The organism is Variovorax ginsengisoli (assembly GCF_030486595.1).
GTDB classification, from domain to species: domain Bacteria; phylum Pseudomonadota; class Gammaproteobacteria; order Burkholderiales; family Burkholderiaceae_C; genus Variovorax; species Variovorax ginsengisoli_B.
Window position 1 is genome coordinate 1 of the sequence record NZ_JAUJZH010000026.1, and the last position, 108,719, is coordinate 108,719.

The following is a 108,719-nucleotide window of genomic DNA, read 5'->3' on the forward strand; positions in this document are numbered from 1 at the left end:
CGCTGTCCGCCCTTCGGGGTGCAGCGTTGTGGCTCGGCGCACCCACGGTGCGCAACCCACGGTAGTCCCGGAGACGGGCCGCCTCAACGGCTCAAGCCATTCTGTCTAGTGCGTGTCGAACGCCGCGAGCTTCAGCCTCACAGCCGCCTGGAGCAGGCGCTTGTCGCGGGTCCACAAGCGTGCTGCCGTCTCCAGGCGTGTTGCCGCGAGCAAATGGAGATCGACGTAGCCGATGCCCATCCCGAACAACTGTTCGCCGTGAAGGAATGCCATCGCCTCGTCCGCGCTGGCGACGTCTATGGCGGGCAATGCCTGCAGCGCGCTCAGCGTCTCTTGTCGCCTTGGCAAGCTTCCCAAGGCAATTTCCCCGATCACGTAGGGATGCGTCAGCACTTCGCCGTCTTCCAGCAGCGTCTGCAACCTCGCGTCACCGCGCGCCAGATGGTCGATCCAGACGGAAGTGTCAACGAGGATCATTCGAAGGCTTCGACTGCCGGCGCGGCACAGGAGCGAGGCCGGGCGCGGAGCCCGCGAGGAGCGACAGTCGCCTTGCCGCTTCTCGTTGCACCAGGCTCTTGAGCGCCTGCTGGATCAAGGCGGAGTTTTCCTGGATGCCGGTGAAGGTCCGTGCCTGGGCCAGCAAGTCGTCGTCCAAGGTGACGGTCGTGCGCATGTAGATATCCCGAAGTGCATCAAATGTAGCATCATATGATGCACTTCGAGGGTCTGGGAAATCAGGGTCAAACCCTGATGACCGTCCCTCACTCCAGCGCCGAAGCCGGCCCGAAGAACTCGTAGCGCGCCTGCCGGTCCGGCACGCCGAGCGTGCGCAGCGCGCTCTTCACCTGCTGCATGAAGGGCTTCGGTCCGAGAAAGTAGGCATCGATGTCGCGCGTCGCCGGCAGCCACTGCGCGAGCTTCTGCGCGTCGAGGCGGCCGACCGCGTGCGGTGCGTCCGCTGCGGGCGCGCCTTCGCTCACTTCGTCGTAGCAATAGAAGCGCGCGAGCTGCGGATGCTTGTGGGCCAGCGCATCGATGGCATGGCGGAAGGCGTGGGCGCCGCGGGTGCGCGCGCAGTGGATGAAGTGGACCGCGCGCGAGGTCTTCAGCGCGGCCTCGAGCATCGCCAGGGTCGGCGTGATGCCGACGCCGCCGCTGATCAGCACGAGAGGCCGTTCGCCCGGCTCCAGCGTGAAGGCGCCCGCCGGCGGGAACAGCTCGACCGTGCTGCCTTCGGCGACTTCGTCGTGCAGGTGGTTCGATGCCAGGCCGCCGGTTTCGCGCTTGACGCTGATGCGGTAGGTCTGGCCGTTCGGCGCCGCCGACAGCGAGTAGTTGCGGCGGATCTCGTTGCCGTCGACGACCAGCCGCAGGCCGATGTACTGGCCCGGCTTGAAGTCGAGGATCGCGCCACCATCGGCCGGCGCCAGGTAGAAGGAGTTGATCTCCTCGCTCTCGACTTCCTTGCGCACGACGACGAAGGGCCGGGCACCGCGCCAGCCGCCGGGCGCATCGGCCCGCTCGTCGTAGGCCTGCTTCTCGGCACCGATCAGGATGTCGGCCAGTTGCCCGTAGGCGGCGGCCCAGGCGGCGATCACCTCGTCGGTGGCGATCTCGGCACCGAGCACCTCGCGGATCGCACGCAGCAGGCAGGCACCGACGATCGGGTAGTGCTCGGGCAGCACCTGCAGCGCGACGTGCTTGTTGACGATCTGGCCGGCCAGATCGCCGAGCGCTTCGAGGCGGTCGATGTTCTTGGCGTACATCAGCACGCCGTTGGCCAGCGCGCGCGGCTGGTCGCCGCTGGCCTGGTGGGCCTGGTTGAACAGCGGCCGCACTTCCGGATGCTCGTCGAGCATGATCCGGTAGAAGTGCGTGGTCAGCGCCTCGCCGCCGGTTTCGAGCAGTGGCACGGTGGCGGTGACGATGGATTTCTGTTGCGGGGTCAGCACGGAAAGGCTCCTGGAGTTCAGATGGATGCCTTGTTCATCGCAATCTCCGTTCCAGGCGCGGGAGGCAGCAAAATCAACGACTTGTCGTTGACAGTGTCCTTATGACCTGACGAAAATCGTGTCGGTATGACCCACCACCGTGTCCAGATGACTGCCGACAAGCTGCTCGAAGCGGTCGCGCCGCTGGTCGCCGACCTGGGCTCCGGCCTGCCGGCCGAGGAGCTCTATCGCCGCCTGCTGCAGTCGCTGCGCCTGCTGCTGCCCTGCGATGCCGCGGCGCTGCTTCGGCTCGAGGACGGCAGCCTGCTGCCGCTGGCGGTCGACGGCTTGAGCCGCGACACGCTGGGCCGTCGTTTCCGCATCGCCGAGCACCCGCGCTTCGCGGCGCTGCTGGGGGCCGCCGGGCCCTTGCGCTTTCCTTCCGACAGCGCGCTGCCAGACCCCTACGACGGCCTGGTCGAGGGCCTGCATGGCGACCTCCCCGTGCACGACTGCGTGGGCTGCCCGATCCAGCTCCATCAACGGATCTGGGGCTTGCTCACGCTCGACGCGCTGCAGCCCGATCGCTTTTCGCGCGGCGACCTGGCGGCGCTGCAGCTGTTCGCCAACCTGGCGGCCGGCATCGTCACCGTGGCCGGCCGAATCGAACAGTTGGAGAACCGCGTGGCGCTCGAGAGCCTGCGCGCCGAGGGCTACCGGCTCGCCGCGGCGCCGCGCGCCCGCGAGCTGATCGGCCGCAGCACGGCCATGCGCCGGCTCGTCGCCGACATCGAGACCGTGGCCGGCAGCGAGCTGTCGGTGCTGATCCAGGGCGAGACCGGCGTCGGCAAGGAACTGGTCGCGGAGGCGATCCATGCCGGGTCCCCGCGTGCGGCGCGGCCCATGATCAGCCTCAACTGCGCGGCCCTGCCCGAGACACTGGTCGAAAGCGAATTGTTCGGCCACGTCAAGGGCGCGTTCACGGGCGCCACCAGCGACCGGCCGGGCAAGTTCGAGCTGGCCGATGGCGGCACGCTGTTCCTGGACGAGGTCGGCGAGCTGTCGATGCCGGTGCAGGCCAAGCTGCTGCGTGTGCTGCAGAGCGGCCAGCTGCAGCGCCTGGGCTCCGACCGCGAGCACCATGTGGACGTGCGCCTGATCGCTGCCAGCAACCGGGACCTGGCCGACGAGGTCAAGGCCGGCCGCCTGCGCGCCGACTTCTACCACCGCCTGAGCGCCTACCCGCTGCGGGTGCCGCCCCTGCGCGAGCGGGGCCGCGACGTGCTGCTGCTGAGCGGCTTCTTCCTCGAAGAGAACCGCTCCCGGCTCGGCATCGGCGCGGCCCGGCTCGATGCCAGCGCGCAGGCGGCGCTGCTGGCGTACGACTGGCCGGGCAACGTGCGCGAGTTGGAGCATCTGCTCGGGCGCAGCGCGCTGAAGGCGCGCGCGCGGCATCCGCAGCGGCCGCGGATCCTGAGCCTCACGGCGGAAGACCTGGATCTGGAAGGGCGCCGCGCCGAGGTCGCCCCGGCGATCGAAGGGGCGGACAGCGCGGACAGCGCCACCGACGCGCCGCGCCAGGGCGAGTCGCTCCAGCAAGCCGTCGATGCGCTGAAGAGGCAGCGCCTGCTGGCGGCGCTCGCGGCGCATGGCTTCAACCGGGCGGCGGCCGCGCAGTCGCTCGGCCTCGACCGGGCCAACCTGATCCGGCTGGCGAAGCGGCTGGGGGTCGCGCTCGAACCCGTGAAATGAGGCCTCAGGGCAGCAGGCGCAAGCCGGCCCGGCCGGCTTCGGTGCGGCCGATCACGGCCGCGGCGCCGAAGCCTTCGTCGCGGAAGATCGCCAGCACCGCATCGACCGCCTCGGGCGCGCAGCTCACCAGCAGTCCGCCCGAAGTCTGGGGGTCGCTCAGCAGCGCCTGGGCAGTGGCCGGCAGGCCCGCGGCCAGCTCGACATCGGCGCCATAGCCGCTCCAGTTGCGGCCCGAGGCGCCGGTCACGAAGCCCTCGGCGGCCAGCGCCTCGACGCCTTCGAGCCGCGGCACCTTCGACCACTCGATCACGGCGGTCAGCCCGGCGCCGCGCGCGAGCTCGAGCGCGTGGCCGGCCAGTCCGAAGCCCGTGACGTCGGTCAGCGCATGCACGCCGGGCAGCGCCGCCAGCGCGATGCCGGGCGTGTTGAGCCGAGTCGTGCTGTCGATCAGCTGCCGGTAACCGGCCTCCGACAATTGCTCCTTCTTGAGCGCCGCCGACAGCACGCCGACGCCCAGCGGCTTGCCGAGCACCAGCAGGTCGCCGGCCCGGGCGTCGGCGTTGCGCTTGACCTGCGCCGGGTCGACCAGGCCCATCACCACCAGCCCATAGATCGGCTCGACCGAGTCGATGGTGTGGCCGCCCGCGATCGGGATCCCGGCGGCGCGGCAGACGTCCTGGCCACCGCGCACGATCTCGCCGATGGCCTCGATCGGCAGTTGGGCGACCGGCATCGCGACCAGCGCCAGCGCCATGATCGGCTTGCCGCCCATCGCGTAGACGTCGCTGATCGCGTTGGTGGCCGCGATGCGCCCGAACTCGTATGGATCGTCGACGATCGGCATGAAGAAATCGGTGGTCGCGATCAGGGCCTGGCGGTCGTTGAGCCGGTAGACGGCGGCGTCGTCGGCCGTTTCGATGCCGACCATCAGCTCGGGCGGCATCAGGCCGCCGGCGCCGCTCTTCAGGATCTGCGAGAGCACGCCGGGCGCGATCTTGCAGCCGCAGCCGCCGCCATGCGAGAAGCTGGTGAGCCGCAGCGGCGCGAGCGGGTTGACGGGGCGGGAGGAGGGCGTGTCGTTCATGGGGCCCATTATCCGAGCGGCGTGCTGGCGCGTCTTTCTACAATCGAGGGTTGTCCGCCTACCGGCCCTCCGGCCGCTCCCTCATGAAAACAATCTCCCGCCGCGCCTTGGCGCTGGTCCTTTCCGCCTTCGCCGTCGGTGCCTTTGCCCAGGGCAAGGTGCTGCGCGTGTCCGCCATTCCCGACGAGGCGCCGACCGAGCTGCAGCGCAAGTTCAAGCCGCTGGGCGACTACCTGCAGAAGGAGACCGGCATGGAGGTGCAGTTCACCCCGGTCACCGACTATGCGGCGGTGGTCGAGGGGCTGGCCACCAACAAGCTCGACCTGGCCTGGCTCGGCGGCTTCACCTTCGTGCAGGCGCGCATCCGCACCAACGGCGGCGCGGTGCCGATCGTGCAGCGGGCCGAAGACAAGGTGTTCACCAGCAAGTTCATCGTGCCGGTCGACAGCCCGGCCAAGACCCTGGCCGACCTGAAGGGCAAGACCTTCGCCTTCGGCGCGCCTTCGTCCACCTCGGGCAGCCTGATGCCCCGCTACTTCCTGCTGCAGGCCGGCATCGATCCCGAAAAGGACTTCAAGACCGTGGCCTTCTCGGGCGCGCACGATGCCACCGTGGCCTTCGTGGCCGCCAACCGGGCCGAGGCGGGCGTGCTCAACGCGTCGGTGTGGGACAAGCTGGTCGAGGCCAAGAACCCCAACGCCGCCAAGGTGCGCGTGCTGGCGACCACGCCGACCTACTACGACTACAACTGGACCGTGCGCCCGGGCCTCGACCCGGCGCTGGCGAAGAAGCTGACCGACGCCTTCCTGAAGCTCGATCCCGCGAACCCCGCCCACAAGGAAATCATGGACCTGCAGCGGGCCAGCAAATTCATCCCGACCCAGTCGTCCAACTACGACGGCATCGAGGCGGCGGCCAAGTCCGCGGGCCTGGTGAAGTGATGCGGCGCAGGCCGCTTGCCGGACCGGACGCGTGAGCTTCTCGCTCGATGCGGTCGGCCTGGTGCATCCGAACGGCCACCGTGCGCTGCAGGGCGTGTCGCTGGCCGCCGCCGGGGGAGAGCGGCTGGCGGTCATCGGTCCTTCGGGCGCCGGCAAGACCACGCTGCTGCGCGTGCTCGGCGCGGCGCTGCGGCCCGGCGAGGGCAGCGTCCGGCTGCTCGACCAGGCACCCTGGCAGCTGAGCGCGCCGGCGTTGCGCGGCCTGCGCTCGTGCATCGGCACCGTGCACCAGAGCCCGCCGATCGCGCCCAGGCTGCGGGTCGTGACCGCGGTGCTCGCGGGGCGGCTCGGCCAATGGTCGGCGCTGCGGGCGCTGGGCTCGCTGCTGCGCCCGTCCGACCTGCCCGGTGCGCACGAGGCGCTGTCGCGGCTGGCGCTCGAAGACCGGCTGTTCGAGCGCTGCGATCGCCTGTCGGGCGGGCAGCTGCAGCGCGTCGGCATCGCCCGCGTGCTGTACCAGCGGCCGGCCCTGCTGCTGGCCGACGAGCCGGTGTCGGCGCTCGACCCCACGCTGGCCGACCTGACGCTGCAGCAACTGGTGCGGCAGAGCGAGGCGACCGGCGCGACCCTGGTGGCCTCGCTGCACGCGGTCGACCTGGCGCTGCGCTGGTTTCCGCGCATCGTCGGCATGCGCGGCGGGCAGGTCGTGTTCGACCGGCCGGTGGGCCAGGTCGACGAGGCGATGCTGAAGGCGCTGTACGCATGACGGATCCGACCGCGCTGCGCGACCCGGCGGCCCGCCGGCGGCTGGTCGGCGGGTTGGCCGCGCTGGCGATCGCCTGGCCGATGCTGCAGCTGGCCGGGTTCCAGCCCGCGGCCCTGTTCGGCGCCGGCAACCTGCAGGTGATCGGCGGCTTCCTGGCCGGCTTCGTGCCGCCGGCCACGGCGCCGGACTTCCTCGCGCTGCTGGCCAAGGCCACGCTCGAGACTTTGGCCATGGCCACCGCCGGCACCGCCCTGGCCTTCCTGATCGGCGCGCCGCTGGCCTTCGTGACCACCCGTGCGCTGTCGCGGTCGCGCATCGGCCCAGGGCCGGGTCGGGTGCGCGCCGCGGCGCTGCGGCAGTGCGCACGTTCGCTGCTGATGGTGCTGCGCGCCATCCCCGAAATCGTCTGGGCGCTGATCTTCGTGCGTGCGCTGGGGCTCGGTCCGGCGGCCGGCGTGCTGGCGCTCGCCATCACCTATGGCGGCATGCTCGGCAAGGTCTACGCCGAGGTGCTCGAATCGACCGACACCGCCCCCGCACGGGCCCTGCTCGAAAGCGGCAGCGGCCGGCTGGCGGCACTGTGCTACGGCCTGCTGCCGAACTGCGCCCAGGAGCTGACCTCCTACACCGTCTACCGCTGGGAGTGCGCGGTGCGGGCCTCGGTGGTGATGGGCTTCGTCGGCGCCGGCGGCCTGGGCCAGCTGATGGACCAGTCGATGAAGATGCTCAACGGCGGCGAGGCCAGCAGCATCCTGCTGGTCTTCCTGGGGCTGGTGCTGCTGACGGATGCGCTCAGCAATGCCCTTCGGAGATTGCTGCGATGAGCGCCTCGTTCGCGGCCGCGCCGCCGCGCTGCCTTCGCTGCTGGGCCACGGCGCTCGCCATCGTGATCGCGGCGGCGGCCAGCTTCGCCTGGCTCGCGATCGACTATGGCGCGCTGTTCACCGGCGAGTCGCTGTCGCTGATGGGCAGGTTCATCGCCGAATTCTTCCCGCCCGACCTCTCCGCCGCGTTCCTGCAGAAGACCGCCTGGGGTGCCTTGCAGACCCTTGCCGTGTCGGCGCTCGGGACCTTGCTGGCGGCCGCCGGCGGTGCGCTGCTCGCGTTGCCGGCCTCGGGCCGCTCGGGGGCCTGGGTGCAGGGCGCGACCCGCTTCGTGCTCAACTTCCTGCGCAGCGTCCCCGAGCTGGTCTGGGCGGCGCTGATGGTGCTGGCGGCGGGCATCGGCCCCTTCGCCGGTGCGCTGGCGCTGGCGCTGCACACCACCGGCGTGCTCGGCCGCCTGTTCGCCGAGAGCCTGGAGAACGCGCCGCGCGCCCCCGAACGGGCGCTGGCGCAGAGCGGCTCGGGCGCCGTGGCGGCCTTCGCCTACGGCAGCCTGCCGCTGGTGCTGCCCCAATGGGTGGCCTACACGCTGTATCGTTGGGAGATGAACATTCGAATGGCCACCGTGCTGGGCTTCGTCGGCGGCGGCGGCCTGGGCCAGCTGCTCTACTTCCACCTGTCGATCTTCCAGCAGCCACAGGCGATGACCGTGCTGGCCGCGATGTTCGGCCTGGTGGCGCTGGTCGACATGGCGAGTGCCCGGCTGCGCCGCGACCTGGGGCCGGCCCATGCATGAGGACGACAAGCGCTACCGCCCGACCCGGGTGGCCGACATCCCCGGCTTCGACACCCTGATCGACGCCCGCTCGCCGGCCGAGTTCGCGCTCGACCACATCCCGGGTGCCATCAACTGTCCGGTGCTCGACGACGAGGAGCGCCGCATCGTCGGCACGCTCTACAAGCAGACCGGGGCCTTCGAGGCCCGCCGGGTCGGCGGCGCGATGGTCGCGGCGAACCTGGCGCGCCACCTGCGCGAGCAGTTCGCCGACCGGCCCGCCAACTGGCGGCCGCTGGTCTATTGCTGGCGTGGCGGCCTGCGCAGCGGCTCGATGGTGACCTGGCTGCGACTGGTCGGCTGGGACGCCCAGCAGCTGGCCGGCGGCTACAAGAGCTTCAGGCACCACGTGCTGGCGCAGATCGAGGCCACCTGTCCGCAGCTGCAGCTGCGCGTGATCTGCGGCGCCACCGGCAGCGCCAAGACCCGCCTGCTGCAGGCCCTGGCCGCGCGCGGCGAGCAGGTGCTCGACCTCGAGCACCATGCCAGCCACAAGGGCTCGCTGCTGGGTGCCTTGCCCGGCGTGCCGCAGCCTTCGCAGAAGCAGTTCGAGACCCGCATCGCGACCGCCTTCGAGGCCCTGGACCTGGCCCGGCCGGTGTACGTCGAAGGCGAGAGCGCCCGCATCGGCCGGCTGTCGCTGCCGATCCCGCTGGTGGCGCGCATGCGCGGGGCCGACTGCATCGAGGTGCAGGCCGACCCGGCCGCGCGGCTGGCCTACCTGCTGCGCGACTACGCCTACCTCGGTGACGACCGCGAGGCCCTGGCCGGCCAGCTGGGCAAGCTCAAGGAGCTGCAGGGCAAGGCCGTGGTGGACCGCTGGCAGCAATGGGCGCGCGACGGCGAACTGGCGCCGCTGTTCGCGGAGCTGATGCTGCTGCACTACGACCCGCACTACGAGCGGTCGCAGGCGAAGCACTTCGGCCGCTGGGCGCAGCGGATGACGGTGGCGACCGCGGATCTGACGGAGGCCGGAATCGAGGTGTTGGCCGAGGGCGTGCGGGCTTGCGAAGAGCCGACCGGGCGCGCGTGAATTCGCGCAGCGCGTGCGTCAGCGTCCCGAGAAGCGCGCCGGTCGTCGTTCGACGAAATGCGCGACACCCTCGGTGAAGTCCTCGCTCCGGATGCTCTCGACCATCTCGGCGTTGGCGAGCGTCACGGCCTCGCCGAGCGACTGGTAAGGCGCCTCCCAGAGCTGCCGCTTCATGACGCGCACCGAGCGCGGCGACACGTCGGCAGAGAGTGTCCTGGCCAGCGCCTGTGCCTCGGCGAGCAATCGATCGGCCGGGACGACCCGGTTCACGAGCCCCATGCCGAGTGCCTCCTGCGCGTCGATCTTGCGAGAAGTCAACAACAGGTCGGTGGCATGCGCATGGCCGACGATGCGCGGCAGCATCCACGAGATGCCGTGCTCGGCGATCAGGCCGCGCTTGGCGAAGGCGGTGGCGAAGACCGCCTTGTCGGAGGCGATCCGGAAATCGCTGTAGAGCGCCATCACCAGGCCGAGCCCGGCAGCGGCGCCGTTGACGGCGCAGATCACCGGCTTGGGAGCGGCGGGGAAGTACGAATAGCGCGTCTGGTAGTCGGCCCTTCGGTTCATGTCGAACGGCCGCATCCACTGCTCCGCGCGGATGTCCTCCGGCGGCAGCACTTCGAGTTCTTCCATGTCCATGCCCGCACAGAAGGCCCGGCCCGCGCCGGTCAGGACGATGGCCCGCACGTCCTTGTCGCTGCCGGCCTGTTCGATGGCCGTGCGCAGTTCTGTCTCGAGGATCCGCGTCAGCGCATTCATGCGCTCCGGCCGGTTCAGCGTGATCGTCGCGACGTGTCCGTCGACCGTGTAGATGATTTGTTCGAAGTTCATGGTGAGAGGTTCAGTGGAGGGTCTCGATGAAGGCGGCAGGCAACTGGATGGACACGGGCTCGACGAACTCCTCGAGGCCACAGCGCCCGTTCTCGCGCCCGATGCCCGATTTCTTGAAGCCCCCGAAAGGCGCGGCGGGGTTGAAAGGGGCGCCGTTGATGTCGACCTGACCGGCGCGCAGGCGGCGCGCGACGGCCAGCGTCGCCGTCTCGACCGGTCCCCACACGGCGGCTGCCAGGCCGTAGTCGGTGCCGTTGGCCAGCGCGATGCCGTCCTCCACCCCGTCGTAGCCGATCAGTACCAGCACCGGACCGAAGACCTCGTCGCGTGCCACCGCCATGTCCGGCGTCACGTCCGCCAGCACGGTGGGCGCCACGAAAAAGCCGTGCGGGGGCAGATCGGCCGGGCTCCCGAGCTGGCGTGCGCCGGCGGCCAACGCCCCGGCGATCAGGCCTTCGACCTTTTGCTGCTGCGCCTTGGAGGCCAAGGGCCCGAGTCTTGTCGCGGCGTCGGCCGGGTCGCCCATGCGGTAGGCGGCCAGGAGATCCACGGCCGCCGCTTCGGCTGCGCCCAGCAAGGGCCGCGGCACCAGCAGCCTTGTCGTCGCCGAACAGGTCTGGCCCGAATTGAGCATGCAGCCCGCCAGCGTGGTCTTGACCGCAAGCGCCAGGTCGGCGCCGGGCAGCACCAGCGCCGCCGACTTGCCGCCGAGTTCGAGCGCCACGCGCTTGATGGCTTCGCCGGCGATGGCCGCGATGTGGCGTCCCGCGCGGGTGGAGCCGGTGAACGACACCATGTCCACTTCGGGATGCCGTACCAGGGCCTCACCGACCTCCGCTCCGCTGCCGTGGACGAGGTTGAACACACCTGCCGGCAGCCCGGCCCGAAGTACCGCCTCGGCGAGCAGGAAGGCGCTGGTCGGCGCCAATTCCGAAGGCTTGAGCACGACCGTGCAGCCGGCCAGCAGTGCAGGCGCGATCTTTCCGGTGATCTGGTGCAGGGGATAGTTCCAGGGGGTGATGCAGGCCACGACGCCGGTAGGCACTTGCTGCACGAGCGAATGGCCGATGCGCGTCTCCCATTCGAATTCGCCGGCAAGGTCCGCGTACATGTCCCAGGCGGCCAGTGGCGCGCCGACCTGGATGCGCGCGGCCAGCTTGCGCGGCATGCCGACTTCCCGCGAGATGGCGGTGGTCAGCGCGTCGGCTTGTTCGCGCAGCGCGCCGGCGATGCGGCGCACGGCCGCGATGCGCTCGGCGGGAGGCGTGGCGGCCCAGCCTGCGAAGGCGCGGCGAGCGGCCATCACCGCGGCATCGACGTCGGCGGGCGAGGCGCTGCGCCAGGAGGCGAATGCTTCCTCGGTGAAGCTGTCGGTGACCGGCAGGTCGTCCGCGCCATGGGCGGGCACCATGGCGCCTTCGATGAAGAGCTGGTTGAAACGGGTCATCTGGGGTCAATCCTTGGAGGGGTTCGAAGTCTTCGGGGCGTCGCGTCTGGCCAGGAACTCGCGCATGACGCGCTGGGGTTCGCCGGTGGAATAGCACTCGAGCTGGTAGCGGATGCCTGCGCTGCAGGCGTCGTCGAAGCCTGCTTGGGTGCGCTCGCGAAAGCGTTGCTTGGTGGTGCGCAGCGCGGCGCCAGGGAGGGCGGCCAGGGCGCGCGCGCGTTCGAGCGCGCGCGGCAGCACCTGCTCGGGAGCGACCAGGTCGTTGACCAGGCCCAGCGCATGCGCGCGTTCGCCGGTGATCAGTTCACCGGTGAGCGACAGCTGCTGGTTGAGCGAATGACCGATCTGCAGCGACATCAGGTAGGAGCCGACGATGCTGGCCAGCCCGGCCTTGACTTCGGGCTGCCCCATTCGCAGCGTCGGGTGTGCCACGCGCAGGTCGCACATCAGCGCCATCTGGAACCCGGCGCCGACCGCGGTGCCGTTGAGCGCGGCGACGATCGGCTTGGACACGTCGCGCACGGCCTGGTACATCGCATGCTGGCGGTTGAGCCAGCCTGCCAGCGTGTCGGTGTCGATCGTTGCCGACTCGTCCAGGTCCTGGCCACCGCAGAAGGCGCGCTCGCCGCTGCCGGTCAGCACGATCGCCCCGACGTCCCGATTGGCATCGAGGGCACGCAGTTGCTCGCCGAGGGCGGCGCGCAACTCTGCGTTGACCGCATTCATCACGGCAGGCCGGTGCAGCCGAACCACAGCCGTGCCGTCCTGGATATCGACCTGCACGGTGTCAGTGCGCTGCATGCGATGCTCCCTGGCGTTCGATGACGGCGTCGACGGCCCAGCCGCCCTGGCCTGCGTCGCCGACGATCAGCGGGTTGAGGTCGATCGATGCGATGGCGAGAGGGTGCGCCGCCGCGAGCGCGCCGAGCGCCACCGCAGTGCGCGCAACCACGTTCAGATCGAGGGGCGCTTCGCCGCGGACGCCGGCGAGGACCGGCGCGATGCGCAAGCGGGCGAGTTTGGCGATCACGTCCGATTCGGAGAAGGGATGCAGCAGCACCACGAAATCGCGCAGGGCCTCGACGTACTTGCCGCCATCGCTGACCATCACGACGGTTCCGAACAGCGGGTCCTGACGCACGCCGAGTGCGAATTCGCGGCGCCCGCGCACCCTTTGCGCGACGATGACGCCGTCCAGCGGCAGCCCCATCGCGGCGACGCGTTCGGCGCATGCGGTCCAGGCGTCTCGAACCTGGTCCGCGGTCTGCACGTCGACGAAGACCAGGCCGTGCTCCGACTTGTGGGGAATGCGCGCCGAACACGCCTTGACCACGACCTGCGGTCCCAGGGCTCGCCAAGCGGCGATCACTTCGTCCGCGTTTCGGCACAGACGGTGCGCGACCGTGGGGATGCCGGCGGCGCCCAGCAGGGCGAGACTGTCCGCCTCGCTCAGGAGCGGGTCATCGCCGTCCGGCAGGGGCTGCGCATCCAGCGAAGGTGCCCGCAGTGCGTGGCGCGCGGCCGACTGCTGCATCAGCATTCCGTGCCGGCTCCACTGGTGCAGCGCGTTGATGGCGTCCGTCTCATGGGAGAACACCGGAACGCCGGCGTCGCGGAAGGCCTGTCGCACCGAGGCCTGGGGCGCGGACACCACGCACGGCTTGTTGCGCGCTGCGGCGAAGCGGGCGGTGTCGCGGGCCATGCCGGGCACGTCGTAGCCTTCTCCGGCGACCGGCACGCCGATGAGGAACATGTCGGCCTGCGGGTCGGCCGCCAGCGCGCCCAGCGTGTCGGCGTACATGCCGCCCTGGGTCATGAGCGAGGCCGTGAGGTCGACCGGATTCTGTGCCGTCGCGAAGCTCGGCATGATGCCGGCGAGGGCGTCGATGACGGGTTGGCCGAGTTCGGCCAGCGCCAATCCGAGCGTTGCGGCCGCATCGGCGCAGAGCACGCCGACGGCGCCGCTGTGGCTCATGACGACCAGGTGCTCGGCCGCCCGGGGCGGCGAGGCGAGGTAGAGCTCGACGGCGTTGACCAGCCCCTGCACGTCGGTGGCACGCCAGATGCCATGGCGCTCGAAAAAGGCGTCGACGACGACGTCGTCGTTGACGATGGCGCCGGTGTGCGAAGCTGCGGCCTTGGCGCCGTGCGCGCTGCGGCCCGACTTGAGCGCGATCACCGCGGCACCGCGCGCCGAGGCGAGCCGTGCGACCTCCGCGAGCATGGCCGGGTCGCTCAGGGACTCTATGTACATCAGGACGACGCGGATGTCGGGGTCCGCCGCCGCCGCCAGCGCCAGCTCGCACACCGATGCATCGGCGTCGTTGCCCGAAGCGACCAGGTAGCGCACGCCGACGCCGCGCTCGCGCAGCATCGCGTACGGCATCACGCTGGCCGCACCGCTCTGGCTCACGATGGCCACCGGGCCGTCCGCGGGTTCGACTTCCATGAACATCGTGCTGAAGTTCATCACCGCGCCGGTCTGGAAGTTGGCCACGCCCTGCGCGTTCGGCCCGATCAGGCGAATGCCGAGGCGCCGCGCCTGCGCCACCAGCGCCTGCTGGCGCGCGACGCCCTCGGTGCCGGTTTCGCCGAAGCCCGAGCTCATCACGATGGCGCTGCCGATGCCGCGCGCCGCACACTGGTCGATCACGCCGGCGACCGCATCCTGGCCGACTGCGATGATCGCGACGTCGGGCGCCTCGGGCGTCGCCGCGAGCGAAGGGTAGGCCGCCAGGCCCTGGACCGTCGCGCGCTTGGGATTGATCGGGTAGACCGCACCCTGGAAGCCGAAGCGCTGAAGGTAGTGCAGTGGACGCCCACCGACCTTGTTGCGGTCTTCTGTCGCGCCGACGATGGCGATGCGCCGCGGCGCGAAAGCGCGTTGCAGCCGGGGATCGAGGAGGTCGTTCATGGTGTCGCTCAGTCGAGGCTGGCGCCGGAGGCCTTCACCACCGGCGCCCACTTGGCGGTGTCGCTCTTGATGAGTGCGGCGAATTCGGCTGGCGTGGTCGTGTGGGCATCGGCGCCGTCGGCCTCCATGCGCTTCTTCATTTCGTCGGTGGCCATGACCGCGACCATTTCGCGGTTCAGGCGTTCGACCACCGCAGGGGGCGTCGCCTTGGGCGCCAGCACGCCATACCAGATCGTCACGTCGAAGCCCTTGAGGCCGGCTTCCTGGACGGTCGGCACGGCCGGCAGCAGCGGCGAGCGCTGCGGACCCGTCACGGCGAGCGCGCGCACCTTGCCGGCGGCGATGTTCTGGGTCTGCTGGGCGATCGTGTCGAACATCATCGACAGGCGACCGCCCAGCAGGTCCACCATGGCCGGTGCGGAGCCCTTGTAGGGGACGTGCGTGATCTGGATGCCGGCCGTGCTGCGGAACAGTTCGCCCGACAGGTGATTGGAGCTCCCGTTGCCGGCCGAGCCGTAGGTCAGTTCGCCCGGCCTGGCCTTGGCGAGCGCGATCAGGTCGGCCAGGTTCTTTGCCGGAATCCCGGGGCTCGCGACGAGCACGTTCATCGTCGTGGCCATGAGGCTCACGGGCGCGAAGTCCTTCACCGGGTCGTAGCGCAGCCGGGCGTAGAGGCTCGGGTTGATCGCCAGCGTGCCGGTGGTGCCGAAGAACAGCGTGTGGCCGTCGGCCGGCGCACGGGCCACGAGTTCGGCCGCGATGCCGCCGCCGGCGCCGCCGCGGTTGTCGATGATCACCTGCTGGCCGAGCCGGTCGCCGAGCTTCTGGGCCAGCAGGCGGGCCATGGCGTCGGTCGGACCCCCGGCGGGGAACGGAACGACCAGCGTGACGGCCTGCCTTGGATAGGCCGCCTCCTGGGCATGGAGCAGGGGCGCGGCCAGCAGCGAGGCGGCCGCCATCGCGAACGCGATCGGGTGCTTGATCTTCAAGGTTGTCTCCTTTTGGGTGAATGCAGCCCGAGGTTAGGACGCGCTGTGAGTTCCAGAAAGGGCAAGTTATGGATTTCTGATTTCCATTAAAGTGAAGTCATGAAGCTCAAGCAACTGGACACCTTCCTGCGGGTTGCAGACATGAAATCGCTGTCGCGGGCGGCGCTCGCTTCGGACATGGCCCAGTCGCTGGTGAGCCGCCAGATCGCCATGCTGGAAGCCGAGTGGGGGCGGCGGCTGTTCGACCGCACCGGTCGCGGCATGGCGCTGTCCGACTTCGGCCGGCGCATCTACCCGGAGGTCCAGCGCGTCGTCGAGCAGGTGCGCCAACTCGACGCCGCGGCAACCGAGGCGGCCGGCGTGCTGACCGGCACGGTGCACGTGGGCGTGTTGCCGTCCTTGTCGCGCCAGTTGCTGCCGATGCTGCTGGCCGACGTGCGCGAACGGGCGCCGGCGCTGCACCTGCACGTGATGGAGGGTTTCAGCGGCACGCTTGACGAGCAGCTCGCATCCGGCCGGCTCGACATGATCGTGGTGAATCGCTATGGCTCGTCGGCGCTGCGCGGCGAGGACGTGCTCGGCAAGGTCGAGACCTTCCTGATCGGCAAGACGGGCCGGCCCGAACTGCAAGCCAGGACGGTTCCGTTTCGCGCCCTGGGCGGCCTCCCGCTGGTGTTGCCCGCGGCGCCGAACGGACTGAGAACCACGCTGGACGTGCTCTCGCGTCGACACAACGTCGCGCTCGACATCGTCATGGATGTCGACACCGCCACGGCAATGAAGGACGTCGCAGCGAGCGGACACGCGTTCACGTTGCTGCCCATCACCGCGGTGACGCAGGAGATCGAACTGGGCCTGCTGTCGGCCTGTCGCGTGACGAGCCCGGGCATCCGGCGGACGATCGCGCTGAGCCTGACGCGGCAGCGGCCGCTGTCGGAAGGCGCCCGGCTCGTCGCTTCGCGCGTGCGGCTGCTGGCCTCGGGCCTGCTGTCTGATCTCTAGCTCTGGGCCGAGCGGCGGGCGACGCCGTGGCGCCGGGTCGAGGGCTAGCGTCGCCCGGCATCACTCCGGCGAAATGCTCAGGTCTTTCGTGAGCTTGGCCCAGCGTGAATGCTCCGCGTCCAGCATGCCGCCCATCTGCGTCACCGTGCCGGCGCCGTCCGTCATCGGGCCGATGGCCAGCAGGCGCGCCGCCATGTCCTTGTCGCTCAGCACGACGTCGAGCTCGCGGTTGAAGCGCTGGACGACGGCGCTCGGCGTGCCGGCGGGGGCGACGATTCCGATCCAGCCGGCATAGTTGAAGCCGGGCAGCGTGTCGGCCACAGGGGGCACCTGGTCCCAGCCGGCGATGCGCTTGGCGGTGGTGACGGCCAGCGGGCGGAGCTTGCCGGCCGTGACCATCTGCGAGACCGACGGGACGTCGCTCACCAGCACTTCGATCTGGCCGCCGACCGTGTCGGTCACGCCGGCACTGACGGAGGCATAGGGCACCGAGTTCACCTCGATGCCCAGTTGGGCGGCCAGCAGCCGGGTGATCATGCCGCTGAAGGTCTTCGGCCCTTCGTTGGCGATGGCCAGCTTGCCGGGATTGGCCTTGGCGTATGCGACCAGGTCGCCCAGCGACTGGAACTTCGACCCCGCATTGACCGAGATGGTGAAAGGCACCGTGCCGACCATGCCGACCGGAACGAAGTCCTTCCGCGGGTCGTAGGGCAGGTTCTTGAACAGGTAGGAGTTCATGACCAGCGCCGCGGCGGTCGCGAAATAGAAGGTGTAGCCGTCGGCGGCCGAACGGGCCGCCGCCTGGGCGCCGATCGCGTTCTGACCGCCTGGACGGTTCTCCACCACGATCGGCTGGTTGAGCCGGCGCGAGAGCTGGTCGCCGATCATGCGTGCCATCGAGTCGGCGCCCGATCCGGCGGGCTGCGACAGGATCAGCTTGATGGGCTTGTCGGGCCATCCTTGGGCCCAGCTGGTCGGCATCCAGGTGGCGAGCAGCGCGGCGCCGGTGGTCAGGGTGAAGGTCCTGCGATTCATTGTCGATGTCTCCTGTTGATTGTTGGGTTCAGGCCTCGCAGGCCGCCGTGACGCCGAGGGCGATGGCCGCCTCTTCGAGCAGCGCCGTGGTGTCTTGCGCCGTGGCTGCGACGCCATAGACGTAGTTGTCGGGCCGCACCAGTGCCGCCACGCAGGCATGGCGCTGGAACCAGTCGGCGGCGACGCCTTCGGTTTCCGCCAGGGCCTGCAGCGAGACCCGCGTGAGCCCGCTCCATGCGCCGACTTCCGCGTCCGCTGCAGCGTCAGCGGAGAGCACCAGCCGCCAGCCGTGGCCGGCGACCTCGTCCATGCGGCTTCTCTTCCCGCCCTGCTGCAGCCAGGGCTGAGGAAACAGGCCGCCGCGTGCCGCGCTCTCGCGCCCGGACAGCAGGCCGTGTTCGAGCCGGGGCAGGATGTCCTGGCGCGGCGTGTCCCTGACCACCCCGGCGCAATCCGCCAGCAGCTGCGCATCGCGCGCCCGGGCCTTGGCCGGGTCGCGTTCGCAGATCACCGCGCCGACGCCCTTGATGCGGCTCGTCAGCTCGCGCACATGCGCCTTGCGCTCGGTGCCGTAGCTGTCCAGCAGGGCTTCGGCGGCCGTGCCGCCGACCTCGCCCTGCAGCACCGCCGCGAGCTTCCAGCTCAGGTTGGCCGCGTCGCGGATGCCCTGGCACATGCCCTGCCCGAGGAAGGGCGGCTGCATGTGCGCGGCATCGCCGGCCAGGAACACGCGGCCCTTGCGCCACTGGGCGGCCACCAGCGCGTGGAAGCGATAGCTGGCCTGGCGCCACAGCGTTCCGTCCGCGGGCGTGAGCCAGCGCGAGAGCAGCTTCCAGGTCTCGGCGTCGGTCGCGACCGCGCCGGGATCTTCGCCCGGCTTCAGCGAGATCTCCCAGCGGCGATGGTTCTTCGGCCCGATCACCAGGGTGCACGGACGCTCCGGCTCGCAGTACTGCACGCTCACCGGCGGCAGCTTGGCGAGGCCCTGGTCGTTGACCAGCACGTCGACCACCAGCCAGGGCTCGTCGAAGTCGAGGTCCTCCAGCGGCATGTCGAGTTGCGTGCGCACCGTGCTTGAGCCGCCGTCGCAGGCGATCGCATACCGGGCGCGCACCGCCTTGCGTTCGCCGTTCGCGGTGTCGATGGCGAGCGACACGCCGTTCGCGTCCTGCTCGATGCCTTGCAGCGTCGCGCCGAGCTCCACCGTCACGTTGGGCAGCTCGGCGACCCGAGCGCGCAGCACGCGCTCGACCGCCGGCTGCGTGAAGACCATCGAGGGCGTGTAGCCCTGCGGGTAGGGCGGCGCGACCATGGTCATGCGGCGGATCAGCTGGCCGTCGACGCCGAAGTATTCGGAGTTGGTGAAGGGCTCGCAATAGGGCTGCACCGCTTCCGCCACGCCGAGCTGCTGGAACACCCGCATGATCTCGTGGTCGAGGGCGATCGCGCGCGGGATCTGGTAGACGTCCTGCAGCCGCTCGCAGACATGGACCCGCAGGCCCTTCTGCCCCAGCAGCCCGGCTGCGACCTGGCCCGCCGGACCGTAGCCGACGATCGCGACGTCGTAGACAAGTTCGCTCATCGCGCTTCGTTCACGATCGGGTTCGACAGCACGCCGACGCGCTCGATCTCGACCTCGTAGCGGTCGCCGGCCTTCATCCACACCGGTGGCGTGCGCGCCTGGCCGACGCCGGCCGGCGTGCCCATGACGATCACGTCGCCGGGCTCCAGGGTCAGCACGTCGGCCAGCAGGGCAATGGTCTCGGCGACGCTGAAGATCATGTCGCTGGTGTTCGCGTCTTGCATCACCTCGCCGTTGAGGCGGCCCTGGATCTTGAGGCCGACCGCGCCGGGCGGCAGCGCGTCGGCGCTCACCAGCACCGGCCCGAAACCGCCGGTGCCGTCGAAGTTCTTGCCGATGGTCCATTGCGGTGTGCGCTTCTGGTAGTCGCGCACGCTCATGTCGTTGAAGCAGCTGTAGCCGAAGACGTATTGCAGCGCGTCGGCCTCCTGGGTGTGGCGCGGCACGCGGCGGCCGATCACCACCGCCAGCTCGGCCTCGTAGTCGAACTTCGAGGACACCGAGGGCACGACGCCGGCCTCGCCGTGGGCGATCAGCGAGGAGGCGCCGCGGAAGAAGAACCAGGGGTAGTCGGGCTTCTCGCGCCCGCCTTCCTTGGCATGGTCGTAGTAGTTGAGGCCGAGACAGACGATCTTGCCCGGCTCGGGCACCAGCGGTGCGAGGGCCGCGGCGGCGAGCGGCTGGCGGGCGCCATGGGCCAGCGCCTGCCGTGCCGCCTCGTTCAGGTCGACGCCGGCCTGGAGTGCGCGGCGAAGATCGTCGGGCACCTGCGGCTGGGCATCGTTCAGGTCGATCAGCTGGTCGTTGTCGACCACGGCCAGGCGAGGCGCGCCGTTGCGCAGGTAGGTGGTGAAGTTCATGGCTTTCTCTTTCAGGGGAATCAGGAGGGAACGAACAGGACGCGCCGCTGCGCCTCCTTCAGGGTGGGGCCGGGCGGTGGCGAGATGCCCCACTGGTCGACGCGGCCGGGCGGCCACTTCCAGTCCTCGGGGCCGCGAGGCCGGTAGCGCTCGTCGACCTGCTCGACCTCGGCCGTGTATTCGATGACGACGCCGAAGGGATCGATGAAGTAGTTGAAGAGGTTGTTGCCGGGACCATGGCGCCCCGGCCCCCACTGGATCGGGAAGCCTGCATCCTTCATCCGGCCGCCGCCGCGCATCACGGCATCGCCGTCGGGCATCAGGAAGGCGATGTGGTTGAGCGCGTCGTTGTCCGAGACGCCGACGGCCAGCGTGTGGTGGTCACTGTTGCAGTTCATGAAGGCGATCGCCACGGTGCGGTCGGCCAAGGTGAAGCCGAGCACCTTCGACAGGAAAGCCTGCGTCTCGTCGACGGCGTGGCTGTTGAGCACGACGTGGGTCAGCCGCAGCGGCCGGTCGCGCGTCGACGCCGACGGCTCGCGGCGGGCATCGCCGTGCACCACCTGGAAGATGCGGCCGTGCGGGTCGCGGAAGCCGAAGCCGGTGCCGCCCGCTTCTTCGTCCAGCGGCTGGACCGGGCTGAGGATCCGTCCGCCGCCCGGCTCGACCTGCGCGGCCACGGCAGCCAGCGCCTCGGCGCTGCGCGCGCGCAGCGTGACATGGCGGATCCGCGGCACGCCGCCGCCCTGGTGCAGGGCGAGCAGGAAGGCATCGCTGCCGCTGCCCCGCAGACAGAGCGCGCCGTTGCCGCGTGCAGCGACCTCCAGCCGCCAGGTCTCGGTGTAGAAGCTTTCGGCCTGCGCCAGGTCGGGCACTTCGAGTGCCACGCTGCGCAGCCCCTCGATCCAGGGTGAACTCATGCGATGCCTTTCGAAAGGCCGAGGAAGCGCTCGGCGTTGCGGTGGACCAGCGCGGCCGCGGTGTCGGCATCGAAGCCTGCGGCCTCGACCCGCTCCACCGGCGTGCGGTCGTGGAAGTTGAAGGGGTAGTCGGTGCCCAGCATCAGCTGGCTGCCGCCGAAGCTGCCGACCAGGTGGCGCAGGGTCGGGGTGTCGAACACCAGCGTGTCGTAGAAGAAGCGGCGCGCCTGTTCCACCGGCGATTGCAGCAGGGTGTCCTGCAGGGCCGGGAACACGCCCGCGCCCTGCTGCAGGCGCGGCAGCAGCGAGGCCAGCGTGCCGCCGCCGTGGCTGAAGGCGATCCGCAGCTTCGGCCGCCGTACCAGCAGGTTGCTGGTGATGGCCGATGCGGCGGCGAGGCCGACGTCGCCGGGGTAGGCCAGCACCTGCTGCAGCGCCGGCGGGCCCACCAGCCGGTCCATGCCCGCGGGCCGGATCGCATGCACGAACACCGCGGCGCCGAGCCGTTCGCAGGCCTCGAAGAAGGGGTCGAAGGCCGGCGCGCCGATCGCCACGCCATTGATGTTGCTGCCGATCTCGACGCCGGGGAAGCCGAGCACCTGGACCACATGCTCGAGTTCCCGGATGGCCAGGTCCATGTCCTGCAGCGGCACGGCGCCCAGGCCTGCGAGTGCGCCGCCGCTTTCGGCCACCATGCCGGCGATCTGCTCGTTCAGGAAGCGCAGCAGCTGCTGCGCGGGCTCGGCCTCCATCCAGTAGGAGAGCAGCTCCGGCATCGGCGAGACCACCTGCAGGGCCAACCCCATGCCCGGCAGGTCCTGCAGCCGCTTGCCCGTGTCCCAGCATTTGTCGGAGACGGTGCGGTACACCTTGCCCGAGATCATGACGCTGCGGTGGCAGGGCTGGGCCGCGGCCATCGACGGCCAGTCGGCCGGCAGGTGGCTGCCGACGTAGGCCGGGAAGTTCTCCGGCACCACGTGCGCGTGCGTGTCGATGCCGCAGGCGCAGCCGGATGGGTGTTTCAACGTGCTCAATGTGTGTCTCCGGCCGCGATCGTAGGAAGTCGACCAGCCCATGTACAGACGATTTGCCCGATAGATAAAATCGGTTTCATGGATATTCGTTCGGTCGATCTCAACCTGCTGGTCCTGTTCGACACGATGGCGCGCCTGCGCAGCGTCAACAAGGCGGCGGAGGCCCTGGCGCTGAGCCAGTCGGCCACCAGCGGGGCGCTGGCGCGGCTGCGCGCGGTGTTCGACGACCAGCTGTTCGTGCGCACGGCCTCGCAGATGGAACCGACGCCGCGCGCGCTCGAACTGGCGCCGGTGGTGCATCGGGTGGTGCAGACGATCCAGTCCGAGATCCTCCAGCAATCAGCCTTCGATCCGGCGCGCGCGGAGCGCAGCTTCACGATCCTCACGCCCGACATCGGCGAGGTCGCCTTCCTGCCGGGCGTGCTCAGGCGGCTGCGCGAAGAGGCGCCGCATGTGCGGCTGCATGCGGTGTCGAGGCCGCGCGCGGCGGCGGCGGACGCGCTGGAGCAGGGCGAGGCCGAGCTCGCCGTCGGCTTTTTTCCGGACCTGCAGCGGGCCGGCTATTTCCAGCAGGCGCTCTTCATGAGCACCTACACCTGCATCGCCTGTGCCCGCCACACGGCGGCGGGGTCGCGCATGACGCTGAAGCAGTACCTGTCGGCGCGCCACATCGTCGTGCGGCCCGATGGCCGGGAACATCTGCTGGACCGCTTCCTCGACGACAAGGGCTGGCAGCGCCATGTCACGCTGGAGCTGTCGCATTTCATGAGCCTGGTGGTGCTGCTGCCAGGCAGCGACCTGATCGCCACGGTGCCGCAGGACATCGCCACCGTGGTCGGCCGGCATGTCGCGATCAAGGAGATCGCGCTGCCGTTCCGGCCGCCGCAGCTGCAACTGCAGCAGTACTGGCACCGGCGCATGCAGAACGATCCCGCCAACCGCTGGCTGCGGGGGCTGTTCTATGACGTCAATCGCCGGGAGGCCGGGGCGCAGATGCCGGGTTGACGGCGGTCTGCGCCGCCGGGCCGGACCCCGGCCGCGGCATGCCAAGATAGCGCCGTCGAACCATCGAGACCGCCATGCGACGTCTGCGCTTCCTCACCAACCGCCATCGCGCGCCCTCGACCAACAGGGCCCTGGGGCTGCTGCTGGCCTTCAACGCGGGTGCCGTCAACGCGGGCGGCTTCCTGGTGCTGCACATGTACACCTCGCACATGACCGGCTTCGCCTCCCAGCTCGCGGATGGCCTGGTGCTGGGCAACGCGAAGCTGCTGCTCAACGCGCTGGGTGCGGTGCTGGCCTTCCTGAGCGGCGCGGCGGTCTGCGCGATGCTGGTGAACTGGGGCCGCCAGAACCGCCTGCATGGCGTCTATGCGCTGCCCCTGCTGCTGGAGGCGATGCTGATGCTTCCCTTCGGGCTGATGGGCGCGATCACGTTGACCTGGAACACGCCCTTCGCGGTGCCGCTCACGGTGCTGCTGCTGTCGTTCATCATGGGGCTGCAGAATGCAGTGGCATCGAAGACTTCGGGCGGCAGCATCCGCACCACCCACATGACCGGCAACATCACCGACCTGGGCATGGAGCTCGGCAAGCTCTTCTACTGGAACCGCGCCGACCACGCCACGGCGGCGCCGGTGCGCCACGATCCGCGGCGCATCCGCATGACCAGCGGCCTGGTGGGCATGTTCGTGCTCGGCGGCGTCGTCGGCGCGCTGGGTTTCAAGTACGTGGGCTTCATCTGCACGCTGCCGCTGGCGGCGCTGCTGCTGGCGCTGTCGCTGCCGCCGCTGGCGCGCGATCTGCCCCGCTCGCGGGTGCTGCGGCGCTTGGCCGGCTTCCTTGGGTGGCGAGCCGGGCGCTAGGCGTTGCCGCCGATGCGGCCGAAGCGCCCGGCTGAACTGGCCGTTCAGCTGGGTACACATCTCGATACATCGCGATTAGCATAGCGGGGCTCGGCATCGCGCCGGCACGGGCAGACAACAAGCACTCGAAGATGTCCTGGATTCAAGAATTTTCCCTGCAGGGTCGACTGAGCCGCACCGGCTTCTGGCTGCGCATGGGCGTGGTGGTTCCGGTGGCGCTCTGGCTGTGCACGGCGGTGCAGCAGCGGCTGGGCGCGCCCTTCGACCTGATCCCCGTGCTGGTCCTCGTGGGGCACCTGGTCTCGGTCTGGGGCCGCCGGCTTCACGACCGGGGGCGCTCGGCCGGCTGGCTGCTGCTGGCGGCGGTGCCGGTGGCCGGCGCGATCGCGCTGCTGATCGAATGCGGATTCCGCGGCCCGGCGGCGAACGCCGAACGCTACGGCGCGCCGGCGGGCGTCCGCAGCGACTATCTGCGGGTGACGAACCCCGCCACCGACTCCGCCCTGCCATGACCAACCACCACATCGTCAACGACGTCACGCAACTGAACCCGGTGCGGGTGATGGCCATCGTCGCGCCGGCCTGCACCGGGGACGTCGTCGAAGCATTGCGCCGCACCTCCGGGCCGGTCTCGATCGGGGGCGGGCGTTTCAGCATGGGCGGGCAGACGGCCAGTCCGGGCAGCCTGCATTTCGACATGCGCTCGATGAACCGCATCCTCGCGTTCTCGCCCGACGAGAAGACGATCCGGGTCCAGCCCGGCGTTCGCTGGTGCGACATCCAGCGCTTCGTCGACCCGCACGGCCTGGCGGTGAAGATCATGCAGACCTACGCCAACTTCACGGTCGGCGGGGCCTTGAGCGTGAACTGCCACGGCCGCTACGTGGGGCTCGGCCCCCTGGTGCTGTCGATCCGCAGCATCGAGGTGGCGCTGCACGACGGCCGGCTCGAGCGCGCCAGCCGGACGCACAACCCCGAGCTGTTCTACGGCGTCATCGGCGGCTACGGCGGGCTCGGCGTGGTGGTCGAGATCGAGCTCGACCTGGCCGAGAACAAGCGCGTGCTGCGGGTCGACAAGGTGATGCCGCTGTCGCAGTACTGGACCCACTTCAAGAACGAGGTCCGCAACAACCCGAAGGCGGTCTTCCACAACGCCGACCTGTACGCGCCGCACTACGCGAGCGCGCGCTCGGTCACCTGGGTCGAGACCGATCGCCCGGCCACCACCTCGGCGAGGCTGCAGCCGCTCGCGAGCCGCTACCCGCTGCACCAGTACTTCCTGTGGGCCGTGTCCGAGACGCCCTTCGGCAAGGAGCGGCGCGAGAAGCTGGTCGACCCGCTCCTGTACCTGCGCAAGAAGGTGCACTGGCGAAACTACGAGGCCGGCTACGACGTCGCGGAACTCGAGCCGCCTTCGCGCAAGGACCGGACCTACGTGCTGCAGGAATACTTCGTCCCGGTGGAGCAGCTGGAGGCCTTCGTGCCCCTCATGGCCGCGGTCCTCCGGCGCCATCGCGTGAACGCGCTGAACGTGTCGATCCGCCATGCCATGCCCGACCCCAACACCTTGCTGAGCTGGGCGCCGCGGGAGACCTTCGCCTTCGTGCTGTACCACAAGCAGCGGACCCGGGAGAACGCCAGGAGCCGGGTCGGCGTGTGGACCCGCGAGCTGATCGATGCCGTGCTGTCGGTCGGCGGCACCTACTACCTGCCGTACCAGCCGCACGGCACCGAGGCGCAGTTCCATCGCGCCTATCCGCGAGCCAGGGAGTACCTGGCCCTGAAAGAACGGCTCGATCCCGACTTCCGCTTCACCAACGTGCTCTGGAACAAGTACCACAAGCCGGGGCAGCCGGTGCCCGCTGCCTCCGATGCGCCGAGTTCGGAGTTCCACCAGGTCTTCGGCGATGTGCGGCTGTCCGATGCCTTCTACCGCTTTCTCCAGAGCGTGTTCCGCACCTTGCCGGAAGACCGCTTCCACCAATTGATCCGCGATGCCTGCAAGCTGCACAAGGACGAAGAGAGCGTCTACCGCTATCTGCAGAGCGAGCTGAAGGGCATCAAGCCGATGCTGGCCGACCTGACGCATGCGCTGCCGTCGCTGGTCAAGCAGAAGGCCGAGATGACCCGGCAGACGCTGCAACTGCTGGGCGAGCGCAAACGCTTCTCGGGCTATGCCGAGATCGGCTCCAAGGGACGCTACTTCCGCGGACTCGCGTCGGCGCTCGACATCGGCGGCCCCTGCTACTTCATCGACGAGAAGGCGCCGACCTTCTCGCCGGTCGACATCATGGAGCGCGGGCAGCTTCGCAAGCTCGAGGGCCGGCACCTGCCGCTCGCCGACTACGCGCCGCTGCCGGCCGACCCGATCGCCGACGCATCGCTCGACCTGGTCGCCTGCTACGTCGGGCTCCACCACATGACGGTGGAGCGGCTGCGGGGCTTCCTGGCGTCGGTCAACCGCGTGCTGCGTCCCGGCGGCGTCTTCATCGTCCGCGACCACGACGTGCGCTCGGAGGAGCTGCGGGTGCTGGTGTCGCTGGCGCACACCGTCTTCAATGCGGGACTCGGCGAGACCTGGGAGACCAACCGGGCCGAGCTTCGTTTCTTCGAGCCGGTGGCGACCTGGGTCGAGCGGCTGGCGCAGGCGGGCTTCAAGGACTCCGGCGCCCGCATCCTGCAGGACAACGACCCGACCGACAACGTGCTGCTGTGCTTCACCAAGGAAGGCCGGGCGCTGACCGGCAGCGTGGCGAACGACGCTGCGGCAGCGCCGCTGCCGTCCGTGCGGCCCGAAGCGCTCGCGGCGGCACGATGAATAGCGTCCGGCCACTGCTCGCACTGGTGTTCGCGGGCCTCGCGCTCGCGTCATTCCACGGCGGGGCCGCCGCGGCGGAAGCCGCCACGCCGCCGGTCCACCAGAGGACCCCCGACCAGACCTTCCTGACCTTCCCCGAGTGGTACCTGGTGCACAGCCCGGCCGAGTACGCTGCCTACCTGGCCAGCGGACGGCCGCCCAGTGCTTTTCCGCTGTTCTCGCACATCGGCCAGTTCTGGCAGGGCTACCGGGCGGTCGGCCGCGAGCTCGGCAACTATCCGTTCAATGGCGGCTATCACCTCATGGTGATGGTGATCGGCACCAGCACCACGGTCGAGTACGCGGTCAAGGGCGCCTACGAGCACACGGTCGGCAGGCTCGCGGAGGCCACGCGGTCGGGCCCGGCGCCAGTGCCCGAGGAAGTCTTCGCGGCGCGCTATGCGCAGGCCTATGTGGACTTCATCCGGGTCGACCCCTGGTACCTGTTCGACTTCGGCGCCGAGCTTCGCCGAATGTGGGCGGCGGGCCTGCCGCTGTCGGGGCCGAACCTGATCCGGCGCTGGGAGCGCCGGTTCGCGCTGACGACCGAGCTGCTGGTGAAGGCCGGCTATGCGCAGGCGATCAAGCTCGGTACCCACGCCATCTATGACGCGCCGCTGCCGGTCACGGCCGTGGTCCTCAGCGGGGCGCCGGCCAGGGATGCCGCGCACCCCGACTACGCGCTGCTCGAAACCGGCGCCGCAGGCGTGTTGGCGACGATCCCGCGCTACGAGGGCTTCACGGCCTACAGCCGCTGGCTCGCGGGCCAGGGGATCGACTTCAGGGAGATCGCCGGCAACCGCGGCGAGGTCGTCGCCAGCCTGCTGGTGCCGGCGCAATGGTCGCCGCCGCCCGGCGCGACGGCGCGGGTGCTGTTCGTGCAGCCGATCCTCACGCGGCCGGGCACCGTGCGCGTGGTGCTGGCCACGCCGATCGACCGGCTCGGCGGCCTGCTGCGGCAGGTCGAGTCGGGGCTGGGCGGCAGTGCCATCGAGCATGTCTACGACTTCTAGAACGGTCGCCTCGACGGTCCTGCGCTGCGCGGCGGTCGCGCTGCTGCTCGTCGGTGCCGTCCTCGTCGCGGCCGCGGGATGGATCGCCTACGCCCACGGCGCACGCGCAGCGCGGGAGACGAAATCGGTCGAGCAGCTGGCCGGCGGGCAGGGCCGCTGGGTGCCTGCCGGCGATGCCGCGCTGTATGTGCAGGAGTGGGGGGAGGCCAAGGCCCCGACGCTTCTGCTGCTGCACGGCACCGGTGCCTGGAGCGGCACCTGGTTCGGGCTGCCCCGGACGTTGAGCGAGGCCGGGTGGCGCGTCGTGGCCGTCGACCTGCCGCCGTTCGGGCTGTCGAAGCCGGCGCTGACAGGTGCCGGCCCGGACTACTCGCGCGCGGCGCAGGCGCGGCGTGTCCTCGGCCTGATCGACAGCCACGGGGCGCCGGTGGTCCTGGTCGGCCATTCGTTCGGCGCCGGGCCCGCGCTCGAGGCGGCGCTGCAGGCGCAAGGGCGGGTGCGCCAGCTGGTGCTGGTCGATCCGGCACTGGGGCTGGGCCCGATGGGCGAAGCGCCGGTTTGCGAGGCCGGCGGCCCCGGCTTGCTGGCGCACCGCGATCTTCGAACCGCCCTGGTCGGCGCGAGCCCGACCTGGCCCGGACTGACGGGCACGCTGCTGAAGCAGTTCGTTTTTCGGAAGGACAGGGTGACCGGCGCGCTCGTCCCCGCCTACCAGGTGCCTTTCGAACGCGAGGGCTTCAGCGCCAGCCTCGGCGACTGGGCACAGGCGTTCGCGGTTTCGGCCTGCGAGGACGCCGCCAGCCTCGACGCCGCGAAGCTGCGCGCCTGGGCCGCCGGCGGCCTGCCGGTGGCGCTGCTGTGGGGCGAGCAGGACAGCATCACGCCGCTGCCGCAGGCGCGTGCCCTGCAAGGATGGATTCCGCAGGCGACGCTCACGGTCCTGCCTCAGGTGGGGCACATACCGCACATCGAGAGTCCCGAGGCCTTTGCCGATGCGTTGCTGGGCCGGCTGCCGTCGGCCGCGGCGCCTTAGTCAGGCCGCAGCGCCAGCCGGCGTCCAGGCCGCACCCTGCACCGCCAGCAGCCCCGAGCGCCCCGCCACCTCGCCCTGCCGCAGCCGGTGCCGCGGCAGGGTGGAGCGATCGACCGCCGCGGCGAGATCGCCGAGCGTGACCAGCTGGTGGCCCTGGGCGTGCCAGCCCTGCAGCAGGCGCTCGAACACCGGCATGAGCTTCATGCCCTCGAGTTCGGCGTGCAGCGTGTAGACCTGGTCGCGGTCGGAAGCGGCCGTGAGGCCCAGCAGGTGGGCGTGGACGTTCTGCGCATCGAGGCCGTCGATGCCGATCAGCTCGTCGAGGGTGGGCAGCGTGGTCGGAAACTGCGGCGGGCCGATGACGCGCCCGTCGTCGGCCACCGGGATGAACGGCCCCTCGCCGCGCGTGTCCGACGCCAGCGCGATGCCGAGCGTGGTCTCGGCCTGCGCGGCCGCCGCGTTGAACTGCCATCCGGCGGCGCCGTGCAGGCGCGGGGCGCTGCCGAAGATCTGCGTGTGCCGCTCGACCGCGCGCGCCATCTGGCGCAGCGTCCATGCCGCATCGCGCTGCGTCAGGTGGTCCTGCCAGTCGATGTGGTCCCAGCAGTGCACGCCGACCTCGAAGCCGGCGTCGCGCACCGCGCGCAGGGTCGAGGCTTCGCGCTTCCCGATATCGGGCCCCGGCAGCAGGCTGCCGTAGAGCAGCGTGCGCACGCCGTAGTGCTCGACCACCGAGGTGCGCGCCACCTTGCTCAGGAAGCCGGGCCGGAACACGCGCAGGATGGCCCGTCCGGTGTGGTCGGGTCCGAGGCTGAACAGGAAGGTGGCGCCGGCGCCGACGCGCTGCAGCAGCGCCTGCAGCCGGGGCACGCCTTCGCGGGTGCCGCGCAGGGTGTCGACGTCGATCTTCAGTGCGATGCGCGCCATCGTCTCAGAGCGCCAGGTCGGCGGCCGCCTCGGCCTCGTCCCGGTAGTACGCGAAGAGGCTGGCGAGCGCCTCCTGCATGCCGACCTGCGGCTTCCAGTCGAGGTCCTTCATGGTCGCGCTGATGTCGGGCACGCGGTGCGCGACGTCCTGGTAGCCGCGGCCGTAGTACTCGGCCGACGACACGTCGGTCAGCCGCACCGCCGCGGCTGCCTCGGCGTATTCGGGCAGCGTGCGCGCCTGCGCCAGCATCATCTCGGCCAGCGCGCGGATCGAGTGGTTGTTGGCCGGGTTGCCGATGTTGTAGATCTTCTGGTCGGCCACGCCGCCTTCGTTGGCGATGATCTTCACCAGTGCCGCGATGCCGTCGTCGACATAGGTGAAGGCGCGCTGCTGGCTGCCGCCGTCCACCAGCCGGATCGGCTCGCCGCGCACGATGTGGCCCAGGAACTGGGTGATCACGCGGCTCGAGCCCTCCTTGGGCGTGTGCAGGCTGTCCAGGCCCGGCCCAATCCAGTTGAACGGGCGGAACAGCGTGTAGCGCAGTCCTTCCTGCATGCCGTAGGCGTGGATGACGCGGTCCATCAGCTGCTTGGCGGCGGCATAGATCCAGCGCGGCTTGTTGATCGGGCCGTAGACCATGTTCGACGATTCGGGGTCGAAGGCTTCGTCTTCGCACATGCCGTAGACCTCGCTGGTCGAGGGGAACACCACCCGCTTGCCGTACTTGAGGCACTGCCGCACGATCGGCAGGTTGGCCTCGAAGTCGAGCTCGAAGACGCGCAGCGGCTGCTTCACGTAGGTGGCCGGCGTGGCGATCGCCACCAGCGGCAGCACGACGTCGCATTTCTTGACGTGGTATTCGATCCACTCCTTGTTGATCGTGATGTCGCCTTCGAAGAAATGGAAGCGCGGGTCGCCGAGCCACGGCCGGACCCGATCGGTCTGCATGTCCATGCCGTAGACGTGCCAGTCGGTGGTTTCGAGGATGTGGCGGGTGAGATGGTGGCCAATGAAGCCATTGACGCCGAGGATGAGGACTTTGAGCATGGGGCGATCCGTGGGTTGGGGATGATTCAATGGTCGACCGGCACGCAGGGCGCACCGAAGCGGCGTTCGAAGCCGGCCGCGTCGATCGCGCCGGCAGGGCCTTGCGCGGCCAGCACTTCGAGCGTGCTGCCGTCGGCGGCCAGCAGCCAGAGCGCGCCGGCCTCGCTCGCCAACCGAAGGCCGGCGCCGGGTGCCCGCCGCGGCCGTTCGGCGAAGCGGGTGCTGTCGATGCGGATGCGCTCGCCGCCGATGTGGCAGAAAGCGCCCGGGTAGTGGGGGGGCGCGAGGGCGCGCACCAGGTTGTGGATCTGCAGGGCGTTGGCGCTGCCCGGGATCAGGCCGTCTTCCGGCTTGCGGCCGCCGAAGTAGCGGCCCTGCGAGAGGTCCTGCGGGCGCTCGACGGCGGTCCCGGCGAGCATCAGCGGCAGGCTTCGCGCCAGCACGATCTCGGCTGCGACGACGACTTTGCCGAACACCTCGTGGGCGGTGTCGTCGATCAGGATCGGCACCGCGCACTGGTCGACGATGGCGCCGTTGTCGGGCTTCTCGTTCATGCGGTGCAGGGTGGCGCCGGTCTGCGTCGCGCCCTCGATCACGGCCCAGTTCACCGGCGCCCGGCCGCGGTACTGCGGCAGCAGCGAGCCGTGCATGTTGAAGGCACCGCGGCTCGGCAGCTGCAGCCAGGGCGCCTTGAGCATGTGGCGGTAGTAGAACGAGAACAAGAAGTCGGGCGTCGATGCGGCCGCCTCGGCCAGCAGTTCCGGCAGGTGCGGGTCGGCGGGCGTCACGCAGCGCAGGCCGTGCGCCGTCGCCACGCCGGCCACGCTGGAGAACCAGATGGCCTCGCCGGCGGCGTCGGCATGGGTGACGACCAGCGGCACCTCGACGCCGGCATCGAGCAGCACCCGCAGGCAGCGCACGCCGACGTCGTGGTAGGCGAAGACGATGGCCTTCATGGGCGCTTGCGCTCCAGCACGGCGTTGATGACGTAGCGCGGCCGGGCCCGCACCTCCTGGTAGATGCGCCCGATGTACTCGCCCAGCAGGCCGATGCCGAACAGCGCCAGCCCGACCAGCAGGAACAGCAGGGCGAACAGCGTGAAGACGCCGCCTTCCTCGGGCCCCAGCACGACCCGGCGCGTCGCCAGGATCAGGAACAGCAGCGCCGACAGCATCGACACCACGATCCCGAGCAGCGAGAACGCCTGCAGCGGCACCAGCGAGAAGCCGGTCACCAGGTCGAAGTTGAGCCGCACCAGGCTGTAGAACGAGTACTTCGATTCACCCGCGTGCCGCTCCTCGTGGCCCACCACCACCTCGGCCGGGTTGCGCGAGAACTGCAGCGCCAGCGCCGGGATGAAGGTGTTCATCTCGTTGCACTGGTTGATCAACTGCACCACGTTGCGGCTGTAGGCGCGCAGCATCGAGCCGTGGTCGGTCATCACGATGCCGGTGAGCCGATGGCGCATCCGGTTCATGGCCCGGGACGCCCAGCGTCGCCAGGCCTGGTCCTGGCGGTCGCGGCGGATCGAGCCGACGCAGTCGTGGCCGCGGTCCATGGCGTCCAGCAGCAGGCGGATGTCCTCGGGCGGGTTCTGCAGGTCGGCATCGAGGGTGACGATGCGGTCGCCCCGGCAGTGCTCGAAGCCCGCCAGGATCGCCCGGTGCTGGCCGAAGTTGCCGTTGAAGAGAATGACCCGCGTCACGTCGGGCCGACGCTCGAACTGCGCCGCCAGCAGCGCGGCCGAACGGTCGCGGCTGCCGTCGTTGATGAAGATCAGCTCGTAGGAGACCCCGAGCGCATCGAGCGCCGGGTAGAGCCGCTCGAACAGCGCCGCCAGGCCCTGCTCCTCGTTGTAGACCGGAATCACGACGCTGAGTTCGGGGGTGTCGTCGTCGATGTCGTCGTCGTGGTCGTGGTCGTGGTCGGCCTCTTGGCCGGGAACCGACTTCAGCGCCGTCATGGCCGCACTCCCTGCAGTTCCGCCATCACGGTGGTGACGGCAGCGCACACGCGATCGACGTCGGCGTCGGTCATGGCCGGGAACAGCGGCAGCGTGACCGTGCGTTCGCCGATGTCCTCGGCGACCGGGAAATCGCCGCGGGCGTGGCCCATGGCCCTGAACATCGAGAACAGGTGCATCGCGGGGTAGTGCACGCCGACGCCGAAGCCGAGCGCCTTCATGCCGGCCACGAAGTCGGGGCGCGCCGCGGCGAACGCGCGCGGCAGCAGCGGCTGGAACATGTGCCAGTTGCCATGCAGCTCCGTGTCTTCGGACGGCAGCTCGAAGCCGAGCGAGCGGTCCCAGCGTTCGAAGTAGCGCCGGGCCAGCTGGCGTCGGCGCAGATTGAAGTCGTCGATGCTGCGCAGCTGTCCCAGGCCGATCGCCGCCGCGATGTCGGTCATGTTGGCCTTGGCGCCCCAGGCCTCGACCTCCATGCCGCCGCCGGGCAGCCGCTGGACCCCCTGCAGCCGCAGCAGCTCGAAGCGCCGCGCTTCGGCCTCGTCGTTCATCACCAGGCAGCCGCCTTCGCCGAAGGTCATGTTCTTGTTGGCGTGGAAGCTGAACGACACCAGGTCGCCGAAGCTGCCGATCGGCCGCCCGCCCCATTGGGCACCGAAGGACTGCGCCGCGTCCTCGACCACGCGCAAGCCATGGGCCGCGGCCAGCCGGTTGAGCCGGTCCCGGTCGACCGGCAGGCCGGCCAGGTCGACCGGCAGCAGGGCCCGCGTGCGCGGCGTGATGGCGGCCTCGATGCGGTCGAGGTCGATGTTGCGGGTGGCGGCATCGGCGTCGACGAACACCGGCGTGGCGCCGACCGCCAGCACCACGTTGGCGGTCGCGACCCAGCTCATCGGCGTGGTGATGACCTCATCGCCTGGGCCGATGTCGCACAGCCGAAGCGCCAGTTCGAGCGAGGCGGTGCCGGAGTTCACCAGCCGCACCGGCCGTCCGTCGAAGCGCCTGGACAAGGCGGCCTCGAGCGCTTGGCACTTCGGGCCGGTGGTGATCCATCCGGAGCGCAGCACCTCGGACACTTCGGCGATGGTGCGCTCGTCGATCGAAGGGCGCGTGAAAGGCAGGAAGGGCGTGTCGTTCAATTCGTGCTCCCGCTGCGCGCCACCAGGATGACGCCGACGACGATGACCGCAATGCCGAGCCAGCGCTGGGCGTTGACCTGTTCGCCGAACAGCCACCAGGCCAGCGCCGCGTTGACGATGTAGCCGATCGAGAGCATCGGGTAGGCGATGCTGACTTCGACCCGCGACAGGGCGACGATCCAGACCACCACGCTGATCGCGTAGCAGGTCAGGCCGCCGAGGATGCCGGGGTGCTGGGCCAGCCCGGTCGCGCTGCGCCAGAGCGCGGCACTGCCGTCGCTCATGGAAATCTCGCCGACGCTGCGCGCCCCGGCCTTGAGCAGCAGCTGGGCTGCGGCGTTGAGCAGGACGCCGGTCAGCACCCACGCAAAATCGATGATCTTCATTGTCTGGCTACCACCACGCGTCGTTGATCCTGAAAGATGACCCGCATCGGAAGGCCGCGCTGGCGCAACGCGCTGAAGCTCGGGAAGTCCATGTAGGCCGCGGCCTGCGGCAACGCCTCCCAGCGGGTGGCGAAGGCGTCGAGCGAGTCTAGCGAGCGTCCGGGCTCCAGCACCTGGCCCATGGCGAATTCGTCCTCGTAGTCGACCAGAACGACGTCCCGCCGCAGGTAGAAGGGCAGCGTCTGGTCGTAGATCCCGACCGCGAACATCGGCGCGCCGGACCGCAGCACCGGCTCCAATGCCGACACGATGGGCGCCGCGCTCTTGAGTTGTCCGTAGGCGTTGTGGGCCGCCATCACCATCGTCATCCCGATCAGATGGCCGAGCGCCAGGCTGACGATGGCCAGCGTCACGCCGCGCCGCCGCAGGGCCCACCATGCAAATGCCGCGAACGCGAGGAAGACCGCGCCACCCCAGCGGATCCCGGCGCCGAGCTGGGCGAAGATCTCGGCCGGCGTCGAATGGGAGGCCACGCGCGCGCTCTGCGTCGAGGCGACCAGCGCGATCGACCAGACCAGGATCGGAACCAGCAGGTGGCCGCGCAGCACGCGCGGGCTGGCCTGTTGCAGCCGCAGGCCGATCAGCAGCGCCAGCGCCGGGAACATCGGCAGGATGTAGGAGGGCAGCTTCGAACCGCTGGCGCTGAAGAACAGCAGGATGAAGACCGAATGCACGAACAGGAAGTCGGCCGGCGCGACGCCGCGCGGCGGCGCGTCGCCGGCGCGCCGGGGGCCGAGCCATGGCAGCGCGCTGGTCCAGGGCAGCATCCCGCCGAGCAGCAGCGGCAGGTAGTACCACCAGGTGCCTTCACGCTGGTGGACCTTGGTCAGGTAGCGCGCGAAATGCTCGTGGATGAAGAAGAACTGGGCGAAGGTCGGATTGCGCATCGACACCAGCACGAACCATGGCGCTGCCAGGACCAGGAAGATCAGCAGTCCGGACCACCAGTGCATCCGGCGCCAGGGGCCGAAGTCCCGGCGCCAGAGGCAGGTCAGGACCAGGGTCGCGCCGGGGATCAGGATGCCGACCAGCCCCTTGCTGAGCACCGCGCCGGCCATCGCGGCCCATGCGAGCCAGATCCAGTTGCGGCGCACCGCGGGTGTCGCCGGAACGTTCTCGGCGATCAGGACGGCGCACAGCGCGAGCGTGAGGAACAGCGTCAGGCCGGCGTCGAGGGTCAGGAAATGGGCGTTGCCGAAGATCCAGGTCATCGACGCCGCGATCGCCAAGGTGCGGATTCCGGTCTCCCGGCCCCACAGCCGCGAGGCCGTCGCACCGACCGCGAGCACCGTGAGGAAGCCGGCGAGCGCCGGCCACAGGCGCGCGGCGAATTCGTTCAGGCCGAACAGGTGCAGGAACATCGCGCTGAGCCAGTACTGCATCGGCGGCTTCTCGAAGTAGAGCAGGCCGTTCAGGCGCGGCGTGATCCAGTCGCCGCTGCGCATCATCTCCAAGGCGATGCTGGCGTAGCGGCCCTCGTCGGGGCTGATGAGCGAGCGCATGCCGAGCGAGCCGAACCAGATCACCGCCAATGGGGCGAGCAGCAGGGCCAGCATGCCGCGAGAAAGCGGTCGCTTGTCCGCAAGGGGCGGTGCGGGGTGGTACGTACCTCGATCGATCGGGTGATTCATGAAAACATTGGATGTACGTCTGGGCCGGTGCTGCATGGCAACATCTCGCCTCGGCGGCGCATGTCGATGATATGCGGCGCATTGGCTCGGCCTCCGCGGCCGACCGCTTGGTCAGAAGGATGACACTGGAAGTGGCGCCGCCGGTGTCCGCCACCATGGGCTGGGCCTAGCGGGAGCTTGAAAAGGGCGCTGGATCCACATGCTTGGATGCTATGTCCGCCACCTGCACGAAACCTGAACGGCCGGATCCTGTCCGCGGGTCAGGCGATGTTCAGCCGCCTTTCATGATCCGGCCCTACATTGCCGCCATGCTCCGCGTCAGGCAACTGGCCAATGACTTCGGCGGCCCGTTCGATCTGGACCTGGCCCGCGGCGAATGCGTGGCCGTGCTGGGCGCGTCCGGCGCCGGCAAGAGCGTGCTGCTGCGGCTGATCGCCGACATGGACGTGGGCACCGGAGAGGTCACGCTCGACGGGCTCGACCGCGACCGCTCCAGCGGCCCGCAATGGCGGCGGCGCGTCGTCTACCAGGCGGCCGAGCCGGCCTGGTGGGCAGCCGATGCCGCCGCGCATTTCAGGCCCGGCGACCTCGCGCAGGTCCATGCCCTGCTGCCGAGGCTGGGCCTTTCGCCCGACCTGATGGCGGTCGACATCGCGCGCCTGTCGACCGGCGAGCGCCAGCGGCTGGCGCTGGTGCGCTCGCTCGCGGTCGGCCCCGACGTGCTGCTGCTGGACGAGCCGACCGCTTCGCTGGATGCGGCGTCGACCGCGGCGGTGGAGGCCCTGCTGCGCGCGCGCATGGCCGGCGGCCTGGCGGTGCTGCTGGTCACGCATTCGCGCGAGCAGGCGGCGCGCATGGGGCAGCGCGCGTTCGACATGATCGACGGCGCGCTGCACCCGGCATGACGATCCACCTCGACACGCTCGACGTCGGCGTGGCCGCCCTGCTGGTGGTGGTCAACGCGGCAGCCTCGCTCGCGCTCGGCCTGCAGGTGCATCGGCAATTGCTGTGGTCGGCGTTCCGGATGGTCGTCCAGCTGCTGTTGGTGGGCCTGGTGCTCCGCGCGGTCTTCGCGGCCTCCTCGGCGCCCGCCACGCTGGGCATCGTCGCACTGATGATCCTCGCCGCGGCCCGAGAGGTCGCGGTGCGGCCCCGGCAGCGGCTGGCGAACGGCGGCAACTTTCGCATCGGTGCGCTGGTGGTGACCGTGTCGGGCATCGTGACCGTGGCGCTGGCGCTCACGACCGCGATCAGGCCGGTGCCCTGGCACGACCCGCGCTATGCCATTCCCCTGATGGGCATCGTGCTCGGCAGCGTGCTGAATTCGGCCAGCCTCGGGCTCGACAGCTTCTTCGAGGACGTGCGGGCCCGGCGCTCGGCGATCGAGGCCCGGCTGGCGCTCGGCGACAGCGCCCGGCAGGCCCTGGCCGCGACGGTGCAGGCCGCCATCCGCCGCGGCATGATCCCGCTCGTCAACCAGATGTCGGCGGCCGGCATCATCACGCTCCCGGGCATCATGACCGGCCAGTTGCTGGCCGGCATGGACCCGCTGGAAGCGGCCAAGTACCAGATCCTGTTGCTGTTCCTGCTGAGCGGCGCCGGCGGGCTGGCCGCCGCCGGTGCGGTCTGGCTGGCCGCGCGCAGCGTCACGGACGAACGGGATCGCCTGCGGGTCGATCGCCTGCAAGCGCCGGCGAAGCGCCGTGTGCGCGCCGAAGGCAGAGGAACACGATCCAGGGCAGGCTGAGTCCGATCGCCGCGTCGCGGTTGGCCGAGTTGACGCTGGTCGCCACCAGCAGCACCAGCATCGCGACGAAGGCCAGCCGCCCGGCGAGGTCGGCGCGCCGCCAGGCCATGCCCAGGCCGGTCGCGAAGACCAGCGCCAGCGCCAGCAGCCCCGGCACGCCGGTCTGCGAGCCCATCCACAGGAAGTCGTTGTGCGGCATGTTGTAGTCGTGCAGCAGGCTCGGCGCGCGGCGGTGCCATTCGCTGGTCCAGCTGCCGACGCCCCAGCCGGCCCAGGGGCGCTCGATCATCATGCGCGAGGTCTCGCGGTACATGTAGAAGCGCACCACCCAGCTGCCCTCCGACACCGCGCCGGCCTGGGCGGCCTCGATTTCCTGCACGCCGAGCTTGAACTTCTCCTGCGCCGACGGCGCCTGCGAGATCAGTCCGCCGGCGGCGATCATGACGACGCAGAGCGAAACAGCGAGCGCGCGCAGCCGAAGGCGCCATTGGTGCACGCAGGCGCCGAGCACGGCGACGAACAGGGCGATCAGCGAGGTCCGCGACGGCAGCGCCAGCGTCACGATGACCGCGCAGCCCAGGGTCGCGGCGAAAGCGGCCGCCAGCCAGGCAAGCCGTTTCGGCGTGGTGCGCGGCAGCGCCAGCGCCCAGGTCGCCGCCGACGCGCCGAGCAGCGCGAACAGCAGGGCGTCGTTGATCGACTTGTTGCCCTTCATGGTCGTCAGGTTGTGCCACAGCGGCAGGTCGGGCAGGCCGAAGGCGCAGGTCAGCAGCATCACCGCGAGCGACAGCAGGGCACCGGCGAAGAAGCCGCGCAGGCCCCAGGCGGCCTCTTCTTCGGACAGCAGAATCGGCAGCACCATGGTGGTCGCGATCCGCAACCCGTGCCCCAGCTCGACCGGCGTCCCGGGATAGCGCGGGCCGAATGCCAGCACGGCCAGGGTCCACAGCAGGAAGGCCGCGATCGGCCAGCGCAGGGGGTGCGTGCGCAGGCGGCCGAGGCGCTCGGGCAGCTGGCCGCCGGCCAGCATCGCGATGATGAGGAAGATCGCGCCGGCGTAGTTGAGCCCGACGGGCATGAAGACGACGGCGCCCCAGAGAAAGGCGCAGGTGCGAACCCAGGTGTGCCTGGACATTGGATGCAGAAAGGGAAAAGCGGCCGCCCGGCGATCGGCGCGGGCGTGGGCAAAAAGAGTTGCGCGATTCTTGGCGATGAGGGTGAACGGATCGTGAATGCCCGCGGCCCCCGCCATGGGCGCCGTGTAGGATGCTGCACCGATTGCGGAGGTTCCGAGCCATGCCCCCTGCGACGCCGAGCATCGACGAGCTGCGCCAGCTCGAATCGGACGACTTTTCCCTGGTGCTGGGGGGGCCCCTGTTCCAACTCTGGCGGCGCGCGCACCTGTCGGACGCGGTCGGCAACATGCCGCACCGCCGCGCGCTGGCCGCGGTGCTCCTCGCCTGGGCCCCGCTGCTGTTGATATCCGTGGTCGAAGGACGGGCCTGGGGCCGCATCGAACTGCCGTTTCTGCGCGATCTCGAACTGCATGCCCGCCTGCTGGTCGCATTGCCCTTGTTGATTCTGGCCGAGCTGGTGGTTCACCGGCGCATGCGCCTGGTCGCGCGGCAGTTCTTGGAAGACGGCCTGGTGCCGGACGATTCGCGGGGTCGCTTCCACTTGGCCGTCGCGTCCGCCCTGCGCCTTCGCAATTCGGTCTGGGCGGAAGCTCTCCTCGTGCTGCTGGTCTACGGCATCGGCGTGTTCGTGGTCTGGCGAACGCGATTGACGCTCGACGTCTCGAGCTGGTATGGCGTCGTCGCCGACGGGCAGCTCAGGCTGACGGCCGCGGGCTGGTGGCTGGCCTGCGTGAGCCTGCCGCTGTTCCAGTTCCTGCTGTTGCGGTGGTACTTCCGCCTGTTCATCTGGGCCCGCTTTCTCTGGCAGGTGTCGCGCATCCGCCTGGACCTGATACCGACCCATCCCGACCGCTGCGGGGGACTCGGCTTTCTCTCGCTGGTGCGGGTGGCCTTCGCGCCCTTCCTGTTCGCCCAGGGCGTGCTGCTGGCCGGCATGATCGCCGACCGGATTTTCTTCGGTGGCGCCAGCCTGCTCGAGTTCGAGATCGAGATCGCCGGGGTGGTCGCCCTGATGGTGTGCGTGATCCTCGGGCCGCTGTGCGCCTTCAGTGCCCAGCTCGAGGCGACCGAAAATCGGGGCCGCCGCGAGTACGGTACGCTGGCGCAGCGCTATGCGCGCGAGTTCGACCACAAATGGCTGCGCGGCGGGGCGAAGCCCGACGAGGCGCTGATCGGCAGTCCGGACATCCAGGCGCTGGCCGACATGGGCAACAGCTTCGCGATCGTCGAGGACATGCGCTGGGCGCCGTTCACCCTGAAGACAGTGCTGCACCTGGCGGTGACCACGCTGCTGCCCCTGCTGCCGCTGACGCTCACGATGTTCTCGGCGCAGGAGCTGCTCGCCCGGCTGCTGAAGGTTCTCATGTGACAGGGGGCGATCATGGTCATCACAGGCGGTTGCCACTGCGGCAACACATCCTTCGAACTCGGCTGGGAGCCGGAGCCGACCGAGGTCCCGGCCCGGGCGTGCGGCTGCTCGTTCTGTGCCAAGCACCGCGGGGTCTGGACCTCCAACCCCGGCGGGGTGCTGCGGGTGACCGTGGACGATCCGTCGCTCGTCTCCAGCTACTTCTTCGGCACGCGCACGGCCCGGTTTCATGTCTGCGCGCGATGCGGCGTCGTTCCCCTGGTGACCAGCCTGCTCGACGAGCACCTCTATGCCGTCGTGAACGTCAACGCATTCGACAACGTGTCGCCTTCGCTTCTTCGCCCGCAGCCGGTGTCGTTCGAAGGCGAGGACGTCGAGACGCGGCTGGCGCGCAGGCGGCGCAACTGGATCGCCGACGTCCGCTTCGTCGAGGGCTGCGCTGCGGTCTCCGACTGAGCCTGCCGCTGGCCCGCGCCGGTTGCCCCGCGGGCGCCCTGGTGCTCCAATGAGCGTCCTTTCTGCGATGAAGGAGACATCCATGGCCTACGAAGCGCGCTACGTGTTGCGACCCAACCCCGGGGCCGATCTCGCGGCCGTCATCGATGCGATGAAGGTGGGTGCGGCGCTCTGGAAGAAGCACGGTGCACCCCAGCCCCGGCTGTGGACGGTGGCGGCGGGCGAACTGGGCAACTATGTGCTGACCGTGGAGTTCGACAACGCGGCGGCCTACGCCAAGGTCACGGACCCGCTGTCGGCCGACCCCGAGTTCCGCCAGTGGCAGGCGGGCAATCTCCGCGCCGGGGCCTTTACGTGGGTCCGCAGCAACCTCATGCGAGAACTCCCCCTGGCATGAAGAAACCGGGATCGACCGCGGGCCTGTCGCCCTCCGAGCTGATCGACCAGCGGATCGCCGAGCTCGGCGACTGGCGCGGCCAGACCCTGGGCAGGATGCGCCAGCTGATCAAGGAAGCCGACCCGGAGGTCGTCGAGGAATGGAAGTGGATGGGCACGCCGACCTGGTCGCACGACGGCATCCTCTGCACCGGCGAGTCCTACCAGGCGAAAGTGAAGTTGACCTTCGCCAAGGGGGCTTCCCTGGAAGACCCCGGCCAGCTCTTCAACGCGAGCCTCGACGGCAACGTGCGGCGCGCGATCGACATCGGCGTGGGCGAGCAGGTCGACGCAGAGGCGTTCAAGACGCTGGTGCGGGCCGCGGTCGCCCTCAATGCGGCGGTCGCCAAGGCGAAGGCGAAGCCGCGGCGGGCGGCTTCCTGATCACACGGCGAAGCCCGCCGCCTGAACCCCCGCGATGCAGATCGCCTCGTCTTCGTCGCCGCTGCCTCCGCTCGCGCCCACCGCGCCCAGCACCCGGCCCTGGGCGTCCTTGATCAGCACCGCGCCCGTCTGCGGCAGGAACCGGCCGGCCGACGTTGCGGCCAGCGAGACGAAGAAGTTCGGGTTGCCCTTGGCCCGCTCGCCGAGCTGGCGGCTCGATACGCCCATGCCGACGGCGCCCCAGGCCTTCGCCTGGGCGACGTCGAAGCGGAACATGCTGGCGCCGTCCTCGCGCGCGAAGGTCTTGAGATGGCCGGCGTCGTCGAGGACCGCGATGCCCATCGGCTGGTAGCCGGCCTGCTTCGAATGCGCGAGCGCGGCGGCGATGATCTGGTTGGCTTGGGCGAGGGTCAGTGAGGTCATGGTGATGGCGAGATGAGATGCGATGTGGAAGAAGTCAGCCCGGGGCGGGCACCGGCATGAACGCCTCGAAGCCGAAGCGGTTCATGCTGCCGAAGGCCGGCGCGGCGGGATGCGACACGAAACGCGTGCGGCAGTCCAGCACCGACGGCAGGCCCGAGGCCAGCGCCCGGCCCAGGGCCGGCGCGAATTGCTCCGCACGGGTCACGGTTTCGCCGAAGCAGCCGAAGCCGCGCGCGATCGCCGCATGGTCGGTGCCTTCGAGGCTGGTCGCGAATTCGAAATCGAGCTGTGCCCGCTGGCCCGAACGGATGATGCCCCAGGCGGCGTTGTTGTGGATGATGCAGACCACCGGCAGCCCGGCGCGGCGCGCGGTGTCGAGTTCGTTCAGCGTGAAGCCGAAGGAGCCGTCGCCCGTGATGTTGAACACTGGCCGGTCCGGATGCTGCAGCTGCAGCGACAGCGCGTACGGCAGCCCGAAGCCGAGGTGGCTCATGCCGGGCTCGTGGAAGCGCGTGCGCACCGCATCGACCGGCGTGAAATCGTTGCTCCAGAAGGTGGTGTGGCCGCCGTCGAACACCGCCAGCGCATCGCCCGGAAGCGCATCGGCAATGGCCTTGGCGAGGGCCGCGGGATGCATCGTCGGGTCCGGGTCGCGCGCCATCGCGGCCAGGCCTTCGACGTAGCGGGCGCGGACCTCGCGCAAGCCGGCGAGCCAGCCGCCGTCCGGCATTCGCTCCAGGCCCTCGGCCGCGAGGGCGGCCACCAGGTCTTGCAGCGCCAGCCGCGCATCGGCCTGCATCGCCACTTCGTGGAGCACCGGATGGCCCAGCGCGGACGGGTCGGTGTTGATGCTGATGGTGCGGTGGTGGCGGCGCGCCAGGGGCCCGCGCGCATCCCACATCCAGGACGAGAAGCGGCAGCCGACGGCGAGCACCACGTCGGCCTGCTCGAAGGCCGCGCGCAGCGCGTCGCCCGAGATCAGGCCGCCATGGCCGATGAAGTGCGGGCTGTCGCTGGCGACCACGCCGAGCGCCATCTGGGTCGGCACCACGGGCGCGCCGAGCAGGCCGGCGAGGGTGCGCACGGCGTCGACGGCGCCGCTGGTCACCACGCCGCCGCCGGCGACCACCAGCGGACGCCGCGCAGCGCGCAGCAGGGCCGCCGCGCGGGCGACCGATTCGGCCGCCGGGCGGGGGCCGAGGGTGGCCCGGTAGCGCTCGGGCGGCAGTGCGAACGCGTCGTCGGGGTAGTCGGCAGTGGTTGCCAGCACGTCCTGCGGAATGTCCAGGTGGACCGGGCCGGGCCGGCCCGACAGCGCTTCGCGGAAGGCGCGGCGCACCAGTTCGGGCAGGCGGCGCGAGTCATGAACGACCGCATTCCATTTGGTCAGCGGGGCGAACACCGCCTTCGTGTCCAGGTCCATGAACATGCCGCTGTGCGGATAGGCGGCCGCCCGGTGCTGGTTGGTGGTGATGGCCAGCAGCGGCAGGTTGTTGTTGAGCGCCACGCCCATGCCGGATGCGAGGTTGAGGCCGCCGGGCCCCATCTCGCCGACCGCCACGGCCATGCGGCCGGAGCCCGCGTGGACGGCGGCGGCCATCATCGGCGCGCTCGCCTCGTGGCGCACGCCGACGAAGCGCACCGCCTGCTGCTGCGACAGGGCGTGCATCAGCGGCGCCAGCTTGCCGCCGACGATGCCGAAGGCGAAAGGGACTTGCTCGATCGCCAGCAGGCGCACCAGCGCCTGGGCTGCAGTGAGGCGAGGCACGGTGCTCAGTCCTCCGCGGTGAAGCCGGTGGAGCGCACGATCGGGCCCCATTTCTCGTAGTCGGCCTTGACCATCTGCGCGAATTCCTGGGGCGACTGGTGGATCGGCTGCAGGCCGTAGGTGGCGAGCGCGGCCACGAAATCGGGCACCTGCAGCGCCTCGCCGACCAGGGTGTTCAGGCGCAGCACCACGTCGGCCGGCGTCCTGGCGGGCAGGAACCAGCCGAGCCACTCCTGCACCGCGATGTTCTTGTAGCCCTGCTCGATCAAGGTCGGCACCTCGGGCAGGAAGGGCGAACGCTGGGCGCTGGTGATGGCCAGCGAGCGCAGCTTGCCCGAGCGCACGTGCGGCATCACCTCGCCGACCACGTTGAAGCTCACCGGCACCTGGCCGCCGAGCAGGTCGTTCAAAAGCGGTGCGCCGCCGCGGTAGGCGACGCTGGTCATCTCGATGCCGGCCGCCTTCTGCAGCAGCATGCCCGCGAAGTGCAGGGCCGAGCCCGCGGCCGGGATGCCGTAGGTCGCCAGCTTGGGATTGGCGCGGGCCCAGGCGACGTAGTCGGCCACCGTCTTGATCTCGGCCGGCAGGCCCGGCCCGGCGGTGAACGAGAAGGCGTAGGTCACGGTCGAGCAGACCGGCGCGAGGTCGGTCAGGGGGTCGTAGTTGAGCTTCTTGTAGGTGTGCGGATAGAGCGTCATGGGCGAGCTCGGGATCTGCAGGATGGTCAGGCCGTCGGGCGCCGCCCGTTTCACGTATTCGACCGCGATGCGCCCGCCGGCGCCGGTGCGGGCCTCGACCATCAGGCTGGTGGCGTAGCGGCCGCGCAGCCGCTCGGCCACCGGCCGGGCCACGTTGTCGCCCATGCCGCCGGCCGGAAAGCCCGAGACGATGACGGCGTTGCCGTTGAGTTGGGCCCATGCCGAGCGGCCGAGGCCCAGGCTGGCCAGGCCGGACAGGGCCGCGCTGCGCTGCAGCAGCTCGCGTCGATTCCACATGCTTGTCTCCGGTGTTTCTTGATGAACGGGTACCAGCTTAGGGAGACGGCCGACTTTCCACCATGGACGAACAGGAGGGGTTCTTGTAGATTTCCGGCCTCCAAGGTAGATCCATGCGGCCCAGCAACCTCCTCGTCGTCCCATTTCGCGAAGTGCGCCACTTCATGCCGGAGGACAGCCTGCACGTCGAGGCGATCGGTGTCCGGGCCCAGCAGCACCATTGGAGAATTCCGGCCCACCGGCACGAGGAACTGCACCAGTTCCAGTTGCTCACCGCCGGGGCGCTGGTCGGCACCTTCGACGGCGAGCGTCATGCGCTGCGGGCGCCCGTGGCGCTGATGGTGGCGCCCGGGGTGGTGCACGGTTTCGACTACGAGCCCGACAGCGTCGGCACGCAGGTGACGGTGCCGAGCAGCGCACTGTCGTCCCTGTGCGCGCACTCGCCGGTGGTGGCGCAGCGGCTGGCGCAGACGCTGGTGCTCGATGCCACGCACCTGGGTGACAACGCGGCGGCTTGCGCCCGGCATTTCTCCGCGCTGTCCGAGGAGTTCCAGTCCCAGCGCATCGGCCGCGCCGAGGCGCTGCAGTCCCAGGTCGTGCTGCTGGCCCTGTGGTTCCTGCGGCAGGAGATCGCGGCCACCGGCATCGGCCGGCGCCAGGCCCTGCGCGACACGCTGGTGCAGCGCTACCGGGCCCTGCTGGAGCGGCACTTCCACGAGCACCGGCCGCTGGCCTTCTATGCGCAGGCCCTGGACGTCACGGCCGACCACCTGAGCCGCGTCTGCAGGGCGGTGGCCAGCACCAGCGCGCTGGCGCTGCTGCACGAGCGCGTGGTGCTGGAAGCCAAGCGCATCCTGGCCCATACGCCCATGACGGTCTCGGAGGCCGCCTCGCAGCTGGGCTTCGACGATGCCGCCTATTTCAGCCGCTTCTTCAAGGCCGAGGTCGGCTGTGCGCCGTCGGAGTTCCGCCAGCGCATCGCTTCAGGTGCGCTGGCGGTGCCTGCGCCCGGGCGGACGCTCTCTCAGAGCCGCTGAATCATTTCATGCCAGGACACGCCGCCGTGGTTCGAGGCGGATGGCTTGACGTAGTCGTAGCCCATGCGCCTGTAGAGTTCGATGTGGCGTTGCTTGCACATCAGGTGGACCTCGCGCTTGCCTGCAGCCCGCATCCTCCGCAGGAACTCGGCCATCAGAAGCTTCGAGAAGCCCCGCCCCTGCCGGGTCGGCGCCACGGCCACCGACATGATGACGACCTTGGGTGCAGCAGGATCGTGCCCCACGAGTTCCTTGAATGCCGAGTCGGACATCGCGACCTGGTCCGCGCATCCGCTGTTGATGAAGCCGACGATCTCGCCGTCGATCTCCAACACCAGGAACCCCTGCGGATACACCTCGATGCGCTTGACGATCTTTGCCAGCGTGGCAGCTTCGTCGCCTTCGTAGGCGGTGCTTTCGATCTCGAAGCAACGCGCGGCGTCGCGGGGGACGGCATCGCGAAGGGTGGTCTGGGTCATTGCGAAGAGATGCGGGTATGGGCGAGGGCGACAGTATCGGTTCGCCTGCGCCCTCGGTCCACCGAAGGCCTCGATGCATCCCCCGAATGGCAGATGTGCAAGCGCCGCACCTGCATGCAGACTCCGGCACGTCGCAATGTCAGAGGAGACGAGATGGGAAGCAACAGCCGCGAAACGCGCGCCATGCGAATCGTGCGGATCCCGTCGAACAAGGTCGAAGGCCCGATTTCCGACTACCACGTGCTGACCTACGCCGACTCCGGCTTCGGCCCCTTGCCGCACTACACCAGGCGTCGCGTTCCGCGCGATCAGGTGGAAGCCATCGTCAACCGCATCAACCAGCGCGACGAGGCCGCGACCTTCTTCCCGCTGCCGCTGAGCGCGGTGCCCCGCAAGGTGATCTGGGACAAGCGCCACTGGGCGGAACTCCGCGCGCATCTTGCGGATTTTTTCCACGTCAATGCACGCACCTTCGGTGCGCGTCGCATCCTCGTCGACTTGCAGTCCCCGCATGGCACCGCGCACCTGATGGAGGCGCTGCGCGGCGCGGTCGAGGATGTCCCGCCGGTCTGCGTGGACGAGATCGTCGTCGTCACGGCCGCTGAAGGCGACGACGACCAGCCGGCCCTTTCACGGCGCCAGCGCGACGCCAGCGTCATCGCAGCCATCGTCAAGGACCACGAGGCGGCCGAAGCCGAGCGTCGCAATCGGCGGTCACGGCCGTAGGGAGGGCGCAGGCCGGCCGCCTGCAAGCCTGACATCACCCGGCGACGCCGGCCTGCGCTTCCCGTGCCTGGTTCAGGTCCGGCGAGTCCAGCAGCAGCTGCGCCGTGTGGTCCAGGTGGCGCGCGATCAGAGCCTGGGCGGTCGGGATGTCGCGGCCGAGCACCGCGTCGACGATCGCCTGGTGCTCGGCCTTGACGTCGCGCTCGGTGGCGGCCAGCGGGGCCGTCAGGAAGCGGTAGCGTTCGCTCTGCTGATAGAGCATCTGGTGCATCTTCAGCAGCCATTCGTTGGGGCAGCCGGACACCAGCGCGTGATGGAACTCGCCGTGGTTCGCGGCCCATTCGCGATTGAGATGGCGCGGCTGCCCGGCTTCGCGCTCGGCGATGCGCGTCAGCCGGTGGAGGGCCGAGACGATGCGCCCCTCCCAGGCCAGGTCGCCGTGCCGGATGGCTTCGGCGAGGCAGAGCTGCTCGACCTGGATGCGGGCCTCGACCAGGTTGCGCAGGTCGAGCGCCGAGACCGGACTGACCCGGTATCCGCGGGCCGGCTCCGACACCACCAGCGCCTCGGCCTCGAGCATCGCCAGGCCTTCGCGCACCGCACCGGCACTGACCGAGAGCTCTTCCGCCAAGGCAGCGATGTTGAGCTTCGAGCTCGGCAGCAGCCGCCCCTCGACGATCGCCGTGCGCAGCCGCTCGAACACCAGCCGTGTCTGGCTCATTCCCCGGGGGCGCTCGCTCGTCGCTGTCATGTGTGGTCCGAAAGGAATGATCTTCCTTGTTAACCCTAGGTATAGATAAAGCGTCTGTCGATATAGTTTGTCTTGAAGAATATATTATTTCGAGCTTCGCGAGAAGTACCGGAGACAGACCATGGCCATCGAGCTTCGTACCCGGAAGGACCCGTATCGGGCCGCCGTTCATGGCGTGCATTCGCTGGACGGCATCGTCTTCACGGTCCCCGACCTCGACGATGCAGTGCGCTTCTACGAGGCCTTCGGGCTGGAGACGAAGCGCGTCGGCGATCGGCTCGACTTGCACACGCTCGGCCATCCGCATGCCTGGGCGTCCGTCCATGCGGCGCCGGGGCCGAAGAAGCTCCAGTACCTGCGCTTCGGCTGCTTCGCCGAAGACTTCGATGCGATTGCCGCGCGCATCGAGACGCTGGGCGTCGAGCGCTGCGCGCCGCATCCCCTGGGCAGCGGCGAAGGCCTGTGGGTCAAGCATCCGGACGGCTTCCCGGTGCAGGTCGTGGTGGCCGCCAAGAGCACGCCGGACCTGCGCAGCGAGAAGCAGGTGGAGCCGCCCGTGCCGCTGGGCACCGGCGCTTCGCTGGCGCGCTCGCGCATCCCGAAGGTCCGGCCGCGCCGCCTGTCGCACGTGCTGCTGCACTGTCCCGACGTGTCGCGCGCCATCCATTTCTACGAGGACGCGCTCGGCCTGCGCCTGACCGACCGCTCGGCCGACCTGGTGGTGTTCATGCACGGCGTGCACGGCAGCGACCACCACCTGATCGCCATGGCGAAGTCCGATGGGCCCGGCCTGCACCACCTGAGCTGGGACGTGGCCAGCATCGACGAGGTCGGGCGCGGCATGGAGCAGATGTACGCGGCCGGCTTCACGCGCGGCTGGGGCGTCGGGCGCCACGTGCTGGGCTCGAACTACTTCTACTACGCGCGGGACCCGTGGGGCAGCTACAGCGAGTATTCGTTCGACATCGACTACGTGCCGGGCGATTTCGAGTGGCGCTCAGGCGACCACCCGCCCGAGGATTCCTTCTACGCCTGGGGCCCCGCGGTGCCCGAGGACTTCATCACCAACTTCGAGATCCGGAACGGTTGACTGCACCATGCGCCTCATCGCTTTTCAGAACCAGGGCCAGTCCGCCATCGGCCTGCGCCTGGGCCAGGAGGTCGTCGACCTCACGGCCGAAGGCCTGCCCGCCACCCTCGACGCGCTGTTGCGCGCCGGGCCCGAAGGCCTGGCCGCGGCGCAGCGCGCCGGCGCCTCGGCCCGGACGCGGCTGCCGCTGGCGGACATCGCCTGGCTGCCGCCGCTGCAGTCGCCCGCCAAGGCGATCGCGGTCGGCCTCAACTACGTCGACCATGCGGCCGAGGGCAACTTCGAGCCGCCCAAGTACCCGGTGCTGTTCCATCGCTTCCCCTCGTCGTGGGTCGGCCACGGCCAGCCGCTGGTGCGTCCGCACGTGTCGACCCAGTTCGACTACGAAGGCGAGCTGGTGGTCGTGATCGGCAAGGGCGGCCGCTACATCGACAAGGCGAAGGCGCTCGACCACGTGGCCGGCTATTCGCTCTTCAACGACGGCTCGATCCGCGACTACCAGTTCAAGTCGGCCCAGTGGATGATGGGCAAGAACTTCGACCGCTCCGGCGCCTTTGGCCCGGAACTGGTCACGGCCGACGAACTGCCCCCGGGCGCCACCGGCCTGAAGCTCCAGACCCGCCTCAACGGCCAGGTGCTGCAGGAGGCCGATACCCGCGACATGATCTTCGACGTCGCCACCCTGGTGTCGGTGTGCTCGGAACCCTTCGCGCTGCAGCCCGGCGACATCATCATCGCCGGCACGCCCGCGGGTGTCGGCTTCGCGCGCAAGCCGCCGATCTTCATGAAGGCCGGAGATGTCTGCGAGGTCGAGATCGAAGGGGTCGGCCTGCTGTCGAACCCGGTGGTCGACGGCGACTGACAGGCAGGCGCCGACCGCTTCCCCGAACAACTACAGGAGACAGAGCATGAACATGGACCGTCGTTCCTTCGTGGCAGCGGCCGGCGCCCTCGGCGCCAGCGCGCTGTGGAGTTCGCAGGCCGGCGCCCAGCCCAGCGGGGCGCCGATCAAGGTCGGCGGCACGCTGGCGCTGACCGGCCCGCTGTCGTCCACCGGGCTGGTGCACAAGCTCACCGGCGAGATCTATGTCGACTCGCTCAACAAGCGCGGCGGCCTGCTCGGCCGGCCGGTGGAGTGGGTGCTGAAGGACGACCAGTCCAAGCCCGACCTGGCCCGAACGCTGTATGAGCAGCTCGTGACGGCCGACAAGGTCGACCTGCTGATCGGGCCCTATGCCACCGGCAACATCCTGTCGGCGATGGGCGTGGCGCAGCGCTACAACAAGACCCTGGTGCACCACACCTTCGGCATCCCGAACCTGGCCAAGTACGACCAGCAGTTCCCGGCCTGGTCAATCGGCCCCGAACCCGAGAAGACCCTGCCGGCGCTGGTGCTGACCGCGCTGGCCTCATCGTCGGCGCCGCCCAAGACCATCGCGGTCGTGACCAGCAAGTTCCCGTCGGTGCACTTCGTGGCGCTCGGCGCGCGCGAAGTGGCCAAGCAGCGCGGCATCAAGGAGGTGCTGTTCCTCGAGTGGGACTTCGGCAATCGCGACTTCGGCCCGATCGCCGGCCGCGTGAAGGAAGCCAACCCGGACTTCATCTGGACCGGCGCCATCGGCCTCGAGGGCAACCAGCTGCTCGACGCCATGAAGAAGATCGACTATGCGCCGCTGCACCACTTCTATCACGTGCCCGCGCCGGCGCCGATGCTGAAGGCGCCCGAGGCCAACGGGGCGTTGTCGATGACCATCTTCGAGGACCATCCGCCGTTCACCAACAACCCGGTGGCGGCCGAGTTCGTCAAGGTCTACCGCGAGCGCGCCGCCGGCGCCGGCATGCCCGACACCGCGGTCGAGACCCAGGCCGCGGCTTCGTTCACGGCCTGGCAGATCATCGAGGCCGCGGTGATCGCCACCAAGGGCCTGGACGACAAGGCGATGGCCGCCTGGCTGCGCGCCAACCAGGTCGACACCATCCAGGGCAAGCTGCGCTTCAACGAGCGCGGCAACTTCGGCGCCGACCTGAGCCGCGTCAAGCAGGTGCAGAACGGCAAGTGGGTCACGGTCTGGCCGGCCGAATGGGCGGCCCCCGGCGCCAAGCTGCAGACCCGCGGCGCCTGAGCCGATGGCATTGCCGAGCGCCACACTTCTCGCCCAGGCCATCCTTGCGGGGCTCTTCACGGGAGCGCTCTACGGCCTGCTGGGCCTGGGCCTGAGCCTGTCGTGGGGCATGCTGCGGCAGATCAACCTGGCGCATTTCGCGCTCGCCTTCCTCGGCGCCTACCTGACCTACGAGCTGTCGAGCCGGCGCGGTGTCGACCCGCTGCTCTCGCTGGTCTTCATCGTGCCGCTGTTCTTCGCGCTCGGCACGGCCTTGCACTGGGTGCTGACGCGCTTTCGGGTCAGCCCGTTCAACTCGCTGCTGGTGACCTTCGGCGTCACCGTGATCATCGAGGCGCTGCTGCAATGGATCTGGACCGCCGACTACCGCAAGCTGGAGTCGAGCTATGCCGAGCACAAGCTGCGGCTCGGGCCGCTGTTCCTGCCGCTGCCGGAGCTGATCACATTGGGGCTGGGCGTCGGCATCTCGCTCGCCGTGTGGGTGGCGCTGCGCCGCACCGACCTCGGCAAGGCGATGCGCGCCGCCGCCGAGGACGCCCCGATCGCCGCCGCCTTCGGCGTCAACCAGAACGCGCTGGCGCTGATGCTGTCCGGCCTGAATGCCGCGCTGGCCGGCGTGGCGGGCGTGTGCATCGCGCTGGCCTACACGCTGTCGCCGTCGCAGATCTACGCCTGGATCGGCGTGGTCTTCGCCGCCGTGATGCTCGGCGGGCTGGGCCGGCCGCTCGGGCCGCTGATCGCCGGCTGCGTCATCGGCGTCACCGAAGCCGTGACGATGGCGGTCACCGCGCCCTCGTGGGCGCCGCTGGTGTCTTTCTCGCTGCTAATGCTGGTGTTGCTGGCGCGGCCGGGGAGGGTGGCCTGATGAAGCGCTCCCTGCTCGTGATCCTGGCGGCCGGCGCGGGCCTGGCCACGGTGCCGTGGCTCGGGCTGCCGGCCTTCTACGAGTCGATCCTCTACCTGGTGCTGCACTGGATCGCGCTCGCCACCTCGTGGAACTTGCTGTCCGGCTACTCGGGCTATTTCTCGTTCGGCCATGGCGCCTTCTTCGGCATCGGCATGTACACCACGGCGACCTTGGCGACCCGCTTCGACATCCCGTTCCTGTGGACCTTGCCGGCCGCCGGCCTGGTGGCCGCGCTGTTCGGCACCCTGCTGGGCGCGGTGGCCTTCCGGGTCCAGGCGGTGCGGGCCGAGCTGTTCTCGCTGCTCACCCTGGCCGCCACCTTCGTGGTGGCCACGCTCATCCTCAACACGCCGATCGACGGCGGCCCGGGCGTCTACATGAGCGCGGTGCCGGTGCCCGCGATCGGGCCCACGGCCTCAGGCACCTTCTATCTGCTGGCGCTGGCGGTCGCGCTGGCCACGGTGGTGGCCGCGCTGGTGGTCTACCACTCGCGCTTCGGCACCGGCCTGTTCGCGATCCACGACGACGAGGACGTCGCCGAGGTGATGGGCGTGCCGACCTTCCGCTACAAGCTCGGCGCCTTCGCGCTGTCCTGCGGCCTGGCCGGCGTGGTCGGCGGCGTGCAGGCGCTGTTCATCTCCTATGTGACCACCGGTGACACCTTCACGATCGCGCTGCCGCTCACGGTGGTGCTGATGGCGGTGCTCGGCGGCACGCGGCACTGGGCCGGCCCGATCGTCGGCGCCACCGCGATCACGCTGCTGCTCTATGCCTTCACGGGCGGCGACACCGCGATCATCGGCAAGGGCCTGACCGGGCTGGTGCTGATCGTCGTGATCCTCTTCATGCCCGAAGGGCTGCTCGGCCAGGCCCTGAAATGGTGGCACGCGCGGCGCGGCGCCGGGACGATCGCAGCGCCCGCGCCTGCGCGTGCGCCGGCCCTGGCGACGGGCGGGCCGGCCGTGTCGCCACGGCCGGTGGCCGGCGCCGGCGAGGTGCTGCTGCGCGCCCGGGGCGTGCGCAAGTCATTCAAGGGCGTGCAGGCCTTGCGCGGCGTCGACCTCGAACTGCGGCGCGGCGAAATCCTTGGGCTGCTCGGTCCCAACGGCTCGGGCAAGTCGACCTTCATCAATGTCGCGAGCGGCCACTATGCGGTGACGGCGGGGGTGATCGAGTTCGACGGCCGGCGCATCTCGGGCATTCCGGCCCACCGCATCGCGCACGGCGGCATGGCGCGCACCTACCAGATCCCGAGGCCCTTCGCCCATCTCACGGTGCTCGAGAACGTCGCGCTGCCGGCGATGTTCGGCGCCGCCTCGCTCGACCGCCGCACTGCCGAGGCCGAGGCCTGGCAGTGGCTGGCCTTCACCGGCCTCACCGAGCGTGCCGGGGCGCTGCCCGGCGAGCTCAACCTGCACCAGCGCAAGTTCCTCGAGTTCGCGCGCGCGCTGGCCTCGCGGCCCCAGGTGCTGATGCTCGACGAGGTGCTGTCGGGCCTGACGCCGTCGGAGATCGACGAGGCGGTGGCGCTGATCCGGCGCATCCGCGACCAGGGCGCGACCATCGTCTTCGTCGAGCACGTGATGCGGGCCGTGATGGCGCTGTGCGACCGGGTCGTGATCTTCCATCGCGGCGAGGTGCTGGCCGAGGGCGAGCCGCGCGAGGTCATGCAGCGGCCGGCGGTGGTCTCGGCCTACCTGGGCCAGGCGATGGCGCCGGCGTGCGCCGAGGCCGCCGACGAAGCGCCGATCCCCATCGCCGTCGCGGAGCCGAGCCATGCTTGAGGTGCAGGACATCCGCGTCGCCTACGGCCAGGCGACCGCGCTGTGGGACGTGTCGCTCGCGATCGGCAAGGGCGAGCTGCTCTGCGTCGTCGGGCCCAACAGCGCCGGCAAGAGCACGCTGATCAATGCGATCGCCGGGCTCCATCGCGTGAGCGCCGGCCGCCTCGTGCTCGACGGCCAGGACATATCGCGGCTGGCGCCGCACCGCTTCTGCGGCCAGGGCATCGCGCTGGTGCCCGAGGGCAGGCGCCTGTTCACCGAGATGACGGTGCGCGAGAACCTGGAGATCGGCAGCTACCTGGGCGCCGCGCGCCGCGAGCGAGCCCGGTCGCTGGATCGCGTGTGCGCGCTGTTCCCGGCGCTGGTCGAGAAGCTGGCGCAGCCGGCCGGCTCGCTGTCGGGCGGGCAGCAGCAGATGGTGGCGATCGGCCGCGCGATGATGGCGAAGCCGCGCCTGCTGCTGCTCGACGAACCCTCGCTGGGCCTCGCACCAAGCATCGTGCTCGACATGTTCGAAGCCATCCGCCGCATCCATGCCGACGGCATCGCGGTGCTGCTGGTGGAGCAGAACGTCGGCATGGCGCTGGAGGTCGCGCAGCGCGCCGCGGTGCTGGAGGAGGGTCGCATCGTCGCGATCGGGCGGCCCGACCAGCTGATGGCGAGGCCCGAACTGCGCCGCGCCTACCTGGGGCTAGAGCCTGACGCTGCACCGGCGGCGCCTCATTTCAGCCGGTAGCTAAGCCTTCGGCCCCCTGAGACGGTCGAGTCGAGACCGATCCATTCGCCGTCCGCCGCATACCAGAGGTCGATCGGCTGCGCGGTCCCGGTGATGCGCCATCGCGAAGCCGCGACAGGCACGCCACGCACCTCGACGGTGTCGCTGCCTTGCGGCTTCACCTGCACGGTCTCGGCGCGGCCGGTCTGGGCGTTGAACAGGCGGGTCTGCGTCAGGATCGCCGGGTTCCAGTAGGCGAAGCTCATCACGCAGCCGACCAGCGACTGTGCGGAGTCGTCCGGCACCGGGGCAGGGCCTTCGGCCTCGGCTCGCACGCGGGTGGTCTTGCCGTTTTCTTCGGTGGTGGAGGCGAGGCCGGTCAGGCAGTTGCCGCGCCACTGCTCGATCGCCTGGTGGCGGTAGCGGTAGACCGCGAGCCCGAGCATCTTGACGACGAAGCTGGCGTCGCTGCTGATCTGCCTGTCGTTCCCCGTTGCGGTGCTCATGAAGCGGTGCTCGCCGATCGGTTGGCCGTCGAGCGTGACCTGGAAGTCCCATTGGCGACGGGTGTCCGACCACGCCGGCGGCGCGTTCGTGGCCAGCAGGCCGAGCAGCAGCGCCGTTGCGAGGGAGATGGAGCGCTCAGCCATGCGCCGGCTCCGGAACCGTGACACCGTCGAACCGGATCGACAGCCAGACCAGGGTCGGCAAGGAAATGGCCCAGCCCAGGGCCAGCGCGAACAGTGCCGGCGGGGCGTCGACGAACTGCGCCGCGCCCAGCCGCACGCCGGAGGCAAAGGCCAGGGGCCCGGCCACCGCGCCCAGCAGCGCGGCCAGCCAGAGCCGATGCCGGAGCCAGCGCAGCGTGACGTTCAATGCGATCGCGAACAGGCCCCAGAGGGCAACGATCCAATAGGGCGCCAGGCGCGGATCGAACTGTCCCGAAGGATAGGTCACCTGGCCTGTGGCGGTGTGCACCGACTCGGTGGCGAAGCCGATCAGCATCGCGAGGCCCACCAGGCAGGCTTCGCGTCGCGGCCGGGCCGACACCGCCAGGTGCCAGCCGATGCCGGCCAGTACGCAGGCTGTGCCCCAGAGCGGCATGTGGCGCGCGGCGCCCAGCACCGCGGCGAACCAGGCCAGCTGGGACACGGCGAGGTTCGCGAATCGGATGGAGGGCGTCGGCGGCGGCTTCATGGGGCTGTCCTTGGCGGCCGCAGAGGAGGGTGATCTGGAGCGCTGCCGCCCCGTCTTTACGCACCGGACCCGGGTTTGGATCTCCGCGGCAGGCCCGGCGTAGGCGAAGAGTGCGCTGGATCGGCCCCATTGTCCTACCCTGCGGACGAGCGGGCGGGCGCCCATTGGGCCAATGACTTCGAAGTTGTCCCCCGTCTTGCGTGTCCTGCAGGAGATCTCGCATCTCCACGTCTTGCGCGATGTCGAGCTCGTCTTTGCGCCGGCGGGCCAGGTGGCCGAGACCGGCGGTCCGTTCGAATCGCGCATCGATGCCTGCAAGCGAGAACTGCGCCGCCTGACCCTCGGGGCCACCGCTGCGGATCTGTCCCGCTTCCGCATTGAGCGGGCGCTGTTCCTGCGCCTGCTTCTTGCCAGCGTTGGTGTGCGGCTGGCCGCTTGGAAGTGCGCGTCCGAATGGCAGCCGCTGCGGCGCTCGCAGCTGCTGGAATCGCTCTCGCACGACGCCGAGCAGCGTGAACTGGGCGTGCTCGTGAAGGCGATGGACGGGCCGGAGTTCGCGGACTATGTGTGCCAGGCCGCACGGCGGGCCTGCGTCGGCTGAAGCCCTGCCGTGCCGGAGTCGGCACACCGCCAGGGAGAGGCGAAAATCGGCGCCTTCCTGCTCTATCGATTCTCCAAGCTCTCGTGGCATCCAACGAACTCAAGGGCTTCATCCTCACTCGCCGCTGGCGAGACGCCCCGGCCGGCACCGAAATCGAGTATTGGCTGGCGACCGACGCCGGACCGGTGAAAGTGGTCCTGACCGCCCGCACCTCGGTCGCATTCGTCGAAAGCCGGCACCGGCCCGCGCTGGACGCGCAGCTCGCAGCCATGCCGGGCCTGCAGGTGCGCGAACTCGGGCTGAAGACCTTCGGGCAGGGACCCGTCGTCGGTGTCTATGCCAAGCACTTCCGCCAGCTCGGCCAGCTGGCACGGGCGCTCCAGGCGCAGGACATTCCACTGCTCGAAGCCGATGTGCGTCCGCACGACCGCTACCTGATGGAGCGATTCATCACCGCGGGCGTGCGGGTGGAAGGAGGGCGCAGGGACGGCGCCACCATCGTCGACTGCAGACTCGGGCCGGCGCCCGACTTCCGGCCGGTGCTGAAGGTGGTGTCGCTGGACATCGAGACCAGCCGGCACGAGGCGCTCTACTCCATCGCGCTCGACGGCACCGCAGACCGGGTCGTCTTCATGCTGGGCGAGCCGCCGCCCGAGCCGGCGCAGCCCGATGGCTTCTCGCTCGTCTATTGCCCGACCCGCAAGGACATGATCGAGCGCTTGAACGACTGGTTCGAGAGGAACGACCCCGACGTCATCGTCGGCTGGAACGTCATCCAATTCGATCTCCGCGTGCTTCAGAAGACAGCCGACGACTGCGGGACGCAGCTGCTCATGGGACGCGAGCGCCGGCCCTTCGAGTGGCGCACCCATCCGGGCCGGCAGGGCTACCTGTTCGCGCCGACACCCGGTCGCATCGTGATCGACGGCATCGACGCGCTCAAGGCCGCGGTGTGGAGCTTCCCGTCGTTCAGCCTCGAGACCGTCTCGCAAGCGATGCTGGGCGAGGGCAAGGCCATCGGGAACGCGTACGACAAGATGGCCGAGATCGAGCGCCGCTACCAGGAGGACAAGCCCGCGCTGGCCACCTACAACATCCGCGACTGCGAACTGGTGCTGCGCATCTTCGAGAGGGCGAAGCTGCTGCAGTTCGTGCTGGAACGGGCCCACACGACGGGCCTGCAGGCCGACAAGTTCGGGGGCTCCATCGCCGCGTTCAGCCATCACTATCTGCCGCGCATGCATCGCCTGGGCTACGTGGCGCCGAGCGTGGGCGAGATCCCGAGCAAGGCCTTCCCCGGCGGCTACGTGATGGACTCGAAGCCGGGGTTCTACGACTCCGTCGTGGTGCTGGACTACAAGAGCCTCTACCCCTCGATCATCCGGACCTTTCTCGTCGACCCGGTGGGCTTCATCGAGGGGTCGAACACCTCGGACCCGACGCGGGTCGTCCAGGGACCGGGAGGGACCGTCTTCTCGCGCGAGAAGCATTGCCTGCCGGAGATCGTGACCACGCTGTGGCGCGCCAGGGACGAGGCCAAGCGGGTCAGGAACGAGCCCCTGTCGCAGGCCCTGAAGCTGCTCATGAATTCCTTCGCCGGGGTGCTGGGTGCGGCCGAGTGCCGCTTCTTCAATCCCAAGCTCGTATCCGCCGTGACCTTGCGCGGGCACGAGATGATGAAGCTCACCCGCGAATTCGTGGAAGGCCGGGGCTACGAGGCCATCTACGGCGACACCGACTCCATCTTCATCTGGCTGCGGCGCACCCGCACCAACGAAGAGGCGCACGCCATCGCGGCCGACCTGGCGAGAGACATCAACGCCTGGTGGACGCGCACCCTCCGCGAGGAGCAGGGTCTGGAGAACTTCCTCGAGATCGAGTTCGACACGCACTACAAGAAGTTCTTCATGCCCACCATTCGCGGCTCGGACGTGGGCAGCAAGAAGCGCTATGCCGGCCTCAGCGCGGACGCCGGGGGCAAGGAGGAGATGGTCTACCGCGGCCTCGAGATGGCCCGCAGCGACTGGACCCCGCTGGCGCGCCAGTTCCAGGAGGGCCTGCTCTCGCGCATCTTCCACGGCGAGCCCCATCAGGCGTTCGTGGCCGGCTATGCACAGTCGATGCTGGCGGGCAGGATGGACGACCTGCTCGTCTACCGCAAGCGCCTGCGGCATCGCCTCGATGCCTACCAGGTCAAGGTGCCGCCGCAGGCCCGCGCTGCCCGGATGGCCGACGAGCACAACGATCGGGTCGACCGCCCCAGGCAATACCAGGACGGCGGCTGGATCGAATACGTCATGACCCTGAACGGGCCGGAGCCCATGGAAGCGCGCCGCTCGCGCATCGACTACGAGCACTACCTGAGCAAGCAGCTGCAGCCGATCGGCGATGCCATCCTCCAGCCGATGGGGGAGAGCTTCGCGGCGCTGACGACCGCGCAGCGGGGCCTTTTCTAGACCTTGCGGGACAGACCAAGAACTGCGAAGCAGTTTTGCTCTGTCCCCAACTGATCAGGTCCTGCGGGACAGACCAAGAACTGCGCAGCAGTTTCGCTCTGTCCCCAACTGATCAGGTCCTGCGGGACAGACCAAGAACTGCGCAGCAGTTTTTGCTCTGTCCCCAACTGACTAGTTCTCTTCCGGCTCGGCGCCACCCCCCTGCACGTCATCCACCCGCTGCATGTTCTCGAGGATCCGCAGCAGGTAGTGCAGCGTGTGCGTGATGTCGTTGACCGAGAAATCGCCGATCACCTGCTCGTAGTAGTCGTGGATCTTCGGCAGCGCCTCCTGCTGCCACACCTGCAGGCCTGAAGGCGTCATGGAGACCAGCCGCGACCGGCGGTCTCGGCCGTCGGGCGCCATCCGCAGTCGGCCATCGCGCTCCATGCGGCTGAGCAGTCCCGACAGCGCCTGCCGGCTCACCTTGAGGTAGCGGGCCAGGTCGCCCACGCTCATCCCCTCGCCGGCCTCGGGCCGCGACAGCGCACCCAGTACCGCCCATTGCTGCGTCGTGAGGCCTTCGGCCTCGACGGCCTTGGTGCCTGTTTTATGCAACATGTTTGCACATTGGTACAGCCGGAAGAACACCCGGTTGGCCAGCGCCATGCGCGCCGGGTCCGCTGATTGATTAGGGATTACCATGATTCATCTCTGAAAGTTCGATTTGACAGGCGAGTCGATCTGCCCATAATACGTAAACATGTTGTCGTAATGGCGCGAAACCCCTCGAGGCTGGCGCCCACGATAGCAAGCTTCGCAACCCATGGAGACCCAGATGCAGACATTCAATGAAAAGACCGTCGTGATCACCGGCGGCGGCGGCGGCATCGGCGGCGCGACCAGCCGCCGCTTTGGCCGCCAGGGCGCGCGCGTCGCGGTGTTCGACCTGAACCCGGAGGCCGCCGAGAAGGTGGCTGCGCAGATCCGCGCCGAGGGCGGCCAGGCCGAGGCCTTTCGCTGCGACATCACCGACCGCGCGAGCGTCGACGCCGCGGTCGCCGCCACGCTCGAGCGCTTCGGCCCGATCGACGTGCTGGTCAACAACGCCGGCTGGGACGTGTTCAAGCCCTTCACCAAGACCGAGCCGGCGCAGTGGGACAAGCTGATCGCCATCAACCTGACCGGTGCCCTGCACATGCACCACGCGGTGCTGCCCGGCATGGCGGCGCGCAAGGCGGGGCGGATCGTCAACATCGCCTCCGACGCGGCGCGGGTCGGCTCCTCGGGCGAAGCGGTGTACGCGGCCTGCAAAGGCGGCCTGGTGGCGTTCTCGAAGACCATCGCGCGCGAGCACGCCCGCCACGGCATCACGGTCAACGTGGTGTGCCCGGGCCCGACCGACACAGCGCTGTTCGCCGACTACAAGGAAGGCGCCGGCAATCCCGAGAAGCTGATGGAAGCCTTCACGCGCTCGATCCCGCTGGGCCGCATCGGCCAGCCGGACGACCTGCCGGGCGCCATCCTGTTCTTCGCCAGCGACGACGCGGCCTACGTCACGGGCCAGGTCCTGAGCGTCTCGGGCGGACTGACCATGAACGGCTGATGCCGCTCCCCGACCCCTCCCACTGAAAGAACATCATGGAATTCGAAGACATCCTCTACGAAGTGCGCAACGGCGTGGCCTGGATCACGATCAACCGGCCCGAGAAGATGAACGCCTTTCGCGGCCAGACCTGCGATGAGATCATCCGGGCGCTGAACCGCGCCGGCTACGACCGCGAGGTCGGCGCCATCGTGCTGGCCGGCGCCGGCGAGAAGGCCTTCTGCACCGGCGGCGACCAGTCCGCCCACAACGGCAACTACGACGGCCGCGGCACCATCGGCCTGCCGATGGAAGAGCTGCACACCGCCATCCGCGACGTGCCCAAGCCGGTGATCGCCCGGGTGCAGGGCTTCGCCATCGGCGGCGGCAACGTGCTGTGCACCATCTGCGACCTGACGATCGCCTCCGAGAAGGCCGTCTTCGGCCAGGTCGGCCCGAAGATGGGTTCGGTCGACCCCGGCTACGGCACGGCCTTCCTGGCGCGCGTGGTCGGCGAGAAGACGGCGCGCGAGATCTGGTATCTCAACAAGCGCTACTCGGGCCAGGAGGCCGTGGCGATGGGCCTGGCCAACATCTGCGTGCCGCCGGAGAAGCTCGACGAGACCGTGCAGGAGTGGGCCGAGACCATCTGCGAGCGCAGCCCGACGGCCATCGCCATCGCCAAGCGCAGCTTCAACGCCGACACCGCGCACCAGAGCGGCATCGCCGGCCTGGGCATGTACGCGCTCAAGCTCTACTACGACACCGAGGAGTCGCGCGAAGGCGTCAAGGCGCTCGGCGAGCGGCGCAAGCCCGAGTTCCGCAAGTACGCGAAGTAGGCCCTGCGCCACCCGAGGAGACACCATGAATCCCTACATCGACGAGGATCTGGCGGCGCTGGCCGAGCATGCGCGCCGCTTTGCCACCGGACGGGTCGCGCCGGGCTTTCTGGAGCGCGACAAGACACGCGTGCTCGACCGCGCGCTGATGCGGGAGATGGGCGAGATGGGATTCATCGCGCCCGAGTTGTCCGAGGCCCACGGCGGCCAGGGCACGGGCGCGCTGGCGGCCGGCGTGATCCACGAGGAGATCGCGCGGGCCGACCTGAGCCTGAGCTACGTCAACCTGCTGGCCTCGCTCAACGGGCAGATCCTGGCCCATCACGGCCGGCCGGAAGTCGTCGCGCCCTGGCTGGCGAAGCTCACGCGGGGCGAGGCGCTGTTCGCGATCGCCCTCACCGAGCCGCGCGGTGGTTCCGATGCCGCCAACCTGCGCCTGCGCATCGAACGGATCGGCGACGACTACGTCGTCAATGGCGAGAAGACCTCGATCTCCGCCGCCGACCAGGCCGATGCGGCGGTGGTGTTCGGCCGCACCGGATCGATCGAATCGGCGGCCCATGGGGTCACGGCGCTGCTGGTGCCGATGGATCTGCCGGGCATCACCCGCAACCGCTTCGACTGCCACGGCCAGCGCGCGATCGGGCGCTGATCGCTGTTCTTCGAGAACGTCCGGGTGCCGGCCAGCCACCGCCTGGGCGACGAGAACAAGGGCTTCGTGCAGGTCATGCAGGGCTTCGACTTCTCGCGTGCGCTGATCGGCCTGCAGGTGCTGGCCGTCGCCCGCGTGGCGCTGGAAGAGACCTGGGAGTACGTCGCGCAGCGCGAAGCCTTCGGCAAGCCGTTGTCGGCCTTCCAGGGCGTGTCGCATCCGCTGTCTGACTTCGACACCCAGGTCGAGGCAGCCCGCCTGCTGTGCCTGCAGACGCTGTGGCTGAAAGACAAGGGTGCACCGCACACCGCCGAAGCCGCGATGTGCAAGTGGTGGGCGCCCAAGCTGTCCTACGACGCGATCCACCAGTGTCTGCTGATGTTCGGCCATGGCGGCTACGACCGCGGCGCGATGGAACAGCGCCTGCGCGACGTTCTGGGCTTCCAGATCGGCGACGGCACGGCCCAGATCATGAAGACCATCATCGCCCGCACCCGCGCCGGACGCGAAGCGGTGCCTTCCTGAGACCTTGCGGGACAGATCAAGAAACTGCGCAGCAGTTTTTGCTCTGTCCTCAACCGATCAGAAGCCTTGCGGGACAGATCAAGAAACTGCGCAGCAGTTTTTGCTCTGTCCTCAACCGATCAGAAGCCTTGCGGGACAGATCAAGAAACTGCGCAGCGGTCTTTGCTCTGTCCTCAATCGATCAGCCCGAGACAGTACAACAAGGAGACAAGCATGGAATTCGACGCCGTACTCATTGCGCCGCGCCGCGCCCAGATGGTGGCCCAAGGCCTCTGGCACGACCGCACCATCAACGACGACCTCGACGCTTGCGTCGCGGCCTGCCCCGACAAGACCGCGCTCACCGCCTTGCGGGTGGAAGAGGGCGGAACCATCCGCTTCACCTACCGCGAGATGACCCGGATGGCCGACCGCATCGCGGTCGGGCTGGCCCGGCTGGGCGTGGGCCGCAACGACGTGGTGGCCTGCCAGCTGCCCAACTGGTGGCAGTTCACGCTGACCTACCTGGCCTGCTCGCGCATCGGCGCCGTGATCAATCCGCTGATGCACATCTTCCGCGAGCGCGAGCTGTCCTTCATGCTCAAGCACGGCGAGGCCAAGGTCCTGATCGTGCCGCAGGCCTTCCGCGGCTTCGACTTCGAACAGATGGTGGCGGGCTTGCGGGGCGATCTGCCTGCTCTCGAGCACGTGGTGGTGGTCGGCGGCAGCGGCGGCAACAGCTTCGATGCCCTGCTCAGCGGCCCGGCCTGGGAGGACAGCGCCGACGCACAGGCGATTCTCGCGCGCAGCCGCCCCGGCCCCGACGACGTGACCCAGCTGATCTACACCTCGGGCACCACCGGCGAGCCCAAGGGCGTGATGCACACGGCCAACACCACGATGGCCAACATCATTCCGTACGCGCAGCGCCTGCGCCTGGGGGCCGACGACGTGGTGCTGATGGCCTCGCCGATGGCGCACCAGACGGGCTTCATGTATGGGCTGATGATGCCGATCATGCTCAAGGCGAGCGTGGTGCTGCAGGACATCTGGGAGCCGGGCCGGGCGCTCGAGCTGATCCGCAGCGAGCGTGTCAGCTTCACCATGGCCTCGACGCCGTTCCTGACGGACCTGACCCGCGCCGTGGCGGAGCGCCGGCTGGAGGTGCCGACCTTGCGCACCTTCCTGTGCGCGGGCGCGCCGATTCCCGGCCCGCTGGTCGAGCAGGCACGCGCCGTGCTGGGCACCAAGATCGTGTCGGCGTGGGGCATGAGCGAGAACGGCGCCGTCACCCTGATCGAACTCGACGACGAGGACGAGCGCGCCTTCAACACCGATGGCCACCCGCTGCCGGGGGTGGAGATCAAGGTGGCAGACGACGCGGGCCAGGCGATGCCCGCGGGCGAGCCTGGCAGGCTGCTGGTGCGCGCGTGTTCCAACTTCGGCGGCTACCTCCGGCGGCCGCACCTCAACGGCACCGATGCCGACGACTGGTTCGATACCGGCGACCTCGCGCGCGTCGATGCAGAGGGCTACATCCGCATCACCGGCCGCAGCAAGGACGTGATCATCCGCGGCGGAGAGAACATCCCGGTGGTCGAGATCGAGTCGCTGCTCTACCGGCACCCCGCGATCGCCATGGCCGCGATCGTGGCCTACCCGGACGAACGCCTGGGCGAGCGGGCCTGTGCGGTGGTGGTGGCGCGGCCGGGCCACAGCGTCGACCTGCCTTCGATCGTCGACTTTCTCAAGCGCGAGAAGGTGGCCGTCCAGTACATCCCCGAGCGCCTGATCGTGCGCGACACCATGCCGTCGACTCCATCCGGAAAGATCCAGAAATTCAAGCTGCGCGAACTGCTCCGCACCACCACCGCCTAGGAAACAACATGTTCACCTCATCGTCCATTCGCCGCCGCCTGCTGCAGGCCCTGTCGGTCGCCGCCCTCACGAGCATCGGCTGTGCCGCGTTCGCACAGACGGCTTCGAACTGGCCCACGAAGCCGGTCCGCATCGTCGTCGGGTTCGCGCCCGGCGGCAGCACCGACGTCATGGCCCGGATCCTCTCGCAGTCGCTGTCCGAATCGCTGGGGCAACCGGTAGTGATCGACAACAAGCCGGGCGCGAGCGGCAACATTTCCGCCTCCGAAGTGATACGCGCCGCGCCGGACGGCCACACCTTCCTGATCGCGCCGACGTCGGTGGAAACGGCCAATCCCTCGCTGTTCAAGTCCGCCATCCTGCCATCGCGCGACCTGACGCCGGTGGCCAGCGTCGGACGCACCCAGATGTACCTGGTCGCCAAGCCGCAGATGGCCGCGAAGGACGCGCGCGACCTGGTCGCTCTGGCCAAGGCCAGGCCGGGCACGCTGTCCTACGCCTCGGCGGGTGCGGGCACGCCACCGCACCTGGCCTGCGAATTGTTCAAGCAGGCCACCGGCACCGACGTCGCCCACGTGCCCTACCGCGGTGCGGCCCCGGCGTTGCAGGACGTGCTGTCGGGCCAGGCCGACTTCGTCTGCGACCCGGGGATCGCGTTTCCGCACATCCGCACCGGCAAGGTCAAGCTGCTGGGCATCGTCAGCGCCAAGCGCTCGCCCTTCTTCCCAGATGTGCCCACGGTGGGCGAGCTGGGATTCAAGGGCGCGGACCTCGACATCTGGTTCGGCATGTGGGCGCCGGTCGGCACACCGCCCGAGATCGTGGCCCGCATGAATCGCGAAGTCGCCAAGGCGCTGGCGCAGCCGGCCGTCAAGTCGCGCTATGCCGACCTGGGCGCCGAACCGGTCGCGATGGAGACCGCCGATTTCCGGACCCTGCTGGCCGACGAGGGCGCCTTGTTGTCGGCGCTGATCAAACAGCAGAAGATCGTGGTGGATTGACACGGGACCGGCATGCACGAACAACCCATCCTCACGCAGGCCCACGGACGGGTCGGCCTCATCACGCTGGCCCGGCCGCGGCAGATGAATGCGCTCGACGACGCACTGATGGACGCGCTGGGCGCGGCGCTGCTCGGATTCGACGCCGACGCCGACATCGGCGCCATCGTGATCACCGGCAGCGCGAAGGCCTTCGCGGCCGGCGCGGACATCGCGGCGATGGCCGACTGGAGCTACATGGACGTCCACCAGGGCGAGTTCATCACGCGCAACTGGGAAACCATCCGCCGGGTGCGCAAGCCGGTGATCGCCGCGGTGGCGGGTGTCGCGATGGGCGGCGGCTGCGAGCTCGCACTGGCCTGCGACATCGTCATCGCCGCCGAATCGGCGCGCTTCGCGCTGCCCGAGATCAAGCTGGCCATGATGCCCGGCGCCGGCGGCACCCAGCGGCTGCCGCGCGCCATCGGCAAGGCCAAGGCCATGGACATGTGCCTGTCGGCCCGCACGCTGGACGCCGCCGAGGCCGACCGCTGCGGGCTGGTTTCGCGGGTCGTGAGTGATGAGCGCCTGCTGCCCGAGGCGATGGAACTCGCTGCGCGCATCGCCGGTTTTTCGCTGCCGGCGCTGGTGTCGATCAAGGAGTCGGTGAACCGGGCCTGGGAGGCTTCCTTGACCGAAGGCATCCTGTTCGAGCGCCGGCAGCTCCATGCGCGTTTTGCCAGCGAGGACGCGCACGAAGGCATGAACGCCTTTCTCGAGAAGCGCCAGCCGGTGTTCCGGCACGGCTGATCCACATCCCACGAGGATCACCGCATGCAGGCAGTCTTCATCACGGGCCACGGCGGCAACGAGGTCGTCGCCGTCGGCGAGCGGCCGAGGCCGGTGCGCGGCCCGGGCGAGGTGCTGGTGCGCCTCCAGGCGGCCACGCTCAACCAGGTCGATCTCTACATGCGCGACAGCGGCGCGGGCATCACGCATCGGCTGCCCCAGATCATGGGGCTCGACGGCGCCGGGATCGTGGAGGAGGTGGATGGGGACGAGCCTCTTCTGGCGCCCGGCCAGCAGGTCGTGCTGCATCCGGGCATCGCCTGTGGCCGTTGCGAGTTCTGCCAGCGCGGCCAGGGTGTGCTTTGCACCGCGATCCAGTACCTGGGAGAGCATCGCGACGGCACCTTGGCCGAATACGTCAGCGTGCCGGCCCGCAACGTGTTCCCGATGCCTGCGCACCTGAGCCATGCCGAGGCCGCGGCGCTGGGGGTCAACCACCTCACGGCCTGGCGGATGCTGTTCAACAAGGCGCAGATCAAGCCCTGGGAGACGGTGCTGATCTTCGGCATCGGCGGCGGCGTCTCGCTGGCGGCCCTGCAGCTGGCCCGGCTGGCCGGTGCCAGGGTCATCGTCACGTCGCGCACCGACGCCAAGCTGCAGCGCGCCCTGCAGATGGGCGCCGACCATGCGATCGACAGCGCGACCCGCGACGTGGCGAAGGAGGTGATGGCGCTCACCGGCGGCCGCGGCGTCGATGTCGTGATCGAGAACGTGGGCGCCGCGGTCTGGTCGAGCGCTATGAAGTCGCTGGTGCGCGGTGGCCGGCTCGTGACCTGCGGCGCCACCAGCGGCGACCAGCCGCCGGCGGACCTGCGCCGCATCTTCATCCGTCAACTCCAGATCCTGGGCTCGACGCTGGGCGACCTGGACGAGTTCGCGGCCTTGCTGTCGCTGGTCCGGCGTACCGGCCTGCGTCCCGTGATCGATGCGGCGTTCCCGATGGCCGAGGCCCACGCGGCACTCGACCGACTGGGCGCCGCCGACCGTTTCGGCAAGGTGGCCATCACGATCTCCGACGGCGCGCGCTGATCGCTCCGCGAAGGGGCCCATCGCCAGATGGCATGCGCGCCGCGGGCATGCGGCGGGACAATGAATGCGACTCCCGCCGCCATACATGTCCGATATTTCCGCCGCCACTTCCCCTCGCACCCTTGCCGACCCGGCCGCCCAACACTGGCGGCGCAACCTCGTCGTCTGCATGTTCGGCTCGTTCACCACCATCGTGGCGATGACGCTGCTGCTGCCCTTCCTGCCGCTCTACGTCGAACAGCTCGGCGTGCACGATTCCGCGGCCATCGTCCGCTGGTCGGGCGTGGCCTACGGCGCGACCTTTTTCAGCGCCGCGCTGGTGGCGCCGCTGTGGGGCCGGCTGGCCGACCGCTACGGCCGCAAGCTGATGCTGATCCGCGCCAGCCTGGGCATGGCCGTCGCGATGGCGCTGATCGGCCTGGCGCAGGACGTCTGGCAGCTGGTCGGCCTCCGCCTCCTCGCCGGCCTGCTGGGCGGCTATGCCTCGGGCTCGACCGTGCTGATCGCGACCCAGACCCCGAAGGAGCGCTCGGGCTGGGCTCTCGGCACCCTGTCGTCCGCGGTGATGGCCGGCAGCCTGGTCGGCCCGCTGATCGGCGGCGTGCTGCCACCGCTGATCGGCATCCGCTGGACCTTCTTCGGCGCCGGCGCGGTGATCTTCGTCGCCTTCCTGGCCACGCTGTTCATGGTCCGGGAGGAGCGCCGTCCGGCGCGCGTCAAGGCCGACGCCAAGCCGGCCGGCGGCTGGGCCGCGGTGCCCGACAAGCGGCCGGTCACCGCGATGCTGCTGACCGGGATGTTGCTGATGCTGGCCAACATGTCGATCGAGCCGATCATCACGGTCTACGTCGCGCAGCTGGTGGCCGAGCCCGCGCGCGTCACGGTGATGGCCGGCTTCGTGATGTCGGCGGCCGCGCTGGGCAGCATCCTGTCGGCCTCCCGGCTCGGCAAGCTGGCCGATCGGGTCGGGCACTGGAATGTGATCATCGGCTGCCTCGCGATCTCGGCCGTGCTGCTGGTGCCGCAGGCCTTCGTCACCTCGGGCTGGCAATTGGTCGGGCTGCGCTTCCTGATGGGGCTGTCGCTCGGCGGGTTGCTGCCGTGCATCGCCAGCGTGATCCGGCACAGCGTGCCCGAAGGCACCGCAGGCAGCATGCTGGGCTATTCGATTTCCGCGCAGTACACCGGTCAGGTCGCGGGGCCGCTGCTGGGCGGCTTCGTCGGCGGCCATTTCGGGATGCCGACCGTGTTCCTCGCCACCTGCGTGCTGATGGCCTTCGGCGCGCTGTGGAATTGGCGCGCGAAGCGGGCCTGCGACTGAAGCCGACTGTTCGTTTGTATTTCTTGCCGCCCGCGGCTCAAAATGGGCGCTCTTCCGCAGCCCGAGGAACCGACCCATGTCCACTCCCAAAGTCCCCTCCGAGGACGATCCCGCGCAGCTGCCCGTGGAGCCTGAATTCCCGACCGATGCCGATCCGACGAACCCCCATTCCGACGAGGGCCAGCCCGGCGCCGACGAGAACGCCGCCGGCTTCGTGAAGGAGAAGCTCTAGGACGAGGAGGCCGCCTGATGCCGCCGCCGATCGACCCCTGGTTGTCAGGCTCGATCGCGCTGGACGTTGCGCTGGCCGCGCGCGTGCCGGCCGCGTCGATCGCCGCCCGGCAGGCGGCGCGCCTGGGCCGACTGCTCGCTTCGGCCCGCCTGCAATCGCCGACCTACCGGCGCCTGCTCGACGGCCTCGCGCCGGACTCGCTGCAGCTTGCGGACCTGCCGGTCGCGCACAAGGCCGCGCTGATGGGCGATTTCGACGGCTGGGTCGCCGATCCCTGCCTGCGGCTGGACGCCCTGCGCCGCTTCGTGGCCGACCGCCGGCGCATCGCCGAGCCCTTCCTTGGCCGCTACGCGGTGTGGGAGAGTTCGGGCAGCAGCGGGGAGCCCGCCGTCTTCGTGCAGGACGCGGCCGCGATGGCGGTCTACGACGCGCTGGAGGCGCTGCGGCGGCCCGTGCTGCGACCGCTGCAGCGGTGGCTGGACCCGTGGGGGCTCGCCGAGCGCATCGCCTTCGTCGGTGCGACCAGCGGCCACTTCGCCAGCACCGTGTCGATCGAGCGGCTGCGGCGCCTCAATCCGGCGCTGGCGCAGCGCCTGCACGGGATCTCGTTCCTGCAGCCGGTCGCGCGCCTGGTCGACGAACTGAACATGCTGGCGCCGACCGTGATCGCCACCTATCCGAGCGCGGCGGTGCTGCTGGCCGAAGAGCGCATCGGGGGGCGGCTGCGGGCGTCGCCGGCCGAGGTCTGGACCGGCGGCGAAGACCTGTCGGCGGCCGAGCGCGACTTCGTGCAGCAGGCCTTCGGCTGCCCGGTGACCAACAGTTACGGCGCGTCGGAATTCCTCTCGCTGGCCTTCGAATGCGGCCAGGGCCGGATGCACCTCAACAGCGACTGGGCGATCCTGGAGCCCGTGGACGCGCAGGGCCGCGCGGTGGCGCCCGGCGAACTGCCCGCGACCACGCTGCTCACCAATCTGGCGAACCACGTGCAGCCGCTGATCCGCTATGACCTGGGCGACCGCGTGACCGTTTGCCCGGGCGGGTGTCCTTGCGGCTCCTGCCTGCCCGTGATCCAGGTCCAGGGCCGCTGCGACGACACGCTGCACCTGGGCGGCGCCCGCTCGGGCCCGGTCAGCGTGCTGCCGCTGGCGCTCAGCACGATGCTGGAGGAGGGGGCCGGCCTGTTCGATTTCCAGCTGGTGCAGGTGGGCCCCTGCGAATTGCTGTTGCGCACCGGGCTGTGCGGTTCGGCGGCCGGCCCCGCGCTGCGGCGGGCGCGGCAGGTGCTGGGCGAGTTTCTCGAATCCCATGGTGCTCCGGGGGTGCGGATCCATTGCCGCAGCGGCGAACCCGGCCGCGCCGGCCGCAGCGGCAAGGTGGCGCGCGTGGTGGCATCGGCGCCCTGATTTCGGACCGCGGGCCGAGGGTTTCCCGGTCCGAAGACAATCTGGACCTGAAACTTCGCCGCGCGGGGCCCTGTTCCCCCAGTTCCTGACGCCGGGCGCGCCGGTCGCCGAGCAGTTCTTCGCGCTGACGGCGACCTTCGCCGTCTTCACCGTGCTGTCGCATGCCTTCTACGTGCTGCTGGCGCGCGGCATGAAGCACCGCTTCTCGGATCTGCGACGGGTGCGGCTGTTCAATCGCATCGCGGGCGCGGCCTTCGTGCTGCTCGGGCTCGGTCTGCTGCGGCTGCGCAGCAGGGTCGACTGAGACATTGCGGGACAGACCAAGAACGACGCAGCAGTTGTTGCTCTGTCCTCAACTGACTAGAAGACTCCGCCGTCATTGCGCGCGCAAGGCGTCCGGCTCGGTACGCGCATCCACCTTGAGCTGCAGAAACACCAGGTCCAGCCAGACGCCGAACTTGGTGCCGACCTCGCTCATCAGTCCGACCTGCTCGAAGCCGAGTTTCTTGTGCAGTTCGATCGAGCCGGTGTTGTTGGCTTCGATGGCGGCCACCAGCACATGCTTGCCGATGCCGCGCGCGCGCTCGATCAGGGCCACCATGAGCGCCTTGCCGATGCCCGCGCCGCGGCAGTCCTGGCGCACGTACACCGAATGCTCCACCGTGTGGCGATAGCCGTCGAAGGCGCGCCAGTCGCCGAACGAGGCGTAGCCGGCGACGGCGCCTTCCGCATCGATCGCCACCAGCACCGGGTAGCCGACGCGCTGCCGGTCGGCCAGCCAGGCCGCGCGATTGGCGGCGTCGACGGTCTTCTCGTTCCAGATGGCGGTGGTGTTGCGCACCGCGTCGTTGTAGATGGCGACGATGCCGTCGATGTGGGTGGTGTCTGCGTCAAGGACCTGCATGGGGCCTCCAGGGGGGAAGATCCGGCGATTTTCAGCCCGAGTCGGGCCTGCGCTGGTCTATCCTTGGTTCTTGGCGTGAAGCAAGCGACATGCCCCCGAAGGAGTCCTCGATGCCCGATGAAGATCCGACCGCCGCGAGCCCCGGGTCCGCCGACACGGCCCCGGCGGCGATCCTGCGCCAGGCCCTGGCATGGAAGGACGCCGCGGCCGACGTGGTCCTGGCGACGATCGTGCGCGCCTGGCCCACTGCGCCAATGCGCGCCGGCAGCCAGATGGCGGTGCGCGGCGACGGTGTCCGCTTCGGGTCGCTGTTCGGCCCGCCGGTCGATGCGCGGGTGGCGCAGGCCGCGCTCGATGTCCTGGACCGGGGGGCGGACCCTGCGCTGGGCGTCGCCGTCGACGAGGCGACCGCCTCGACCGCGGGGCTTGCCTGCGGCGGCGCCCTGGAAATCCGGCTCGAAGCGATCACGGAAGGCGACGCGGGCCACGCCGGCCCGTTGCGCGCGGCCCTGCGCGCCATCGAAGACCAAGAGGGCGTCGTGCTGTGCACGCGGCTCTCGGACGGCCTCCACGCCTGCCTCCCCGCCAGCGGCGCCGCCACGCATGCGTGGGCGGCCGAGGCCCGCGACCGGGCCCGCGCCGACGACACCGGCATCGCGAGCGTGGACGGCGACGAGGTGCTGTTCCAGGTCTTCAATGCCCCGCTGCGGCTCTTCGTGGTCGGGGCCGTCCGCGTGGCCCGGGCGCTGCTCGATGCGGCGAAGCTGGTCGGATTCGGCGTGACCATCATCGACCCGCGGCCCGGCCACATGCAGGCGATGCCGTTTCCCGGCGCGGGACAGGTCGTCGACGATGCCGCCCGCGCGTTGCGCGACGCGCACCTGGACGAGCGCAGCGCCGTGGTGTTTCTTTCGCACGCGCCCGAGATCGACGACCCCGGGCTGGCCGAGGCGATCGGCAGCCGGGCCTTCTACGTCGGTGCGCTGGGCAGCCGAAGGACGCATGCGGCGCGCCTCGCCCGGCTCGCCGAGCGGGGCCACCCGCCCGAACTCACCGCCAGGATCCATGGGCCCGCAGGCCTGCGCATCGGTGCCGTCGGGCCGGCGGAGATCGCTGCCTCGATCGTGGCGGAAATCGTCGCCGTGCTGCGGCGGGGCGATGGCGGGCTGGCATGATCCGACCCGACACCATGAGCAACCCGCGCTTCGCCTCGACCCTCATTCGCCTGCTTTCGACGGCCGCCTGCCTGCTGGCGCTGGGCTGTGCGAGCCCGCCGCTTCCGGTGTCCGGGTCCGGTGCCGCGGCGCTCTCGGCCGAACAGTCGAACGATGTCGCCATCCATGCGCTGGGCCTCGTCGGCACGCCCTACCGCTACGGCGGCAACACCCCGGACGGCGGCTTCGATTGCAGCGGCCTGATCGGCTACGTGTACCGAAAAAGCGTGGGCCAGGCGACGCCGCGCACCGTGGCCCGCATGGCCGCCTTCGGCCGTCCGGTGCCGGTGTCCGAGATCCGCTCGGGCGACCTCGTGCTGTTCGGCGCCGCCACGCCGTCGCACGCGGGCATCTATGTCGGGGAAGGGCGTTTCGTGCATGCGCCGTCGAGCGGCGGCGAGGTGCGCCTCGACCGCCTCGACGGCATCTACTGGTCGCGCCAGCCGACGCAGGTGCGGCGGCTTTAGGGAGCCGAGGGCTGGGCGGGCGCCGCCGGCTTCAGCCCGTAGCGCGACATCACTTCCATCAGCTTCGCCCGGTCGGGCGGGCCGCCGGCGTTGACCACGGCGGCCACATCGCGGAAGTACTGTGCGCCGATGTCCGGCGTCAGGACGACGAGCGCGCGCGCCGTCTGCGTCCCTTCGTTGCGGAAGCCGTGCACCGAGCCCCGCGGCGTCGACATCCATTCGCCCGGCTGCAGCTGGCGCGTGTCGGCGTCGACCGAATAGGTGATCGAGCCTTCGACCACATAGAAGAACTCTTCGTTGTCCCGGTGGCTGTGGGCCGGCGGGACGTTGGAGCCCGGCGGCACCGTGAGTTCGAACACGCCCAGCCCGCCGCTGGCCGAGCCGTCGACCAGGTAGCGGATCTCGAGTTGGCCTGCGCGGATCGGGTCGCTGCTCATGGGAGGTCTCCTGAGGTTCTGGCGGCCATCCTACCGGGAGGCGCCATCGCGTCAAGGCCGATCGCCACCGATCATCCGACTCACGTGGCCGGATCCCTCTCGGGCAGCAAGGCGTCCAGCACGAACCGCGTCGGTCCGCTGGCGCCCCGGTCACCGACCGCGAGGCCCAGCTGCCGCCACAGCGCCGGGCTGAGCGGGCGGACGGCGATGCGAGGGTCTCGCGCGGGCTCGTGCGATTCCGCCGGCAGCAGCGCCGCGCCGTAGCCCGCGGCGACCAGGGTCCTGATCGCATCGTTGTAGTTGAGCTCGATGCGCGGCCGACAATGGACGCCAGCCGCGGAGAACCATTCCGCGGTCAGCCGGTAGAGGCGGGTGGAGGCGTCGTTCATGATCAGCGGCCGCTGGCCCAGCCACTGCGGCGTCAGCCGCCTGGGTGCTTTCCAGGCCGCCGGCAAGAAGGCGACCACGGCCTCGCGCCGAAGGGGCGTGACATGGACGCCCCGCACCGGCGCCTGCGGCAGCGCCACGACCGCCAGCTCCAGGCTGCCTGCGGCGAGCCGGGCCATGCTTTCGTTGGAGGTCAGTACCTGCACGTTGACGTCGATGCCGGGATGGTTGCGAGCCAGACGATCGAGCGCGGGCGGCAGCAGGTGCGCAATGGCGCCCGTCGAGGCCCCCACGCGTACGCGGCCCGTCTGGCCGGCGAGCTGGCGCCGCACGTCTTCCACGGCGTCGTCGGCGTCGGCCAGCAGCCTGCGGGCACGCGCGATGAACCGCTCTCCCAGGGCGGTCGCTTGCGCGGGCCCCCGCCCGCGAACGAGCAACTGGCCACCCAGGCGCGATTCGAGTTCCGCGATCTGGACGGTGACGGTCGGTGCCGCCAGGTGAAGGGCGCGCGCGGCATTGGCCAGCGACCCGAGGTCGGCGATGGCGACCAGGGTGCGCAGATGGTCGAGGCTCAGTTCCCGCATGTCGCTAATTTAACTTTTCTTAATTCAGAGTTGGATAAATTTAGCTGGAGCCATCGCGGTCGAATGCCTACGATCGCACGCCATGGACCTCCTCAATGTATTCATCGACGGCGACCAGGGCACCACCGGCCTGGACCTGCAGAACCGGCTCCGCGGCGGCGAATTCCGCATCCGCACGTTGCCGACGGAAGTGCGCAAGGACGCGGCCGCCCGCCGCGACGCCCTCAACGCGTGCGACATCGCCATCCTTTGCCTGCCCGATGCCGCGGCGCGCGACGCCGTGGCGATGATCGAGAACCCCTCGGTGCGTGTCATCGACGCCAGCTCGGCCCACCGCACCAGCCCGGGGTGGGTCTACGGCCTGCCGGAGCTCGATGCACGGCAAGGCGAGCGCATCGCCACGGCATCGCGGGTCACCAATCCGGGCTGCTATCCAACTGCTGCGGTCGCGCTGCTGCGACCTTTGACGGATGCGGGCCTGTTGCCAGCCGACTGTCCGCTCGTCATCCATGCCGTCTCGGGCTATTCGGGCCAGGGCAGGGCGGGGGCGGAAGCGCACGAGGCCGGAGCCGGGTCCGGGGCGCATTCGTTCAAGGTCTACGGCCTTGCGCTCGAGCACAAGCACGTGGCGGAAATCGAGGCCTACGCCGGCCTGGCGCAGCGGCCCCTCTTCGTGCCGGCCTATGGCAGTTGGCGGCAGGGCATCGTGCTCACCATCGGATTGCACGCGCGATGGCTTCCCTCGGACGTGTCGGGCGCGCGCATCCACGAATGTCTTGCGCAACGCTACCGCGATGCGGCGCATGTGCGCGTGCTGCCGATGTCGCCCGCCGAGCCGTTGACCGAACTGGACCCACAAGTCCACAACGGCTCGAACGACATGAGTCTGGCGGTCGCATGCAATGAACCCACAGGCCAGATCGTCCTCTGCGCGGTGCTTGACAACCTGGGCAAGGGTGCCGCGGGTGCGGCGGTGCAGAACCTGCGGTTGATGGCGAGCGCCGCGCCGCCTTGACGCGCGCCGGGCCGGCGCATACTGTGCCGTCGGTGAAGGACTCTCATGACGACGATCGTTTACCTGGGTGACGACAAGACGGTCTCGGTGGCCGATCCCGGCATGACGGTCCTCGACATCTCGATCGCCCACAAGATCCCGCATCTTCGGGAATGCGGCGGCAACGGGCGCTGCACGACCTGTCGGGTGCGCATTTGCGACGGCATCCAGAACGTCTCGCCGCGCACGCCGCGCGAAGCCGAGGTGGCCGAAGCACGTCGATGGGACAGGTTCACGCGGCTGGCCTGCCAGGCGCGCGTGGGCGGCGACGTGACGCTCGAGCGGCTGGTCAGGCATTGCGCGGATGTGTCGCGCCTGCAGCTGGAGCAGGCTTCGATCGCGCCGCCGGAGGAACGAACGCTGGCGATCCTGTTCTGCGATATCCGCGAGTTCACGTCCTTCGTGGACAGCAATCTGGCTTACGACGTGGTGCACATCCTCAATCGTTTCTTCACGGCGATCGGCGATGCGATCCTGATCAACAACGGCATCATCCACCAGTATGTCGGCGATCAGGTGGTCGGCCTGTTCGGGGTTGGCGCAGACTCCCTCGAAAAGAGCTGTCTCGACAGCCTGCGGGCCGGCTTGGGCATTCTCCAGACGCTGACCGATCTCAACGCGGCGCTGTCAGCCGAATTCGGCGTGACCCTCGATATCGGCGTCGGAGCGCATTGCGGGCCGCTCGTCGTCGGGATGATGGGGCATCCGAGCCAACTGCAGTTCACGGCCGTCGGGGACGCCATGAACGTCGCCAGCCGGATCGAAGACGCGAACAAGACGCTCGGGACCCGATTCCTGGTGTCGGAGATTCTGTTCGACCACGTCGCTCAGGTGCCCGTGCAGGCGCGGAGAACCCAGGCCGTGCTCAAGGGCAAGCGCGACACGTTCAAGCTGGTGGAAGTCATCGGCTTTGTCGCGCCGGAGCCCGCTCTGCTGGTCCAGTCGACCATCGGCGTCCTGCTGCAACACCAGAAGCAATTCACGGCGCACCTCTATCGGCGCTTGTTCGAGCTGGACCCCGGGACGCAGCCCCTTTTTCGAGGCAACCTGGAGACCCAGGGCCAGATGCTCTCCCACATGCTCCAGTTCCTGGTCTACGCCATGAGCCGTCCAGAGACCCTGAGGCTCGGCTTGCGGGACCTCGGGCGGCGGCACGATGCCTACGGCGTCGCCGCCGGGCACTATCCGGCCTTCCGCCGGGCGTTTCTCGATTCGGCGCGCATGGTGCTGGGCGAGAAGTACACGCCGCAAGTCGAAATGGCCTGGACGGACACGATCGACGTCATGGTCCAGGCGATGCTCGGTCGACACTGACGCGCCTGCGGTTCAACAGCAGCGGCACCAGCCCGATCACGATGCCGCCCATGCCGACCGCGTTGGTCACCGCATCGAAGGTGGGGACGCTGTAGAGCGCAATGAAGAACAGGAACACGCCGCTGGCCGCCGGCCACCACACGTGGGTCACGGCCGACCAGCCGGCGGCCGCCAGCGCGCGGTAGTGCCAGGCGCAGGCCAGGCCCGTGAGGCCCAGGTAGAAGCAGATCTGGAAGCCGATCGCGGTGATCGAGTCCTGCAGGATCACGTTGATGGTGGGCAGGTACGAAGACACGAGCAGCAGCACCAGCCCCGCGGCCCAGATGAAGAAGATCGCGACATGCGGCGTCTGCCAGCGCGGGTGCAGCCGCGCGTAGCGCTGGTGCAGCGCGCCGTCGCGGGCCTTGGCGAACAGCATGCGCGTGAACTGCAGCATCTGGGTCTCGACCGTGCCCACCGTGCTGAGCAGCACGGCGAGGATCGCCACGTAGCCCCAGGTCTTGCCGAACAGCTTCTCGGCGATCGCGAAAATGACGTTGGTGTTGTAGTGCTGGATCTCCTCGTCGCTCAGGCCCAGCAGGGTGATCGTGATGAACACGAGGAAGAACGCCATCAGGAACACCATGGCCCAGAAGGCCGCGCGGCCCGGCGTGCGGCTCGGGTCCCGGGTCTCCTCGCTGAGGTTCAGCGTCACGTCCCAGCCGTAGTAGAAGAAGATCGCCACCAGCGCGCCGTTGGCGAACAGCTTGGGCGAGAACTCCAGTGGCGAGAACCAGCGCCACGAGAAGGGGTGCGCCGGCGCTTTAGTGAAGACCGCGAACGCCGCCACGATGATCGCCAGCAGGATCACGGCCTCGATCAGCGTCAGCCCCACCTGCACGTAGCTGGTGAGCTTGATTCCCTTGACGACCACGGCGCTCACCGCGGTGAGCCACAGCGCGGCGATCAGCGTGACCCAGTGGACGTCGTTCATCAGCGCCGGCGCGAAGACCAGCAGGGTTGCGTTGGCGGCCGGGATCATCGCCGACACCATGAACACGCAGCACAGCACCAGCAGCGCCCAGCCGGCGAAGAAGCCCAGCGTGCGGCCGAACGCCATGGCGACCCACGCATAGGCGGTGCCGGCGCTGGGCAGCGCCCGGTTCATCTGGATGAACGCGAACGCGATGCCGAACATGATGAGGCCGCAGACCAGCACGCTGGCCGGCGACAGCACGCCGGCGGTCGCGATGATCGTGGAAGTGGTGATCTCGATGCTGTAGGCCGGCGCCGTGCCGGCGACGCCCATGACGACCGCCTCGGTCATGCCGAGCGAATTGGCTTGAAGACCGGCGGACTCGCGCATGCCCTGGTTGTACGCCGGCTGCGAGGGCGCCGCAACAGGCTATCTCTCGGCCTCCACGTGATAGGTCTGGATCGGCTCCGCCTTGCCCTTGACCAGCGCCGGCGGCATGGGTCGCAGCCGGAACTGGTCGTCCAGCGCGCGCCGGATGTCCTCCGTGACCAGCAGGTCGACTTCGTACCTGGCGGTCAGTCCTTCGACCCGGGAGGCGACATTGATGGGGTCGCCGGTGACGCTGAACTTGGAGAGGCCGGCGGTGCCGATCACGCCCGCCACCACCTCCCCGCCGTGGATGCCGATGCCGAAGCGCAGTTCGGGCAGGCCCCGCTCCCGCAGGGTGGCGTTGTAGCGCGCCAGGGCCGCGCGCATGTCCAGCGCGGCCAGCACGGCGTCCCGGGCCTGCCAGGGATTGGCTTCCAGGGCGCCGAACAGCGCCAGCAGGCCGTCGCCCACGAACTCGGTCACATGGCCGTGGCGGTGGCCGATGGCGATCGTCATGTGGCGGAAGTAGTCGTTCAGGATGGCCACCGTCACGGCCGGGTCGAGCCGGTCGCACAGCGCCGTGAAGCCGCGCAGGTCGGCGAACAGCATCGTCACCTGGCGCCGCTCTGGCGCCAGGGCGTCGCTGGCCTCGGTGAGCCGCTCCACCACGTCGGCCGGCACGAAGCGCTCGAACTGGCGCTGCAGCTGCTCCAGCCGGTCGTCGGCGGCGAGCAGCAGCTTCTCGAGCTGCTCGTTCTGCCGGCGCCCGTGCAGCACGAGCACGGCCAGGCCCGACAGGGCGATGGCGCCGAGCGCGACGAGGATCCAGTCCAGCGCCGTCACTCCAGCAGCATGGCCAGCCGCACGGTCGCGTTGGCCAGCGACGCCACGCCGATGGCTTCCAGCAGCGCGGCAGCGCCCAGTTCGGCGCCGAGGGCGCGCGTCTTCTGCTGGATCGACGAAGGCTCGTAGTAGACCGTGTCGCGCGCCCACGCCAGGAGGCCGGCTTCGCCCTGCGCCAGCCGGGGCGAGCGCAGCGTCGCCATGGCGCTGTCGATGTCCGCCTGGCCGAAGCCGTCTTCGAGCAGCAGGCGCGTCGCCGCGGCTTCGCAATGCGGGCAGCCCAGCGTGCGCGCGACCACGGCGAACATCAGCGCCTTGGCGCTGCGGCTCAGCAAGCCGGACTCGAACGAGCCATCGAGCGCCGCCTTCATGATGGTGCCTGCCTGAAGGCCGGCCAGCGGCGCGACCACCACGCCGAAGGGGCCGGCCGCCAGGGTGGCCCGGTCCAGGGCCGCCGTTTCAGGCCGGCCCGGGCCGAACTTTTTCATCAGCGGCATGGCGAGCGCGAGCAGCCAGCGAAACGGTCCGGCGGCCATGCGCTCGAACTTCTTCTCGGGTGGGCAGGCCAACAGCGTGCTGACCCGGTTGAAGAAGCAGCCGAACGAGATCGCAAAGGCGATCTCGCCGATCTGCGCCGGGGTATAGCCGAGTTCGAGCAGGGCAGCCCGCTCGGCCGCGGCCGGGCGCGGCCTCGACCGCGCCAGGCTGCGGCAGAAGGCGATGTAGGCGCGTTCCTTGGCGTCCAGCTCGGCCATCTGGACGTCGCGTTCGACCTGCTGGATGAACGACTCGGAATAGCCCAGCAGCTTCATGTAGGCACGGTTCGCGCCGTAGCAGTAGCGGCACGAATTCTCCTGGGCCGTCACCATGCTGCCCATCCGGTGCAGCCGCTCGGGCAGCGCGGCGGGCATGTAGTTCGTCGCCTGGTAGGCGGCCTCGCGCAGCCAGCGGCTGGCCGCCACCCGGCGGTCGACTTCGAGCACCGGGGCGCCGCGGCGCTTGAGTTCGGCTTCCCATGCCGCGTCCGGCGCCGCCGGCAGGACGGGGTCGCTCCACTGGATCTCGCTCAGCAACACGGCCATGCACCACTCCACAGGAAACCGGACACCATGGCCGATCGTCGACCGGCCGGCCTGGATGGTAGCCAATACGGGCCGCCTTCGCTCGCCTCGCCGGCACCCGCGGACGGCCGCCGCCTCACTGCGGCCTGCCGCCGCCGGCGCTGAGTTCGGCCCAGTCGAGTTCCTGCACCAGCACCCGGTAGGCATCGTCGCCGATCACATCGTCGCGGCGCATCTCGAAGGCGCGCTGGCGCGCCACCGCGATGGCGCGGCGCCGCAGCGGCCCGCCGGGTACTTCGTCGATCGGCGCCTCGTCGGCATGGCCCGAGTTCAGCTCGACGATCGCGCCGTACTCCTTGCGCAGCAGCTTGCCGGCCAGGCTGTCGTCGTGCGCGATCGCATCGAGCAGCGCGCGATAGGCATGCGTACGGCCGAGCCGGATTTCGCGCCCCACCGGGTCGTCGTCGCTGAGCCCCATGCGGCGGATCAGCGGCGCCATCGTGAGGCCCTGCAGCACCAGCGTGCCCAGCACCACCGCGAAGGCGCAGAGCAGGATCAGGTCGCGGTGCGGGAACGGCGTGCCGTCGGGCAGGGTCTCGGGAATCGCGAAGGCGGCGGCCAGCGTCACGATGCCGCGCATGCCGGCCCATGAAAGCACGATGCCGCTGCGGAAGGCGCCCCGCCCATGCCCGGCCTGCGCGGCGCCGGCGGCGCGATGGCGTCGCAAGCTCAGTGCCTTGTAGCTCATCACCCAGACGAAGCGCGCGGCGACCGTCGTGCCGAGCACCACCAGCGCCGTGAGCACGGCGTCGGTGCGCGCGCCGCCAGCCTCGAGCCGCTGCCAGATCGGCCGCAGCTGCATGCCGATCAGCACGAAGGCGAACGCATTCAGCACGAACACCACCGCCTCCCAGACCGCGAACACGGGCACGCGCTGGCGCGCCGGCAGCTGGGCGCCGCCGCTGCGCGCGACCGTCATCGCGTAGGCGACCAGCGTGAGGATGCCCGACAGCCCGATCGCCTCGGCCGCGATCCAGACGCCGAAGGTCAAGGCGAACTGCATGATGAGCAGCACCGGCACCTCGCGCACGCCGCTCATCAGCCGGCGCAGCGCCCAGGCGCAGCCCACGCCTGCCGCCAGGCTGCCGAAGAGGGTCAGCAGGAACACCGGCGCGAAGCTCGCGAAACCCAGGTGGCCGGCCATCACGGCCATGATCGCGAGGCGGTAGACCAACAGTGCGCTGGCGTCGTTCAGCAGGCTCTCGCCCTCGATGATCTTGAGCAGCTTGTGCGGCAGCTTGACCTGCCGCATGACGGCGGTCGCTGCCGCCGCATCGGGCGGCGCGACGATCGCGCCCAGCGCGATCGCCACCGGCCAGGACATGCCGGGCACCAGCCAGCGCGCCACCAGCGCGACCGCGATCACCGTGGTGCCGACCGCGGCGATCACCAGCCCGGCGATCGGCCGCCAGTGGGTGCGCAGGTCGCGCAGCGAGGTGTCGTAGGCGGCATCGACCAGTACCGGCGCCACGAACAGCGTCAGCGCCAGGTGCGGGTCCAGGGTCCAGTTGGGACTGTCGGGCACGAAGGCGAGCAAGGTGCCGCCGAGCGCGAGGAAGGTCGGGTACGGCGCACCCAGCCGGCGCGCGAGCGCAGCCAGCAGCGCGGCGCCGAGCAGCAGCACGATGATCCATTCGAAGGTGGCCATAGTCGGGGCCGATTCTCCCTCACAGCAGACCGGGCACCAGCGCCGCCACCCGCCGGCTGTAGGCCACGTACGCTTCACCGAATTGCTCGCGCATCCAGCGCTCTTCCATGCGCAGCTTTCGCACCAGCGCCCACAGGACCAGCAAGATCGCGGCGACGCCCCCGAGGTCCCCGCGTGCGAAGCCGGAGCCCAGGAACGCCAGCAGCAGGCCGGTGTAGATCGGATGGCGGACGAAGCGATAGGGGCCGCCGGTGACGAGTTCGTGGTCCTGCTTGAGCGTCACCGTGCCGCTCCAGTTCCGGCCCAGGTACGCGCGCGCCGCCACGCTGAACAGCAGGCCCGCCAGCGTGACCGCCGCGCCGATCCAGAAGGGCCATGCGGCGCGCGGCAGGATGCGCGCATCGAGCAGCGGGATCGGCGCATTCGGGCGCCACAGCAGGCCGATGGCCAGCGCCAGGGGGACGATGTGCAGCAGCCGGGAGCCCGGCGATTCGCGGCGCACCGTGGGCTTGACGTCGCGCGACATCAGCCACCAATAGATCGCCCAGCTCAGCCACATCGCCGGAAACAAGTACCGATGGACGAGGAGCATGGGAACGCCAAGAGGGCTGGTGGCTCTTGGCCTCATTCTGCCCCTTCGCGCCCGCTTTCCTTGATCGCCGAGGCCGCGCGCGGTACGCTGGCAGTCGCGGGCGGGTGTCCCTGCCCGGGAGGCAAGGTCATGGCCATGTATGAACGCATCCTCGTTGCCACCGACGGCTCCGAGCTCTCGCAGCTGGCGGTCCACAGCGCCATCGATCTGGCCCTTCTGATGCAGGCCGAACTGGTCGCCATCAAGGTGGTGCGCCGCGACCCCACCGGCTACTTCGAAGGATCGGTGCTGCTCGACCAGGCGGATGCCGATCGCCTGGGCGAGCAGTTCAACGTCGAGGCGCAGCGCGTGGTCGACACGGTGAAGGCCACGGCCGATGCCAGGGGCGTGAAGAACACGCGCGCGGTCGTGGTCCAGTCGGAGCTGGTCTCCGAAGCCATCATCGAGACCGCGAGCCTGCACCACTGCGACCTGATCGTGATGGCCTCGCACGGGCGGCGTGGCGTGCAGCGCCTGCTGATGGGCAGTGAAACCCTGCAGGTGCTGACGCACTCGCGCATACCGGTGCTGGTGCTGCGCTGAAGCCGCCGCGCTCAGGTCTTGTTCACGGCCTTCCTGGCGAGCCACCACCGGGCGATCCGGTCCGCAGGCCCGCGGACCAGCAGGTAGGGCAGGAACGCCAGGAAGAACACGACCACGATCGCCTCGCCGAGGTAGAAGGTGCCGACAGTCTTGAACTGGTAGACGGCGTCCAGCGCGAAGCCCAGGGCGATGATGCGCGAGGTGGCCTTGAAGCCTTCGCGCAGACGGGCGCCGCGGTGGGCCGGATCACGCAGCAGGGCCCGGAAGTATGGCGTGCGGCCGGCGCGGGCATCCTTGACGCCGTCGAGGGTCGCGACCACGGCCGCCATGATCGGCTGGAAGACGAAGCGGAACGACTCGGGCCCGCTCGGACGCGAGAGCAGATCCGTCCAGACGCGGTGAAGCACCTCCTGAATTTCGTTCATCGTTGACTCCGTGGCTTGCCGGCTTCACCCGTGCCCGGCTCGAGGCGGTCGAGCATGCCGGCGCGGCCCGGGCGCGTCAACGCCTTTGTTGCGGCGTAGGACTCGGCTGACAGCACGGGTTTGGCCGCGAGTGCAAAGCGATGGTCAGTGGCCTTTGGCCCGCCTATCATGCGGGCGACCCATCTTCCGACCCAAGACGCATGGACACCTCGAACACGCCTCTCGCCCCGACGCCGGCCGCCGGCGTCAAGCCGCCCGCACCCGGCATGGCCTGGATACCCGGCGGCACCTTCCTCATGGGATCGGACCGTCACTATCCCGAAGAGGCGCCCGCGCACAAGGTCGCGGTCCAGGGCTTCTGGATCGACACCCACGCCGTGACCAACGCCGACTTCAAGCGCTTCGTCGACGCCACCGGGCACGTGACGCTGGCCGAAAAGCCGGCGCGGGCGGAGGACTATCCCGGCGCCGACCCGGCGATGCTGGCGCCCTCGTCGGTGGTCTTCCGCAAGACCGCGGGGCCGGTCGACATGGGCAACGTCCACAACTGGTGGACCTACCAGCAAGGCGCCGACTGGCGCCATCCGCGCGGCCCCGGCAGCTCGCTGCAGGGGCTCTGGAAGCACCCGGTGGTGCATGTCGCCTTCGAGGACGCCGAGGCCTATGCGGCCTGGGCCGGCAAGGCCCTGCCGACCGAGGCCGAATGGGAATTCGCGTCCCGCGGCGGCCTCGACGGTGCGGAGTACACCTGGGGCGACGAGTTCACACCGGGCGGCAAGCACATGGCCAACACCTGGCAGGGCCAGTTCCCCTGGCAGAACCTGCTGGTCGACGGCTACGAGGGCACGGCGCCGGTCGGCTCGTTCCCGCCCAACGGCTACGGCCTGTTCGACATGGCGGGCAACGTCTGGGAATGGACCATCGACTGGTACCAGGAGCACGGAAAGATCGAGCACGCCTGCTGCACGCTGAACAACCCGCGCGGCGGCACCGCCGACGCGAGCTACGACCCGCGATCGCCCGATGTGCGCATCCCGCGTCGGGTCATGAAGGGCGGCTCGCACCTGTGCGCGCCGAACTACTGCCATCGCTATCGCCCGGCAGCCCGGATGGCGCAGCCGATCGACACCATGACCTCCCACCTCGGCTTCCGCTGCATCGTGCGCGAGGAGCGCGCCCTGTAGGAAGGGGCGTGGCTGCCGCAACAGCGGGGTCGTCGATCGCGTTCAATACAGCCGGCTTCCGGACCAGAGCAGCGACAGCGCCGCCGCCGCGATCGCGACCACCGCCGAGACCAGCGCCACGACGCCCGTGAGCTCGGTGTCGCGGGTCAGCACCTGGACGCGCGAGCCGAGCTTCTCGTAGACGCTGCGCAACGCCTCCGCGGTGCCGGCATGGAAGTACTCGCCGCCGGTCATGCGTGCCACCTCGCGCAGGGTCGGCTCGTCCAGCTTCATGTAGATCGCCAGGCCGTCGGGCGTGGCGGTGTCGCCGTCCACCGTACCGAGCCCGACCACATAGATCCGGACGCCGCGATCGGCGGCCATCTTCGCCGCTTCGAGGGTGTCGATGCCGGTGGTGCGGCGGCCGTCGCTCAGCAGGATGATCGCGGCGGAATCGAAGGAGCCCGGCGCCACCGGCGTGATCTGCCGGGGCGGCGGCTTCGCTTTCTCGTCCAGGCTGCGCCCGCGCGGCCGGCTGCCGAATGTCATCTCGCCGAGGTCGATGCCCTGCTCCGGAAACAGCTCCGCCAGGCACAGGACGATGGCATCGCCCACCGCGGTTCCCATCTGCATCTGGAAGCCGTCGATGCTCGTCACGAGGCTGGCGCGGTCCAGCGTCGCCCGCTGCGCCACCTGGCTGCTGCCGGCGAAGGTGACGAGGCCGACCTCGATGTCCTTGGGCAGTTCGCGCAGGAACAGCTTCGCCGATTCCTGCGCGGCGGCGAGCCGGGTCGGCAGGACGTCGCTCACGCGCATGCTGAGCGACACGTCCATGGCCAGCATGATGGACGACCGTGCCCAGGGCAGCGGCACGCGCGCCACCGGCCGTGCCGCTGCGAGCAGCAAACCCGCGCAGGCCAGCAGGAACATCGCCGGCGGCACGTGCCGCCGCCAGTTGCGGCCTGCCAGCGCGTTGCGGACCAGCGCCAGGCTGCTGTAGTGCAAGGCTCTCTTGCTGCGGCGGCGCAGCAGCCAGACGTAGGCCGCCGGCAGCAGCGCAAGCGCCGGCAGGAACCAGAGGCAATCGGGCCAGAGGAAGGACATCGGCGGCGCCTTGGAGTTGGGCGGTGCGGCACTATCGTGCCCGTGCGGACGCGGTTTCGCAAGAACCGCGCCGCGGCGCGTCCGTCGCCTCAGGCCGCCCGCGTCGCCCCGTCGGCCTTGAACATCGCCCGGATCCCGCGCACGGCCTGCCGGATGCGGGCTTCGTTCTCGATCAGCGCGAAGCGCACATGGTCGTCGCCGTGGTCGCCGAAGCCGATGCCGGGGGAGACGCAGACCTTGGCCCTCTCGAGCAGGCGCTTGGCGAATTCCAGCGAACCCAGTTCGCGGTACGCGGGCGGGATGCGGGCCCAGATGTACATCGAGGCCTTGGGGAGCTCGACCTCCCAGCCGGCTTCGGTCAGGCCCTTGTGGAGCACGTCGCGCCGGGCCTGGTACTTGGCGGCGATTTCGCCGACGCAGGTCTGGTCGCCCTCCAGCGCCGCGATCGCGGCCACCTGCAAGGGCGTGAACATGCCGTAGTCGTGATAGCTCTTGATGCGCGCCAGCGCGGCCACCAGATCGGGGTTGCCGACCATGAAGCCGACGCGCCAGCCGGCCATGTTGTAGCTCTTGCTGAGGGTGAAGAACTCGACCGCGATGTCCTTGGCGCCGGGCACCTGCATGATCGACGGCGCCTTCCAGCCGTCGAACACGATGTCGGCGTAGGCGAGGTCGTGGACGATGAAGATGTCGTGCTTGCGGGCCAGCGCGATCACGCGCTCGAAGAAGTCGAGCTCCACGCACTGCGCGGTCGGATTCGACGGAAAGCCCAGCACCATCATCTTGGGCTTGGGGTAGCTGCCGCGGATGGTGCGTTCGAGTTCGGCGAAGAAGTCGACACCCGGCACCAGCGGTACGGAGCGGATGTCGGCACCCGCGATGACTGCGCCGTAGATGTGGATCGGATAGCTCGGGTCGGGCACCAGCACCGTGTCGCCGCGATCGAGGGTGGCGAGCATCAGGTGGGCCAGCCCTTCCTTGGAGCCGATCGTGACGATGGCTTCGGTGTCTGGATCGATCTCCACCTGGTAGCGCTGCTGGTACCAGTGCGAGATGGCGCGGCGCAGCCGCGGGATGCCCTTCGAGGCCGAGTAGCCATGCGTATCGGGGCGCTGGGCGACCTCGGTGAGCTTCGCCACGATGTGGGGCGGCGTGGCCCCGTCGGGGTTGCCCATGCTGAGGTCGATGATGTCTTCGCCGCGGCGGCGGGCGGCGAGCTTCAGCTCGGCCGTGATGTTGAAGACATAGGGGGGCAGGCGGTCGATGCGCGCGAAGCGGCGCTTGCCGACAGAAGAGGACATGGTTGAATCTCACGTAAGCGCCCGGAACCGTCCGAGCGACGCAGGCCGCCATGTGGCGGCCCGATTCGATCATAGCCGCAGGTCAGCGGCGCCCTGAAACCAGCGGACCGCTCAGGCGCGCAGCGCCAGGTTGAGCTGGTCGACCACCTCGGCCCAGTCGGCATCCTCGCGGATCTCCTCGCGCAGGAACTGGGCCTGGGCGGGCGTCCAGAAGCTCGCGTCGGCCAAGGCCACCGCGTCGCTCAGCGGCCGGTGCTCGGCGATGAAGCGCTGGATCTCTGACTCCGTGCTGGGAAGCCCGAGCTGATCGAACAGGCTGTGGAAGGTGTGGTTGCTGAGGTCCATGGCGTGCGAGTCCGTGAGGTCGTTGCCCGAACCATAGCGCAAAGTGCGGCCCGCGTTGCGCGCGTTGTCAGGCGCCGCTGTGCTTGTCGGCACGAGCGAAGCGCTGGGCGACATAGCGCTCGGTCGCCGACTCGACTTCAGGCAGGTTTTCGTGCAGGCGCTTCAGCAGCCGGATCAGCGTCTCGTGCTCGGCCTCGCTCAGCACGGACAGGAAGACGCGCTCGCGTTCGAGCGCCACGCCGACGATCTGGTCGTGCAGGCGGCGTCCCTTCGGGGTCAGGGTCGCCATGCGCAAGCGGCCGTCCTTGGCATCGAGTTCGAGGGTGATCAGCTCGCGCTCCTGCATGCTCTTGAAGCAGCGGCTGACGGACGACTTGTCCATGCCGATCACCCGCGACACCTGCTGGGCCGAGATCGAGCCTTCGGTGGCCAGCAGCACCATGCAGCGCCAGGTTTCGATGCCGACGTCGAACACGCGCAGGTAGTGCTGGGAGGCACCGCGCGACAGCTTGTTGGCGATCCATGTCAGGAACGCTGGAACGTAGCGCTCGAGGTCCACGACCTCGCCGCCGGCGCCCATGTCCGGCGTGTCGGCTTCGGCCTGCGATGCCCGCGGGGGGCGTCGTGCCGTGGTGTTCGATGCTTTCGCCAAGCGCTTGCTGGCAGACATGGATGGCCCTCTTGGTTGTCTTGGATGTCGTTGCGATTGGAACATGCGGGTCGGCGCCGAGGCAGGGAAAACCCCATTTTAGTTGGCATATCAACTAATTGATACTCCAACCATCCAAGGGGCAGCCGATCCGACGCCCCGCTTGCACGCCCATCCCATCAGGAGACCCCACATGCCCTTGTCCCGCCGCGCGCTCGTCTGCGCCCTCGCTGCTTCGTCCTTTGCTCTCGCCGCGGCGCCAGCGCAGGCCCAGAGCGTCAAGATCGGCATCGTCGGCCCCTTCTCGGGGCCGTTCGCCCACTACGGCGCCTTGTTCAAGGCGGCCGCGGAGGCCTATGTGGCGGGGCAGGGCGGCAAGCTCGGCGGCAGGGAGGTCGAGTTGATCTACCGCGACACCGGCGGACCGAATCCGGCCCAGACCAAGAGCCTGGTCCAGGAGCTGATCGTCAAGGACAAGGTCGACTACCTCGGCGGCTTCGTCTTCACGCCCAACGCGCTGGCCGTCGCTCCCCTGATCCAGCAGTCGCAGACGCCGACGGTGATCTTCAACGCCGCCACGTCGTCCATCACCGAGAAGTCCGACTACTTCGTGCGCACCGGCTACACGCTGTGGCAGGTGACGGTGCCGCTGGCCCGGTGGGCGGCGAAGCAGAACATCGCCAGGGTCGTGACGGCGGTCACCGACTATGGCCCGGGGCTGGACGCCGAGGCCGCGTTCAAGAGCGAGTTCGCCAGGCAGGGCGGCACGGTGGTGGAGTCGATCCGGATGCCGATCGCGACCACCGACTTCGGCCCCTTCGTCCAGCGCATCAAGGCCAGCGGGGCGCAGGCGGTCTACACCTTCCTGCCCGGCGGCCCGCCCAACCTGGGCTTCATCAAGGCCTACAACGAGAACGGACTGGCCAAGTCGGGCGTGCGCTTTCTCGGCACCGCGGAGACCGACGAGTTCGACCTGCAGAAATTCGGCGACAGCGCGGTGGGGCTGACCACCGCCTTCCACTACTCGGGGGCGCACGACTCGGCCGCCAACAAGGCTTTCGTGGCCGCCTTGAAGAAGCAGGATCCGGGCGCCGCCGCCAACTACGCCTCGGTCGGCGCCTGGGACGGCATGCACGTCATCCAGAAGATGATCGAGGCCACCGGCGGCCGGAAGGACGGTCCGAAGGCCATCGCCACCGCGCGCACGCTGCAGTGGGAGAGCCCGCGCGGACCCGTGCGCATCGACGGCAAGACCCGCCACATCACGCAGGACGTGTACCTGCGCCAGGTCGAGAAGGTCGGCGGGGTGCTGGTCAACAAGGAAGTCGAGAGCTTCGGTCCGCAGGTCGACCACGGCCTGGCCCAGTGAGCCCGCTGCCCTGACATGACCGTCCTCTTCAACATCGCCGTCGACGGACTGGCCTACGGCATGGTGCTGTTCGTCATCGCCGTCGGGCTGTCGCTCACGCTCGGCCTGATGCGCTTCGTCAACCTGAGCCATTGCGCCTTCGCCATGGTCGGCGGCTACTGCGCCGCATTCCTGGTGCGCCAGGCGCAATGGAACTTCTGGCTCGCGGTGCCGGCGGCCGTCATCGCCACCGCGGCGCTGGGCGCCGTGCTCGAGCTGCTGGTGCTCAGGCACCTGTACCGGCGCAAGGAGCTCGACCAGGTGCTCTTCACCATCGGATTGAGCTTCTTCCTGATCGCGGCCACCAACGCGCTGGCGGGTCCGCAGGTGCAACTGATCCCGCTGCCGCCCGGGCTCGCCGGCTCGGTGGACCTGGGATTTCGCACCTTGCCGGCGCAGCGCCTGCTGGTGATCGGCGCCGGACTGGCGGTCGCGGGCGCGGCGGCATGGACCGTCGCGCGCACCCGCTTCGGCATCTGGCTGCGGGCCGCGGTCGATCACAGCGGCACGGCCTCCAGCCTCGGCATCCCGATCCGCGTCGTGCAGTGCGCGAGCTTCGCCGCCGGCGCCGCGCTCGCGGGCTTCGGCGGCATCCTCGGTGCCGAGCTGATGCCGCTGGAGCCGTACTACGCGCTCAAGTACCTCGTGCTGGTGCTGGTGGTGGTGGCCGTGGGCGGCATGGGCAGCATCGCGGGGTCGCTCGCGGCGGCGGTCGTGCTCGGCGTGATCGAGACCGCCAGCAAGTACCTCGCCTCGGACTGGGGCAGCCTTTTCTTCTTCCTGGCCATGGCGGCGCTGCTGGCCTGGCGTCCCGACGGATTGCTCAAGCGATGAACACCTCCACCACGCTGCAGGGGCCGGCCGAGGCCCCATCCGAAGCACGGCACGCCGCCGCGCCGCGCTGCCGGCCGGCCTGGCGCGCCCCCCTGATCGTGCTGGCGCTCGGCGCGCTGGCCTGTGCACTGCTGCCGGAGCAACTGGGGCTGATGACCCGCATCTTCGTCGCCGCACTGTTCGTGCTGTCGCTCGACCTGGTGGTCGGCGTGGCCGGACTCGCGACCCTGGGGCATGCGGCCGTCTTCGGCACCGGCGCCTACGCGGCCGGGATCTTCGCGCTCAAGGTGATGCCCGACCCGTTGGCGGGTCTGGCCATCGGCATCGGCGCCGGCGGCCTGCTGGCGCTCGCCAGCGGCGCCTTCCTGCTGCGCTACCGGGGCTTCACTTTCCTGATGCTGACGGTGGCCGTGGCGCAGATCGTCCTGAGCCTGCCACAGAAGGCGCGCGACTGGACCGGTGGCGACGACGGGCTGTCCGGCTTCACGGTCGGGCCGCTGCTGGGCCGCTTCGCGTTCGACCTGGAGGGCCGCGTCGCCGCCTTCTATGCGCTGGCCGTGCTGGTGCTCCTGTACTACGTGGCGCGCCGCCTGGTGGACTCGCCCTTCGGCCTCGCCGTGCGCGGAATCCACGAGAACCGGGCCCGCATGGCGGCGCTGGGGACGCCGGTCTACCGGCGGCTGCTCGCCATGTACACCGCCGCGGGTGCGATCGCCGGTGCGGCCGGTGCGCTGTCGGCGCAGACCAACGCCATCGTGGGACTCGACAGCCTGTCCTTCGCGCTGTCGGCCGAAGCCCTGGTGATGCTGATCCTCGGCGGCGCCGGGCGTTTGGGCGGCGCGCTCGTCGGCGCGGTCGTGTTCACCCTGCTGCACCACACGGCGGCCTCGATCAATCCGTACCACTGGCTGTTCGTGGTGGGCTTCATGCTGATGGCGGTGGTGCTGGTTTCGCCGGCGAAGGCGTGGGGCTGGCTGCGTCGCCGCGCGGGGGCTGCATCATGAGCCTGCTGCTGGACATCCGCGATCTGGACAAGCGCTTCGGCGGCCTGCACGTCACGCGCGGCGTGTCGTTCCAGCTCCACGCCGGCGACCGGCTGGCGCTGATCGGCCCGAATGGCGCCGGCAAGACGACGCTGGTCAACCAGGTCAGCGGCGTACTGCGGCCCGATGCGGGCGAGATCTGGCTGCGCGGCGAGAACGTCACCCGCCTGGGGCAGGCCCAGCGCGTGCGACTCGGCCTCGCGCGCACCTTCCAGATCACGACGTTGGCGCCGCAGCTCCCGGTGCAACGGCAGATCGAGATGGCGCTGTTCGAGCGCGAGGGCCTGGGCGGCCGTGCCTGGCGCAGCGTGGACGCCTATCCGGCGCTGAACGCCGAGGCGCAGGCGCTGCTGCAGCGCTTCGGCCTGCGCGCCCATGCCGCCACGCCGACCGAGGACCTGGCCTACGGCGAGCAGCGGCTGGTCGAGATGGCATTGGCGCTCGCGCTGCGTCCGAAGGTGCTGCTGCTCGACGAACCGATGGCCGGGGTGCCCAGGGGCGATGGCGCGCGGCTGCTCGCGGCGCTCGATTCGCTGCCCCGCGACCTGGCCGTGCTGATCATCGAGCACGACATGGACCTGGTGTTCCGCTTCGCCAGCCGCATCGTGGTGCTGGCCGAGGGGGCCGTGCTGGCCGACGGCAGCCCCGACGACATCCGGCGCGACCCGAAGGTGCGGGCCGCCTACCTGGGCACTCCCGCATGACCGAAGCGATGCTGAAACTGGAAAGCCTGAAGGCAGGCTACGGCCCGACGACGGTGCTCGACGGCCTGTCGCTGGCCGTGGCGCCGGGCGAGCGGGTGGCGATGGTCGGACGCAACGGGGTGGGCAAGACCACGACCTTGCGCGCCATCATGGGCCTGGTGCCGCTGGCCGGCGGCCGCATCGAGTTCCTGGGCGAAGACATCTCGCGCCTGAGCCCTCACCAGCGCGCCCGGCGCGGCTTGGGCTACGTGCCCCAGACGCGCGACATCTTTCCGTCGCTCACGGTCGAGGAGAACCTGCTGGCCGGGCTCAAGCACCGCCCGCGCAGCGCGGTCGACGAGGCCTATGCGCTGTTCCCCCGGCTGGCCGAGCGGCGGCGCAACGGCGGCACGCAGCTGTCCGGCGGCGAGCAGCAGATGCTGTCGGTGGCTCGCGCGCTGCTGGGCCGACCCCGGCTGATCCTGCTCGACGAGCCGCTCGAAGGGCTGGCGCCGCTCATCCGCCAGGAGTTGCTGAACGCCTTCCAGGCGATGAGCCGCGAGACCGGCATCGCCGTCGTCATCGTCGAGCAGCAGGTCGACGAGGCCCTCAGGTATGCCCGTCGGGCGCTCGTCCTCGACCACGGCACGGTCGTCCACGAGAGCGATGCGCAGGTCCTGCTGCGCGACACCGAGACGCTCGACCGGTGGGTCGGCATGGCCGTGCATTGAGCAGCGTCGACTCCCATCCCAACCCATCCCAGGAGATTTGCATGAACACCGCCTCCATCCCGGTCGGCAGCATCCGCAAGAGCGGCGCTGCCGCCCGTTTTCCGCTCGACCGCTGGTACGTCGCCGGCTTCTCGTCGGAGCTCCAGGACCAGCCGATCGGCCGCACCTTCCTGAACCAGAAGGTGGTGCTGTTTCGCACCGGCAGCGGCGAGATCGCCGCGCTCGAAGACCGCTGCTGCCATCGCTCGCTGCCGCTGTCGTGCGGCACGGTGGAAGCCGACGGCGTGCGCTGCGGCTACCACGGCCTGCTGTATGCGCCCAGCGGACAGTGCCTCGAGATCCCCGGGCAGGAGCGCATTCCGTCCAAGGCCAGGGTGAGGTCCTACCGGGTGGTCGAGAAGGACCGGATCGTCTGGATCTGGATGCCACGGGACGAAGACTCGGCCCCGGCCGTGGAGCCGCCTGACTATCCCCACCATGACGATCCGCGCTACAAGTTCGGCAGCGGCATGTACCACTACAAGGCGCCCTGGCAGCTGATCCACGACAACCTGCTCGACCTGAGCCACCTGGGGTACGTCCACCTCAAGACCATCGGCGGCAATGCGCGGCTGCACATGAACGCGCCGATGAAGGTGACGCAGGACGGCGACACGGTCAAGGTGGTCCGCCTGATGCCCGGCTCGACGCCACCCCCCACCTACCGCGCTGCCTGGCCCTTCGGCGACACCTGCGACCGCTGGCAGGAGATCGAGTTCCACGTGTCGCACCTGGCGATCTGGACCGGGGCCATGGAGCCCGGCTCGGGCGCCATCGACGATCCGCGGCGGGGCGGGTTCCACATGCGCGGCTTCCACGGCATCACGCCGGAGACCGAGGACACCTGCCACTACTTCTGGAGCATGGCCAGCAACAAGCACCCCGACATGCCCGAGAACATCGACACGGTGGTCGAGCAGACCGCCTACACCTTCGACGAAGACCGGGTGGTCATCGAAGACCAGTACCGCAACATCGCCGATTTCGGCGATCGCAATTCGTGGATGGACATCCACGTGGATGCCGGCGCCAACCGGGCCCGCCGGATCGTGGAGCGGCTGCTGGCGGACGTTCGGCCCGAGGAGGTGGCCGGATGACGACCGCGACGCTCAGGGTCCGGGTGAGCGCCAGGCGCGAAGAAGCCAGGGACATCGCGAGCTTCGAGCTGGTCGCGGCCGACGGGCAGGCGCTGCCCGCTTTCTCGGCCGGCGCGCACATCGACGTCAAGGTGGGGGACGGACTGGTGCGCCAGTATTCACTCTGCAACGATTCGACCGAGACCCACCGCTACCTGATCGCGGTGCTGAAGGATCCGGCGACGCGCGGCGGCTCGAAGGCGATGCACGAGCGTGTGCGGGTCGGCGATGAACTCGAGATCAGCGCGCCACGGAATCTTTTTCCGCTGGCGCACGAGGCCCGCCGCAGCGTCCTGCTTGCAGGGGGCATCGGGGTGACGCCGATCCTCTGCATGGCCGAACGGCTGGCGGCGGCGCGCGCCGATTTCGAGCTGCACCATTGCACGCGCTCGCCGGAACGCACCGCGTTCCGCGAACGGATCGCCGATGGCCGGTTCGGGTCTCGCGTCCATCATCACTTCGACGACGGCCCGCCAGAGCAGAAGCTCGACCTCGCGGCCTTCATCGCGCGCCAGGACAGCGACACCCACCTGTATGTCTGCGGGCCGAAGGGCTTCATGGACGCCGTATTGAACGAGGCGCGCTCGCAGGGCTGGCCCGAGACGCGGCTCCACTACGAGTTCTTCGCTGCCGGCCCGGTCGACCGCGCGAACGACCAAGGCTTCGAGGTGCAGGTCGCCAGTTCGGGCCAGGTGGTGGCGGTGGCGAAGGACGAGACCGTGGCGCAGGCGTTGTGCAGGATCGGCATCGAAATCCCGACCTCGTGCGAGCAGGGGGTCTGCGGCACCTGCATCACGCGCGTGCTGGAAGGCGTTCCGGATCACAAGGACGTCTACTTCACGGCCGACGAGCAGGCCGCCAACGACCAGTTCACGCCGTGCTGCTCGCGCTCGAAGTCGCAGCGGCTGGTTCTGGATCTCTGAGCATGCCCTAACGAGAAGACCTCACTTCGGCCCCCGCCGTGCCGCCTCGATCGCCGCGATGTCGATCTTGCCCATCGTCATCATCGCGTCGAACGCGCGCTTGGCTGCCGCGCGGTCCGGGTCGGCCAGCGCCTCGGTGAGCGCGCGCGGCGTGATCTGCCAGGACAATCCCCAGCGGTCCTTGCACCAGCCGCACTCGCTGGCCTGGCCGCCGTTGCCGATGATCGCATTCCACAGCCGGTCGGTCTCGGCCTGGTCGTCGGTCGCGATCTGGAACGAGAAGGCTTCGCTGTGCTTGAACGCCGGGCCGCCGTTCAGGCCGAGGCAGGGGATGCCGACAACGGTGAACTCGACCGTCAGCACATCGCCTTCCTTGCCCGCCGGATAGTCGCCCGGCGCACGAAAGATGGTGCCTACGGCACTGTCCGGGAAGGTGTCGGCATAGAACTTCGCGGCGTCCTCGGCAGTGCCGTCGTACCACAGGCAGAGGGTGTTCTTGGGGGTCATGTCGGGTCTCCTGGAGTGTTGAACATCAGGCATCGGCCGAGCTCGCATTGTCGGATCGGTCCGATGCCGTTGTAGGCGCCGTTGGCGGAAGCCGCCTCAGGTGTCCGCGGCAGCAGCCTCCAGGACGCAGAAGCTGCCGGCATCGAGCACTCGCTCGAGCCGCAGCGCAGCATGCTCGAGCAGTGCGACGAAGTCCTCGCGTGTCCGCTCGCGGCCGCCCGGACCCACCAGCATGTTGAGGTCGGAGAACTTGGCGTCGCGCCCTTCATCGGGCGGTGCGATCACCCGTTCGACGATCAGCACCTTGCTGCCTTCGCCAAGTGCGCGCCGGACCTGCGCGAGGATCCGGACCGCATCGTCGTCCTCCCAGTCGTGGATCACGGCGCGCAGCACATAGGCATCGGCGCCTTCGGGCACCGCCTCGAAGAAGCTGCCCCCGACCGTGCGGCAGCGTTCGGCGACGCCGGCGCGGGCCAGCAACGCGGCGGCGGCCGACACGACGTGCGGCTGGTCGAACAGGACCCCCTGCAGGCCCGGATGCGCGGCGAGGACCGCCGCGATCAGGGCGCCGGTGCCGCCGCCGACGTCCACCAGCATGCGGAAGCGGCCGAAGTCGCAAGTGGCGAGCAGGGCGGCGTTGGCGCGGCGCGAGAGCGTGGTCATCGCCCGGTCGAACACGGCGCTTTCTTCGGGGTGGGCGGACCGATAGCTCCAAACGTCGGTGCCGTGGACATGGCGGAAGGCGTTTTCGCCGGTCCGCACGCTGTGCAGAAGGCCGGACCAGGCCTGCCAGTAGTAGGGCCGGCCGACGAACGCGGCCCAGCCGGCCACCGAATCCGGCGCGTCGCTGCGCAATGGCTGGCCGAGCGCCGCGAGCTCGAAGCGGTGGCCTTCGAGTTCATGCAGCAGGCCCAGGCTCGCCAGCGCGCGCAGCAGGCGATAGAGCGTGGGAGGATGGGTGCCGGTCGCCGCGGCCAGCTCGTCGCTCGTGCGGCGGGTGTCGGCCAGCAGATCGGCGATGCCGAGCGTGGCGGCGACGTGAATCGCCTGAGACACCTGGTAGCCCTCGACCATGCGGCGAAGGGTGTTCGCCGAATCCGGATCCGCATGTGCCACGGGAGCCCCCTGTCGGTTGTGTCCAGCGGGTCATTCTGGGCGCGAAAGGCGCCGGCTGCCACGTCTTTCGACCGCTACGTCCCCGGCTGCCCGTTGCGGAACGCCGCCTCCCCGGCCTCCGACACCTCGACCCAGCGCTGGTCGGGCGCCGCGTCCGCGGCGTAGCTGTCGTGCCAGTTCCACCACTTGTAGGGTGCCGTCTGGGGATAGCCTTCGGGCGAGTCCTCCCACGACTCCTGCCGGCCCAGCGGCGTGATGTCGAGGTAGTTCCAGGTGCCTCCCATCTGCTCGTCGCCACGGCTCTTGATGAAGTAGGTCCGGAAGACGCGGTTGCCGTCGCGCAGGAACACGTTGGTGCCGTGCCATTCGTCGACACCGAAGTCGGCGTCGAAGCGGTCGGTGAGGGTGAACCACGGCATCTTCCAGTCCATCCGAGCCTTGAGCCGCGCGATGTCCGCCTGGGGTGCCCGCGAGACGAACACCAGCGTGGTGTCGCGTGCGTTCAGGTGCGCCAGGTGGGCAACCTGGTCGGCCACCATCGAGCAGCCCCTGCAGGCCTGTTCGGGCCAGCCGAACACGCCCGGCTCGAAGAAGGCGCGGTAGACGATCAACTGGCGCCGGCCGTCGAACAGGTCGAGCAGGCCGACCCGGCCCGCGGGCCCTTCGAAGGCATAGCCCGTGTCGACCGCCATCCAGGGCATTCGCCGGCGCTCGGCCGCCAGGGCGTCGCGGGCGCGGGTCTGGGCCTTCTCTTTCACGAGCAGCTGCGCCCGGGCCGCCTCCCAGGCCTGCGGCGACACGATCGGTGGCCGCTGCATGGCGGGCCGTGGGCCCTTGCGTTCGTTCTCGGTGGTTGTCGCCATGGGTGTCGTCTCCTGGTGGGCCGCTGCGCACCATGCGCAAGCGGTTCGGGGACAGTCTGGCACCGGAGGGCGAATACGGGGAGTAACAAGTGTGGCGGGGTTCCGGCCTGCGAGTCCCTACAACCGGGTCCCGAGGTCCTGTCGCCGGCGGTTGGCCCAGAGATTGACCAGCGCGTCGAGCTCCGTCGCGTAGATGCCCCGCTGAGGCAGACCCGGGGAGCCGTCGTCCTGGGGCTTGCTGCGCAGGGACGCGTGCCAGAAACCATCCGAGAGCTGCCTGTACTGGCCCATGATTTCGCAGCCAAGCGGCGTCGTGAGCGAAAACCCACAGCGGCGGATGAGCATCCCGTCGCTGCGCGATCCTTCGACGCCCTTGGTCGATACGAGCATGTAGATCCCGTCGTCCTGGAGCACGTTTTCTCTCGGGAGCTGGGTCAGGAGCTCTGGCGGCTGGCTTGAATGTGGCTTGTCCATGGCTCCCTGTGTATCGGCCGACCAGAGGCAAGTTGTAGGCGGGATGTCATGAAAAATGTGTAAGTGTTCCAGACCGCTGGCATCAAAATCGCTTGCCTCCCGGCTCGGCAACGAAGCAAGGTGACACGAAATGGCGAAGATCCCTCCCGGCGTCGGTCCGCGTTTCCCGCAGGTGGTGATGCTGGTGGGCGCGACCGGCGACCTGGCCCGGCGCAAGCTGCTGCCGGGCCTGTTTCACCTCTGCAGTTCGGGCTTCATCCCCGGCTGCCGGATCATCGGCGTTTCGCTCGACGAACTCGACACCGAGGGCTTCCGCGCCGCCGCGCGCAGCGCGCTCGACGAATTCGGCAGCCGCAAGGTCCTGCCGGCCGCGTGGGACGCCTTCGCGGGGATCCTCGACTACGTGCCGCTGTCGGGCGGTGCGCAGGCGCTCAGGCGAGCGGTGGAGCGCGCCGAGAGCTCGCTCGGCGCACCCGAATGCCGGCGCCTGCACTACCTGAGCGTGCCGCCGAGCGCAGCCCTGTCGGTGGTGCGCATGCTGGGTGCGGCCGAACTGGTCGAGCGCTCGCACATCGTGATGGAGAAGCCCTTCGGCACCGACCTGGCGAGCGCGGTGATCCTCAACAGGCAATTGCACGAGGTGTTCGACGAGGAGCAGATATTCCGCATCGACCACTTCCTCGGCAAGGAGCCGGCCCAGAACATCCTGGCCTTCCGTTTCGCCAACGGCCTGTTCGAGCCGATCTGGAACCGCAACTTCATCGACCACGTGCAGATCGACGTGCCCGAGACCCTCGGGCTGGGCAAGCGTGCGGGCTTCTACGAGCAGACCGGCGCCTACCGCGACATGGTGGTGACGCACCTGTTCCAGATCCTCGGCTTCATGGCGATGGAGCCGCCCACCGCGCTCGAACCGGCGCCGATCAGCGAGGAGAAGAACAAGGTCTTCCGCAGCATGCTGCCGATCGTGCCGGCGGACGTGGTGCGCGGGCAGTACAGCGGCTACCGCCAGGAGGAGGGCGTCGACCCCGACTCCGACACCGAGACGTTCGTCGCGCTCAAGTGCCACATCGACAACTGGCGCTGGGCCGGCGTGCCCTTCTTCCTGCGCACCGGCAAGCGACTGGCCGAGGGGCAGCGCATCATCTCCATCGCCTTTCGCGAACCGCCCAAGAGCATGTTCCCGCCCGGCTCCGGGGTCGGCGCGCAGGGGCCGGACCACCTGACCTTCGACCTGGCCGATGCGTCGAAGATGTCGCTGTCCTTCTACGGCAAGCGGCCCGGGCCGGGCATGCGGCTGGACAAGCTGAGCCTGCAGTTCGCGATGCGCGACACCGGGCTGGTCGGCGAGGTGTTGGAGGCCTACGAGCGCCTGATCCTGGACGCCATGCGCGGCGACCGCACCTTGTTCACGACCGCCGAGGGCATCGAACGCCTGTGGCAGGTGTCGACGTCGCTGCTCGAAACGCCGCCGCCGGTGCGGCTCTACGAACCGGGCTCCTGGGGACCGAAGGCGATCCACCAGCTGATCGCGCCGCACGCCTGGCGGCTGCCTTTCGAGCGCGTCTGGCGGGATCCGAACAAGGCGGGCAGCTGAGGCCGGACCCAGGGGCGGAAGGCGCCTCGTACCCACGACCTGAGTAGGCACACTGGCGCTGGCGGCCGTGGCAACGATACTGGGCCCCTCGGAGAATGGAGGTCGCGTATGGCTCAGCATGCAATCACGGCGGTCCACTACGCGGGCGACAAGATCGACCTCGTGGCGGTTCATCCGGTCCTGGACAAGGAGTTCGGTTCGACCGGGCTGGCGCTGGGAGCGGCGCAGCGGATCAGCGTCGGCGAATGCGCCGACCTGCTGGCGGCCGGCGAGGAGGTCTGCCTCGCGCGGCGGACCGAAAACCACGCCTGGGAGATCGTTTGCGATGTCGAACTGCTGCCCGGCCGGCGCGAGATCACCGGCGTCGACATCGTGAATCGGCCCAACGACGCCTTGCGGAGCATGCCCAGCTGGGGATAGCGGGGCGCTTCAGGGATTCGCGCGCGTCAGGAGACACGGCTCTCGACCATTGTTGCGTCGAAGCGACAGATCGCGCGTGCGACTTCGAGCGCCTTGCGGCTGGCCAATCCCCCCCATCTCGCGGCTGGTGGCCGCCGTTTGACTCAGGTTTTCTTCCGACTTGCCTCGTCCATCCAAGGCGTGCGCGTGCTTGACCTGATCCGAGTCTGACCATAAAAATGTGATAAACGTATAACTATGTAACTTTCCGCGGGCGCTCCAGAACCCGCGCCAGGAGGGCCCATGAGGAAAATCGCCGGCATCGCTTGCGCTGCCATGCTCTTGAGCGCCTGTTCGACAGGGCCGCAGCGACCGCCTGCCGGCCCGGGCTCGGGCGTGGGCGCGGCCTACGTGCCGATGGTCGAGCCAGGTCCTGCCAGCGGCCCGCCGGGGGGCGCGTCCTATGAGACGCTGGTCGCCAAGTGTCAACGCGAGGCGAGCGGCCTGCCGTTCATCAAGACCGAGGACCATGACGCCGCCCTGATCGTGGTCGGCGTCGGCGTGGGTGCCGCGATCGGTTGGAACATCGGGCACACGTACTGGGACGATCGCGCGTTCGCCATCCCCCTCGTCGCCGCCGCGTCGCTGCCCATCGCGGGGCTCATGGGCCTCTTTGCCCAGTGGGTGTATTCGCCCCAGACGGCTGTCTGGCGCAAGAAGCAGGAGACGCAGGTCGCCAACTGCATGGCCCGCTCCGGCTACAAGAACGTCGACCCCACGGTCCTCGTGACCTGGCTTGCGGTGCCGGCGAGCAGCATGGCGACCCGACCGACCGGGCGCGACACCTTCACGGCGGAGAAGCTGGCGAAATCCCGCAACTGCGCGGCCACGCCGATGGCCACGCTGGTCGCCAAGGGACCGGGCTTCGAAGACTATCGCGTCGCCTGCACGAACGCGCCCGAGATCGCCATCCATTGCGAGTTCGGCCAGTGCCGGGCCAGCAGCGACTACGCCGCCCGATAGGCCGATGGCGCCATTGCATACCGACGGCCGCACGGAACCGACCCTCGGCGCCGAGCCCGTCGCCCGCCCGCCGCTTCCCCGCGCGGCGGCGTCAGAGGAGGCGCGCGAGTTCTACGAACTCGCCATCGGCGAGAAGAATCGCGACTACTACCTGCGGCGTTTCGAGGAATTCGACCGGGAGGGGACTCGCCTGGGTTGGCACTGGCCCGCCTTCTTCTTCACTTTCTGGTGGCTCATGTACCGCAAGATGTGGGGCAAGGCGGCGTTGTACTTCCTGCTGCCCAGCATCATCGGCGCCGCCATCGGCGCGGTCGCCATCACGGCCCCGGGGTTCGCGGTGCTGGCGTACTGCATCTACCTGCTGGGCCTGTTCGTCATCCCGCCCCTGATCTCGAACGGGGGCTACTACCGCCACTGCCAGAAGCTCATCGCGAGTGCCCGCCACACGAGCAGCAACCCGCAGGCCCAGTTCGCGCTGCTGGCAAGAAAAGGCGGCACGAGCAACATCGCTCTGATCCTGCTGGCGATCATGGCCATCGGCGCCGGCATCGGCATCCTGGCGGCCATCGCGCTGCCCGCCTACCAGGACTACACGGTCCGGGCGAAGGCCGCGAACGCCCTGCGCCACGGCAAGGCCGCGGCCGCCGCGGTCGGCGAGCACTACGAGACCCGGCGCACGCTGCCGGGCAGCCTGGCCGCCGTCCAGTTCGGCCCGCCGCTGCCGCCCGAGCTCCAGGACGTGCAGTTGAACACCTCCAATGGCGTCATCCGCCTGGTGCTCTCGAGCGGACCCGCGAACGGGCGGACGTTCCAGCTGGTTCCGTCCGCGGACACCGGCGGCCGCGTCAGGTGGACCTGTCAGTCCGTGGACATGAAGCCGAAGCTGCTGCCGGCCGAGTGCCGGCCTTGAGCCGGTCAGACCAGGCGTGCCTGGATCAGAAGGGCCACGGCGATCAAGGCGCTTATCGTGCCGATCCCCAGCGCGATGCTGCGGGCCTTCCGCCGGGCCGCTCGGCGCCGTCGGTCGCCGATTTCCTCCAGCCGATCGAGCACCGATGCGATCAATGCGTCGTCTTCTTCGGGGTGGGCCAGGCGCTCTTCGACCGCCAACGCCTGCAGCCTGTCGATTGCTTCCCGTCGTTCATTCAGCATGGTGGCATTCTGAAGCATGCGCCGCTTGCTATCGCGTGACGTAGTACGCAGAGAACTGATCGGAGCTGTGCGTGCAGCGCTGAAACCCGACGCGCAGAAGCCAGCCTTCGAACCTCGGGCTGGCGATGTTCTCGAGGTAGAGCACGCGGGCCTGCAGGCCATCGCTGCCTTCGAGGAAGCGATCGACCAGCCGCGCGAAATAGCCTTGGCCTCGGGCGTCCTTGGCGACCTGGATGTGGGCCAGGCAGAGCGCCGGCTCTCCCGGCGTGGAGGCCTTGAACCAGGAATAGCGCATGTACGCCTGCAGCGCCGCGCTCGTGTACCAGCGCGAGACGACGTCCTGCGCCTGGGGGATGCTGGCCTCGAACCGTGCGAGCCATGCGAAGTAGAGGTCCAGATCGGCCTCCGGTTTGGTCGTGCAGTCCATGGACCCATCGTAGCGGGCGTTGGCGGGCGGGTATTGCGCTGCAGCAACACCGGCGCCTTCGGAAAGCGGTTTCTGGCCTGGGGACTTTCCCCAGCCGCAAATGCCCGCTGGCGTCTCTTTGGCACCCTCACTTGCGCCAGAACGAGGGGGTCAGCAAGGCGATGAAGCTGAGCAATTCGAGCCGGCCAAGCACCATGGCGAAGGTGCAGACCCAGACCTGGAAATCGGTGAGGACGCTGAAGTTGCCGGCCGGCCCGACGCTGCCGAGCCCGGGGCCGGTGCAGTTCACGCTGGCCAGCACCGCACTGAAGGCGGTGACCGGGTCGAGGTCGCTCAGCACCAGCAGCATGCTCAACGAGATCGTCGTCACGCCATAGACCAGCATGAAGGCCAGCACCGAGAAGATCACGCGGTGGTCGACCACCATCGCGCCGAGCGTCACCGGCTGCACTGCGCGCGGATGCACGAGGCGCGTCATCTCGCGCCGCGCCTGCTTCACCAGGATCAGCACCCGCACCATCTTGATGCCGCAGCCGGCCGAGCCGGCACTGGTCGCCACGCTTGACAGCAGCAGCATGAAGAGCGGTGCGAACACCGGCCAGGCCAGGTAGTCGACGATCGCGAAGCCGGTCGTGCTGCCGACCGAGATGGCGTGGAACATGCCGTAGCGCAACGCATCCACGGGTCCGTAGACGCCCTTGGCCAACAGCACCAGCGCCACCACCAGGCCGCCGCCGACCAGCGCGGCGAGCGTGCCGCGCAACTCCGGGTCGCGCCAGAAGCCGCGCCAGTGGCCCTTTCGCAAGGCGATGAAATACAGCGCGAAGTTGCAGCTGGCCGCAAGCATGAAAATCACGGCGATGCCCTCGAGCAGCGGCGACGCGAAGTACGCGAAGCTCGCATCGTGCGAGGAGAGCCCGCCCAGGCTCACGGTCGTGAACATGTGCATCATCGCGTCGATGGCGCTCATGCCGCCGGCCCAGTAGGCCAGGAAGCAGGCGGCCGAGAAGGTGGCGTAGATGCCCCACAGCCCTTTGGCTGTTTCCTTGACCCGCGGCGTCAGCTTGCTGTCCTTGATCGGGCCGGCCACCTCGGCCTTGAAGAGCTGGCTGCCGCCGACGCCCAGCAGCGGCAGGATGGCCACCGCCAGCACCAATATCCCCATGCCGCCGAGCCATTGCAGGAAGGTGCGCCAGACGTTGATCGACACCGGCAGCGCGTCCAGCCTGGCGAGCACCGTCGCCCCGGTGGTCGTGAGGCCCGACACCGACTCGAAGTACGCGTGCGTGAAGTTGATCGGCCGCCCGATGTCGTTCAGGGCCCACATCATCGGCAGGGTGGCGAACAGCGGCAGCAGCACCCAGGTGAGCGACACCAGGAAGATGCCGTGGCGCGGCTGCAGTTCGCGCTTGTAGCGGCGCAGGCCGCCCCACAAGGCCGCCCCGCAGGCGAACGAGATCGCCGCCGAAAAGGCCCACACATGGCGCAGGCCGTCGGCGTGCGTCCAGGAAATGATCCACGGCACGAACATGCCGAGCGAGAAAAAGGTCAGCAGCGCGCCGAGCACGCGCAGCACCGGGAAGAAGTCGCTCATCGAAAAGGGCCGCTGCCGTCAGAAGAAGGTGGCGCTGACGCGGAACAGCTTTTCCACGTCGCGCACCTGGCGCTTGCGAGGCACGAAGATCACAACATGGTCGTTGCTCTCGATCAGGGTGTCGCCACGCGCGATGATGACCTGCGCCGGCGTCGGCGGCGCCCCGCCGGCCGGGGCCGCGCCTTCGCCGATCTCGGGCAGGCCGCGCATCACCAGGCCGAACTGCGCCCCCTTGGGCAGCTGGATCTCCGAGATCCTGCGGCCGACCACGCGCGAGGTCTTGCGGTCGCCGCGCGCCACGATCTCCAGCGCCTCGGCCACGCCGCGGCGCAGGCTGTGCACTGCCTGCACGTCGCCCTGCCGGACATAGGCGAGCAGTTCGCCGAGCATGGTCTGCGCGGGCGACAGCGCGATGTCGATCTGCGTGCCGTGCATCAGGTCGGCATAGCTGCGCCGGTTGATCAGCGCCAGCACGCGGCGCGCGCCCAGCCGCTTGGCCAGCAGGCTGGCCATGATGTTGTCCTCGTCGTCGCTGGTGAGGGAGAGGAACAGGTCGATGCCCTCGATGCCTTCGTCTTCCAGCAGGTCCTCGTCGGTGCCGTCGCCGTGCAGCACCAGCACGCTGCTCGGCAGTTCGGCGGCCAGCTGCACGCAGCGCGCGTGGTCGTGTTCCAGCACCTTGATCTGGTAGGGCCGGCCGGTTTCGACCAGCTGCCTGGCGAGCCGCAGCCCGACCCGGCCGCCGCCCGCGATCATGATGCGTTCGACGCCGCGCTGCTTTGCCCGGTCGTCACGGTGCAGCGCCGACAGCACCAGGGGCAGGTGCTCGCGTGCCGACAGCACGAAGACCTCGTCGCCGGGTTCGATCAGGGTCTGGCCGTCGCAGACGATGAAGCGATCGGGCTCGTTGTCGAGCCGGCGGTAGATGCCCACGATGCGCATGTCGGCGCCGGGCACCCGTTCGCCCAGCTCGGCGATGCTGTGGCGCACCAGCGGTGCGCCCGCCACCGCGCGCACCGCCACCAGGCAGGCCAGCCCGTTGGCGAACTCGCGCACCTGCAGCGCCTCGGGGTACTCGACCAGCTTGCCGATATAGCGCGTGAGCGATTCCTCGGGGCAGATCACGCAGTCGACCGCGAAGCCGTCCTTGCCGAGCAGCGGACTGTCTTCCTTGTAGGCGTTGGAGCGCACGCGCGCGATGCGCGTCGGGATGCCGAACACCTGGTAGGCCACCTTGCAGCAGACCAGGTTGGTCTCGTCCTGCGCGGCGCAGGCGATCAGCATGTCGCAATCGCGGGCACCGGCCTCGGCCAGCACGTCGGGCTCGATGCCGCTGCCCACCACGCCGCGCAGCTCGAACCGTTCTTCGAGCTCGCGCAGACGCGCCGCGTCGGTGTCGATGACGGTGATGTCGTTGCTCTCCGACACGAGCGTGCCGGCCACGCTCTCGCCGATCCGGCCGGCGCCGAGGATGATGATTTTCAAGTGATGTGGTCTCCCGGCAGGCTTTATACGCTGTAAGGCGGCGCGCGAAGAGTGACCGCGGCATTTCCGAAATGACCCACGCGCGCCCTGCCTAGAATCCCGCGATGGATACTCGCCAGATGCGCTGCATCGTCGCGATCGCCGAATGCGGCAGCCTCACCCGCGCCGCCGAGCGGCTGGGGCTGGCGCAGCCGGCCTTGACGCAGACCCTCAATCGGCTCGAGGGCGAGATCGGCGCGAAGCTGTTCGAGCGCAGCCGGCGCGGGGCGGCGCTGACCGAGGCGGGCCTGGCCATCGTCGAGGACCTGCGGGCCGCGCTGGCCCACGGCGATGCGGCCGCCGAACGCGCGCGCGCCATGGGCGCCGGCCGGGCCGGGCGGCTGACCATCGGCTTCGTCACCCACGCGGTCTACGAGGTGCTGCCGCGGGCGCTGCGCCGGCTGCACGTGGAGCATCCGCAGCTGGACGTGGTGCTGCGCGAGATGAGCAACGCCGAGCAGGTCGACGCGCTCGAGGGCGGGCGCATCGACCTCGCGCTGCTGCATCCCCCGGTGCCGGTCACGGCCCGGGTGCACGAGCGGCGGCTGGGTGAGGAAGCGATGGTGGTGGCGCTGCCGGCGGACCATGAACTGGCGGCCGACGGCTGCGTGTCGATGGCCGAGATCGCCGCCCACGGCCTGGTGTGGTTCCCGGCCCAGCAGATGCCGCTGCTGCGCACGCTGATGCTCGGTGCCTTCCGCAGCGCGGGCCTCGACCTGCGCGTGCGGCAGGACGCCAACCGCACCCTCACCGTGCTGGCCTGCGTGGCCGCCGGCCTGGGCTGGTCGCTGCTGCCGAGCTCGGTGCGCTCGCTGCAGCACGCCGGCGTGCGCTATGCGCAGGTGCGCGACGGCGCGGCGCTGCCGTCCTTCGAACTGGCGGCGATGTGGCTGGCGCGTTCGCGGCCGACCTTCGCCGATACCTTCGCCGCCATGCTGGCGGACTGAGGCTCCGAGCTCAATCCATCTGGATCTTGTGCGCCCGCGCCAGTTGGCCCCACTTGGCGATCTCCGCGCGGCGGAAGGCGTCGAGCTCGGCCGGCCCGGCAGCGACCACTTCGGCGCCGGTGGCCTCGAGGCGCTGGCGGATCTCGGGCTCCTTGAGCAGCGCCGAGAACTCCTTCGTCAGCCGATCGACCACCGGCGCCGGGGTGCCCGCGGGCACGAAGACCGCGTTCCACTCGTAGACCTCGTAGCCCGGCAGTCCCGATTCGGCCACCGTCGGCAACTGCGGCAGCACCGGCGAGCGCGCCTTGCCCGTGACCGCCAGCGGCCGCAGCTTGCCGGACTGGATGTACGGCAGGCTCGACGCCAGGCTGGCGAAGAACACCGGCACCTGGCCGGCCATCACGTCGGTCAGCGCCGGGCCGCCGCCCTTGTAGGCCACGTGGGTCATGCGCACGCCGGCCATGGCGCTGAACTGCTCGGCCGCCAGGTGCTGGGCCGAGCCGTTGCCGGACGAGGCGTAGTTGATCTCGCCCGGCCTGGCGCGGGCCTGCGCGACCAGGTCCTGCACGCTGCGGATCGGTGCCGCCGGATTCACCACCAGCACGTTGGGCACTTTCACCAGCAGCGACACCGGCGCCAGGTCGCGCAGCGTGTCGAAGGGCATCTTGCTGCGCAGCGCCGGGTTCTGGGCATGGCTGGAGGCATCGAGCATCAGCGTGTAGCCATCGGGCGCGCTCTTGGCCACCAGGTCGCCGCCGATCGCGCCGCCGGCGCCGCCGCGGTTGTCGACCACCACCGGCTGGCCGAGCCGGCTCGACAAGGAGGGCGCGATGATGCGCGCCACCGCGTCGACCGTGCCGCCGGGCGGGTAGGTCACGACCAGCCTGATCGGGCGGCTGGGCCAGCCTTGGGCTTGGGCTGGGGACTGCACCGCCAGCGCTGCGAGCAGCAGGACGGCGCCGGCCCCGGCCAGGCAGCGCCGGCGCGAGATGTCATCGGGCATGAAGGTCTCCCTCTTGATCGAATTTGAAGAGCCGGGCCGGCGTGTCGACCAGGATCCGCTGCCGGGCGGCGGCGTCGGGCACCCAGTCGGCGAGCGCCGCCTGGGCGGCCGTGTAGTCGACCCATTCGCGATGCTCGGTGTGGGGCCAGTCGCTGCCCCACAGCAGGCGCCCGGCGCCGAAGGCGCGCAGCAGCCGCTCGGCGGCCGCGCGGGCCTGCGGCGCCGAGGGCACTGGCCAGTTGCGGTAGGCGGCCGAAAGCTTGACCCAGGTCCGGCCGCCGGCGGCCGCGGCCAGCAGCCAGGCCTGGCCGGCGTCGGCCAGGGCACCGGGGCGGCCGAAATGGTCCACCACCAGCTTGCAGCCGGCATCGAGCACGGGCTGTCCGGCCTGGGCCAGCGCCTGCGAGTCGCGATGCAGCTCGACATGCCAGTCGAGCGCGCGCACGCGCGCGAACAGGCGCTGCCAGGCCGGGCGTGAAAAGTCGGGGATCGGCAGGCCGACCAGGTTCAGCCGGATCCCGCAGATGCCGCCGTCGGCCAGCGCCTGCAGGGCGAGGTCGTCGGCCTCGGGGTCGACCACGGCGACGCCGCGCAGCCGCCGCGGCCGGGCCCGGATCGCATCGAGCAGGAACCGGTTGTCGGTGCCCAGGAAGCTCGGCTGCACCAGCAGCGCATGCGAGACGCCGTGGGCATCGAGCAGGGCGCTGAAGTCGGCCGGCGTGGCGTCGTAGTCCGGCGCGTGGCGGCGCTGGGGCGCCAGCGGCAGCCCGCGCACGAACACGTGGGCGTGGCTGTCGATGGCGGTGACCGCCGCCGGCGCGGCCTCAGGCATAGCGGCGCTCGAGCGCGTCGAACGCGCTCTTGCGCACCAGCGCCTGGCGCTCGGCGAAGGTCGCGACCAGGCCGCTGGATTCGTCGAGCCGGCCGTCCCGCTGCAGCGCCTGCAGCGCCTGCTGCATGCCGTGCACCGCACCCTGCAGCGCGGCATTGGCGTAGAGCACCATGCCGAAGCCCATGGCGCTGAAGTCGCTCGCGGCCAGGGTCGGTGTCTTGCCGCCGATCACCACGTTGACCAGCTGAGGGCAGGCGATCTCGCGTGGGATCCGGCGCAGCGCGTCGAGCGATTCGGGCGCCTCGACGAAGGTCAGATCGGCGCCGGCCTCCGCATAGGCCACGGCACGCGCGATCGCGGCGTCGATGCCCTCCACGGTGGCGGCATCGGTGCGCGCGATCACCAAGAAGTCGGGATGCAGGCGGGCATCGACCGCGGCCCGGACCTTGCCGGCCATCTCCTGCGTCGGCACCAGGGCCTTGCCCTCGAAGTGGCCGCATTTCTTGGGGCTGGCCTGGTCCTCGAGCTGGATCGCGTTGGCGCCGGCGCGCTCGAGCGTGCGCACGCTGTGGCGCACGTTGAGCGCGTTGCCGAAGCCGGTGTCGGCGTCGACGATGATCGGCAGCGCCACCGCGTCGCGGATCGCCGCCGTGTGCTGCGCGATGTCGGCCAGGCCGACGAAGCCGAGGTCGGGCAGGCCGTAGAAGGTGTTGGTCAGGCCGGCGCCGCTCAGGTAGACGGCTTCGAACCCGAGCTGCTCGATCACGCGCGCCGCCAGCGCGTTGGCGGCGCCCGGCACCATCAGCCCGCGCCGGGCCTCGACCTTGCGGCGCAGCGCCGTGCCGGGATGGAGCGTCTCCACCTCATTCGTCCTTCATGCCGGTGGCCTTGACCACCGCGCCGAGGCGCGCGCGCTCTTCGTCGACGAAGCGGACGAAGGAGGCCCGGGTGCCGCCGATCGGCTCGATGCCCAGGCCCTTGAGGCGCTCGGCGATGGCCGGCGTCTTCATGGCCGAATCGACTGCCGCGCTCATCTTGTCGAGGATCGCCGGCGGCGTGCCCTTGGGCGCGTGGATGCCGGCCCAGTGCGCGATGCGCAGGTCGCCATAGCCCTGCTCGGTCGCGGTGGAGAGGTCGGGGTAGGCCGAGATCCGGCTGGTCCAGGTGTCGGCCAGAGCCTTCAGCTTGCCGCTCTTGAGATACGGCAGGGCGACGATGCTGGCCTCCGAGGTGGCCTCGACCTGCTTGCCGAGCACCGCCGTGATCGATTCGGAGCCGCTCTTGTAGGGCACGATGTCGAGCTTGGCGCCGTACTTCGTCTGCAGCACGCCCGAGACGAAGTGCGGCGTGCTGCCGGTGCCGGCGGTGGCCCAGTGGAAGCCTTCGCCGGTCTTCGAGGCGGCGATGAATTCCTTCAGGTTCTTGTACGGCGCATCGGCCGGCACCAGCACCACCGAGGGCGCCAGGCCG

Annotated in this window: 112 protein-coding genes and 1 pseudogene (1 of these 113 running past the window's edge); 58 read left to right on the forward strand and 55 right to left on the reverse strand. The window is 69.6% G+C overall.

Annotation, left to right across the window (positions count from 1 at the left end; genetic code table 11):
• Window positions 1-105: 105 nt before the first annotated feature.
• From QZH52_RS28290 to hmpA, 3 genes are all read right to left on the reverse strand, one after another.
• A complete protein-coding gene (locus tag QZH52_RS28290) occupies window positions 106-477 on the reverse strand; it encodes a type II toxin-antitoxin system VapC family toxin (protein WP_301814166.1) in 372 nt (123 codons plus the stop codon).
• Window positions 464-673 carry a type II toxin-antitoxin system VapB family antitoxin gene (locus tag QZH52_RS28295; RefSeq protein WP_301814168.1) on the reverse strand — a complete coding sequence of 70 codons (210 nt, stop codon included), beginning with the start codon at window positions 671-673 and terminating at the stop codon, window positions 464-466. Before QZH52_RS28295 ends, QZH52_RS28290 begins: the two co-directional genes overlap by 14 nt.
• A gap of 88 nt (window positions 674-761) precedes the next feature.
• A complete protein-coding gene (gene hmpA, locus QZH52_RS28300; protein WP_301814169.1) occupies window positions 762-1,952 on the reverse strand; it encodes an NO-inducible flavohemoprotein in 1,191 nt (396 codons plus the stop codon).
• Between the two features lie 147 nt (window positions 1,953-2,099).
• Here hmpA and norR point away from each other — a divergent pair, with 147 nt between their 5' ends.
• Window positions 2,100-3,683 carry a nitric oxide reductase transcriptional regulator NorR gene (norR, locus tag QZH52_RS28305; protein WP_286530223.1) on the forward strand — a complete coding sequence of 528 codons (1,584 nt, stop codon included), beginning with the start codon at window positions 2,100-2,102 and terminating at the stop codon, window positions 3,681-3,683.
• Between the two features lie 4 nt (window positions 3,684-3,687).
• Here the strand turns inward: norR and selD are convergent, their stop codons facing one another.
• Entirely contained in the window at window positions 3,688-4,767 is a 1,080-nt protein-coding gene (gene selD, locus QZH52_RS28310) for a selenide, water dikinase SelD (protein WP_286530221.1), read from the reverse strand.
• Between the two features lie 83 nt (window positions 4,768-4,850).
• On the opposite strand from selD, the gene QZH52_RS28315 reads away from it, so the two are divergent.
• Genes QZH52_RS28315 through mnmH form a run of 5 tightly spaced genes read left to right on the forward strand, consistent with a single transcriptional unit; the run spans window position 4,851 to window position 9,167 of the window.
• A complete protein-coding gene (locus QZH52_RS28315) occupies window positions 4,851-5,708 on the forward strand; it encodes a putative selenate ABC transporter substrate-binding protein (RefSeq protein WP_286530220.1) in 858 nt (285 codons plus the stop codon).
• A 31-nt stretch (window positions 5,709-5,739) separates the two neighbouring features.
• Window positions 5,740-6,474 (forward strand): phosphonate ABC transporter ATP-binding protein, encoded by a 735-nt coding sequence (locus QZH52_RS28320; RefSeq protein WP_286530218.1) that lies wholly within the window; start codon window positions 5,740-5,742, stop codon window positions 6,472-6,474.
• A complete protein-coding gene (locus QZH52_RS28325) occupies window positions 6,471-7,298 on the forward strand; it encodes a PhnE/PtxC family ABC transporter permease (RefSeq protein WP_301814171.1) in 828 nt (275 codons plus the stop codon). Before QZH52_RS28320 ends, QZH52_RS28325 begins: the two co-directional genes overlap by 4 nt.
• Window positions 7,295-8,095: a phosphonate ABC transporter, permease protein PhnE gene (phnE, locus tag QZH52_RS28330; protein WP_301814172.1), complete on the forward strand. Its 801-nt coding sequence runs from the start codon at window positions 7,295-7,297 to the stop codon at window positions 8,093-8,095. Before QZH52_RS28325 ends, phnE begins: the two co-directional genes overlap by 4 nt.
• On the forward strand, window positions 8,088-9,167 hold the full coding sequence (gene mnmH, locus QZH52_RS28335) for a tRNA 2-selenouridine(34) synthase MnmH (protein WP_286530214.1): 1,080 nt from the start codon (window positions 8,088-8,090) through the stop codon (window positions 9,165-9,167). Before phnE ends, mnmH begins: the two co-directional genes overlap by 8 nt.
• A gap of 18 nt (window positions 9,168-9,185) precedes the next feature.
• On the opposite strand, the gene QZH52_RS28340 is transcribed toward mnmH, so the two are convergent.
• Genes QZH52_RS28340 through QZH52_RS28360 form a run of 5 tightly spaced genes read right to left on the reverse strand, consistent with a single transcriptional unit; the run spans window position 9,186 to window position 15,318 of the window.
• Window positions 9,186-9,998 carry an enoyl-CoA hydratase gene (locus tag QZH52_RS28340; RefSeq protein WP_301814173.1) on the reverse strand — a complete coding sequence of 271 codons (813 nt, stop codon included), beginning with the start codon at window positions 9,996-9,998 and terminating at the stop codon, window positions 9,186-9,188.
• 10 nt (window positions 9,999-10,008) lie between these two features.
• Window positions 10,009-11,445, reverse strand: a complete 1,437-nt coding sequence (locus QZH52_RS28345; protein ID WP_301814174.1) for an aldehyde dehydrogenase family protein — start codon at window positions 11,443-11,445, stop codon at window positions 10,009-10,011.
• A 6-nt stretch (window positions 11,446-11,451) separates the two neighbouring features.
• The gene (locus QZH52_RS28350) at window positions 11,452-12,246 is read right to left on the reverse strand and encodes an enoyl-CoA hydratase/isomerase family protein (RefSeq protein WP_301814175.1); all 795 of its coding nucleotides are present in this window, start codon (window positions 12,244-12,246) and stop codon (window positions 11,452-11,454) included.
• Window positions 12,233-14,359, reverse strand: a complete 2,127-nt coding sequence (locus tag QZH52_RS28355) for an acetate--CoA ligase family protein (protein ID WP_301814176.1) — start codon at window positions 14,357-14,359, stop codon at window positions 12,233-12,235. The genes QZH52_RS28350 and QZH52_RS28355 overlap by 14 nt, the downstream gene beginning before the upstream one ends.
• A gap of 8 nt (window positions 14,360-14,367) precedes the next feature.
• Entirely contained in the window at window positions 14,368-15,318 is a 951-nt protein-coding gene (locus QZH52_RS28360; protein ID WP_301814310.1) for a tripartite tricarboxylate transporter substrate binding protein, read from the reverse strand.
• 129 nt (window positions 15,319-15,447) lie between these two features.
• On the opposite strand from QZH52_RS28360, the gene QZH52_RS28365 reads away from it, so the two are divergent.
• Window positions 15,448-16,350 (forward strand): LysR substrate-binding domain-containing protein, encoded by a 903-nt coding sequence (locus tag QZH52_RS28365; protein ID WP_301814178.1) that lies wholly within the window; start codon window positions 15,448-15,450, stop codon window positions 16,348-16,350.
• Window positions 16,351-16,410: 60 nt separating this feature from the next.
• Here QZH52_RS28365 and QZH52_RS28370 read toward each other — a convergent pair whose 3' ends face one another.
• From QZH52_RS28370 to QZH52_RS28390, 5 genes are read right to left on the reverse strand one after another with little or no spacing between them, the layout of a single operon-like run.
• Window positions 16,411-17,385 (reverse strand): Bug family tripartite tricarboxylate transporter substrate binding protein, encoded by a 975-nt coding sequence (locus tag QZH52_RS28370; RefSeq protein ID WP_301814179.1) that lies wholly within the window; start codon window positions 17,383-17,385, stop codon window positions 16,411-16,413.
• 28 nt (window positions 17,386-17,413) lie between these two features.
• Window positions 17,414-18,967 (reverse strand): bifunctional 3-(3-hydroxy-phenyl)propionate/3-hydroxycinnamic acid hydroxylase, encoded by a 1,554-nt coding sequence (locus tag QZH52_RS28375; protein WP_301814181.1) that lies wholly within the window; start codon window positions 18,965-18,967, stop codon window positions 17,414-17,416.
• The gene (locus QZH52_RS28380; RefSeq protein WP_301814182.1) at window positions 18,964-19,827 is read right to left on the reverse strand and encodes a fumarylacetoacetate hydrolase family protein; all 864 of its coding nucleotides are present in this window, start codon (window positions 19,825-19,827) and stop codon (window positions 18,964-18,966) included. Before QZH52_RS28380 ends, QZH52_RS28375 begins: the two co-directional genes overlap by 4 nt.
• A 20-nt stretch (window positions 19,828-19,847) precedes the next feature.
• A complete protein-coding gene (locus tag QZH52_RS28385) occupies window positions 19,848-20,747 on the reverse strand; it encodes a VOC family protein (RefSeq protein WP_301814184.1) in 900 nt (299 codons plus the stop codon).
• Window positions 20,744-21,772: an amidohydrolase family protein gene (locus QZH52_RS28390; protein WP_301814186.1), complete on the reverse strand. Its 1,029-nt coding sequence runs from the start codon at window positions 21,770-21,772 to the stop codon at window positions 20,744-20,746. The genes QZH52_RS28385 and QZH52_RS28390 overlap by 4 nt, the downstream gene beginning before the upstream one ends.
• Window positions 21,773-21,859: 87 nt before the next feature.
• Between QZH52_RS28390 and QZH52_RS28395 the strand changes: the two genes are divergently transcribed.
• The 6 genes from QZH52_RS28395 (at window position 21,860) to QZH52_RS28420 (ending at window position 28,549) form a co-directional block, all read left to right on the forward strand.
• A complete protein-coding gene (locus QZH52_RS28395; protein ID WP_301814188.1) occupies window positions 21,860-22,786 on the forward strand; it encodes a LysR family transcriptional regulator in 927 nt (308 codons plus the stop codon).
• 74 nt (window positions 22,787-22,860) lie between these two features.
• Entirely contained in the window at window positions 22,861-23,646 is a 786-nt protein-coding gene (locus tag QZH52_RS28400; RefSeq protein ID WP_286536107.1) for a YoaK family protein, read from the forward strand.
• A 131-nt stretch (window positions 23,647-23,777) separates the two neighbouring features.
• Complete coding sequence (locus QZH52_RS28405) at window positions 23,778-24,158, forward strand: DUF805 domain-containing protein (protein WP_301814190.1); 381 nt, start codon at window positions 23,778-23,780, stop codon at window positions 24,156-24,158.
• Window positions 24,155-26,464, forward strand: coding sequence for an FAD-binding protein (locus tag QZH52_RS28410; protein ID WP_301814192.1), 2,310 nt, complete (start codon window positions 24,155-24,157; stop codon window positions 26,462-26,464). The genes QZH52_RS28405 and QZH52_RS28410 overlap by 4 nt, the downstream gene beginning before the upstream one ends.
• A complete protein-coding gene (locus QZH52_RS28415; RefSeq protein WP_301814194.1) occupies window positions 26,461-27,516 on the forward strand; it encodes a hypothetical protein in 1,056 nt (351 codons plus the stop codon). Before QZH52_RS28410 ends, QZH52_RS28415 begins: the two co-directional genes overlap by 4 nt.
• Window positions 27,500-28,549 (forward strand): alpha/beta fold hydrolase, encoded by a 1,050-nt coding sequence (locus QZH52_RS28420; RefSeq protein ID WP_301814196.1) that lies wholly within the window; start codon window positions 27,500-27,502, stop codon window positions 28,547-28,549. The genes QZH52_RS28415 and QZH52_RS28420 overlap by 17 nt, the downstream gene beginning before the upstream one ends.
• Here QZH52_RS28420 and QZH52_RS28425 read toward each other — a convergent pair whose 3' ends face one another.
• Genes QZH52_RS28425 through QZH52_RS28455 form a run of 7 tightly spaced genes read right to left on the reverse strand, consistent with a single transcriptional unit; the run spans window position 28,550 to window position 35,703 of the window.
• Entirely contained in the window at window positions 28,550-29,476 is a 927-nt protein-coding gene (locus QZH52_RS28425) for a polysaccharide deacetylase family protein (RefSeq protein ID WP_301814198.1), read from the reverse strand. It abuts the gene before it with no gap.
• A 4-nt stretch (window positions 29,477-29,480) separates the two neighbouring features.
• The gene (locus QZH52_RS28430) at window positions 29,481-30,524 is read right to left on the reverse strand and encodes a bifunctional UDP-4-keto-pentose/UDP-xylose synthase (RefSeq protein WP_301814200.1); all 1,044 of its coding nucleotides are present in this window, start codon (window positions 30,522-30,524) and stop codon (window positions 29,481-29,483) included.
• Window positions 30,525-30,550: 26 nt separating this feature from the next.
• Window positions 30,551-31,480, reverse strand: coding sequence for a formyltransferase (locus QZH52_RS28435; protein ID WP_301814202.1), 930 nt, complete (start codon window positions 31,478-31,480; stop codon window positions 30,551-30,553).
• Entirely contained in the window at window positions 31,477-32,487 is a 1,011-nt protein-coding gene (locus QZH52_RS28440; RefSeq protein ID WP_301814204.1) for a glycosyltransferase, read from the reverse strand. The genes QZH52_RS28435 and QZH52_RS28440 overlap by 4 nt, the downstream gene beginning before the upstream one ends.
• Complete coding sequence (locus QZH52_RS28445; RefSeq protein ID WP_301814205.1) at window positions 32,484-33,626, reverse strand: DegT/DnrJ/EryC1/StrS family aminotransferase; 1,143 nt, start codon at window positions 33,624-33,626, stop codon at window positions 32,484-32,486. The genes QZH52_RS28440 and QZH52_RS28445 overlap by 4 nt, the downstream gene beginning before the upstream one ends.
• Complete coding sequence (locus QZH52_RS28450) at window positions 33,623-34,012, reverse strand: DMT family transporter (protein WP_286519476.1); 390 nt, start codon at window positions 34,010-34,012, stop codon at window positions 33,623-33,625. Before QZH52_RS28450 ends, QZH52_RS28445 begins: the two co-directional genes overlap by 4 nt.
• Window positions 34,009-35,703 carry a glycosyltransferase family 39 protein gene (locus QZH52_RS28455; RefSeq protein WP_301814207.1) on the reverse strand — a complete coding sequence of 565 codons (1,695 nt, stop codon included), beginning with the start codon at window positions 35,701-35,703 and terminating at the stop codon, window positions 34,009-34,011. Before QZH52_RS28455 ends, QZH52_RS28450 begins: the two co-directional genes overlap by 4 nt.
• 284 nt (window positions 35,704-35,987) lie before the next feature.
• Between QZH52_RS28455 and QZH52_RS28460 the strand changes: the two genes are divergently transcribed.
• On the forward strand, window positions 35,988-36,608 hold the full coding sequence (locus tag QZH52_RS28460) for an ABC transporter ATP-binding protein (RefSeq protein WP_301814209.1): 621 nt from the start codon (window positions 35,988-35,990) through the stop codon (window positions 36,606-36,608).
• Window positions 36,605-37,450, forward strand: coding sequence for an ABC transporter permease (locus tag QZH52_RS28465; RefSeq protein WP_301814210.1), 846 nt, complete (start codon window positions 36,605-36,607; stop codon window positions 37,448-37,450). The genes QZH52_RS28460 and QZH52_RS28465 overlap by 4 nt, the downstream gene beginning before the upstream one ends.
• Here the strand turns inward: QZH52_RS28465 and QZH52_RS28470 are convergent.
• Window positions 37,350-38,585: an O-antigen ligase family protein gene (locus QZH52_RS28470; RefSeq protein WP_301814212.1), complete on the reverse strand. Its 1,236-nt coding sequence runs from the start codon at window positions 38,583-38,585 to the stop codon at window positions 37,350-37,352. The genes QZH52_RS28465 and QZH52_RS28470 overlap by 101 nt on opposite strands.
• A 161-nt stretch (window positions 38,586-38,746) precedes the next feature.
• Between QZH52_RS28470 and QZH52_RS28475 the strand changes: the two genes are divergently transcribed.
• The 4 genes from QZH52_RS28475 (at window position 38,747) to QZH52_RS28490 (ending at window position 41,230) form a co-directional block, all read left to right on the forward strand.
• A complete protein-coding gene (locus tag QZH52_RS28475) occupies window positions 38,747-39,955 on the forward strand; it encodes a hypothetical protein (protein ID WP_301814213.1) in 1,209 nt (402 codons plus the stop codon).
• Window positions 39,956-39,967: 12 nt separating this feature from the next.
• Entirely contained in the window at window positions 39,968-40,411 is a 444-nt protein-coding gene (locus tag QZH52_RS28480) for a GFA family protein (protein WP_301814214.1), read from the forward strand.
• Window positions 40,412-40,493: 82 nt separating this feature from the next.
• Window positions 40,494-40,808, forward strand: a complete 315-nt coding sequence (locus QZH52_RS28485; RefSeq protein WP_301814217.1) for an NIPSNAP family protein — start codon at window positions 40,494-40,496, stop codon at window positions 40,806-40,808.
• A complete protein-coding gene (locus QZH52_RS28490; protein WP_301814218.1) occupies window positions 40,805-41,230 on the forward strand; it encodes a DUF1801 domain-containing protein in 426 nt (141 codons plus the stop codon). The genes QZH52_RS28485 and QZH52_RS28490 overlap by 4 nt, the downstream gene beginning before the upstream one ends.
• Here the strand turns inward: QZH52_RS28490 and QZH52_RS28495 are convergent, their stop codons facing one another.
• From QZH52_RS28495 to QZH52_RS28505, 3 genes are read right to left on the reverse strand one after another with little or no spacing between them, the layout of a single operon-like run.
• Window positions 41,231-41,653 carry a GlcG/HbpS family heme-binding protein gene (locus QZH52_RS28495; RefSeq protein WP_301814219.1) on the reverse strand — a complete coding sequence of 141 codons (423 nt, stop codon included), beginning with the start codon at window positions 41,651-41,653 and terminating at the stop codon, window positions 41,231-41,233.
• Between the two features lie 34 nt (window positions 41,654-41,687).
• Entirely contained in the window at window positions 41,688-43,421 is a 1,734-nt protein-coding gene (locus QZH52_RS28500; protein ID WP_301814221.1) for a thiamine pyrophosphate-binding protein, read from the reverse strand.
• A gap of 5 nt (window positions 43,422-43,426) precedes the next feature.
• Window positions 43,427-44,416 carry a Bug family tripartite tricarboxylate transporter substrate binding protein gene (locus tag QZH52_RS28505; RefSeq protein WP_301814223.1) on the reverse strand — a complete coding sequence of 330 codons (990 nt, stop codon included), beginning with the start codon at window positions 44,414-44,416 and terminating at the stop codon, window positions 43,427-43,429.
• 113 nt (window positions 44,417-44,529) lie between these two features.
• On the opposite strand from QZH52_RS28505, the gene QZH52_RS28510 reads away from it, so the two are divergent.
• On the forward strand, window positions 44,530-45,453 hold the full coding sequence (locus tag QZH52_RS28510) for a helix-turn-helix domain-containing protein (RefSeq protein ID WP_301814224.1): 924 nt from the start codon (window positions 44,530-44,532) through the stop codon (window positions 45,451-45,453).
• On the opposite strand, the gene QZH52_RS28515 is transcribed toward QZH52_RS28510, so the two are convergent.
• A complete protein-coding gene (locus QZH52_RS28515) occupies window positions 45,441-45,932 on the reverse strand; it encodes a GNAT family N-acetyltransferase (protein WP_301814226.1) in 492 nt (163 codons plus the stop codon). The genes QZH52_RS28510 and QZH52_RS28515 overlap by 13 nt on opposite strands.
• A gap of 93 nt (window positions 45,933-46,025) precedes the next feature.
• Between QZH52_RS28515 and QZH52_RS28520 the strand changes: the two genes are divergently transcribed.
• The gene (locus tag QZH52_RS28520; protein WP_301814228.1) at window positions 46,026-46,658 is read left to right on the forward strand and encodes a hypothetical protein; all 633 of its coding nucleotides are present in this window, start codon (window positions 46,026-46,028) and stop codon (window positions 46,656-46,658) included.
• 34 nt (window positions 46,659-46,692) lie between these two features.
• Here the strand turns inward: QZH52_RS28520 and QZH52_RS28525 are convergent, their stop codons facing one another.
• Window positions 46,693-47,409, reverse strand: a complete 717-nt coding sequence (locus QZH52_RS28525; RefSeq protein WP_286536072.1) for a GntR family transcriptional regulator — start codon at window positions 47,407-47,409, stop codon at window positions 46,693-46,695.
• 121 nt (window positions 47,410-47,530) lie between these two features.
• On the opposite strand from QZH52_RS28525, the gene QZH52_RS28530 reads away from it, so the two are divergent.
• From QZH52_RS28530 to QZH52_RS28555, 6 genes are read left to right on the forward strand one after another with little or no spacing between them, the layout of a single operon-like run.
• Window positions 47,531-48,499: a VOC family protein gene (locus QZH52_RS28530; RefSeq protein ID WP_301814230.1), complete on the forward strand. Its 969-nt coding sequence runs from the start codon at window positions 47,531-47,533 to the stop codon at window positions 48,497-48,499.
• Between the two features lie 7 nt (window positions 48,500-48,506).
• Window positions 48,507-49,361, forward strand: coding sequence for a fumarylacetoacetate hydrolase family protein (locus tag QZH52_RS28535; RefSeq protein ID WP_301814231.1), 855 nt, complete (start codon window positions 48,507-48,509; stop codon window positions 49,359-49,361).
• A gap of 46 nt (window positions 49,362-49,407) precedes the next feature.
• Entirely contained in the window at window positions 49,408-50,622 is a 1,215-nt protein-coding gene (locus QZH52_RS28540; protein WP_286519453.1) for an amino acid ABC transporter substrate-binding protein, read from the forward strand.
• Window positions 50,623-50,626: 4 nt separating this feature from the next.
• Entirely contained in the window at window positions 50,627-51,487 is an 861-nt protein-coding gene (locus tag QZH52_RS28545) for a branched-chain amino acid ABC transporter permease (RefSeq protein ID WP_286519452.1), read from the forward strand.
• Window positions 51,487-53,313 (forward strand): branched-chain amino acid ABC transporter ATP-binding protein/permease, encoded by a 1,827-nt coding sequence (locus QZH52_RS28550; protein WP_301814234.1) that lies wholly within the window; start codon window positions 51,487-51,489, stop codon window positions 53,311-53,313. Before QZH52_RS28545 ends, QZH52_RS28550 begins: the two co-directional genes overlap by 1 nt.
• Window positions 53,306-54,049: an ABC transporter ATP-binding protein gene (locus tag QZH52_RS28555; RefSeq protein ID WP_301814236.1), complete on the forward strand. Its 744-nt coding sequence runs from the start codon at window positions 53,306-53,308 to the stop codon at window positions 54,047-54,049. The genes QZH52_RS28550 and QZH52_RS28555 overlap by 8 nt, the downstream gene beginning before the upstream one ends.
• Here the strand turns inward: QZH52_RS28555 and QZH52_RS28560 are convergent.
• Together QZH52_RS28560 and QZH52_RS28565 are read right to left on the reverse strand one after the other, a co-directional pair.
• Window positions 54,034-54,678 carry a DUF6134 family protein gene (locus QZH52_RS28560; RefSeq protein ID WP_301814237.1) on the reverse strand — a complete coding sequence of 215 codons (645 nt, stop codon included), beginning with the start codon at window positions 54,676-54,678 and terminating at the stop codon, window positions 54,034-54,036. The genes QZH52_RS28555 and QZH52_RS28560 overlap by 16 nt on opposite strands.
• Entirely contained in the window at window positions 54,671-55,225 is a 555-nt protein-coding gene (locus QZH52_RS28565; RefSeq protein WP_301814238.1) for a DUF2878 domain-containing protein, read from the reverse strand. Before QZH52_RS28565 ends, QZH52_RS28560 begins: the two co-directional genes overlap by 8 nt.
• Window positions 55,226-55,421: 196 nt before the next feature.
• Between QZH52_RS28565 and QZH52_RS28570 the strand changes: the two genes are divergently transcribed.
• Complete coding sequence (locus QZH52_RS28570) at window positions 55,422-55,826, forward strand: hypothetical protein (RefSeq protein ID WP_301814239.1); 405 nt, start codon at window positions 55,422-55,424, stop codon at window positions 55,824-55,826.
• Between the two features lie 83 nt (window positions 55,827-55,909).
• Window positions 55,910-58,282 carry a DNA polymerase II gene (locus tag QZH52_RS28575; protein WP_301814241.1) on the forward strand — a complete coding sequence of 791 codons (2,373 nt, stop codon included), beginning with the start codon at window positions 55,910-55,912 and terminating at the stop codon, window positions 58,280-58,282.
• A 171-nt stretch (window positions 58,283-58,453) separates the two neighbouring features.
• Here the strand turns inward: QZH52_RS28575 and QZH52_RS28580 are convergent, their stop codons facing one another.
• Window positions 58,454-58,966, reverse strand: a complete 513-nt coding sequence (locus tag QZH52_RS28580) for a MarR family winged helix-turn-helix transcriptional regulator (protein WP_301814243.1) — start codon at window positions 58,964-58,966, stop codon at window positions 58,454-58,456.
• A 133-nt stretch (window positions 58,967-59,099) separates the two neighbouring features.
• On the opposite strand from QZH52_RS28580, the gene badH reads away from it, so the two are divergent.
• The 11 genes and pseudogenes from badH (at window position 59,100) to QZH52_RS28635 (ending at window position 69,840) form a co-directional block, all read left to right on the forward strand.
• Window positions 59,100-59,867: a 2-hydroxycyclohexanecarboxyl-CoA dehydrogenase gene (badH, locus tag QZH52_RS28585; protein ID WP_286536045.1), complete on the forward strand. Its 768-nt coding sequence runs from the start codon at window positions 59,100-59,102 to the stop codon at window positions 59,865-59,867.
• 35 nt (window positions 59,868-59,902) lie between these two features.
• On the forward strand, window positions 59,903-60,685 hold the full coding sequence (gene badI, locus QZH52_RS28590; protein ID WP_301814247.1) for a 2-ketocyclohexanecarboxyl-CoA hydrolase: 783 nt from the start codon (window positions 59,903-59,905) through the stop codon (window positions 60,683-60,685).
• A 25-nt stretch (window positions 60,686-60,710) separates the two neighbouring features.
• Window positions 60,711-61,862, forward strand: a pseudogene (gene aliB / locus QZH52_RS28595) (cyclohexanecarboxyl-CoA dehydrogenase).
• A 213-nt stretch (window positions 61,863-62,075) separates the two neighbouring features.
• Window positions 62,076-63,719, forward strand: a complete 1,644-nt coding sequence (gene aliA, locus QZH52_RS28600; protein ID WP_301814249.1) for a cyclohexanecarboxylate-CoA ligase — start codon at window positions 62,076-62,078, stop codon at window positions 63,717-63,719.
• Between the two features lie 8 nt (window positions 63,720-63,727).
• Window positions 63,728-64,720, forward strand: a complete 993-nt coding sequence (locus tag QZH52_RS28605; protein ID WP_301814251.1) for a Bug family tripartite tricarboxylate transporter substrate binding protein — start codon at window positions 63,728-63,730, stop codon at window positions 64,718-64,720.
• A 12-nt stretch (window positions 64,721-64,732) separates the two neighbouring features.
• Window positions 64,733-65,509, forward strand: coding sequence for an enoyl-CoA hydratase (locus QZH52_RS28610; RefSeq protein WP_301814252.1), 777 nt, complete (start codon window positions 64,733-64,735; stop codon window positions 65,507-65,509).
• 24 nt (window positions 65,510-65,533) lie between these two features.
• Window positions 65,534-66,577 (forward strand): zinc-binding dehydrogenase, encoded by a 1,044-nt coding sequence (locus QZH52_RS28615; protein ID WP_301814253.1) that lies wholly within the window; start codon window positions 65,534-65,536, stop codon window positions 66,575-66,577.
• 85 nt (window positions 66,578-66,662) lie between these two features.
• The gene (locus QZH52_RS28620; protein ID WP_301814254.1) at window positions 66,663-67,898 is read left to right on the forward strand and encodes an MFS transporter; all 1,236 of its coding nucleotides are present in this window, start codon (window positions 66,663-66,665) and stop codon (window positions 67,896-67,898) included.
• A 76-nt stretch (window positions 67,899-67,974) separates the two neighbouring features.
• Window positions 67,975-68,130, forward strand: coding sequence for a hypothetical protein (locus tag QZH52_RS28625; protein ID WP_301814255.1), 156 nt, complete (start codon window positions 67,975-67,977; stop codon window positions 68,128-68,130).
• Between the two features lie 17 nt (window positions 68,131-68,147).
• Window positions 68,148-69,536 carry a phenylacetate--CoA ligase family protein gene (locus QZH52_RS28630; RefSeq protein WP_301814256.1) on the forward strand — a complete coding sequence of 463 codons (1,389 nt, stop codon included), beginning with the start codon at window positions 68,148-68,150 and terminating at the stop codon, window positions 69,534-69,536.
• Between the two features lie 151 nt (window positions 69,537-69,687).
• Window positions 69,688-69,840 (forward strand): hypothetical protein, encoded by a 153-nt coding sequence (locus tag QZH52_RS28635; RefSeq protein ID WP_301814257.1) that lies wholly within the window; start codon window positions 69,688-69,690, stop codon window positions 69,838-69,840.
• A 72-nt stretch (window positions 69,841-69,912) separates the two neighbouring features.
• On the opposite strand, the gene QZH52_RS28640 is transcribed toward QZH52_RS28635, so the two are convergent.
• A complete protein-coding gene (locus QZH52_RS28640) occupies window positions 69,913-70,440 on the reverse strand; it encodes a GNAT family N-acetyltransferase (protein ID WP_301814258.1) in 528 nt (175 codons plus the stop codon).
• 110 nt (window positions 70,441-70,550) lie between these two features.
• On the opposite strand from QZH52_RS28640, the gene QZH52_RS28645 reads away from it, so the two are divergent.
• Window positions 70,551-71,615, forward strand: a complete 1,065-nt coding sequence (locus tag QZH52_RS28645; RefSeq protein WP_301814260.1) for an XdhC family protein — start codon at window positions 70,551-70,553, stop codon at window positions 71,613-71,615.
• A complete protein-coding gene (locus QZH52_RS28650; protein ID WP_301814261.1) occupies window positions 71,612-72,121 on the forward strand; it encodes a C40 family peptidase in 510 nt (169 codons plus the stop codon). The genes QZH52_RS28645 and QZH52_RS28650 overlap by 4 nt, the downstream gene beginning before the upstream one ends.
• Here QZH52_RS28650 and QZH52_RS28655 read toward each other — a convergent pair.
• Complete coding sequence (locus QZH52_RS28655; RefSeq protein WP_301814262.1) at window positions 72,118-72,558, reverse strand: cupin domain-containing protein; 441 nt, start codon at window positions 72,556-72,558, stop codon at window positions 72,118-72,120. The two genes, QZH52_RS28650 and QZH52_RS28655, sit on opposite strands and share 4 nt — an antisense overlap.
• Window positions 72,559-72,638: 80 nt before the next feature.
• The gene (locus QZH52_RS28660; RefSeq protein WP_301814263.1) at window positions 72,639-73,529 is read right to left on the reverse strand and encodes a LysR family transcriptional regulator; all 891 of its coding nucleotides are present in this window, start codon (window positions 73,527-73,529) and stop codon (window positions 72,639-72,641) included.
• Window positions 73,530-73,611: 82 nt separating this feature from the next.
• Here QZH52_RS28660 and argC point away from each other — a divergent pair, with 82 nt between their 5' ends.
• Together argC and QZH52_RS28670 are read left to right on the forward strand one after the other, a co-directional pair.
• Window positions 73,612-74,544 (forward strand): N-acetyl-gamma-glutamyl-phosphate reductase, encoded by a 933-nt coding sequence (gene argC, locus QZH52_RS28665; protein ID WP_301814264.1) that lies wholly within the window; start codon window positions 73,612-73,614, stop codon window positions 74,542-74,544.
• 45 nt (window positions 74,545-74,589) lie between these two features.
• Window positions 74,590-75,897 (forward strand): adenylate/guanylate cyclase domain-containing protein, encoded by a 1,308-nt coding sequence (locus QZH52_RS28670; RefSeq protein ID WP_301814266.1) that lies wholly within the window; start codon window positions 74,590-74,592, stop codon window positions 75,895-75,897.
• Here QZH52_RS28670 and QZH52_RS28675 read toward each other — a convergent pair.
• From QZH52_RS28675 to QZH52_RS28695, 5 genes are all read right to left on the reverse strand, one after another.
• Complete coding sequence (locus tag QZH52_RS28675; protein ID WP_301814267.1) at window positions 75,866-77,242, reverse strand: APC family permease; 1,377 nt, start codon at window positions 77,240-77,242, stop codon at window positions 75,866-75,868. The genes QZH52_RS28670 and QZH52_RS28675 overlap by 32 nt on opposite strands.
• A 39-nt stretch (window positions 77,243-77,281) precedes the next feature.
• Complete coding sequence (locus tag QZH52_RS28680; protein ID WP_301814268.1) at window positions 77,282-78,064, reverse strand: adenylate/guanylate cyclase domain-containing protein; 783 nt, start codon at window positions 78,062-78,064, stop codon at window positions 77,282-77,284.
• On the reverse strand, window positions 78,061-79,146 hold the full coding sequence (locus QZH52_RS28685) for a carboxymuconolactone decarboxylase family protein (RefSeq protein WP_286536021.1): 1,086 nt from the start codon (window positions 79,144-79,146) through the stop codon (window positions 78,061-78,063). The genes QZH52_RS28680 and QZH52_RS28685 overlap by 4 nt, the downstream gene beginning before the upstream one ends.
• A 115-nt stretch (window positions 79,147-79,261) precedes the next feature.
• Entirely contained in the window at window positions 79,262-80,833 is a 1,572-nt protein-coding gene (locus tag QZH52_RS28690; RefSeq protein WP_286536020.1) for a Na+/H+ antiporter, read from the reverse strand.
• Window positions 80,834-80,852: 19 nt separating this feature from the next.
• Window positions 80,853-81,425: a methyltransferase family protein gene (locus tag QZH52_RS28695; RefSeq protein ID WP_301814269.1), complete on the reverse strand. Its 573-nt coding sequence runs from the start codon at window positions 81,423-81,425 to the stop codon at window positions 80,853-80,855.
• Window positions 81,426-81,560: 135 nt separating this feature from the next.
• On the opposite strand from QZH52_RS28695, the gene QZH52_RS28700 reads away from it, so the two are divergent.
• Complete coding sequence (locus tag QZH52_RS28700) at window positions 81,561-82,007, forward strand: universal stress protein (RefSeq protein WP_301814311.1); 447 nt, start codon at window positions 81,561-81,563, stop codon at window positions 82,005-82,007.
• 11 nt (window positions 82,008-82,018) lie between these two features.
• Here the strand turns inward: QZH52_RS28700 and QZH52_RS28705 are convergent, their stop codons facing one another.
• Window positions 82,019-82,432: a hypothetical protein gene (locus QZH52_RS28705; protein WP_301814270.1), complete on the reverse strand. Its 414-nt coding sequence runs from the start codon at window positions 82,430-82,432 to the stop codon at window positions 82,019-82,021.
• A gap of 200 nt (window positions 82,433-82,632) precedes the next feature.
• Here QZH52_RS28705 and QZH52_RS28710 point away from each other — a divergent pair, with 200 nt between their 5' ends.
• The gene (locus QZH52_RS28710; protein ID WP_301814272.1) at window positions 82,633-83,616 is read left to right on the forward strand and encodes a formylglycine-generating enzyme family protein; all 984 of its coding nucleotides are present in this window, start codon (window positions 82,633-82,635) and stop codon (window positions 83,614-83,616) included.
• 42 nt (window positions 83,617-83,658) lie between these two features.
• Here QZH52_RS28710 and QZH52_RS28715 read toward each other — a convergent pair whose 3' ends face one another.
• The 4 genes from QZH52_RS28715 to QZH52_RS28730 form a co-directional block, all read right to left on the reverse strand.
• Complete coding sequence (locus QZH52_RS28715) at window positions 83,659-84,699, reverse strand: VWA domain-containing protein (RefSeq protein ID WP_301814273.1); 1,041 nt, start codon at window positions 84,697-84,699, stop codon at window positions 83,659-83,661.
• Window positions 84,700-84,788: 89 nt separating this feature from the next.
• The gene (gene alaC / locus QZH52_RS28720; protein ID WP_286536012.1) at window positions 84,789-86,000 is read right to left on the reverse strand and encodes an alanine transaminase; all 1,212 of its coding nucleotides are present in this window, start codon (window positions 85,998-86,000) and stop codon (window positions 84,789-84,791) included.
• A gap of 111 nt (window positions 86,001-86,111) precedes the next feature.
• The gene (locus QZH52_RS28725) at window positions 86,112-86,345 is read right to left on the reverse strand and encodes a DUF2789 domain-containing protein (RefSeq protein WP_286536010.1); all 234 of its coding nucleotides are present in this window, start codon (window positions 86,343-86,345) and stop codon (window positions 86,112-86,114) included.
• A gap of 67 nt (window positions 86,346-86,412) precedes the next feature.
• Window positions 86,413-87,015, reverse strand: a complete 603-nt coding sequence (locus tag QZH52_RS28730; RefSeq protein ID WP_286536009.1) for a MarR family winged helix-turn-helix transcriptional regulator — start codon at window positions 87,013-87,015, stop codon at window positions 86,413-86,415.
• A 172-nt stretch (window positions 87,016-87,187) separates the two neighbouring features.
• On the opposite strand from QZH52_RS28730, the gene QZH52_RS28735 reads away from it, so the two are divergent.
• The 7 genes from QZH52_RS28735 to QZH52_RS28765 are packed head-to-tail and all read left to right on the forward strand — an operon-like array spanning window position 87,188 to window position 93,791.
• A complete protein-coding gene (locus QZH52_RS28735; protein WP_301814275.1) occupies window positions 87,188-88,363 on the forward strand; it encodes an ABC transporter substrate-binding protein in 1,176 nt (391 codons plus the stop codon).
• Between the two features lie 15 nt (window positions 88,364-88,378).
• Window positions 88,379-89,236, forward strand: coding sequence for a branched-chain amino acid ABC transporter permease (locus QZH52_RS28740; protein ID WP_301814278.1), 858 nt, complete (start codon window positions 88,379-88,381; stop codon window positions 89,234-89,236).
• The gene (locus QZH52_RS28745) at window positions 89,233-90,240 is read left to right on the forward strand and encodes a branched-chain amino acid ABC transporter permease (RefSeq protein WP_301814280.1); all 1,008 of its coding nucleotides are present in this window, start codon (window positions 89,233-89,235) and stop codon (window positions 90,238-90,240) included. Before QZH52_RS28740 ends, QZH52_RS28745 begins: the two co-directional genes overlap by 4 nt.
• The gene (locus tag QZH52_RS28750) at window positions 90,237-90,983 is read left to right on the forward strand and encodes an ABC transporter ATP-binding protein (protein WP_301814282.1); all 747 of its coding nucleotides are present in this window, start codon (window positions 90,237-90,239) and stop codon (window positions 90,981-90,983) included. The genes QZH52_RS28745 and QZH52_RS28750 overlap by 4 nt, the downstream gene beginning before the upstream one ends.
• An 8-nt stretch (window positions 90,984-90,991) precedes the next feature.
• A complete protein-coding gene (locus tag QZH52_RS28755) occupies window positions 90,992-91,693 on the forward strand; it encodes an ABC transporter ATP-binding protein (RefSeq protein WP_286536003.1) in 702 nt (233 codons plus the stop codon).
• Window positions 91,694-91,734: 41 nt separating this feature from the next.
• Window positions 91,735-92,829 carry a Rieske 2Fe-2S domain-containing protein gene (locus QZH52_RS28760; RefSeq protein WP_301814284.1) on the forward strand — a complete coding sequence of 365 codons (1,095 nt, stop codon included), beginning with the start codon at window positions 91,735-91,737 and terminating at the stop codon, window positions 92,827-92,829.
• The gene (locus tag QZH52_RS28765) at window positions 92,826-93,791 is read left to right on the forward strand and encodes a PDR/VanB family oxidoreductase (RefSeq protein ID WP_301814286.1); all 966 of its coding nucleotides are present in this window, start codon (window positions 92,826-92,828) and stop codon (window positions 93,789-93,791) included. Before QZH52_RS28760 ends, QZH52_RS28765 begins: the two co-directional genes overlap by 4 nt.
• Before the next feature lie 21 nt (window positions 93,792-93,812).
• Here the strand turns inward: QZH52_RS28765 and QZH52_RS28770 are convergent, their stop codons facing one another.
• From QZH52_RS28770 to QZH52_RS28785, 4 genes are all read right to left on the reverse strand, one after another.
• Entirely contained in the window at window positions 93,813-94,298 is a 486-nt protein-coding gene (locus QZH52_RS28770) for a VOC family protein (protein ID WP_301814287.1), read from the reverse strand.
• A gap of 96 nt (window positions 94,299-94,394) precedes the next feature.
• Window positions 94,395-95,414 (reverse strand): methyltransferase, encoded by a 1,020-nt coding sequence (locus QZH52_RS28775; protein WP_301814288.1) that lies wholly within the window; start codon window positions 95,412-95,414, stop codon window positions 94,395-94,397.
• Between the two features lie 74 nt (window positions 95,415-95,488).
• A complete protein-coding gene (locus QZH52_RS28780; RefSeq protein WP_301814290.1) occupies window positions 95,489-96,277 on the reverse strand; it encodes a DUF899 domain-containing protein in 789 nt (262 codons plus the stop codon).
• Window positions 96,278-96,394: 117 nt separating this feature from the next.
• On the reverse strand, window positions 96,395-96,691 hold the full coding sequence (locus tag QZH52_RS28785) for a hypothetical protein (RefSeq protein ID WP_301814291.1): 297 nt from the start codon (window positions 96,689-96,691) through the stop codon (window positions 96,395-96,397).
• Between the two features lie 190 nt (window positions 96,692-96,881).
• On the opposite strand from QZH52_RS28785, the gene zwf reads away from it, so the two are divergent.
• The 4 genes from zwf to QZH52_RS28805 all read left to right on the forward strand — a co-directional run bounded on the left by zwf (window position 96,882) and on the right by QZH52_RS28805 (window position 100,680).
• Window positions 96,882-98,348 (forward strand): glucose-6-phosphate dehydrogenase, encoded by a 1,467-nt coding sequence (zwf, locus tag QZH52_RS28790; RefSeq protein ID WP_301814293.1) that lies wholly within the window; start codon window positions 96,882-96,884, stop codon window positions 98,346-98,348.
• Window positions 98,349-98,456: 108 nt separating this feature from the next.
• Window positions 98,457-98,768: a hypothetical protein gene (locus QZH52_RS28795; RefSeq protein WP_286535987.1), complete on the forward strand. Its 312-nt coding sequence runs from the start codon at window positions 98,457-98,459 to the stop codon at window positions 98,766-98,768.
• A gap of 282 nt (window positions 98,769-99,050) precedes the next feature.
• Entirely contained in the window at window positions 99,051-99,770 is a 720-nt protein-coding gene (locus QZH52_RS28800; RefSeq protein ID WP_301814295.1) for a hypothetical protein, read from the forward strand.
• Window positions 99,771-99,774: 4 nt separating this feature from the next.
• Window positions 99,775-100,680, forward strand: a complete 906-nt coding sequence (locus QZH52_RS28805) for a DUF2628 domain-containing protein (protein ID WP_301814296.1) — start codon at window positions 99,775-99,777, stop codon at window positions 100,678-100,680.
• Window positions 100,681-100,685: 5 nt separating this feature from the next.
• On the opposite strand, the gene QZH52_RS28810 is transcribed toward QZH52_RS28805, so the two are convergent.
• The 4 genes from QZH52_RS28810 to trkA all read right to left on the reverse strand — a co-directional run bounded on the left by QZH52_RS28810 (window position 100,686) and on the right by trkA (window position 104,428).
• Window positions 100,686-100,940 carry a hypothetical protein gene (locus tag QZH52_RS28810; protein WP_301814297.1) on the reverse strand — a complete coding sequence of 85 codons (255 nt, stop codon included), beginning with the start codon at window positions 100,938-100,940 and terminating at the stop codon, window positions 100,686-100,688.
• A 10-nt stretch (window positions 100,941-100,950) separates the two neighbouring features.
• Complete coding sequence (locus QZH52_RS28815) at window positions 100,951-101,349, reverse strand: GNAT family N-acetyltransferase (RefSeq protein WP_301814298.1); 399 nt, start codon at window positions 101,347-101,349, stop codon at window positions 100,951-100,953.
• A 127-nt stretch (window positions 101,350-101,476) separates the two neighbouring features.
• A complete protein-coding gene (locus QZH52_RS28820; RefSeq protein WP_301814299.1) occupies window positions 101,477-102,943 on the reverse strand; it encodes a TrkH family potassium uptake protein in 1,467 nt (488 codons plus the stop codon).
• An 18-nt stretch (window positions 102,944-102,961) separates the two neighbouring features.
• Window positions 102,962-104,428: a Trk system potassium transporter TrkA gene (trkA, locus tag QZH52_RS28825; RefSeq protein WP_301814300.1), complete on the reverse strand. Its 1,467-nt coding sequence runs from the start codon at window positions 104,426-104,428 to the stop codon at window positions 102,962-102,964.
• Between the two features lie 104 nt (window positions 104,429-104,532).
• On the opposite strand from trkA, the gene QZH52_RS28830 reads away from it, so the two are divergent.
• Window positions 104,533-105,414: a LysR family transcriptional regulator gene (locus tag QZH52_RS28830; protein ID WP_301814303.1), complete on the forward strand. Its 882-nt coding sequence runs from the start codon at window positions 104,533-104,535 to the stop codon at window positions 105,412-105,414.
• A gap of 10 nt (window positions 105,415-105,424) precedes the next feature.
• Here QZH52_RS28830 and QZH52_RS28835 read toward each other — a convergent pair whose 3' ends face one another.
• From QZH52_RS28835 to QZH52_RS28850, 4 genes are all read right to left on the reverse strand, one after another.
• Window positions 105,425-106,417 (reverse strand): tripartite tricarboxylate transporter substrate binding protein, encoded by a 993-nt coding sequence (locus QZH52_RS28835; protein WP_301814304.1) that lies wholly within the window; start codon window positions 106,415-106,417, stop codon window positions 105,425-105,427.
• Entirely contained in the window at window positions 106,407-107,249 is an 843-nt protein-coding gene (locus QZH52_RS28840; RefSeq protein ID WP_301814306.1) for an amidohydrolase family protein, read from the reverse strand. Before QZH52_RS28840 ends, QZH52_RS28835 begins: the two co-directional genes overlap by 11 nt.
• A complete protein-coding gene (locus QZH52_RS28845; protein ID WP_366919326.1) occupies window positions 107,242-108,051 on the reverse strand; it encodes an isocitrate lyase/PEP mutase family protein in 810 nt (269 codons plus the stop codon). The genes QZH52_RS28840 and QZH52_RS28845 overlap by 8 nt, the downstream gene beginning before the upstream one ends.
• Window positions 108,052-108,112: 61 nt before the next feature.
• Window positions 108,113-108,719 carry the 3' portion of a tripartite tricarboxylate transporter substrate binding protein gene (locus QZH52_RS28850; RefSeq protein ID WP_301814308.1) on the reverse strand. It continues 386 nt past the right edge of the window, so 607 of the gene's 993 nt are visible here — the last part of the coding sequence; its start codon lies beyond the right edge, outside the window; it ends in the stop codon at window positions 108,113-108,115.

What these genes read in the sequence shown, in the direction of transcription:
- QZH52_RS28290 (WP_301814166.1), bottom strand. Translation starts at nt 477, where the DNA reads ATGATCCTCGTTGACACTTCCGTCTGGATCGACCATCTGGCGCGCGGT.
- QZH52_RS28295 (WP_301814168.1), bottom strand. Translation starts at nt 673, where the DNA reads ATGCGCACGACCGTCACCTTGGACGACGACTTGCTGGCCCAGGCACGG.
- norR (WP_286530223.1), top strand. Translation starts at nt 2,100, where the DNA reads ATGACTGCCGACAAGCTGCTCGAAGCGGTCGCGCCGCTGGTCGCCGAC.
- selD (WP_286530221.1), bottom strand. Translation starts at nt 4,767, where the DNA reads ATGAACGACACGCCCTCCTCCCGCCCCGTCAACCCGCTCGCGCCGCTG.
- QZH52_RS28315 (WP_286530220.1), top strand. Translation starts at nt 4,851, where the DNA reads ATGAAAACAATCTCCCGCCGCGCCTTGGCGCTGGTCCTTTCCGCCTTC.
- QZH52_RS28325 (WP_301814171.1), top strand. Translation starts at nt 6,471, where the DNA reads ATGACGGATCCGACCGCGCTGCGCGACCCGGCGGCCCGCCGGCGGCTG.
- phnE (WP_301814172.1), top strand. Translation starts at nt 7,295, where the DNA reads ATGAGCGCCTCGTTCGCGGCCGCGCCGCCGCGCTGCCTTCGCTGCTGG.
- mnmH (WP_286530214.1), top strand. Translation starts at nt 8,088, where the DNA reads ATGCATGAGGACGACAAGCGCTACCGCCCGACCCGGGTGGCCGACATC.
- QZH52_RS28340 (WP_301814173.1), bottom strand. Translation starts at nt 9,998, where the DNA reads ATGAACTTCGAACAAATCATCTACACGGTCGACGGACACGTCGCGACG.
- QZH52_RS28345 (WP_301814174.1), bottom strand. Translation starts at nt 11,445, where the DNA reads ATGACCCGTTTCAACCAGCTCTTCATCGAAGGCGCCATGGTGCCCGCC.
- QZH52_RS28350 (WP_301814175.1), bottom strand. Translation starts at nt 12,246, where the DNA reads ATGCAGCGCACTGACACCGTGCAGGTCGATATCCAGGACGGCACGGCT.
- QZH52_RS28355 (WP_301814176.1), bottom strand. Translation starts at nt 14,359, where the DNA reads ATGAACGACCTCCTCGATCCCCGGCTGCAACGCGCTTTCGCGCCGCGG.
- QZH52_RS28360 (WP_301814310.1), bottom strand. Translation starts at nt 15,318, where the DNA reads ATGGCGGCCGCCTCGCTGCTGGCCGCGCCCCTGCTCCATGCCCAGGAG.
- QZH52_RS28365 (WP_301814178.1), top strand. Translation starts at nt 15,448, where the DNA reads ATGAAGCTCAAGCAACTGGACACCTTCCTGCGGGTTGCAGACATGAAA.
- QZH52_RS28370 (WP_301814179.1), bottom strand. Translation starts at nt 17,385, where the DNA reads ATGAATCGCAGGACCTTCACCCTGACCACCGGCGCCGCGCTGCTCGCC.
- QZH52_RS28375 (WP_301814181.1), bottom strand. Translation starts at nt 18,967, where the DNA reads ATGAGCGAACTTGTCTACGACGTCGCGATCGTCGGCTACGGTCCGGCG.
- QZH52_RS28380 (WP_301814182.1), bottom strand. Translation starts at nt 19,827, where the DNA reads ATGAACTTCACCACCTACCTGCGCAACGGCGCGCCTCGCCTGGCCGTG.
- QZH52_RS28385 (WP_301814184.1), bottom strand. Translation starts at nt 20,747, where the DNA reads ATGAGTTCACCCTGGATCGAGGGGCTGCGCAGCGTGGCACTCGAAGTG.
- QZH52_RS28395 (WP_301814188.1), top strand. Translation starts at nt 21,860, where the DNA reads ATGGATATTCGTTCGGTCGATCTCAACCTGCTGGTCCTGTTCGACACG.
- QZH52_RS28400 (WP_286536107.1), top strand. Translation starts at nt 22,861, where the DNA reads ATGCGACGTCTGCGCTTCCTCACCAACCGCCATCGCGCGCCCTCGACC.
- QZH52_RS28405 (WP_301814190.1), top strand. Translation starts at nt 23,778, where the DNA reads ATGTCCTGGATTCAAGAATTTTCCCTGCAGGGTCGACTGAGCCGCACC.
- QZH52_RS28410 (WP_301814192.1), top strand. Translation starts at nt 24,155, where the DNA reads ATGACCAACCACCACATCGTCAACGACGTCACGCAACTGAACCCGGTG.
- QZH52_RS28415 (WP_301814194.1), top strand. Translation starts at nt 26,461, where the DNA reads ATGAATAGCGTCCGGCCACTGCTCGCACTGGTGTTCGCGGGCCTCGCG.
- QZH52_RS28420 (WP_301814196.1), top strand. Translation starts at nt 27,500, where the DNA reads ATGTCTACGACTTCTAGAACGGTCGCCTCGACGGTCCTGCGCTGCGCG.
- QZH52_RS28425 (WP_301814198.1), bottom strand. Translation starts at nt 29,476, where the DNA reads ATGGCGCGCATCGCACTGAAGATCGACGTCGACACCCTGCGCGGCACC.
- QZH52_RS28430 (WP_301814200.1), bottom strand. Translation starts at nt 30,524, where the DNA reads ATGCTCAAAGTCCTCATCCTCGGCGTCAATGGCTTCATTGGCCACCAT.
- QZH52_RS28435 (WP_301814202.1), bottom strand. Translation starts at nt 31,480, where the DNA reads ATGAAGGCCATCGTCTTCGCCTACCACGACGTCGGCGTGCGCTGCCTG.
- QZH52_RS28440 (WP_301814204.1), bottom strand. Translation starts at nt 32,487, where the DNA reads ATGACGGCGCTGAAGTCGGTTCCCGGCCAAGAGGCCGACCACGACCAC.
- QZH52_RS28450 (WP_286519476.1), bottom strand. Translation starts at nt 34,012, where the DNA reads ATGAAGATCATCGATTTTGCGTGGGTGCTGACCGGCGTCCTGCTCAAC.
- QZH52_RS28455 (WP_301814207.1), bottom strand. Translation starts at nt 35,703, where the DNA reads ATGAATCACCCGATCGATCGAGGTACGTACCACCCCGCACCGCCCCTT.
- QZH52_RS28460 (WP_301814209.1), top strand. Translation starts at nt 35,988, where the DNA reads ATGATCCGGCCCTACATTGCCGCCATGCTCCGCGTCAGGCAACTGGCC.
- QZH52_RS28465 (WP_301814210.1), top strand. Translation starts at nt 36,605, where the DNA reads ATGACGATCCACCTCGACACGCTCGACGTCGGCGTGGCCGCCCTGCTG.
- QZH52_RS28470 (WP_301814212.1), bottom strand. Translation starts at nt 38,585, where the DNA reads ATGTCCAGGCACACCTGGGTTCGCACCTGCGCCTTTCTCTGGGGCGCC.
- QZH52_RS28475 (WP_301814213.1), top strand. Translation starts at nt 38,747, where the DNA reads ATGCCCCCTGCGACGCCGAGCATCGACGAGCTGCGCCAGCTCGAATCG.
- QZH52_RS28480 (WP_301814214.1), top strand. Translation starts at nt 39,968, where the DNA reads ATGGTCATCACAGGCGGTTGCCACTGCGGCAACACATCCTTCGAACTC.
- QZH52_RS28485 (WP_301814217.1), top strand. Translation starts at nt 40,494, where the DNA reads ATGGCCTACGAAGCGCGCTACGTGTTGCGACCCAACCCCGGGGCCGAT.
- QZH52_RS28490 (WP_301814218.1), top strand. Translation starts at nt 40,805, where the DNA reads ATGAAGAAACCGGGATCGACCGCGGGCCTGTCGCCCTCCGAGCTGATC.
- QZH52_RS28495 (WP_301814219.1), bottom strand. Translation starts at nt 41,653, where the DNA reads ATGACCTCACTGACCCTCGCCCAAGCCAACCAGATCATCGCCGCCGCG.
- QZH52_RS28505 (WP_301814223.1), bottom strand. Translation starts at nt 44,416, where the DNA reads ATGTGGAATCGACGCGAGCTGCTGCAGCGCAGCGCGGCCCTGTCCGGC.
- QZH52_RS28510 (WP_301814224.1), top strand. Translation starts at nt 44,530, where the DNA reads ATGCGGCCCAGCAACCTCCTCGTCGTCCCATTTCGCGAAGTGCGCCAC.
- QZH52_RS28515 (WP_301814226.1), bottom strand. Translation starts at nt 45,932, where the DNA reads ATGACCCAGACCACCCTTCGCGATGCCGTCCCCCGCGACGCCGCGCGT.
- QZH52_RS28520 (WP_301814228.1), top strand. Translation starts at nt 46,026, where the DNA reads ATGTGCAAGCGCCGCACCTGCATGCAGACTCCGGCACGTCGCAATGTC.
- QZH52_RS28525 (WP_286536072.1), bottom strand. Translation starts at nt 47,409, where the DNA reads ATGACAGCGACGAGCGAGCGCCCCCGGGGAATGAGCCAGACACGGCTG.
- QZH52_RS28530 (WP_301814230.1), top strand. Translation starts at nt 47,531, where the DNA reads ATGGCCATCGAGCTTCGTACCCGGAAGGACCCGTATCGGGCCGCCGTT.
- QZH52_RS28535 (WP_301814231.1), top strand. Translation starts at nt 48,507, where the DNA reads ATGCGCCTCATCGCTTTTCAGAACCAGGGCCAGTCCGCCATCGGCCTG.
- QZH52_RS28540 (WP_286519453.1), top strand. Translation starts at nt 49,408, where the DNA reads ATGAACATGGACCGTCGTTCCTTCGTGGCAGCGGCCGGCGCCCTCGGC.
- QZH52_RS28545 (WP_286519452.1), top strand. Translation starts at nt 50,627, where the DNA reads ATGGCATTGCCGAGCGCCACACTTCTCGCCCAGGCCATCCTTGCGGGG.
- QZH52_RS28550 (WP_301814234.1), top strand. Translation starts at nt 51,487, where the DNA reads ATGAAGCGCTCCCTGCTCGTGATCCTGGCGGCCGGCGCGGGCCTGGCC.
- QZH52_RS28555 (WP_301814236.1), top strand. Translation starts at nt 53,306, where the DNA reads ATGCTTGAGGTGCAGGACATCCGCGTCGCCTACGGCCAGGCGACCGCG.
- QZH52_RS28560 (WP_301814237.1), bottom strand. Translation starts at nt 54,678, where the DNA reads ATGGCTGAGCGCTCCATCTCCCTCGCAACGGCGCTGCTGCTCGGCCTG.
- QZH52_RS28565 (WP_301814238.1), bottom strand. Translation starts at nt 55,225, where the DNA reads ATGAAGCCGCCGCCGACGCCCTCCATCCGATTCGCGAACCTCGCCGTG.
- QZH52_RS28580 (WP_301814243.1), bottom strand. Translation starts at nt 58,966, where the DNA reads ATGGTAATCCCTAATCAATCAGCGGACCCGGCGCGCATGGCGCTGGCC.
- badH (WP_286536045.1), top strand. Translation starts at nt 59,100, where the DNA reads ATGCAGACATTCAATGAAAAGACCGTCGTGATCACCGGCGGCGGCGGC.
- badI (WP_301814247.1), top strand. Translation starts at nt 59,903, where the DNA reads ATGGAATTCGAAGACATCCTCTACGAAGTGCGCAACGGCGTGGCCTGG.
- aliA (WP_301814249.1), top strand. Translation starts at nt 62,076, where the DNA reads ATGGAATTCGACGCCGTACTCATTGCGCCGCGCCGCGCCCAGATGGTG.
- QZH52_RS28605 (WP_301814251.1), top strand. Translation starts at nt 63,728, where the DNA reads ATGTTCACCTCATCGTCCATTCGCCGCCGCCTGCTGCAGGCCCTGTCG.
- QZH52_RS28610 (WP_301814252.1), top strand. Translation starts at nt 64,733, where the DNA reads ATGCACGAACAACCCATCCTCACGCAGGCCCACGGACGGGTCGGCCTC.
- QZH52_RS28615 (WP_301814253.1), top strand. Translation starts at nt 65,534, where the DNA reads ATGCAGGCAGTCTTCATCACGGGCCACGGCGGCAACGAGGTCGTCGCC.
- QZH52_RS28620 (WP_301814254.1), top strand. Translation starts at nt 66,663, where the DNA reads ATGTCCGATATTTCCGCCGCCACTTCCCCTCGCACCCTTGCCGACCCG.
- QZH52_RS28625 (WP_301814255.1), top strand. Translation starts at nt 67,975, where the DNA reads ATGTCCACTCCCAAAGTCCCCTCCGAGGACGATCCCGCGCAGCTGCCC.
- QZH52_RS28630 (WP_301814256.1), top strand. Translation starts at nt 68,148, where the DNA reads ATGCCGCCGCCGATCGACCCCTGGTTGTCAGGCTCGATCGCGCTGGAC.
- QZH52_RS28640 (WP_301814258.1), bottom strand. Translation starts at nt 70,440, where the DNA reads ATGCAGGTCCTTGACGCAGACACCACCCACATCGACGGCATCGTCGCC.
- QZH52_RS28645 (WP_301814260.1), top strand. Translation starts at nt 70,551, where the DNA reads ATGCCCGATGAAGATCCGACCGCCGCGAGCCCCGGGTCCGCCGACACG.
- QZH52_RS28650 (WP_301814261.1), top strand. Translation starts at nt 71,612, where the DNA reads ATGATCCGACCCGACACCATGAGCAACCCGCGCTTCGCCTCGACCCTC.
- QZH52_RS28655 (WP_301814262.1), bottom strand. Translation starts at nt 72,558, where the DNA reads ATGAGCAGCGACCCGATCCGCGCAGGCCAACTCGAGATCCGCTACCTG.
- QZH52_RS28660 (WP_301814263.1), bottom strand. Translation starts at nt 73,529, where the DNA reads ATGCGGGAACTGAGCCTCGACCATCTGCGCACCCTGGTCGCCATCGCC.
- argC (WP_301814264.1), top strand. Translation starts at nt 73,612, where the DNA reads ATGGACCTCCTCAATGTATTCATCGACGGCGACCAGGGCACCACCGGC.
- QZH52_RS28670 (WP_301814266.1), top strand. Translation starts at nt 74,590, where the DNA reads ATGACGACGATCGTTTACCTGGGTGACGACAAGACGGTCTCGGTGGCC.
- QZH52_RS28675 (WP_301814267.1), bottom strand. Translation starts at nt 77,242, where the DNA reads ATGCGCGAGTCCGCCGGTCTTCAAGCCAATTCGCTCGGCATGACCGAG.
- QZH52_RS28685 (WP_286536021.1), bottom strand. Translation starts at nt 79,146, where the DNA reads ATGGCCGTGTTGCTGAGCGAGATCCAGTGGAGCGACCCCGTCCTGCCG.
- QZH52_RS28690 (WP_286536020.1), bottom strand. Translation starts at nt 80,833, where the DNA reads ATGGCCACCTTCGAATGGATCATCGTGCTGCTGCTCGGCGCCGCGCTG.
- QZH52_RS28695 (WP_301814269.1), bottom strand. Translation starts at nt 81,425, where the DNA reads ATGCTCCTCGTCCATCGGTACTTGTTTCCGGCGATGTGGCTGAGCTGG.
- QZH52_RS28700 (WP_301814311.1), top strand. Translation starts at nt 81,561, where the DNA reads ATGTATGAACGCATCCTCGTTGCCACCGACGGCTCCGAGCTCTCGCAG.
- QZH52_RS28705 (WP_301814270.1), bottom strand. Translation starts at nt 82,432, where the DNA reads ATGAACGAAATTCAGGAGGTGCTTCACCGCGTCTGGACGGATCTGCTC.
- QZH52_RS28710 (WP_301814272.1), top strand. Translation starts at nt 82,633, where the DNA reads ATGGACACCTCGAACACGCCTCTCGCCCCGACGCCGGCCGCCGGCGTC.
- QZH52_RS28715 (WP_301814273.1), bottom strand. Translation starts at nt 84,699, where the DNA reads ATGTCCTTCCTCTGGCCCGATTGCCTCTGGTTCCTGCCGGCGCTTGCG.
- alaC (WP_286536012.1), bottom strand. Translation starts at nt 86,000, where the DNA reads ATGTCCTCTTCTGTCGGCAAGCGCCGCTTCGCGCGCATCGACCGCCTG.
- QZH52_RS28725 (WP_286536010.1), bottom strand. Translation starts at nt 86,345, where the DNA reads ATGGACCTCAGCAACCACACCTTCCACAGCCTGTTCGATCAGCTCGGG.
- QZH52_RS28730 (WP_286536009.1), bottom strand. Translation starts at nt 87,015, where the DNA reads ATGTCTGCCAGCAAGCGCTTGGCGAAAGCATCGAACACCACGGCACGA.
- QZH52_RS28735 (WP_301814275.1), top strand. Translation starts at nt 87,188, where the DNA reads ATGCCCTTGTCCCGCCGCGCGCTCGTCTGCGCCCTCGCTGCTTCGTCC.
- QZH52_RS28740 (WP_301814278.1), top strand. Translation starts at nt 88,379, where the DNA reads ATGACCGTCCTCTTCAACATCGCCGTCGACGGACTGGCCTACGGCATG.
- QZH52_RS28745 (WP_301814280.1), top strand. Translation starts at nt 89,233, where the DNA reads ATGAACACCTCCACCACGCTGCAGGGGCCGGCCGAGGCCCCATCCGAA.
- QZH52_RS28750 (WP_301814282.1), top strand. Translation starts at nt 90,237, where the DNA reads ATGAGCCTGCTGCTGGACATCCGCGATCTGGACAAGCGCTTCGGCGGC.
- QZH52_RS28755 (WP_286536003.1), top strand. Translation starts at nt 90,992, where the DNA reads ATGCTGAAACTGGAAAGCCTGAAGGCAGGCTACGGCCCGACGACGGTG.
- QZH52_RS28760 (WP_301814284.1), top strand. Translation starts at nt 91,735, where the DNA reads ATGAACACCGCCTCCATCCCGGTCGGCAGCATCCGCAAGAGCGGCGCT.
- QZH52_RS28765 (WP_301814286.1), top strand. Translation starts at nt 92,826, where the DNA reads ATGACGACCGCGACGCTCAGGGTCCGGGTGAGCGCCAGGCGCGAAGAA.
- QZH52_RS28770 (WP_301814287.1), bottom strand. Translation starts at nt 94,298, where the DNA reads ATGACCCCCAAGAACACCCTCTGCCTGTGGTACGACGGCACTGCCGAG.
- QZH52_RS28780 (WP_301814290.1), bottom strand. Translation starts at nt 96,277, where the DNA reads ATGGCGACAACCACCGAGAACGAACGCAAGGGCCCACGGCCCGCCATG.
- zwf (WP_301814293.1), top strand. Translation starts at nt 96,882, where the DNA reads ATGGCGAAGATCCCTCCCGGCGTCGGTCCGCGTTTCCCGCAGGTGGTG.
- QZH52_RS28795 (WP_286535987.1), top strand. Translation starts at nt 98,457, where the DNA reads ATGGCTCAGCATGCAATCACGGCGGTCCACTACGCGGGCGACAAGATC.
- QZH52_RS28800 (WP_301814295.1), top strand. Translation starts at nt 99,051, where the DNA reads ATGAGGAAAATCGCCGGCATCGCTTGCGCTGCCATGCTCTTGAGCGCC.
- QZH52_RS28805 (WP_301814296.1), top strand. Translation starts at nt 99,775, where the DNA reads ATGGCGCCATTGCATACCGACGGCCGCACGGAACCGACCCTCGGCGCC.
- QZH52_RS28810 (WP_301814297.1), bottom strand. Translation starts at nt 100,940, where the DNA reads ATGCTTCAGAATGCCACCATGCTGAATGAACGACGGGAAGCAATCGAC.
- QZH52_RS28815 (WP_301814298.1), bottom strand. Translation starts at nt 101,349, where the DNA reads ATGGACTGCACGACCAAACCGGAGGCCGATCTGGACCTCTACTTCGCA.
- QZH52_RS28820 (WP_301814299.1), bottom strand. Translation starts at nt 102,943, where the DNA reads ATGAGCGACTTCTTCCCGGTGCTGCGCGTGCTCGGCGCGCTGCTGACC.
- QZH52_RS28830 (WP_301814303.1), top strand. Translation starts at nt 104,533, where the DNA reads ATGGATACTCGCCAGATGCGCTGCATCGTCGCGATCGCCGAATGCGGC.
- QZH52_RS28835 (WP_301814304.1), bottom strand. Translation starts at nt 106,417, where the DNA reads ATGCCCGATGACATCTCGCGCCGGCGCTGCCTGGCCGGGGCCGGCGCC.
- QZH52_RS28840 (WP_301814306.1), bottom strand. Translation starts at nt 107,249, where the DNA reads ATGCCTGAGGCCGCGCCGGCGGCGGTCACCGCCATCGACAGCCACGCC.
- QZH52_RS28845 (WP_366919326.1), bottom strand. Translation starts at nt 108,051, where the DNA reads ATGGTGCCGGGCGCCGCCAACGCGCTGGCGGCGCGCGTGATCGAGCAG.